The 111449-nt window shown below is 63.8% G+C and carries 107 protein-coding genes, 1 tRNA gene and 2 pseudogenes (1 of these 110 only partly in view); 37 read left to right on the forward strand and 73 right to left on the reverse strand.

Features of this window, described 5'->3' with window-relative positions; translation table 11 throughout:
- Nucleotides 1–608 carry the 5' portion of a methionyl-tRNA formyltransferase gene (gene fmt, locus AC1D2G_RS03755; RefSeq protein ID WP_477393121.1) on the reverse strand. 328 nt of this gene lie to the left of the window's left edge, so 608 of the gene's 936 nt are visible here — the first part of the coding sequence; the start codon lies at nucleotides 606–608; the stop codon falls past the left edge of the window.
- 5 nt (nucleotides 609–613) lie between these two features.
- Complete coding sequence (gene def / locus AC1D2G_RS03760; protein WP_095083447.1) at nucleotides 614–1144, reverse strand: peptide deformylase; 531 nt, start codon at nucleotides 1142–1144, stop codon at nucleotides 614–616.
- 103 nt (nucleotides 1145–1247) lie between these two features.
- Here def and AC1D2G_RS03765 point away from each other — a divergent pair, with 103 nt between their 5' ends.
- Nucleotides 1248–2519, forward strand: a complete 1272-nt coding sequence (locus AC1D2G_RS03765) for a DNA recombination protein RmuC (RefSeq protein WP_477393119.1) — start codon at nucleotides 1248–1250, stop codon at nucleotides 2517–2519.
- Nucleotides 2520–2532: 13 nt separating this feature from the next.
- On the opposite strand, the gene AC1D2G_RS03770 is transcribed toward AC1D2G_RS03765, so the two are convergent.
- The 3 genes from AC1D2G_RS03770 to AC1D2G_RS03780 all read right to left on the reverse strand — a co-directional run bounded on the left by AC1D2G_RS03770 (nucleotide 2533) and on the right by AC1D2G_RS03780 (nucleotide 4843).
- Nucleotides 2533–2937 (reverse strand): GFA family protein, encoded by a 405-nt coding sequence (locus AC1D2G_RS03770; protein WP_477412093.1) that lies wholly within the window; start codon nucleotides 2935–2937, stop codon nucleotides 2533–2535.
- A gap of 27 nt (nucleotides 2938–2964) precedes the next feature.
- Complete coding sequence (locus tag AC1D2G_RS03775) at nucleotides 2965–3939, reverse strand: cation diffusion facilitator family transporter (RefSeq protein WP_477412441.1); 975 nt, start codon at nucleotides 3937–3939, stop codon at nucleotides 2965–2967.
- A gap of 94 nt (nucleotides 3940–4033) precedes the next feature.
- Nucleotides 4034–4843 carry a transglutaminase-like domain-containing protein gene (locus AC1D2G_RS03780; protein WP_477281094.1) on the reverse strand — a complete coding sequence of 270 codons (810 nt, stop codon included), beginning with the start codon at nucleotides 4841–4843 and terminating at the stop codon, nucleotides 4034–4036.
- A 212-nt stretch (nucleotides 4844–5055) separates the two neighbouring features.
- Here AC1D2G_RS03780 and AC1D2G_RS03785 point away from each other — a divergent pair, with 212 nt between their 5' ends.
- Together AC1D2G_RS03785 and sugE are read left to right on the forward strand one after the other, a co-directional pair.
- A complete protein-coding gene (locus AC1D2G_RS03785; protein WP_013528464.1) occupies nucleotides 5056–5181 on the forward strand; it encodes a hypothetical protein in 126 nt (41 codons plus the stop codon).
- A gap of 206 nt (nucleotides 5182–5387) precedes the next feature.
- On the forward strand, nucleotides 5388–5702 hold the full coding sequence (gene sugE / locus AC1D2G_RS03790) for a quaternary ammonium compound efflux SMR transporter SugE (protein WP_095083439.1): 315 nt from the start codon (nucleotides 5388–5390) through the stop codon (nucleotides 5700–5702).
- A 264-nt stretch (nucleotides 5703–5966) separates the two neighbouring features.
- Here the strand turns inward: sugE and AC1D2G_RS03795 are convergent, their stop codons facing one another.
- On the reverse strand, nucleotides 5967–6395 hold the full coding sequence (locus tag AC1D2G_RS03795; RefSeq protein WP_184872979.1) for a DUF6481 family protein: 429 nt from the start codon (nucleotides 6393–6395) through the stop codon (nucleotides 5967–5969).
- A 220-nt stretch (nucleotides 6396–6615) separates the two neighbouring features.
- Here AC1D2G_RS03795 and AC1D2G_RS03800 point away from each other — a divergent pair, with 220 nt between their 5' ends.
- The 4 genes from AC1D2G_RS03800 to AC1D2G_RS03815 all read left to right on the forward strand — a co-directional run bounded on the left by AC1D2G_RS03800 (nucleotide 6616) and on the right by AC1D2G_RS03815 (nucleotide 10899).
- Entirely contained in the window at nucleotides 6616–7677 is a 1062-nt protein-coding gene (locus AC1D2G_RS03800; RefSeq protein WP_477412095.1) for an LLM class flavin-dependent oxidoreductase, read from the forward strand.
- Between the two features lie 115 nt (nucleotides 7678–7792).
- Nucleotides 7793–8962, forward strand: a complete 1170-nt coding sequence (locus tag AC1D2G_RS03805; protein WP_477412443.1) for an AI-2E family transporter — start codon at nucleotides 7793–7795, stop codon at nucleotides 8960–8962.
- Nucleotides 8963–9030: 68 nt separating this feature from the next.
- Entirely contained in the window at nucleotides 9031–10032 is a 1002-nt protein-coding gene (locus AC1D2G_RS03810) for an LLM class flavin-dependent oxidoreductase (protein WP_477412097.1), read from the forward strand.
- Nucleotides 10033–10104: 72 nt separating this feature from the next.
- Nucleotides 10105–10899, forward strand: coding sequence for an inositol monophosphatase family protein (locus AC1D2G_RS03815; protein WP_477412099.1), 795 nt, complete (start codon nucleotides 10105–10107; stop codon nucleotides 10897–10899).
- Between the two features lie 39 nt (nucleotides 10900–10938).
- On the opposite strand, the gene AC1D2G_RS03820 is transcribed toward AC1D2G_RS03815, so the two are convergent.
- Genes AC1D2G_RS03820 through AC1D2G_RS03845 form a run of 6 tightly spaced genes read right to left on the reverse strand, consistent with a single transcriptional unit; the run spans nucleotide 10939 to nucleotide 18066 of the window.
- Nucleotides 10939–11400 (reverse strand): MarR family winged helix-turn-helix transcriptional regulator, encoded by a 462-nt coding sequence (locus AC1D2G_RS03820; protein WP_095083429.1) that lies wholly within the window; start codon nucleotides 11398–11400, stop codon nucleotides 10939–10941.
- Nucleotides 11397–11981, reverse strand: coding sequence for an amino acid synthesis family protein (locus tag AC1D2G_RS03825; protein ID WP_095083427.1), 585 nt, complete (start codon nucleotides 11979–11981; stop codon nucleotides 11397–11399). Before AC1D2G_RS03825 ends, AC1D2G_RS03820 begins: the two co-directional genes overlap by 4 nt.
- Nucleotides 11974–12855, reverse strand: a complete 882-nt coding sequence (locus tag AC1D2G_RS03830) for a UPF0280 family protein (protein WP_477393107.1) — start codon at nucleotides 12853–12855, stop codon at nucleotides 11974–11976. Before AC1D2G_RS03830 ends, AC1D2G_RS03825 begins: the two co-directional genes overlap by 8 nt.
- Nucleotides 12855–14396: a 6-hydroxynicotinate reductase gene (locus tag AC1D2G_RS03835; protein ID WP_477412101.1), complete on the reverse strand. Its 1542-nt coding sequence runs from the start codon at nucleotides 14394–14396 to the stop codon at nucleotides 12855–12857. The genes AC1D2G_RS03830 and AC1D2G_RS03835 overlap by 1 nt, the downstream gene beginning before the upstream one ends.
- Nucleotides 14393–17188, reverse strand: a complete 2796-nt coding sequence (locus AC1D2G_RS03840; RefSeq protein WP_477393258.1) for a molybdopterin-dependent oxidoreductase — start codon at nucleotides 17186–17188, stop codon at nucleotides 14393–14395. Before AC1D2G_RS03840 ends, AC1D2G_RS03835 begins: the two co-directional genes overlap by 4 nt.
- Nucleotides 17189–17205: 17 nt before the next feature.
- Nucleotides 17206–18066, reverse strand: coding sequence for an FAD binding domain-containing protein (locus AC1D2G_RS03845; protein ID WP_477393103.1), 861 nt, complete (start codon nucleotides 18064–18066; stop codon nucleotides 17206–17208).
- Between the two features lie 263 nt (nucleotides 18067–18329).
- Here AC1D2G_RS03845 and pncA point away from each other — a divergent pair, with 263 nt between their 5' ends.
- Both pncA and AC1D2G_RS03855 read left to right on the forward strand, forming a co-directional pair.
- Nucleotides 18330–18944 carry a bifunctional nicotinamidase/pyrazinamidase gene (gene pncA, locus AC1D2G_RS03850; RefSeq protein WP_477412103.1) on the forward strand — a complete coding sequence of 205 codons (615 nt, stop codon included), beginning with the start codon at nucleotides 18330–18332 and terminating at the stop codon, nucleotides 18942–18944.
- Between the two features lie 70 nt (nucleotides 18945–19014).
- Entirely contained in the window at nucleotides 19015–20397 is a 1383-nt protein-coding gene (locus AC1D2G_RS03855) for a sodium:proton antiporter (protein WP_477393256.1), read from the forward strand.
- On the opposite strand, the gene AC1D2G_RS03860 is transcribed toward AC1D2G_RS03855, so the two are convergent.
- The 8 genes from AC1D2G_RS03860 to gcvA (AC1D2G_RS03895) form a co-directional block, all read right to left on the reverse strand.
- A complete protein-coding gene (locus AC1D2G_RS03860) occupies nucleotides 20398–21132 on the reverse strand; it encodes an ABC transporter ATP-binding protein (RefSeq protein WP_477393099.1) in 735 nt (244 codons plus the stop codon).
- Entirely contained in the window at nucleotides 21129–21854 is a 726-nt protein-coding gene (locus AC1D2G_RS03865; RefSeq protein ID WP_477393097.1) for an ABC transporter ATP-binding protein, read from the reverse strand. The genes AC1D2G_RS03860 and AC1D2G_RS03865 overlap by 4 nt, the downstream gene beginning before the upstream one ends.
- Nucleotides 21851–22813 (reverse strand): branched-chain amino acid ABC transporter permease, encoded by a 963-nt coding sequence (locus tag AC1D2G_RS03870; protein ID WP_477412105.1) that lies wholly within the window; start codon nucleotides 22811–22813, stop codon nucleotides 21851–21853. Before AC1D2G_RS03870 ends, AC1D2G_RS03865 begins: the two co-directional genes overlap by 4 nt.
- Complete coding sequence (locus AC1D2G_RS03875) at nucleotides 22810–23691, reverse strand: branched-chain amino acid ABC transporter permease (RefSeq protein ID WP_477412107.1); 882 nt, start codon at nucleotides 23689–23691, stop codon at nucleotides 22810–22812. The genes AC1D2G_RS03870 and AC1D2G_RS03875 overlap by 4 nt, the downstream gene beginning before the upstream one ends.
- A 218-nt stretch (nucleotides 23692–23909) precedes the next feature.
- Nucleotides 23910–25211, reverse strand: a complete 1302-nt coding sequence (locus tag AC1D2G_RS03880) for an ABC transporter substrate-binding protein (RefSeq protein WP_457151180.1) — start codon at nucleotides 25209–25211, stop codon at nucleotides 23910–23912.
- 154 nt (nucleotides 25212–25365) lie between these two features.
- Nucleotides 25366–26817 carry a hypothetical protein gene (locus AC1D2G_RS03885; RefSeq protein WP_477412109.1) on the reverse strand — a complete coding sequence of 484 codons (1452 nt, stop codon included), beginning with the start codon at nucleotides 26815–26817 and terminating at the stop codon, nucleotides 25366–25368.
- Between the two features lie 179 nt (nucleotides 26818–26996).
- A complete protein-coding gene (gene pncB, locus AC1D2G_RS03890) occupies nucleotides 26997–28301 on the reverse strand; it encodes a nicotinate phosphoribosyltransferase (RefSeq protein WP_477412111.1) in 1305 nt (434 codons plus the stop codon).
- A gap of 159 nt (nucleotides 28302–28460) precedes the next feature.
- Nucleotides 28461–29435, reverse strand: a complete 975-nt coding sequence (gene gcvA / locus AC1D2G_RS03895; protein WP_457150842.1) for a transcriptional regulator GcvA — start codon at nucleotides 29433–29435, stop codon at nucleotides 28461–28463.
- Between the two features lie 262 nt (nucleotides 29436–29697).
- Here gcvA (AC1D2G_RS03895) and speB point away from each other — a divergent pair, with 262 nt between their 5' ends.
- The 10 genes from speB to AC1D2G_RS03945 all read left to right on the forward strand — a co-directional run bounded on the left by speB (nucleotide 29698) and on the right by AC1D2G_RS03945 (nucleotide 38807).
- Nucleotides 29698–30759 carry an agmatinase gene (gene speB, locus AC1D2G_RS03900; RefSeq protein WP_457150841.1) on the forward strand — a complete coding sequence of 354 codons (1062 nt, stop codon included), beginning with the start codon at nucleotides 29698–29700 and terminating at the stop codon, nucleotides 30757–30759.
- 79 nt (nucleotides 30760–30838) lie between these two features.
- Nucleotides 30839–31648, forward strand: coding sequence for a transporter substrate-binding domain-containing protein (locus AC1D2G_RS03905; RefSeq protein WP_477412113.1), 810 nt, complete (start codon nucleotides 30839–30841; stop codon nucleotides 31646–31648).
- Between the two features lie 6 nt (nucleotides 31649–31654).
- Complete coding sequence (locus tag AC1D2G_RS03910) at nucleotides 31655–32311, forward strand: amino acid ABC transporter permease (protein ID WP_457150839.1); 657 nt, start codon at nucleotides 31655–31657, stop codon at nucleotides 32309–32311.
- Complete coding sequence (locus AC1D2G_RS03915; RefSeq protein ID WP_457150838.1) at nucleotides 32308–32952, forward strand: amino acid ABC transporter permease; 645 nt, start codon at nucleotides 32308–32310, stop codon at nucleotides 32950–32952. The genes AC1D2G_RS03910 and AC1D2G_RS03915 overlap by 4 nt, the downstream gene beginning before the upstream one ends.
- Nucleotides 32953–33025: 73 nt before the next feature.
- A complete protein-coding gene (locus AC1D2G_RS03920) occupies nucleotides 33026–34114 on the forward strand; it encodes an ABC transporter substrate-binding protein (protein WP_477412115.1) in 1089 nt (362 codons plus the stop codon).
- 195 nt (nucleotides 34115–34309) lie between these two features.
- On the forward strand, nucleotides 34310–35347 hold the full coding sequence (locus AC1D2G_RS03925; protein WP_184873001.1) for an ABC transporter ATP-binding protein: 1038 nt from the start codon (nucleotides 34310–34312) through the stop codon (nucleotides 35345–35347).
- Complete coding sequence (locus AC1D2G_RS03930) at nucleotides 35344–36198, forward strand: ABC transporter permease (RefSeq protein WP_477412117.1); 855 nt, start codon at nucleotides 35344–35346, stop codon at nucleotides 36196–36198. Before AC1D2G_RS03925 ends, AC1D2G_RS03930 begins: the two co-directional genes overlap by 4 nt.
- The gene (locus AC1D2G_RS03935) at nucleotides 36195–36998 is read left to right on the forward strand and encodes an ABC transporter permease (RefSeq protein WP_477412119.1); all 804 of its coding nucleotides are present in this window, start codon (nucleotides 36195–36197) and stop codon (nucleotides 36996–36998) included. Before AC1D2G_RS03930 ends, AC1D2G_RS03935 begins: the two co-directional genes overlap by 4 nt.
- A gap of 148 nt (nucleotides 36999–37146) precedes the next feature.
- Nucleotides 37147–38133 (forward strand): methyltransferase, encoded by a 987-nt coding sequence (locus tag AC1D2G_RS03940; RefSeq protein WP_477412121.1) that lies wholly within the window; start codon nucleotides 37147–37149, stop codon nucleotides 38131–38133.
- Between the two features lie 104 nt (nucleotides 38134–38237).
- On the forward strand, nucleotides 38238–38807 hold the full coding sequence (locus AC1D2G_RS03945) for a GNAT family N-acetyltransferase (RefSeq protein ID WP_477412123.1): 570 nt from the start codon (nucleotides 38238–38240) through the stop codon (nucleotides 38805–38807).
- Nucleotides 38808–38900: 93 nt separating this feature from the next.
- On the opposite strand, the gene AC1D2G_RS03950 is transcribed toward AC1D2G_RS03945, so the two are convergent.
- The 10 genes from AC1D2G_RS03950 to gcvA (AC1D2G_RS03995) all read right to left on the reverse strand — a co-directional run bounded on the left by AC1D2G_RS03950 (nucleotide 38901) and on the right by gcvA (AC1D2G_RS03995) (nucleotide 50395).
- Nucleotides 38901–40304: an MATE family efflux transporter gene (locus AC1D2G_RS03950; RefSeq protein ID WP_477412125.1), complete on the reverse strand. Its 1404-nt coding sequence runs from the start codon at nucleotides 40302–40304 to the stop codon at nucleotides 38901–38903.
- 167 nt (nucleotides 40305–40471) lie between these two features.
- A complete protein-coding gene (locus AC1D2G_RS03955) occupies nucleotides 40472–42058 on the reverse strand; it encodes an FGGY-family carbohydrate kinase (protein ID WP_477412445.1) in 1587 nt (528 codons plus the stop codon).
- Nucleotides 42052–42735: an HAD family hydrolase gene (locus tag AC1D2G_RS03960; RefSeq protein WP_477412127.1), complete on the reverse strand. Its 684-nt coding sequence runs from the start codon at nucleotides 42733–42735 to the stop codon at nucleotides 42052–42054. Before AC1D2G_RS03960 ends, AC1D2G_RS03955 begins: the two co-directional genes overlap by 7 nt.
- A 14-nt stretch (nucleotides 42736–42749) precedes the next feature.
- Complete coding sequence (locus tag AC1D2G_RS03965; RefSeq protein WP_477412129.1) at nucleotides 42750–44228, reverse strand: mannitol dehydrogenase family protein; 1479 nt, start codon at nucleotides 44226–44228, stop codon at nucleotides 42750–42752.
- Between the two features lie 86 nt (nucleotides 44229–44314).
- Complete coding sequence (locus AC1D2G_RS03970; RefSeq protein WP_477412447.1) at nucleotides 44315–45085, reverse strand: L-iditol 2-dehydrogenase; 771 nt, start codon at nucleotides 45083–45085, stop codon at nucleotides 44315–44317.
- Between the two features lie 2 nt (nucleotides 45086–45087).
- Nucleotides 45088–46086, reverse strand: a complete 999-nt coding sequence (locus AC1D2G_RS03975; protein WP_477412131.1) for an ABC transporter ATP-binding protein — start codon at nucleotides 46084–46086, stop codon at nucleotides 45088–45090.
- 51 nt (nucleotides 46087–46137) lie between these two features.
- Nucleotides 46138–46962, reverse strand: coding sequence for a carbohydrate ABC transporter permease (locus AC1D2G_RS03980; protein WP_095083370.1), 825 nt, complete (start codon nucleotides 46960–46962; stop codon nucleotides 46138–46140).
- Between the two features lie 11 nt (nucleotides 46963–46973).
- Complete coding sequence (locus AC1D2G_RS03985) at nucleotides 46974–47846, reverse strand: carbohydrate ABC transporter permease (RefSeq protein ID WP_477225021.1); 873 nt, start codon at nucleotides 47844–47846, stop codon at nucleotides 46974–46976.
- A gap of 122 nt (nucleotides 47847–47968) precedes the next feature.
- Entirely contained in the window at nucleotides 47969–49279 is a 1311-nt protein-coding gene (locus tag AC1D2G_RS03990; protein WP_477393067.1) for an ABC transporter substrate-binding protein, read from the reverse strand.
- Between the two features lie 210 nt (nucleotides 49280–49489).
- Nucleotides 49490–50395, reverse strand: a complete 906-nt coding sequence (gcvA, locus tag AC1D2G_RS03995; RefSeq protein ID WP_477412133.1) for a transcriptional regulator GcvA — start codon at nucleotides 50393–50395, stop codon at nucleotides 49490–49492.
- A 110-nt stretch (nucleotides 50396–50505) separates the two neighbouring features.
- Between gcvA (AC1D2G_RS03995) and AC1D2G_RS04000 the strand changes: the two genes are divergently transcribed.
- A complete protein-coding gene (locus AC1D2G_RS04000) occupies nucleotides 50506–50691 on the forward strand; it encodes a hypothetical protein (protein ID WP_095084331.1) in 186 nt (61 codons plus the stop codon).
- Between the two features lie 58 nt (nucleotides 50692–50749).
- Here the strand turns inward: AC1D2G_RS04000 and AC1D2G_RS04005 are convergent, their stop codons facing one another.
- Nucleotides 50750–51709 carry a sugar-binding transcriptional regulator gene (locus AC1D2G_RS04005; protein WP_457150178.1) on the reverse strand — a complete coding sequence of 320 codons (960 nt, stop codon included), beginning with the start codon at nucleotides 51707–51709 and terminating at the stop codon, nucleotides 50750–50752.
- Between the two features lie 257 nt (nucleotides 51710–51966).
- Here AC1D2G_RS04005 and AC1D2G_RS04010 point away from each other — a divergent pair, with 257 nt between their 5' ends.
- Nucleotides 51967–52599 (forward strand): HAD family hydrolase, encoded by a 633-nt coding sequence (locus AC1D2G_RS04010; protein ID WP_477412135.1) that lies wholly within the window; start codon nucleotides 51967–51969, stop codon nucleotides 52597–52599.
- A gap of 11 nt (nucleotides 52600–52610) precedes the next feature.
- Here the strand turns inward: AC1D2G_RS04010 and AC1D2G_RS04015 are convergent, their stop codons facing one another.
- The 9 genes and pseudogenes from AC1D2G_RS04015 to ureC form a co-directional block, all read right to left on the reverse strand.
- Entirely contained in the window at nucleotides 52611–53378 is a 768-nt protein-coding gene (locus AC1D2G_RS04015) for a class II aldolase and adducin N-terminal domain-containing protein (RefSeq protein WP_477412137.1), read from the reverse strand.
- Between the two features lie 94 nt (nucleotides 53379–53472).
- Nucleotides 53473–54114, reverse strand: coding sequence for an urease accessory protein UreG (gene ureG / locus AC1D2G_RS04020; protein WP_477412139.1), 642 nt, complete (start codon nucleotides 54112–54114; stop codon nucleotides 53473–53475).
- A complete protein-coding gene (locus tag AC1D2G_RS04025; RefSeq protein ID WP_477412141.1) occupies nucleotides 54111–54551 on the reverse strand; it encodes a DUF3995 domain-containing protein in 441 nt (146 codons plus the stop codon). Before AC1D2G_RS04025 ends, ureG begins: the two co-directional genes overlap by 4 nt.
- The gene (locus AC1D2G_RS04030) at nucleotides 54548–55219 is read right to left on the reverse strand and encodes an urease accessory protein UreF (RefSeq protein WP_477412142.1); all 672 of its coding nucleotides are present in this window, start codon (nucleotides 55217–55219) and stop codon (nucleotides 54548–54550) included. The genes AC1D2G_RS04025 and AC1D2G_RS04030 overlap by 4 nt, the downstream gene beginning before the upstream one ends.
- Nucleotides 55212–55817, reverse strand: coding sequence for an urease accessory protein UreE (ureE, locus tag AC1D2G_RS04035; protein WP_477412144.1), 606 nt, complete (start codon nucleotides 55815–55817; stop codon nucleotides 55212–55214). Before ureE ends, AC1D2G_RS04030 begins: the two co-directional genes overlap by 8 nt.
- Nucleotides 55814–56419, reverse strand: coding sequence for a glutathione S-transferase family protein (locus AC1D2G_RS04040; protein WP_477412146.1), 606 nt, complete (start codon nucleotides 56417–56419; stop codon nucleotides 55814–55816). Before AC1D2G_RS04040 ends, ureE begins: the two co-directional genes overlap by 4 nt.
- 113 nt (nucleotides 56420–56532) lie before the next feature.
- A pseudogene (locus AC1D2G_RS04045) lies at nucleotides 56533–57127 on the reverse strand (hypothetical protein).
- A 33-nt stretch (nucleotides 57128–57160) separates the two neighbouring features.
- Nucleotides 57161–57595, reverse strand: coding sequence for a hypothetical protein (locus AC1D2G_RS04050; RefSeq protein ID WP_477412148.1), 435 nt, complete (start codon nucleotides 57593–57595; stop codon nucleotides 57161–57163).
- A gap of 31 nt (nucleotides 57596–57626) precedes the next feature.
- Nucleotides 57627–59339, reverse strand: coding sequence for an urease subunit alpha (gene ureC, locus AC1D2G_RS04055; protein WP_477412150.1), 1713 nt, complete (start codon nucleotides 59337–59339; stop codon nucleotides 57627–57629).
- Between the two features lie 182 nt (nucleotides 59340–59521).
- On the opposite strand from ureC, the gene AC1D2G_RS04060 reads away from it, so the two are divergent.
- Together AC1D2G_RS04060 and AC1D2G_RS04065 are read left to right on the forward strand one after the other, a co-directional pair.
- On the forward strand, nucleotides 59522–59905 hold the full coding sequence (locus AC1D2G_RS04060) for a hypothetical protein (RefSeq protein WP_477412152.1): 384 nt from the start codon (nucleotides 59522–59524) through the stop codon (nucleotides 59903–59905).
- Between the two features lie 114 nt (nucleotides 59906–60019).
- Complete coding sequence (locus AC1D2G_RS04065; protein ID WP_477412154.1) at nucleotides 60020–60514, forward strand: hypothetical protein; 495 nt, start codon at nucleotides 60020–60022, stop codon at nucleotides 60512–60514.
- A 50-nt stretch (nucleotides 60515–60564) separates the two neighbouring features.
- On the opposite strand, the gene AC1D2G_RS04070 is transcribed toward AC1D2G_RS04065, so the two are convergent.
- Genes AC1D2G_RS04070 through AC1D2G_RS04090 form a run of 5 tightly spaced genes read right to left on the reverse strand, consistent with a single transcriptional unit; the run spans nucleotide 60565 to nucleotide 62928 of the window.
- A complete protein-coding gene (locus AC1D2G_RS04070) occupies nucleotides 60565–60870 on the reverse strand; it encodes an urease subunit beta (protein WP_477412156.1) in 306 nt (101 codons plus the stop codon).
- A 6-nt stretch (nucleotides 60871–60876) separates the two neighbouring features.
- Complete coding sequence (locus tag AC1D2G_RS04075) at nucleotides 60877–61464, reverse strand: HupE/UreJ family protein (protein WP_477412158.1); 588 nt, start codon at nucleotides 61462–61464, stop codon at nucleotides 60877–60879.
- Nucleotides 61465–61496: 32 nt separating this feature from the next.
- Entirely contained in the window at nucleotides 61497–61751 is a 255-nt protein-coding gene (locus AC1D2G_RS04080) for a DUF1272 domain-containing protein (RefSeq protein WP_477412160.1), read from the reverse strand.
- A 12-nt stretch (nucleotides 61752–61763) separates the two neighbouring features.
- Complete coding sequence (locus AC1D2G_RS04085) at nucleotides 61764–62066, reverse strand: urease subunit gamma (RefSeq protein WP_095083338.1); 303 nt, start codon at nucleotides 62064–62066, stop codon at nucleotides 61764–61766.
- Between the two features lie 28 nt (nucleotides 62067–62094).
- Nucleotides 62095–62928 carry an urease accessory protein UreD gene (locus AC1D2G_RS04090; RefSeq protein ID WP_477412162.1) on the reverse strand — a complete coding sequence of 278 codons (834 nt, stop codon included), beginning with the start codon at nucleotides 62926–62928 and terminating at the stop codon, nucleotides 62095–62097.
- Nucleotides 62929–63143: 215 nt separating this feature from the next.
- On the opposite strand from AC1D2G_RS04090, the gene AC1D2G_RS04095 reads away from it, so the two are divergent.
- Both AC1D2G_RS04095 and AC1D2G_RS04100 read left to right on the forward strand, forming a co-directional pair.
- Nucleotides 63144–63398, forward strand: a complete 255-nt coding sequence (locus AC1D2G_RS04095; protein WP_184873030.1) for an acyl carrier protein — start codon at nucleotides 63144–63146, stop codon at nucleotides 63396–63398.
- A gap of 5 nt (nucleotides 63399–63403) precedes the next feature.
- A complete protein-coding gene (locus AC1D2G_RS04100; protein ID WP_477412164.1) occupies nucleotides 63404–64612 on the forward strand; it encodes a beta-ketoacyl-[acyl-carrier-protein] synthase family protein in 1209 nt (402 codons plus the stop codon).
- Nucleotides 64613–64739: 127 nt separating this feature from the next.
- On the opposite strand, the gene AC1D2G_RS04105 is transcribed toward AC1D2G_RS04100, so the two are convergent.
- A complete protein-coding gene (locus tag AC1D2G_RS04105; RefSeq protein WP_477412166.1) occupies nucleotides 64740–65558 on the reverse strand; it encodes a methyltransferase domain-containing protein in 819 nt (272 codons plus the stop codon).
- Nucleotides 65559–65778: 220 nt separating this feature from the next.
- Between AC1D2G_RS04105 and AC1D2G_RS04110 the strand changes: the two genes are divergently transcribed.
- Nucleotides 65779–66483, forward strand: a complete 705-nt coding sequence (locus AC1D2G_RS04110) for a glutathione S-transferase family protein (protein ID WP_457150162.1) — start codon at nucleotides 65779–65781, stop codon at nucleotides 66481–66483.
- Between the two features lie 33 nt (nucleotides 66484–66516).
- Here AC1D2G_RS04110 and AC1D2G_RS04115 read toward each other — a convergent pair whose 3' ends face one another.
- The 4 genes from AC1D2G_RS04115 to AC1D2G_RS04130 form a co-directional block, all read right to left on the reverse strand.
- Complete coding sequence (locus tag AC1D2G_RS04115) at nucleotides 66517–66864, reverse strand: hypothetical protein (protein WP_095083324.1); 348 nt, start codon at nucleotides 66862–66864, stop codon at nucleotides 66517–66519.
- A gap of 83 nt (nucleotides 66865–66947) precedes the next feature.
- The gene (locus AC1D2G_RS04120; protein WP_477412168.1) at nucleotides 66948–67568 is read right to left on the reverse strand and encodes a nucleoside triphosphate hydrolase; all 621 of its coding nucleotides are present in this window, start codon (nucleotides 67566–67568) and stop codon (nucleotides 66948–66950) included.
- Between the two features lie 111 nt (nucleotides 67569–67679).
- A complete protein-coding gene (locus AC1D2G_RS04125) occupies nucleotides 67680–68783 on the reverse strand; it encodes a hypothetical protein (RefSeq protein ID WP_477412170.1) in 1104 nt (367 codons plus the stop codon).
- A gap of 337 nt (nucleotides 68784–69120) precedes the next feature.
- A complete protein-coding gene (locus tag AC1D2G_RS04130) occupies nucleotides 69121–70935 on the reverse strand; it encodes a methyl-accepting chemotaxis protein (protein ID WP_477412172.1) in 1815 nt (604 codons plus the stop codon).
- Nucleotides 70936–71341: 406 nt separating this feature from the next.
- Here AC1D2G_RS04130 and AC1D2G_RS04135 point away from each other — a divergent pair, with 406 nt between their 5' ends.
- From AC1D2G_RS04135 to AC1D2G_RS04150, 4 genes are all read left to right on the forward strand, one after another.
- Entirely contained in the window at nucleotides 71342–72232 is an 891-nt protein-coding gene (locus AC1D2G_RS04135; RefSeq protein ID WP_477412175.1) for a D-alanyl-D-alanine carboxypeptidase family protein, read from the forward strand.
- Between the two features lie 697 nt (nucleotides 72233–72929).
- Nucleotides 72930–73832, forward strand: coding sequence for a DUF1003 domain-containing protein (locus tag AC1D2G_RS04140; RefSeq protein WP_477412177.1), 903 nt, complete (start codon nucleotides 72930–72932; stop codon nucleotides 73830–73832).
- 236 nt (nucleotides 73833–74068) lie between these two features.
- Nucleotides 74069–74145, forward strand: a tRNA-Arg gene (locus tag AC1D2G_RS04145).
- A 226-nt stretch (nucleotides 74146–74371) separates the two neighbouring features.
- Nucleotides 74372–74596, forward strand: coding sequence for a hypothetical protein (locus tag AC1D2G_RS04150; protein WP_477412178.1), 225 nt, complete (start codon nucleotides 74372–74374; stop codon nucleotides 74594–74596).
- Between the two features lie 917 nt (nucleotides 74597–75513).
- On the opposite strand, the gene AC1D2G_RS04155 is transcribed toward AC1D2G_RS04150, so the two are convergent.
- The 3 genes from AC1D2G_RS04155 to AC1D2G_RS04165 all read right to left on the reverse strand — a co-directional run bounded on the left by AC1D2G_RS04155 (nucleotide 75514) and on the right by AC1D2G_RS04165 (nucleotide 77873).
- Entirely contained in the window at nucleotides 75514–75837 is a 324-nt protein-coding gene (locus AC1D2G_RS04155) for a DUF3223 domain-containing protein (protein WP_477412180.1), read from the reverse strand.
- A gap of 39 nt (nucleotides 75838–75876) precedes the next feature.
- Nucleotides 75877–77127: a DUF3644 domain-containing protein gene (locus AC1D2G_RS04160; protein ID WP_477412182.1), complete on the reverse strand. Its 1251-nt coding sequence runs from the start codon at nucleotides 77125–77127 to the stop codon at nucleotides 75877–75879.
- A 95-nt stretch (nucleotides 77128–77222) separates the two neighbouring features.
- The gene (locus AC1D2G_RS04165; protein ID WP_477412184.1) at nucleotides 77223–77873 is read right to left on the reverse strand and encodes a S1 family peptidase; all 651 of its coding nucleotides are present in this window, start codon (nucleotides 77871–77873) and stop codon (nucleotides 77223–77225) included.
- A 164-nt stretch (nucleotides 77874–78037) separates the two neighbouring features.
- Here AC1D2G_RS04165 and AC1D2G_RS04170 point away from each other — a divergent pair, with 164 nt between their 5' ends.
- Complete coding sequence (locus AC1D2G_RS04170; protein WP_477412186.1) at nucleotides 78038–78316, forward strand: thermonuclease family protein; 279 nt, start codon at nucleotides 78038–78040, stop codon at nucleotides 78314–78316.
- Here the strand turns inward: AC1D2G_RS04170 and AC1D2G_RS04175 are convergent.
- The 3 genes and pseudogenes from AC1D2G_RS04175 to AC1D2G_RS04185 form a co-directional block, all read right to left on the reverse strand.
- Nucleotides 78292–78426: pseudogene (locus tag AC1D2G_RS04175) on the reverse strand (LacI family transcriptional regulator); the annotation flags it as partial. The gene AC1D2G_RS04170 and the pseudogene AC1D2G_RS04175 overlap by 25 nt on opposite strands.
- A 108-nt stretch (nucleotides 78427–78534) precedes the next feature.
- Nucleotides 78535–85587, reverse strand: a complete 7053-nt coding sequence (locus AC1D2G_RS04180) for an Ig-like domain-containing protein (RefSeq protein ID WP_477412188.1) — start codon at nucleotides 85585–85587, stop codon at nucleotides 78535–78537.
- Nucleotides 85588–86058: 471 nt separating this feature from the next.
- Complete coding sequence (locus AC1D2G_RS04185; RefSeq protein WP_477412190.1) at nucleotides 86059–87171, reverse strand: LacI family DNA-binding transcriptional regulator; 1113 nt, start codon at nucleotides 87169–87171, stop codon at nucleotides 86059–86061.
- Between the two features lie 579 nt (nucleotides 87172–87750).
- Here AC1D2G_RS04185 and AC1D2G_RS04190 point away from each other — a divergent pair.
- The 4 genes from AC1D2G_RS04190 (at nucleotide 87751) to AC1D2G_RS04205 (ending at nucleotide 92429) form a co-directional block, all read left to right on the forward strand.
- Nucleotides 87751–88713: a sugar-binding protein gene (locus AC1D2G_RS04190; RefSeq protein WP_095083299.1), complete on the forward strand. Its 963-nt coding sequence runs from the start codon at nucleotides 87751–87753 to the stop codon at nucleotides 88711–88713.
- 105 nt (nucleotides 88714–88818) lie between these two features.
- Nucleotides 88819–90357, forward strand: a complete 1539-nt coding sequence (locus tag AC1D2G_RS04195) for a sugar ABC transporter ATP-binding protein (RefSeq protein ID WP_477412191.1) — start codon at nucleotides 88819–88821, stop codon at nucleotides 90355–90357.
- Nucleotides 90358–90417: 60 nt separating this feature from the next.
- Nucleotides 90418–91413 (forward strand): ABC transporter permease, encoded by a 996-nt coding sequence (locus AC1D2G_RS04200; RefSeq protein ID WP_095083296.1) that lies wholly within the window; start codon nucleotides 90418–90420, stop codon nucleotides 91411–91413.
- A gap of 116 nt (nucleotides 91414–91529) precedes the next feature.
- Nucleotides 91530–92429: an aldose 1-epimerase gene (locus AC1D2G_RS04205; protein ID WP_477412193.1), complete on the forward strand. Its 900-nt coding sequence runs from the start codon at nucleotides 91530–91532 to the stop codon at nucleotides 92427–92429.
- A gap of 16 nt (nucleotides 92430–92445) precedes the next feature.
- On the opposite strand, the gene AC1D2G_RS04210 is transcribed toward AC1D2G_RS04205, so the two are convergent.
- From AC1D2G_RS04210 to AC1D2G_RS04260, 11 genes are all read right to left on the reverse strand, one after another.
- Nucleotides 92446–92661 carry a hypothetical protein gene (locus tag AC1D2G_RS04210; protein ID WP_477412195.1) on the reverse strand — a complete coding sequence of 72 codons (216 nt, stop codon included), beginning with the start codon at nucleotides 92659–92661 and terminating at the stop codon, nucleotides 92446–92448.
- Nucleotides 92658–93413, reverse strand: coding sequence for a COG4280 domain-containing protein (locus AC1D2G_RS04215; protein WP_477302603.1), 756 nt, complete (start codon nucleotides 93411–93413; stop codon nucleotides 92658–92660). The genes AC1D2G_RS04210 and AC1D2G_RS04215 overlap by 4 nt, the downstream gene beginning before the upstream one ends.
- 135 nt (nucleotides 93414–93548) lie before the next feature.
- A complete protein-coding gene (phnN, locus tag AC1D2G_RS04220) occupies nucleotides 93549–94178 on the reverse strand; it encodes a phosphonate metabolism protein/1,5-bisphosphokinase (PRPP-forming) PhnN (protein ID WP_477302593.1) in 630 nt (209 codons plus the stop codon).
- Nucleotides 94175–95329, reverse strand: coding sequence for an alpha-D-ribose 1-methylphosphonate 5-triphosphate diphosphatase (locus AC1D2G_RS04225; RefSeq protein ID WP_477412197.1), 1155 nt, complete (start codon nucleotides 95327–95329; stop codon nucleotides 94175–94177). The genes phnN and AC1D2G_RS04225 overlap by 4 nt, the downstream gene beginning before the upstream one ends.
- Nucleotides 95330–95362: 33 nt before the next feature.
- Nucleotides 95363–96070 (reverse strand): DUF1045 domain-containing protein, encoded by a 708-nt coding sequence (locus AC1D2G_RS04230; protein WP_095083282.1) that lies wholly within the window; start codon nucleotides 96068–96070, stop codon nucleotides 95363–95365.
- Nucleotides 96071–96327: 257 nt separating this feature from the next.
- Nucleotides 96328–97140, reverse strand: coding sequence for a 5-deoxy-glucuronate isomerase (gene iolB, locus AC1D2G_RS04235; protein WP_477412199.1), 813 nt, complete (start codon nucleotides 97138–97140; stop codon nucleotides 96328–96330).
- Nucleotides 97141–97144: 4 nt separating this feature from the next.
- A complete protein-coding gene (locus AC1D2G_RS04240; RefSeq protein WP_477225062.1) occupies nucleotides 97145–97378 on the reverse strand; it encodes a DUF3329 domain-containing protein in 234 nt (77 codons plus the stop codon).
- Between the two features lie 61 nt (nucleotides 97379–97439).
- Complete coding sequence (iolE, locus tag AC1D2G_RS04245) at nucleotides 97440–98357, reverse strand: myo-inosose-2 dehydratase (RefSeq protein WP_477412201.1); 918 nt, start codon at nucleotides 98355–98357, stop codon at nucleotides 97440–97442.
- A 72-nt stretch (nucleotides 98358–98429) separates the two neighbouring features.
- Nucleotides 98430–100280 carry a 3D-(3,5/4)-trihydroxycyclohexane-1,2-dione acylhydrolase (decyclizing) gene (gene iolD, locus AC1D2G_RS04250; protein WP_477412203.1) on the reverse strand — a complete coding sequence of 617 codons (1851 nt, stop codon included), beginning with the start codon at nucleotides 100278–100280 and terminating at the stop codon, nucleotides 98430–98432.
- A gap of 35 nt (nucleotides 100281–100315) precedes the next feature.
- Nucleotides 100316–102250 carry a bifunctional 5-dehydro-2-deoxygluconokinase/5-dehydro-2-deoxyphosphogluconate aldolase gene (locus AC1D2G_RS04255; RefSeq protein WP_477412205.1) on the reverse strand — a complete coding sequence of 645 codons (1935 nt, stop codon included), beginning with the start codon at nucleotides 102248–102250 and terminating at the stop codon, nucleotides 100316–100318.
- 154 nt (nucleotides 102251–102404) lie between these two features.
- Nucleotides 102405–103250 (reverse strand): MurR/RpiR family transcriptional regulator, encoded by an 846-nt coding sequence (locus tag AC1D2G_RS04260; RefSeq protein WP_167392076.1) that lies wholly within the window; start codon nucleotides 103248–103250, stop codon nucleotides 102405–102407.
- A 154-nt stretch (nucleotides 103251–103404) separates the two neighbouring features.
- Here AC1D2G_RS04260 and AC1D2G_RS04265 point away from each other — a divergent pair, with 154 nt between their 5' ends.
- The gene (locus AC1D2G_RS04265; protein WP_477412207.1) at nucleotides 103405–104514 is read left to right on the forward strand and encodes a Gfo/Idh/MocA family protein; all 1110 of its coding nucleotides are present in this window, start codon (nucleotides 103405–103407) and stop codon (nucleotides 104512–104514) included.
- Between the two features lie 21 nt (nucleotides 104515–104535).
- On the opposite strand, the gene AC1D2G_RS04270 is transcribed toward AC1D2G_RS04265, so the two are convergent.
- Nucleotides 104536–105240: a helix-turn-helix transcriptional regulator gene (locus tag AC1D2G_RS04270; protein ID WP_477412209.1), complete on the reverse strand. Its 705-nt coding sequence runs from the start codon at nucleotides 105238–105240 to the stop codon at nucleotides 104536–104538.
- Between the two features lie 127 nt (nucleotides 105241–105367).
- Between AC1D2G_RS04270 and AC1D2G_RS04275 the strand changes: the two genes are divergently transcribed.
- A complete protein-coding gene (locus AC1D2G_RS04275; RefSeq protein ID WP_477412211.1) occupies nucleotides 105368–106003 on the forward strand; it encodes a LysE family translocator in 636 nt (211 codons plus the stop codon).
- A 46-nt stretch (nucleotides 106004–106049) separates the two neighbouring features.
- Here the strand turns inward: AC1D2G_RS04275 and AC1D2G_RS04280 are convergent, their stop codons facing one another.
- The 5 genes from AC1D2G_RS04280 to AC1D2G_RS04300 form a co-directional block, all read right to left on the reverse strand.
- The gene (locus AC1D2G_RS04280) at nucleotides 106050–107141 is read right to left on the reverse strand and encodes a 3-deoxy-7-phosphoheptulonate synthase (RefSeq protein ID WP_477412213.1); all 1092 of its coding nucleotides are present in this window, start codon (nucleotides 107139–107141) and stop codon (nucleotides 106050–106052) included.
- Between the two features lie 499 nt (nucleotides 107142–107640).
- Nucleotides 107641–108435, reverse strand: a complete 795-nt coding sequence (locus AC1D2G_RS04285) for an SDR family oxidoreductase (protein ID WP_477412215.1) — start codon at nucleotides 108433–108435, stop codon at nucleotides 107641–107643.
- Between the two features lie 25 nt (nucleotides 108436–108460).
- Nucleotides 108461–109462 carry an inositol 2-dehydrogenase gene (gene iolG, locus AC1D2G_RS04290; RefSeq protein ID WP_095084320.1) on the reverse strand — a complete coding sequence of 334 codons (1002 nt, stop codon included), beginning with the start codon at nucleotides 109460–109462 and terminating at the stop codon, nucleotides 108461–108463.
- Between the two features lie 112 nt (nucleotides 109463–109574).
- Nucleotides 109575–110342, reverse strand: a complete 768-nt coding sequence (locus AC1D2G_RS04295) for an ATP-binding cassette domain-containing protein (protein ID WP_095083257.1) — start codon at nucleotides 110340–110342, stop codon at nucleotides 109575–109577.
- A gap of 2 nt (nucleotides 110343–110344) precedes the next feature.
- Complete coding sequence (locus AC1D2G_RS04300; RefSeq protein ID WP_095083255.1) at nucleotides 110345–111421, reverse strand: ABC transporter permease; 1077 nt, start codon at nucleotides 111419–111421, stop codon at nucleotides 110345–110347.
- Nucleotides 111422–111449 lie beyond the last annotated feature (28 nt).

The raw sequence follows: 111449 nt of genomic DNA on the forward strand, positions 1-111449 counted from the left end.
TAGGTCACCCCTTCCACCGCTTGTGCGGTAAATGTCAGGGTGTTCCTTTCCAGTCGCGCCAGCGCTTCCACCATCAGTGCAGCACCGACACTCATCAACCGATCATGCAGATCGCCGGCAGTCATATCGGGTTCGATGGCGCATTTTTCAACCATTGCCACCGGGCCGGTGTCCAGGCCCACTTCCATGCGCATCACCATCATGCCGGTTTCGCTGTCCCCGGACATGATCGCGCGCTGGATCGGCGCGGCACCCCGCCAGCGCGGCAAAAGCGAGGCATGGCCGTTGATGCAGCCAAGCCGGGGGGCCTCCAGAACTGCCTTCGGCAGCAGCAGGCCATAAGCGACGACCACTGCGACATCGGCCCGCAGGGCGCGGAAAGCGGCCTGCTCGGCCCCGCCTTTGAGCGATACCGGTGTGCGTGTCTCGATGCCCAGCCGCTCCGCCTCGCGCTGTACCGGCGACGGCGTCAGCTCAAGCCCGCGCCGTCCGGCGGCGCGCGGCGGCTGCGTATAGACGGCAGCAACTTCGTGTCCGGCCTCGGCGATGGCACGCAGCGCCGGCACCGAAAACTCCGGCGTGCCCATGAAGATGACGCGAAGGGGCATTTCCCCTATCCCACCATCTTGCCTGGCGCCTTGTCCCTGGCGAGCTTCTTGAACTTCTTCACCACCATGTCGCGCTTCAGCTTCGAGATGTGGTCGATGAACAAGACGCCATTGAGGTGGTCGATCTCATGCTGCAGGCAGGTCGCCATCAGCCCCTCGGCCTCGATCTCCTGCAGCTTGCCGTCGCGGTCGAGATAATTGACCCGCACGGCTGCCGGGCGTTCGACCTCGGCATAGTAGTCCGGGATCGACAGGCAGCCTTCCTCGTAGACGGAGCGCGTGTCGGCGCTGCTCAGGATTTCCGGGTTGATGAAGACATGCGGTGCCGGCGTCTCGTCTTCCTTGGCCAGATCGATCACCAGCATGCGCACCGGTTCGCCGATCTGGATTGCCGCCAGACCGATGCCGGGCGCGTCATACATGGTCGCCAGCATGTCGTCGGCTAATTTGCGCAAAGGCCCGTCGACGCGCTCCACGGGCTTGGAAACCTGGCGCAGGATGGGGTCGGGAAGGATGATGAGCGGCTTGATCGGCATGGCGTTCCACCTAAGACCTCCAGCGAAAAGCGTCAACCGGGGCGCCGGGGCGCCGTTCACGTTTTGATCTGTGCCAGCCCCGCGAATCGGCTATGCTGTCCACATGAATGATCTGACATCCATCCTTTCGGAGCCTGTCGCCCGGCTTGGCGCCTCCACGATCACGCTCGGCCATGCGCTGGCCGTCGGCGCATTGCTGTTTGTCGGCCTGTTCGTGGCGCTTGTCATCGCGCTGTGGCGTTCGGCCAAGGCGCGCGCCGTCGCCGCCGCTGAGGCCGCCGATCATGCCCGCGACGCCGAGGCGCGGATGGCCGGCATTTTGCAAAGCCAGGCCGAGATGCAGGGCCGCATGGGCGCCATCGCCGAAGTGTTCGGAGCACGCCAAGCCGAGCTGACGCAGTCGATCGGCCAGCGCCTCGACGCCATGACCGGCCGCATCGGCCAGACCATGACCGAGCAGACCAAATCCACGCATGAGAGCCTGGCCAAATTGCAGGAACGGCTGGCGATCATCGACACCGCGCAAGGCAACATCCAGTCGCTTGCCGGCCAGGTCGTGCAGTTGCAGGCGATCCTTTCCAACAAGCAGACGCGCGGCGCCTTCGGCCAGTCGCGCATGGAGGCGATCGTTGCCGACGGCCTGCCGCATGGCGCCTACGAGTTCCAGGCAACGCTGTCGAACGGCAGCCGGCCGGACTGCCTGGTGAAGATGCCGAATGGCGCGCCGTCGCTTGCCATCGATGCCAAATTTCCGCTCGAAGCCTGGAACGCCATCCGCGCCGCCGATGGCGCCGACCTGCAGAAGGTTGCTGCCCAGGCCTTCCGCCGCGACATCGAGATCCATGTCCGTGATATATCCGAGAAATATCTGATCCAGGGCGAGACGCAGGACACCGCCTTCATGTTCGTGCCGTCGGAATCGGTGTTCGCCGAGATTCACGAGAATTTCGAGGCCATCGTCCACAAGGCGCACCGCGCCCGCGTCGTCATCGTCTCGCCGTCGCTGCTGATGCTGTCGATCCAGGTCATCCAGGCCATCCTCAAGGACGCCCGCATGCGCGAACAGGCGCATCTGATTCAGGGCGAGGTCATCCGGCTGATGGAAGACGTTGCGCGCGTCGACGAGCGGGTGCGCAAGCTGCAGGTCCATTTCGGCCAGTCGGCCAAGGACATCGACGACATCCTCGTCTCGACGTCGAAGGTCACCAGGCGCGGCCAGAAGATCGAGGCGCTGGAGTTCGGTGAGCAGCCCGACGGTGAGGCTGGCCCCGAAGCCGCATCACGGGCTGCAACCGCGAAGGTCGAGACAGGGACCCGCGTCGCCGATTCGAAGACCGGGCAGCTCAGGCTGAGGGTCGTCGAAGGCGACGACTGACGCCGCAGCGGCGCTACTGCTCCTCCACGGTGGTCATGCCCTGGAATTCCGGCAGCCAGTGCAGCGCTGAACTGTGCCATTTCTGCTGTGTCGGGACCAAATCCTCGCGTTGCCGCGCGGTTCCCGCTCGAATTCCATAGACCTTTGGACCATCTCCAACCGAGGTGGCGTAAAGGTGCGAGCCGCAGTCGGCACAAAAAGCCTGGGCGCGCTTGGCGCCGCTTGCCCCGGTCTTGATATAGATTTTCGGCGTACCCTTGGTGATCCGGTAGTGATCCTCAGGCGCCGGAACAGTCACCCGAAAGGCCGTGCCGGTCAGTTTCTGGCAGTCAGTGCAGTGGCAGATCGAGGTCTTTTCCGCGTCGACCTCCGCCTCGTAGGTGATAGCGCCGCAATGGCAGCCGCCGTCGATTTTCATCTTGTTTCTCCCTGCTTCGCCGACATCTTAACCGGCCTGATCCGGCTCGTCTCCTGACGCGGCTTCAACAATCTTGCGCCGCTGTTCCCAGGTCCCGGTGGTCTGCGGCTTGACGAACAGCCTGGCGATCTCCGGCATCTCTGTTTTCAGCCGCGCCTCCAGGCGCTCCACACAGGCTTCAATCTCCGGCGCCGTCAGGTGATCCTCGAACTCGATGCTGAGAGCAGCGACGATCTCTTGCGGTCCCATGTGGACGGTCAGGACGCCGTTCGCCTGCTGCACCGCCGGATCCTGCTGGACGATCGCCAGCACGTGTCTCTGCACCTCTGGGGAGGCCGGCTCGCCGATCAGCAGACCCTTGCTTTCGCGGGCCAGGAAGATCGCCGTCGCGCCCAGGATCAACCCAATGCCGATCGAGGCGGCGCCGTCGAGCTCCGGCATCTCCAGCAGTTCCGCTGTCAGGATGCCGGCGAAGGCGACGATCAGGCCGAGCAGGGCGGCGCTGTCCTCGAACAGCACAGTGTAGACGCTGGGGTCCTTGCTCGACTGCACGGCCTGCAGCCAGCCCTGCTTGCCCTTCTGCTGGCGGAACTCCTTCAGCGCCACCAGCCAGGAGCTGCCCTCGAACAGGAAGGACAGGCCAAGAACGATGTAGTTCACCTTGGCGTTGACGACCGGCTCCGGCGCCATGATGTGGATCACACCTTCGTAGAAGGAGACGCCGGCGCCCAGCGCGAAGACCAGAAGGGCGACGATGAAACTCCAGAAATAGAGTTCGCGGCCGTGACCGAGCGGATGCGTCCGATCGGCCGGGCGGGCGGCGCGGTGCATGCCATAGAGCAGCAGGCCGCCATTGCCGGTATCGACCAGTGAGTGCACGCCTTCCGACAGCATCGCCGAACTGCCGGTGAAGAAAGCGGCAGCGAACTTGGTCAATGCGATGGCGAGATTGCCGGCGAGCGCCGCGTAGATCACCCTTTTTGAGCCGCCATGCCCGGCCATGATGCTGCCCCCGTTCAAGGCGCCAGCCTAACGGCCAGCCCGTCAAAGCTCCACAAGACAGCATAACGCGCGAACCCTCGGCTCGTTCGGTCGACTATTCGACGATCTCGTCGGTCCAAACTTTGAAACCGGCGAGCGTGCCCGGCCCGAAGATATGGGTCAGCGGCACGTCGGCGGCGTCACGACCGGAGGCGATCAGGATGCGGCCGATGCGCGGCGCATTGTTGCGCGGGTCGAAGGCATGCCAGCGGCCGCCGAGATAGACCTCCATCCAGGCGGCGAAATCCATGCTCGACCACGGCTTCGGCGTGCCGATGTCGCTGATGTAGCCGGTGCAGTAGCGCGTCGGGATGTTGAGCGCCCGGCAGAAGGTGACCGCGAGATGCGCGAAGTCGCGGCAGACACCACTCTGTTCGCGATAGGCTTCCGCAGCGGTGCGTGTCGGCCGCGCATTGCCGTAGTTGAAGACGATATGATTGTGGACAAAGTCGCAGACCGCCTGCACACGCGCAATGCCGAGCGGCGTGTGGCCGAACAGCCGCCACGCCTCGCTTGCCAGAAGGTCGCTCTCGCAAAAGCGGCTGGGCAGCAGAAATAGCAGTGTATCCGCCGGCAGGTCGCGCACCTCGTGCTGCCAGGCCATCAGGTCGCCCATCTCGAAGGTGCCGGGATCGCGGATCACCGCGTCGGTGCCAAAAGTAAACCGCCCTGGCGGTGCTACGAACCGGTTGCACCAATTGCCGAAACTGTCGCGATAACTCTCGATCGGCACGGGCGGGTTGGAGGTCAAAAAGTCGGGCCGCTCAAGGTCGGAGGCGCGGGAATAGTGAACATTCAGCATCGCGATGAGCGGGGTTTCCTGGGGAAAGTCGAAGCTCATCTCGCAGCCGATATGGATTCGCATTGTCGTCCTGACCGGCCTGCCTGTTCATCGCCCGGCGAAAAGCCGGGCTGATGCTGCAGTGCGAAGATGACCATGGCACGGACCGGCGTGGTTTACGAGCAAATTAGAAACCGGTTAAAAGCGGCCGGCTGGCCGTGTCGATAGGCGCTGGCCTCTTGCAGTCGGACGTTTCTCTTGTTTCACTTCGCTTCCCGCAATCGGAGGAACGAATCATGGCTAAAGGTGCGATGAAGGCAGGCAAGGAAGCCCGCAAGCCGAAGAAGGATGCCAAGAAGCCAGCCCCGGCTCCGGCCCTGAAGGCGCCGCCGGTCAAGGCGATGAAGCTCAAGGACAAGTAGGTCCGGGCAATACCCGTCCGAACGGGATTGCGACCGGCAATGTTGTTGCCGGTCGTTGTTGATCGAGCGCTCGAATTTCTTATATTGGCGGGGCGGGGACGACCTCGCGCTTTCCCCGAAAATCCGGCCGGGACGACCCGCCATTGTTGATTGAGCGTCGGATACCGAATCCGAATTCGGTCCGATGCTTTGATGGAGCGTAGTCGATGGCGTGGATTTTTCTGTTTTTTGCCGGCCTGTTCGAGATCGGCTGGGCAATCGGCCTCAAATACACGGACGGCTTCTCGAAGCTGATGCCGACCGTGCTGACCGTTGCCTCGATGATCGTCAGCCTCACTCTGCTCGGCCTGGCGCTGAAGGCGCTGCCCGTCGGCACCGCCTATGCGGTGTGGACCGGCATCGGTACCGTCGGCACGGCGCTGCTCGGCATCTGGCTGCTCGGCGAGCCGGCCACCGCGATCAGGCTGGCCTGCATCGCGCTCATTGTCTGCGGCATCATGGGGCTGAAGTTCGCCGCCTGATCATACCGCTCTATCTTTTTGTCTTACGCAATTCCCTAAGGGAAAGCGCTACGCGCTCTTCCCGGGAAAACCGCTTCACACTTTTCCTGGAATTGCTCTAAAGCGCGTCGCGTTTGGCCGGATTCGGGTGAGGCGCTTTAGGGTCTTGCATGTCGTCCTCCCAAAACCGGGGCCTCATTTGCGAGACATGCATTGGATAAACACGTTCAGGGCCGCTGCAAGGCGACCCTGATCTTTGAAGCAGATTGCTCCGTTGCCTGGAGGCTAGCGGGCGGAGAAGCCTGGAGGCGTCCTGCCCGTGCGCTGCTTGCGTGCCGCATAACGCGCGTCGCGCTTGGCCTTGCGTTCGGCTTCGTCGGCCAGCAAACGGGCGATACGCTCGTTTTCTTCGGCTTCCCGAATCTTGGCTTCAGCCTGCGCCGCCTCTTCGGCCGCGATGCGCGCCGCTTCGGCTGCTGCCTCGCGCTCGGCCTTCTCGACCGCCTCGCGTGCCAGCTTTTCCTGCTTCAGCCTGGCCTTTTCAGCCTCGCGTATCTGGCGAGCCTCAAGGATTGCCTTGCGTTCGGCCTGTCGTGCCAGCACCGTCGGATCGTCTGCTGCCGGCTTTGACTTGAAGCGCTCCAGAAGCGCCTTCTTTGCCTCGTTTGCAGCATTGCGCCGCTCGAAAATGTCTTTTTCCCTGTAGATAGCCAAGTCCACTTCCCTGAAGTCAATTCGCGACGCTTACATACGCGCGAATGCCGAGAGTTCAAGCGCCAAAACGGCATGCCAGCCATGAAATTCCGCGATGTTGCACCTGGGAGACGTATTTTTGGCCGGACCGACATGCACTGTTCACCGTCCGCCCCTCTGGCGGCGAGGCGGGTCGATGGCTACCTCTAGCCCGAAACTCCAACACCAGGATGACATTCGAATGGAACTCGGTCTCTACACCTTCGCCGACGTCAGCCCGCAGCCGGGCCCCGGCGCCATCGGCCCGCATGAACGACTGCGCAACCTGATCGAGGAGGTCGAACTGGCTGACCAGGTCGGCCTCGACGTCTTCGGTCTCGGCGAGCATCACCGGCCCGACTACGCCGCCTCCGCGCCGGTCGTGGCGCTGGCCGCTGCCGCCGAGCGCTCGAAGCGCATCAAGCTGACCAGCGCGGTCACAGTCCTGTCCTCCGATGATCCGGTGCGCGTCTTCCAGCAGTTCGCCACGCTCGATCTTCTGTCGGGCGGCCGCGCCGAGATCATGGCGGGGCGCGGCTCGTTCATCGAATCCTTCCCGCTGTTCGGCTACAATCTGGAGGACTATGACGAGCTGTTCGCCGAAAAGCTCGACCTCCTGCTTGCCATCCGCGATCATGTGAAGGTCACCTGGTCCGGCAATCTGCGTGCGCCGATCAACGATCGCGGCGTCTATCCAAGGCCGTTCCAGGACAGGCTGCCGGTCTGGATCGCCATCGGCGGCACGCCGCAATCGGCGGCGCGGGCCGGTGCGCTCGGCCTGCCGCTGGCGCTCGCCATCATCGGCGGCGAGCCGGCGCGTTTCGCGCCGCTGTTCGATCTCTATCGGGAGGCGGCCAAGCGCGCCGGCAACGATCCGGCAAGCCTCGCCACCAGCATCAACGTGCACGGTTTCATCGCCGAAACGACCGAGCAGGCGGCCGATGATTTCTACGACCCGCAAGCCGAGGTGATGAACCGCATCGGTCGCGAGCGCGGCTGGGGCCCAACGTCGCGGGCGCATTTCGACCAGTCGCGTGGCCCCAATGGCGCCCTGTTCGTCGGCAATCCCGAGCAGGTGGCCGAAAAAATCGTCGCCCAGCACAGGATCTTCGGCAATGACCGCTTCTTGCTGCAGATGGCGATCGGCACCATGCCGCATGCCAGGATCATGAAGGCAATCGAGCTCTACGGCACCAGGGTGGCGCCGATCGTGCGCAAGGAAACGGCGAAGTCCGCGCCCGCGGTGCCGGCGCCCGTTGCATAGGTCAGCGGGAGGTCCGCGCTCCGGGCCTTGTGCCCGGCTGACGGAACCCAAGCGCCGGTAGAGGCGTTTTCGTCATTGGATTGCACCAATTGCGGTGCGCCGGTGAGGGTCCATGATGAAAGCCGAACCTGCCGCTTTAGGCACAGGCGTTGCCGAGCCTGAAGACCCGCGCGCAGCGGCTCGCGCGGACACGCATCTTATGCGTTCGCTGCTCGTCGGCATCTTCCTGTTCATGGCCATCTACGCGCTTTACTTCGCCCGCGCCTTCTTCATGCCGGTGATCCTGGCTTTCCTGCTGGCGCTGACACTGACACCGATCGTCCGGCTTCTGCGCAGGCGCGGCGTTCCCGAGGTGGTTTCTGCGACCCTTCTGGTGCTGTTGTCGGTCTGCATTTTCGCTAGTGCAGGCTATCTGCTCAGCGGCCCGGTTATCGACCTCATCAACAACACCTCATCGATCGGCCAGCAGCTCACCGAACGGCTGGCGCAATTGCGGCGTCCGTTCGAGAGGATCATGCAGATCTCGCACCAGATCGAGCAACTGACCGAGACGTCGCAGGAGTCCGGCATCCAGAAGGTGGCGGTCGCCCAATCAGGCATCCTGTCGTCGGCGGCCAGCAACATCCTGTCGGCTGGAACAGGCCTCACCATCATCTTCGTGCTGTCGCTGTTCCTGCTCGCTTCGGGCACGATGTTTTATGAGAAGATCATCCAGTCCTTCGCCAGCCTCAGCGAAAAGAAGCGGGCGCTGCGCGTCGTCTATGACGTGGAACGGGAAATCTCGCACTATCTGCTCACCGTCACCATCATCAATGCCGGTCTTGGCACGGTCATCGGCCTTGGCTTGTGGGCGCTCGGCATGCCCAACCCACTGGTCTGGGGCGTCGCCGCGGCCCTGCTCAATTTCCTGCCTTATGTCGGGGCGCTGATGACCATCGTGCTTGTCGCGGTCATGGCGCTGATCAGCTTCGACACCATCTCCTACGCGCTGCTGGCGCCGGCCTTCGTGCTGGTGTGCGACATCGTCGAAGGCCAGTTCGTGACACCGATGGTGGTCGGCCGGCGCCTCGAGATCAACGCCGTGGCGATCTTCATCGCCATCGCCTTCTGGTCGTGGCTCTGGGGCTTCGTCGGCGCCCTGATGGCGGTTCCGCTGCTGGTCGTCATCAAGGTGTTCTGCGATCATTTCGACGGGCTCAGCCCTGTCGGCAACTTCCTCGCCGCGCAGCACACGGCCGTCGTCGTCGAAGATGACATCGCCGACACGGAATCCGCAAAGGGCTGATCAATATTTTTGAATTTGCGGCGTCGCCGGGCGCTCCCTACATGCGGTCCTTACACAGGATCCCGTTCATGACCGCTCTTTCCGTTCTCGACCTGTCGCCGATCATCGAAGGCAGCGATGCCTCCCAGTCGCTCGCCAACTCGCTCGATCTTGCCCGTCATGCCGAGCGGCTGGGTTACAAGCGCTACTGGCTGGCCGAGCATCACAACATGCCCGGCATCGCCAGTGCCGCCACCGCGGTCGTCATTGCCCATGTCGCCGGCGGCACCAGGACCATTCGCGTCGGCGCCGGCGGCATCATGCTGCCCAACCATTCGCCGCTGGTGATTGCCGAACAGTTCGGCACGCTGGCCGCCTTGCATCCGGGCCGCATCGATCTCGGCCTCGGCCGCGCGCCCGGCACCGACATGGGCACCGCACGCGCCTTGCGGCGCAACCTCGAGGCCGGCGTAGACAATTTCCCGCAGGATGTCGTCGAGCTGATGGGCTATTTCCAGCCGGCCGAGGAAGGCCAGCGCATCCGAGCCGTGCCGGGCGAGGGCCAGAACGTGCCGATCTGGATACTCGGTTCCAGCCTCTACGGCGCCCAGCTCGCCGCCATGCTCGGCCTGCCCTATGCCTTTGCCTCGCATTTCGCGCCGGCGGAACTCGACCATGCCCTGGACGTCTACCGCTCGCGCTTCCAGCCGTCGGAGCAGCTCGACAAACCGCATGTGATGCTCGGCCTCAACGTCTTTGCCGCGCCCACCGATGCGGAGGCGAGGCTGCTGTTCACCTCGCTGCAACAGGCTTTCGTCAATCTGCGCACCGGCCGGCCCGGTCGGCTGCCTCCGCCGGTCGAGAACTATGACCGCGATCTCGATCCGATGGCCAAGACCATGCTTGGCCAGGCGCTGTCCTGCGCTGTCGTCGGGTCTCCGGAAACGGTCCGGCAAGGCATCGATGCGTTCGTGCGCCGCACCGGCGCCGACGAGTTGATGGTCACCGCGCAGATCTTCGACCACGCGGCCCGCGTGCGGTCGTTCGAGATCCTGGCCGAGGCCCACAAATCGCTGTCGCAGGCGGCCTGATATTCTTGGCTTGGAGGATACGGGGTGCTTCTGCTAAGGGCGGGGCACCCTTCCGCAAGACCGAGCTCCCCCGTGAAAAATGACCATGACGCACGCATGCAGTTTGCCATCGAACTAGCGCGGCGTGCCGGCGAACTCGGCCTGAAGTACTTCCGCGACCTCGACAGCCTGACCATCGAGAGCAAGGGCCATCAGGACCTGGTCTCTGAAGCAGACCGCGAGGTCGAACTGTTCATCCGCGCGGCCATTGCCACCGACTATCCGCAAGACGGCATCGTCGGCGAGGAGCATGCCTCGGTCGCCGGCACGACTGGCTATGACTGGGTGATCGATCCCATCGACGGCACCGCCAATTTCGTGCGCGGCATCCCGGCCTGGTGCGTGGTGATCGCCTGCGCCCTGCATGGCGAGACCGTGGTTGGCGTGATCCACGAACCGTCGACCGGCGAGACGTTTCACGGCCGGCTCGGCGGCGGCGCCTTCGTCAACGGCAGACCGATCAGGACCAGTGCGGGCACCAGCCTGGAAGAGGGATCCGTCGGGACCGGATTTTCAAACCGTGCCGACACCGAAAATGTCGCCGTGCTGGTCCGCATGCTGCTGGCCGAAGGCGGCGTCTTCTTTCGCAACGCATCGGGCGCCTTGATGCTCGCCTATGTCGCCGCCGGCCGCCTGCTTGGCTATGTCGAGGAGCACATGAACGCCTGGGATTGCCTGGCTGGCATGCTTCTGGTCGAGGAAGCCGGCGGCATGGTCGTGAAACCCGATCCGAAGACGGTGCTGCAGGACGGAACGCTGGTCATCACGGGCGGCAAGGGCGTCTTCCCAAAGCTGCGGGAGCTTTCTTCGGAGGCGTTCAAGCTCTGAACGCTACCTTGTGCGAAAGACGCTCGGGCCTGTCGAGCCTCAGGCCAGTTTCGCCAGCAGCTTCATGAATGTGGCGATCTCCTTGGCCGAGAGCGGCGCCAGTGTTTCCTGGGTGATGTCGCGGGCAAGCGGGATCAGGCGTTCGACCGCGTCGCGGCCTTCGGCGGTCAAATTGACCAGCAGCCGCCTTTTGTCGACCTCATGCTTGGAGAGATCGACCAGGCCGCGCGCCTTCAGCCGGTCGATGACACCCTTCACCGTCGCCGCGTCCATGGCGATCAGCGTGCCGAGCTGGTTCTGCGAGGTCTCGCCGACATCGCGCAGCTTGGCCAGCGCCGCGAATTGCGGCGGCGTCAGATCGGCGATATGGGCGGCGAAGATCGAGACATGGCGCTGATGCGCCTTGCGCAGGATGAAACCGACCTGCTCCTGCAAGCGATAGTCGTTTTCGTCAGGCTCTTCGGCCTCGACCAGCTTCAGCAGATTGTCCTCGGCGCTCACCGCAGCCCGTCCCAGGCCTTGATATCCCCAGCCGCCAGGCCGCCCATGCGGTCGTGCACGCGTGGGCCACAGGTCATGGCGAGGCAGAACAGGATCTCGTCGGGGCGCGGGCCGTCGCTGATGCCGACTTCCATGGCGTCGAAATGGCTGCGCACATAGGCGGCGTTGATGTGGCCAAGCGGCACGTCGAGCCTGGAGCCGAAGGCGCCGACCTTCTTCGCCGACGGCACGATCGCCTTGGCATCGCCGAGCCGCTCGCGCATGGCGTAGCCGCCGGGCACATGCCACAGCGCGCCGTGCTCCAGTTCGCCTGCGGTGCCGACAATGGCGCCCTTGCCATAGCCGTCGATCTGCTTCACGTCGCCGCCGAGCGCCTCGATCAGCCGGTCGGCCAGCAGCAGGCCGAGCGGCTTCAGATCGTCCATGGCGCTCTGCAACTCCTCGACATAGCGCCCGGCGAACGGGTTCTTGACCAGCGCCATGGCGGCGGCGCGCCGGCGCGGCACCTTGGCCACCGGCCCGCCCTCGTGAAAGATCTCTTCGGTCAGAACCGCGATCTTGCGGATCGGAAACTCAGGCATGGGCAACTTCCTTCCCTGGACTTTTGTCGGGCGCGGCAAGCGCCATGGAACCACTGATGCGGGTCTGGCCGGCAAGAAACAGCGCCGATGCTGCGATCAATCCCCTGCGGCGGAAATCTTCGGCGACGGCAAGTCCGCCGTCCAGCGCCGTGGTGATTTCCCCTGAAGAAAGCCGGTTTACCTCTTGCGTCACCAACCTGTCGCCAAGGTCGCTGTCCGGCGCCAGGTCGCGCGCCGGCACGCGCCGGATGGATGGATGGCCGGGCAGGTCGACGGCATTGGCGATCAGCGTCGCGGCGGCATCGGCCTCGGCCCCGGTCCGCGCCAGCACGGTGACGGCATCGGCGATGCCAAGCGAAAACGAGCGTCCACGCCAGCCGCTGGTGGCGACGCCGCGCACGCCATCGCCGGCATGGATGACGATGCGATCGGCCAGACCGTGGCCGGTGCCGGCGATGGCAAGCGTCATCGACTGGCCGGCGCCGAGATGGATCGCGCTGTCACCGCCATTGTTGACATAGGCGCGGTCGAGCTTCCGGCCGGCAAGCATTGTCTCGAGCATTTCGTCGGCTACCGAACCGGCGACGGCGGCCATCGGCGTGATGAAATCTTTCGCTAGGGGCGCGACGGCCGCTTCCATGCGCTGCGCTGTCGAACCGGCGAAAGCGCGCGGTCGGCTCGTGGCCGGCTGGCGCAATTCAGGCAATTCCTCGACCAGCTCCGGCAAGATGGTCTGGAAACGCGCCACCGCCTGCTCATAGGCCCGGCGGCACTCCTGCGCCTCGCCAAAGGCCTCGACGATCAGGTCGATCGGCCCGTGGTTCAGATGCAGCCGCTTGCCGTCCTGCAGCCAATGCGCTTGCGGACCGGACATCACCCGGCCCCGTTGGGGGGCGCACGGTGCAATTGTGCCAACGGCGGCCATGGATTGCCGGCCGCGGCACCCGTACCCCGGCGCGGATTGAGATACTCACCGCCATTGGCGACGATATCCTCGACGCTGCGGATTTCGGCCTCGTAGCCGCCGAGCCTGACATAGTCGTCGCGGCGCAGCGTGAATTCGATCGGCGCCACCAACGCCGGGGTCGGCACATAGCCGAAGGCGCCTTCCGGCACCCGCGTGACATCGACCATCAGCGTGATGCCGCCGCCCGGCCAGACATAGACCGGCGCGCCGCCGACCGTCACGTAGGTGCTCAGGCCTTGCACGGAACGGGTGAGGTTTACCGGGTTTTCGGTGACGCCGGCGCGCAGCGAGCCACCGGCGCCGCCGATGAACAGCACGGTGCACAGCGCCGGCTCGCAATTGTCCTCGATCAGCCCGACTGACTTTTGCAGCCGCTCCGGGAAGGGTTTCTGTACTGGTTTCAATTCGTCATCGAGTTCGTAATAGGCAAACTGCTCGCCGGTGGTCGAAACCATCAGCAGCGACAGGCCCGGCCGCGCGCCCTTCTTGGCGTTCCACTCGCCGAGGATCGACAGCGGGTCGGATATACTGGTGCCGCCCCAGCCGAGGCCGGGATCGGACACCTTGAAATAGCGCCCCGGCGTCGAGCGGCGGCCGATGATTTTTATGCCCGTGTCCTGCCAGCCCAGCACCTTGCCGGCCTGATGCTCGGACACAACGCCGGTGATGTGGTCGTCGACCACCACCACCTCGTCGACCAGCCCGCGCCATTGCGTGGCGAACATGCCGATGGTGGCCGAGCCGCAGCCGACACGCATGCGGTGTTCCTGCTTGCCGTCGATAACCGGTGGTTTGCCGGCCTCGACGATGACGGTGGCGCCGCCGTCGATGCTGAGCTCCACCGGCTTGCGGTTGCACAGATTGAGCATCGCGTCGCAAGTGGCGCGCCCTTCCGACTTGGAGCCGCCGGTCAGGTGGTGCACGCCGCCCAGCGACAGCATCTGCGAGCCGTATTCGCCCGTCGTGACATGGCCGATCGCTTCGCCTTGCGATCGCACTGTAGCCGTCTCGGGCCCGATATGACGGTCGGTGTCGATCTTCACCTTGACGCCGCAGTAGGAGAAGATGCCCTCGGTAACGACGGTGACGAGATCGACGCCTTCGACTTGCTGGCTGACGATGAACGGAGCCGGCTTGTAATCGGGATAGGTGGTGCCCGCACCGATGGCGGTGACGAAGCGGCGGTCGGTGTTGACCAGTTCGCCGTCCCATGCGTCGCCCTCGGCGATGAACGGCACCATGGCCGCGCCGGCCTCGGCCGCGTGGTCGAGGATGGTCAGCGGATCCATGCGCACGATCCTGCCGCCGATATTGCCGTAGCGGTCGCAGGCGCCGGTGCGGCCATCGGCGATGTAGCACATCACCGGACAGGCATCGCAGCGGATCTTCTCCGCCACCCGCTTTTCGCCGGGATCGTGGGTTTCGAAGCGTTCGGCCAGCTCGCTCATGGGCGTGCCTCCTTTTCGCGAATGGCGGCGCGGATGCGCGTCGGCGTCGCCGGAACCTTGGTGACCAGAACGCCGGTGGCGTGGCGGATGGCGTTGAGGATCGCCGGCGCCGTCGGGATCAGCACATGCTCGCCCAGGCCCTTGGCACCGAACGGTCCTTCGGGATCGGGGACCTCGATCAGGATGGTCTCGATCGGCGGCACGTCGCCAATGGTCGGAATAAGGTAGTCGTGCAGATTCTCGGTGCGGCAGGGGATATACTCCTCCATCAGCGCCATGCCGATGCCTTGCGCGATGCCGCCTTCGATCTGGCCCTCGACCAGCAGCGGGTTGATCGCCTTGCCGACGTCGTGCGCCGCGGTGATCTTGATTAGCTCGACTGTGCCGAGCTTGAGATCGACTTCGAGTTCGGCGATCTGCGCACCGTAGCCATAAACCGCATAGGGCTTGCCCTGGCCCTTGGCGTCGAGCGGCAGCGTCGGCGGGTCGTAGTTTTCCTCGGCGCGGAAGACGAAGCCATCGGCATCCACGTCCAAAGCGGCGAGGTCGATATGGCGCGTCGCCTCGCCCTCGCGGATGATGATCGCCGGGCCGTCCAGTTGCAGCGATGCTTTCTCAGAGACGTTGGCAAAGCGCAGGATCCTTTCGCGCAAGGCACGGCCCGCCTTTTCGGCCGCCTTGCCGGTCACGAAAGTCTGGCGCGAGGCCGATGTCTTGCCGGCATCGGGGGTGATCGCGGTATCGGCGCTTTTCAGCCGGAATTTATCCAGCGGCAGGCCAAGCGCGTCGGCGCAGATCTGGGTGATGACCGTGTTCGAGCCCTGGCCTATATCGACTGCGCCCTGATGCAGGATGATGTCGCCGCTAGCCGCGATGCCGACGCGGATGGTCGACGGGTTGGGCAGCGAGGTGTTGCCGCAGCCATACCAGCAGGAAGCCACACCAACGCCACGCTTTCTATCCCTGTTGGTATCGTTGAACGCGGCAGCATCGGCCTTCGCCCGCGCCCAATGCGGCCGTAGCGATTCCAGGCATTCGGCAATGCCCACGCCGGACTCCAGCCGCTGTCCGGTAACCGTTTCGGATCCGTTCCGAAGGCAGTTTTTCAAGCGAAACTCGAGCCGGTCGATGCCCAGTTTGTCGGCCAGCTCGTCATAGAGCGTCTCCTGCATGATCGTCGCTTGCGGCACGCCGAAGCCGCGGAAGGCGCCGGAGATCGGCCCATGGGTGTGAATGGCGCGGCCCTCGGCACGATAGTTCGGTGTCGCATACGGGCCGGAAGCGTGCACCGGCACGCGGTTTGCGACAGTCGGCCCCCAGCTGGCATAGGCGCCGGTGTTGAAGTCGCCGGCAAAGATCATGCCGGTGACATGGCCGTCGGCATCGGCGCCGATGGTCGCCTTCATCTCGGCCGGATGGCGCTTGGTGGTCGACATCATCGATTCGTTGCGGGTGTAGGTGAGCGCCGCCGGCCGGCCGGTCTTCAGCGCCACAAGGCCGATCAGCGGCTGCAGCGAAACGTCGAGCTTGGAGCCGAAGCCGCCACCGGTCGCGGTCGGCACGATGCGCACCTTGTCGACGGCCAGGCCGAGCACCTTCGCGGTCTCGTCACGGTCCATATAGGGCGCCTGGGTGCAGGCGACGACGACCAGCGTGTCGCCATCCAGATATGCATAGCCGGCTTCCGGCTCGATATAGGCGTGCTCGACATAGGAGGTGTCGATGGCGCCGGACACGGTGATGGCAGCGCCGGCAAGCGCCGCCTCGGGATCGCCTCGCTCGACAAAGCCGGCGGTGAGCAGGTTCGCCGGGCGGTTGTCGTGGATCAGCCTGGCACCGCTGGCCTGCGCCTCGCAAGGCTCCAGGAGCTGCGGCAACTCGCTCCAGCGTATTGGGAAATCCGACAGGTCGAGATCGAGGATGGCCTCGCGCTCGCCGGCGACCAGCGCCACCGCTTCGCCGCGAAGGCGCGCGAAACCCTCGGCCAGCGCCGGCTGGTCGGCGAACGGGCCGATAACGCCGAAGCAGTTCTTGCCCGCAATGTCGGCTGCGGTGAAGACACCGGCGATGCCGGGATGCGCCTTCACCCAGCCACCGAGGTCGCCGAAGGCAAAGCTGGCATGGTAATACGGCGAGCGCACCACCAGCACGGCCAATGCATCGGCGGGGAAGGAATCGCCGCCGAATTTTTCACCGCCGGTGACCTTCGGCACGCCGTCGAGCCGGATGGGCGAAGAGCCCACAGCATGGCCCGATCGCGGCAAGCGGAAATCGAGGCTTCCTGCCTGCAGGGAGGCATCCATCACCGCCGCGATGATCTTGCGGTAGCCGGTGCAGCGGCAGAGGATGCCGCCCAGCGCGTCCTGGACCTCGATCTCGGTCGGGTTGGGTTTCTTGTCCAGCAATGCCGTGGCCGCGACAAGCAGCGCCGGCGTGCAGATGCCGCACTGCGCCGCGCCATGGTCGAGGAACGAGGCCTGCAGCGCCGACAGCCGGCCATTGGCGAGCCCTTCGACGGTTGTCACAGCCGTTCCCGCCGCGGAAGCCGCCGACATCAGGCAGGCGCAAACCGGATCGCCGTCGACCAGCACCGTGCAGGCGCCGCAGTCGCCGGCGTCGCAGCCGACCTTGGTGCCGGTCAAAAGCAGTTCGTCGCGCAGCACCGAGGACAGCCGCCGCAGCGGCGGCACGTTGACCGAGATGGTTGCGCCATTCACCTCGAATGCGATGTCGGCTCGCTCAGGGCCGAGGCGAGGCTGAACGCCGCCCAGGTCGGGCAGAGCTTCGCGCATTTCAGGCGAGACCTGGCTCATGCCGCCACCACCTCGGGGTCGTTCATCAGCCCACAGGCCTTGAGCACGGCGCGGGCGGCGATCTCGCGCACCGCATCGAGCCGGTATTCGGCGCTGCCGCGCACATCGGCGATCGGCGACAGCTCAGCCATCGGCGCGGCCAGGACCGCATTGGCGAGCGCCTGGCCGGCGGGCAGGCCGCGCAAAGCGGCTTCGACGCCGGCGAGGCGCTTGGCCACCACCGAGCAGGAGCCGGCGGCAACCGCCGCTTCCACGACGATGCCGTTGTCAACCACCAGACGCGCCGCCACCATGGCGATGGAAATGACGAGATAGCGCCGCGCGCCGAGCTTGACGAAAGCCGACGTGCCGGCAGCAGGTTTCGGCACGCGGATGGCAGTGACCAACTCGCCGGGTTGCAGGGCAGTGCGACGATTGCCGAGAATGAAGTCCTGCAGCGGCACGCGACGTGTCGTTGTCGCCGACCGCAGTTCGACTTCGGCATCGAGGACGAGCAGCGCCGGCACGCCATCGGCGGCCGGCGAGGCGTTGCACAGATTGCCGGCGACCGAGGCGACGTTCTGGATCTGCGCCGAGCCGACCTCGCGCCCGGCCTGTTTCAGCGCATCGAAGGTCGGCGGCAAGGGGTGGCGGATGATGTCGGTCCAGGTCGTGCGCGCACCGATGACGAAGTGGTCATTCGTCTCGGCAATGCCGCGCAGTGCCGCGAGGCCATTGATGTCGAGAACATTGTCGCGGAAGGGCTTGCTGCCTTGTGCTGGATAGAAATCGGTGCCGCCGGCAAGGATCCGCCATGCGCTCTCGCCAAGCAAAGCGAGCGCTTCGTCGACCGAGGTGGGTTTGGCGTAACGGATCACGCTTTGCCTTCCAGAAAAGAGGCCTTCCAGAAACCGGTATTTTCGAAAGACCATGCCGGCATCGATGCCGGACGAAATTCATTCGTATGCAAATGATATCAAGACCGTAGGAATTGTCAAAGCCAGAGTTTTTGGCAGCTCGTCCGGCACGCATTTGTTATGCCTTGAGAGGTTGACGCCGCCGGCCATCTGGTCGAGTTTCTGCCTCCGGTCGCGTCAGCGGCATTTTCCACTGGAGCCTGCATACAGAAGAGGAAAGCCCCATGGCCGACGAAGCGCTTGTTGTCATCGACCTGCAGAACGATTTTTGTCCGGGCGGCGCGTTGGCTGTTGCCGGCGGCGACGAGATCGTGCCGCTGGTCAATGATCTGATCCGGCACGCCGATCATGTCGTGCTGACGCAGGACTGGCACCCCGCCGGCCATTCGAGTTTTGCCTCCAGCCATCCGGGCTCGCAGCCCTTCACGATAATCGACATGCCTTACGGCCAGCAGACTTTGTGGCCGGACCACTGCATCCAGGGCAGCCTGGGTTCCGATTTCCACTCCGGCCTCGCCTGGACCAAGGCGGAGCTCGTTGTCCGCAAGGGGTTTCGGCCCGCCATCGACAGTTACTCGGCCTTCTTCGAGAACGACCGGACCACGCCGACCGGCCTTGCCGGCTATCTCAGGGAACGCGGCATCGACACGCTGACCCTGGTCGGGCTGGCGACCGATTTCTGCGTCGCGTTTTCGGCGCTGGACGCCATCAGCCAAGGTTTCAAAACCACCGTACGGCTCGATGCCTGTCGTGGCATCGATCTCAACGGTTCGCTCGAGACAATGCTGCACCGCATGCGCGACGCCGGCGTGACGCTTGAAGACCACGTCTTGGATTGAACTGAACGTGCGGCGCAAGAGGGGCTTTTTGCGGATTGCGACAGGAGCGGGCGCTGTGATCGCCGTCGCAATGCTGTTTCCAGGCCAGGCCTTGGCAGCGGAGCAACACGCGCTGCCCGGCGCCGCGATGTCGCTGTGGTGGGCGCTGCCCTTTGCCGGCCTGCTTTTGTCGATCGCCACCGGGCCTCTGCTCTTCCATCACATATGGGAGCATCACTATGGCAAGATCACCGCGCTGTGGGCGGCGCTGGTGATCGTGCCGCTGGCTTTGGCCTTCGGCATTCCGAGTGCGACCGAGGCGGTGCTGCATGCGCTGCTTGCGGAATACATGTCCTTCATCATCCTTTTGTTCGCGCTTTACACGATTTCGGGCGGCATCCTGCTTGCCGGCAACATCCACGGGACGCCGCTGGTCAATGCCGGGCTGCTGCTGGCTGGCGCGATCCTGGCCTCGGTGATCGGCACGACCGGCGCCTCGATGGTCCTGATCCGCCCGATCCTGCGCGCCAATGACGCCAGGCCGTTCAACGCCCATGTCGTCATCTTTTTCATCTTCCTGGTTGCCAACATCGGCGGCTCGCTGACGCCGCTCGGCGACCCGCCGCTGTTCGTCGGTTTCCTGCGCGGCGTCGACTTTTTCTGGGTCACCGCCAACCTCTGGCGCGAGACGCTGTTCGTGGGCGGCGTCGTGCTGGCCGTCTTCCTGGGCATCGACATCATCCTGCACCGGCGCGAAAACGGTGCACCGAAGACCAGGGATCCGACGCCGGATACCAAGGTACGTCTGCGCGGCCTGGCCAACCTTCCGCTGCTGGCAGGTGTGATCGGTGCGATCCTGCTGTCGGCGGCCTGGAAGCCGGGCGTGAGCTTTTCCGTGTTGGGCGTGAGCCTCGAGCTGCAGAATCTGGTGCGCGACGCCATCAACCTGGCGCTGGCCTTGCTGTCGCTTCCCCTATCGTACAAGAGCCACCGCGAAGCGAACGGCTTCAACTGGGGGCCGATAGCAGAGGTGGCGAAATTGTTTGCCGGCATCTTCATCTGCATCGTGCCGGTCATCGCCATCCTCAGGGCAAGCCATGACGGCGCTTTGGCGCCGCTGGTGGCACTTGTCAGTTCGCCCTCCGGCCAGCCCAACGATCTCGCCTATTTCTGGCTGACCGGGGCACTGTCGTCGTTCCTCGACAATGCGCCGACCTATCTGGTGTTCTTCGAACTCGCAGGCGGCGACCCTCGGCATCTGATGACGGAGTTTGCCTCGACCCTGGCGGCAATCTCGGCGGGCGCTGTGTTCATGGGCGCCAACACCTATATCGGCAATGCGCCCAACTTCATGGTCTATGCCATCGCCAGGCATCGCGGCGTGAAGATGCCGGGCTTCTTCGGCTACATGCTGTGGTCCGGGCTGGTGCTGATCCCGACCTTTTTGATCGCGGGTTTTATGTTCTTCGGCTGATCACCCGACCCCCACATACCGCCGCACCGCCGACGGGTCGGCGCGCAGCTCCTCGACATCGACCGTCTCGCGGTTGCGGCCGTTCTCGATGAAGCATACACGGTCGGCAACCGACAGCACCGCATCGACCCGCTGTTCGACGAGGATCGTGGACACCCCCATGTCGCGCAGTTTCGACACCGTCTCGCGGATCTTGGCGATCATCGACGGCATCAGCCCTTCGGTCGGCTCGTCGAGCAGCAGCACCTCTGGTTCGAGACAAAGCGCGCGCGCCATCGCCAGCATCTGCTGCTCGCCGCCGGACAAGGTGCCCGAGCGTTGCCGCAGCCGCTGGCGCAGCAGCGGGAAGAGGTCGAGCACGGCTTCGCGCGTCGCCTTGCCCTTGCCGCGCGCCATCAGGCCGATCTCGATGTTTTCAGCGACCGTCATTTCGGCGAACAGCCGCCTTCCCTGCGGCACATAGGCGACGCCGGCCTTCGGCACCTCATGCGCCGGCAGACCGGTCAATTCCTTGCCACCGAGCCTGATCGAGCCGGCGCTTGAGGGGACCAGTCCCATGATGGCCTTCAGCGTCGTCGTCTTGCCGGCGCCGTTGCGGCCGAACAGGCAGAGCACCTCGCCCTTGTTCAGCACGAGATCGAGGCCGTAAAGCACCTGGACCTCGCCATAGAAGCAGTCCAGCCCCGAGACCACCAACGCCTCGGTCTTTGTCCGCGCCTTGGTCGTTTCGGTCATGGGGCGGTCCCCAGATAGGCTTCTTGAACAGCCGCGTTCTCGCGGATCGCCTCGGGCGAGCCTTCGGCGAGGATCTTGCCGGCGTTGAAGACGGTGATGCGGTCGGCCAATTGCATGACGACCGGCATGTTGTGTTCGATCAGGAGCACCGTGGCACTCGCGGCGATCTCGCGCACCAGGGTGATGAAATTGTCGATCTCGCTGTCGGCCAGGCCTTGCGTCGGCTCGTCGAGGATCAACAGGCGCGGCTTCAGCGCCAGGCCCATCGCCACTTCCAGCAGGCGCTGGTGGCCATAGGATAATTGTCCGGCCGGCATGTGGGCGCGGTCGGCCAGGCCGGTGCGTTCGAGCGCCGCCATGACGCCGGCCCGCACCGCGCCCTTCGAGCGGCCATCGCTCAGCGTGCGTTGCACCGGCAATGCGACATTGTCGTAGGCGGTGAGGTTGGCGAAGACGCTGGTGATCTGGAACGTGTAGGCAATGCCCTGGCGGACCCGGACATAGGCCGGCAGGCCGGTGATGTCGGCGCCATCGAAGACGATCATGCCTGACGACGGCTGGATGCGGCCGCTGACCAGGCTGACGAAGGTGGTCTTCCCCGCGCCGTTCGGGCCGATGACGGCGCGGATCTCGCCGGGCATCAAGGTGAAATCGACGCTGTCGACGGCGCGCAGGCCACCGAAGTTGCGCGACAGGCCCTTGGTGGTCAAAAGCGGCGTCACGGCAGCCACCCGAGCCAGCGCTGCCGCATGCTGCCGAGAATGCCCTTGGGGAAAAACAGCACCAGCAGGATGAGGGCGACGCCGACGATCAGCAGATAGGCCGAGGTGTAGCCGCTGGTGATGTCGATGACGTAGTACATGAACAGCGTGCCGATCAGCGGCCCAAGCGTCGTGGCGGCGCCGCCGAGCAGCACCCACAGCAGCGGCAGGATGGAATACTGCACCGACGCGAAGCTCGAGCCGACATAGCCGAACAGCAGCGCATAGGCAGCACCCGAGGCAGCGCAGACGATGCCGGAGATGACGACGGCGGCGAGCTTGTTGGAGAAGGTGTCGTAGCCCAGCATCTTCGTCCGCTCCTCGTTCTCGCGGATGGCGACGAGCACGCGGCCATATCTGGAGCGGACGATGGCAAGCGTGATCAGCAGCACCAGCGAGAACAAGCCGAGCGCGCTCATGTAGCGCACGGTCGGGTTGGTGAGATCGAGCGATGTCGCGCCGAAAGCAAGCACCCGCGCCGGCTGCGGCACGACCATGCCCTGGTCGCCGCCGGTCCATGACGAGAAGTAGAGGATGATGAGGTAGAACACCTGCGCGAACATCATGGTGACGATCATGAAGGCGACGCCTGACGTGCGCAGCGCCAGCAGGCCGATCACCAGGGAAAGAACGACACCGCAGCAGAGGCCCGCGGCGAATGCCGCCGGCACGCTCCAGCCAAGCTGGATGACGGCGAGGCCGGCACCGTAGAGCCCGGCGGAAAAGAACATGGCGTGGCCGAGGCTGAGCAGGCCGACATAGCCGAACAGCATGTTGTAGCCCATGGCAAAGACCGCCAGCACCATGATGCGGGCGAGCAGGCCGTGATAGTACTCCGGCAAAAGGAAGCTCAGCACGAACAGCAGCGCGATGACGCCGAGATGCAAGCCGTAGGCCTTTGCCGGCGAAGCTTCGCTCATCGCGACGCCGTGCCGAACAGGCCTTGCGGCCGGAACACCAGCACCATGGCGACCAGCATCGTGGCGATGATCTTGGCCAGCGTCGGCGAGAAGAACACCGAGATGATGCCGTCGGACAGGCCGATCAGCACGGCGGCGACAACCGTGCCGCGCAGCGAGCCGAGACCGCCGATGATGACGACGATGAAGGACAACAGAAGCGGATCCTGGCCCATCAGGTAGTGCGCCTGGCTGATCGGCACGATCAGCACCGCGGCGATGGCCGCCAGCATGGCGCCGAGCGCGAAGACGCCGCCATAGACGCGGCCGACCGGGATGCCGAAGGCTTGCGCCGTCTCGCTGTCGTACTGCGTGGCGCGCATGACCAGGCCGATCTTCGTGCGCGTCAGCACCAGCCATGTCGCCACCAGCAGAAGCGCGGATGCGGCGATAACAGACAGTTTGTAGCCGGAATAGCCGAACCACGGCAAAAGGATGCGATAGCTGAAGGGCGGCGCTACCGGCCGCGCCTCGGGACCGTAGAAGGTCAGCGCCAGCTGCTGGATGATGTAGAGCATGCCGATGGTGGCGACGATGGTGGCTTCCGGATTGTAGTTGAGCCGGCGCAGCACCAGCCGTTCGGCAACCAGCGCGATGGCGCCGACGATCAGCGGCGCGATCACCAGCGCCGCCAGGAAGCCGAGCGCCGGGTGACCGCCGATCGCCGTGGTGATCGCCCAGGCAAGCACGGCGCCGAGCATGAAGAATTCGCCATGGGCGACGTTGACGACGCGCATGACGCCGAACACCAGCGACAGCCCAAGCGCCGTCAGCGCTAGCACGGCGGAGGTGACGAGGCCTTCGAGGGCGGCGAGGAGGAGGTGGGGACCGAAGTGCATCGGTTACACTTCGGCAGGCGCCAAGTGCACCCCCCTCTGGCCTGCCGGCCATCTCCCCCTCAAGGGGGGAGATTGGCTGTAATGATTGCTTTCACCAACCGTCAAAGCCAGTAAGCGGCCGCCTTCGTACGAACTGCCAATCTCCCCCCGTGAGGGGGAGATGTCCGGCAGGACAGAGGGGGGTGGCTTGGCGCTCACGCTTGCTGGAGCAGCTAAGACTACAGCGCCTGCGTCGTGTAATCCCCCTCGGCCTCGTAAAGCCCGTCCTCGATCTTGGTCTTGTGGACGACCTTCAGCTTGCCGCCTTCGACCTTGGATATGTTCTGGATACCGAAGCACTGGTGGATCTTGCCGTTGAAGGTTTTTGGCCCCTGCGGATGCTCGGGTCCTTCGGCGAAGGCGGTCAGCGCCTCGGTCGCCTCGACCAGCTTGGCGCGGTCTTCCGGCCCCTTGTAGCCGGCGTCTTCCATCGCCTTCTTGACGACATAGAGCGTTTCCCAGCAGCCGAACATGTGCGACGCGGTGGAGACGTCCTTTGGATCGCCGACGGCGGCGCCATTGTCGTCGATACCGACGGCGGCGCGATAGGCTTTTTGCGCGGCGCTGTCGTCGGCCTGCGCATAGCGCGGCGAACCCTCCCAGAAATGGCTGCCGTCCAAAAACTCGAGACCGGGGCTGTTGATGTCGGTGGCCTCCAGCGAATCCATGAAGCCGAACAATTGCGGCCGGTTGGAGCCGTAGAACTCGCCAAGTTCCTTGACGAAGGTGAGCACGGCCGGGCCGACCATGACGTGGTAGATCACCTCGGTCTCGGCCGGGATCTGCGGGAAGTATTTGGTGAAGGACGATTCCGTCGGCGGGATGGCGATCTGTGCGATGACGTCGGCGCCTTGCGCCTTCAGCGCCGGCGGCAGGTAGTCGCGATGGTCGTAGCCGAAGGCGAAATCCGGGAAGATCTGCGTCACCTTCTTGCCGGCATTGGCCGCGATCCACGGCGCCATCGACTGGATCTGGCTTTTCACGTCGGTGATGCCGGGCTGGAAGACATAGCGGTTGAGCTTGGTCGAAGCGACATGATGGCCTTCGCTGACGACGAAGTAGGGGATCTTGGCCTCGCCGGCGGCGGGCGCCGAGCCGATGACGACATGCGAGAACAATGTGCCGAACACGATGTCGGTCTTGTGCTGGGTGGCGAACTTGCCGACCACTTCGGCGCCGCGGCCCGGATCGGTGCCGTCATCCTCGATGATCACCTCGACCTGACGGCCGTTGATGCCGCCGGCCGCGTTGATCGCCTTGATGGCGGCAGCGGTGGTCTTCTCGTACCAGCGGCCATAGGCGGCGCCGATGCCGGTGCGGTGCGACTGGAAGCCGATCTTGATCGGCGCCGAACTCTGCGCCTGGGAATAGCGGACGAAGCCCGGCGCGGTGACCAGGCCGGCGGTGGCGGCCAGCCCCTTCAGCGCCGTGCGGCGGGTGAGACCGGTTTTCGAGAGGTCGAAGGTCTTGCTCTTGTCCATGATGCCGTTCCCCTTGTTCAGCGTTTAGGAGCGCAAAGTCCGCTCATTTCCGGAAGTCGAAAAATTGCATGTGTACAAACTAAATCACCAAAGTCCGGACACGGCAATGCCGGTTCCGTGGGGGAAGCCCGGTTTATTTTCCAGCGCGAACGGCTCAGCCAACCGTCGGCGTGGCAAGCAGCCAGAGGCCGAACACCGTATAGGCGATCATCAGCACGGTGAGCGGGAACTGGCTGAGGGTTGCACGGGAGGGCTTCGGGTGCAGGCGCCAGGCGAAGCCGTGGGCGACGAGGACGGCCAGCACATGGCCTGATATGATGACGCCGGCCTGGACATTCCACAGCCACCAGGCGGAATCCGCACCGGCAATGATGCCCGCCTCGATCTGCATGTCGGCGGTGCCGAACAGGTTCCAGCCCAGCGCGAACGGGTCGGACAGCGCCGCAAGCGCATATTGGCCGTCGACGAGCAGCGACGTCAGGTAATGCGCGGCATGATAGGCAAGCGCGATCGGCACGATCGACCACACCAGCAGTCCGGCTGCTTGGCCGATGGGGCGATCGCTGCCGGCAAGATACTGGCCGAGCCAGACGGCAAGCATGAACACGCCTGCCAGCAACACGAACGTCAGAACCAGCCCAAGGCTGCCGCTGCCGATCACCGCCGTGCGGCCGGGAAATTCGAGCGGATTGATGCCGAACAGGCCGAGCCAGAAGAAGGTTTTCGACAGGCCGTCGAAGGACACCGACGACAGGGCAAGAAGCAGGAAGGCAATGCCGCTGGCCGGTAACGGCTCGGCGGCGAGCAGCTTGGCGCCGGGCCAGCACAGCCCAAGCCGGCCGGTTTCGTTGCGCTCGACGACCGCGAAACGCGCCACCATCGATAAGAAGACCGACAGGAATTCGCCGCTGCGGCTCCAGTTTCGATAGCCGAACGCCAGCATGGCAAGCAAGGTGAGCAGCCAGTAGAGGCCGGCGGCATATGCCAGCCGCGCCGGATCGTCGGGCGCCGGATCGACGAGTTCGAACCAGGCAAAGGCGAAAAACAACAGGACGGCCGGCCAGCAGCCGAGCCATCGGGGAAGTCGCCAGCTCCCTTCATCCCCGGCGCCGAGCAGACGTGAGGCAAGGCGCCACGGCCCATACCATGGGTTGAGCCATGACCAGAGATCGCCGACGACACCTTGCAGCAGCGTGACGCCAGCCCACAGCAGAGTCCAGATCACGAGCGGCAAAGGGTTTGAAAGCGGGTCGCGGCTGCCGAAAAAGCCGGCGGCGATGAGGATTGCAAAGCCGGCAAAGGAGATCAGGCTGACTGTGGTGCGGGTGCTGTCGCCAAAGCTGAACAGCTGCAGGCGCCGGTGCCAGAAACGGTCGAGCCAATCCCCCGGCAGCAGCGCCAGCACGAGGAAACTGACGGCCACGGCGAAAGCCCCGCCGGCCAGATAGTAGCCGGTCGGCAAGAGCAGGACATGGCCACGGTCGGAGGCATGGGCCAAGGCAGGGGCGGGGAGGACAAAGATCAGGGCTCCGACAAAGGCAATCGTCGAGCAGGGATACACGCCACTGCCGCGATCCTTCGCACCCCCCTCTGTCCTGCCGGACATCTCCCCCGCAAGGGGGGAGATCAGCAGTTCATCTGCCGGCCACCTTTCTTGCAATGTTGAAAATTGGCGAAACCAGAGGTGGCGGCCGATCTCCCCCCTTGCGGGGGAGATGTCCGGCAGGACAGAGGGGGGTGGGAGGGAATGCGACCGGGCGGTCATGTCATTCAACCCATCACCCCTCACACCTTGACCAATTGCTCCACGCGGTCCTTCTGACCGAAGATGCGCAAATAACGCTCGATCTCTTTCTCGTCGCCGGTCGCCTTGGCCGGGTTGTCGGAAAGCTTGACCGCCGGCCTTCCATTGGCCTCGGTGACCTTGCAGACCAGCGATATGGCGTCCAGGCTGTTGGTTTCGGTCGGCGCGCAGCCTTCGAAATCATTGGTGAGGTTGGTGCCCCAGCCGAACGACATGCGCACCTTGCCCCTGAAATGGCGGTAGGTCTCCTCGATCGTTTCGACCTCGAGCCCGTCGGAGAAGATCAGCAGTTTCTGCCGGGGATCCTTGCCCCTGTCGCGCCACCAGGACAGGATTTTCTCGCCGCCCTCAATGGGCGGAGCGCTGTCGGGGCGGAAGCCGGTCCAGTCGGCCACCCAATCCGGCGCGTCGCGCAGGAACGACGCCGTCCCGAAGGCATCCGGCAGCACAATCAGCAGATTGCCGCCATAATAGCGCTGCCAGTCCTGCAGCACCTTGTAGGGCGACTGTTTCAGCTCTTTTTCCGAATTGGCGAGTGCGGCGAACACCATCGGCAGTTCGTGCGCGTTGGTGCCGAGTGCTTCGAGGTCGTTGTCCATGGCCAAAAGCACATTGGAGGTGCCGGTGAAAGCTTCGCCGATACCTTCCTTCAACGCCTCGACGCACCAGCGCTGCCACAGGAAGGAATGGCGCCGGCGCGTGCCGAAGTCCGAAATGCGGATGCCGGGCAGCGCCTTCAGCCGTTCGGTCTTGGCCCACATCTTGGCCTTGGCGCGGGCATAGAGCACATCGAGCGCGAAGGGGCCGTACGCCCGCATGGCCGCTCGGGAGCGGAGCTCATTGATGATCGCGAGCGCCGGGATCTCCCACAACGTGGTGTACATCCACGGCCCGCTGAAGGTGAGCTCATACTGGCCGTCGCGCTTCGACAGTTCGTATTCCGGCAGCCTGAAATTCTCCAGCCAGGCGAGGAATTCCGGCTCGAAGATCTGCTTGCGGCCGTAGAAATTGTTGCCGCCGAGCCAGATCATCTCCTTCTTGCTGAAGCGCAAGGTGCGGGCATGGTCGAGCTGTTCGCGCAGTTCGCCCTCGTCGATCTCGTCGGCCAGCCCCACGGAGGTGGTGCGGTTGATCAGCGAGAAGGTGGTGTCGACCTTGGGGTACATGCCCCAGATCATCTGCAACATCAAAAGCTTGTAGAAGTCCGTGTCGAGCAGGCTGCGCACGATCGGGTCGAGCTTCCAGGTGTGGTTGTAGACACGCCGCGCAATATCGGTCCTAGCCATGTTTCAACACCGCCTTCGCTGCCTGCTACCCACAACCGCGACAGGCCTCATAGCATCGAATTGGCCAAAACGCTGCCCGGTTTCAGGGCTGGCCCGACAAAAAGAAAACCCTGCATGCGACCGGACACGATCGGCCGGCACCGCCGCCGCCAGCCGGTGTCAGCTCCCGGTTCTGCCGCCGATGACCCTGAGCGCCGGACGCTTGCGGCGGGTGACGACGCGGCCCGCCACCGGCGCATCGGCGCGGCCGTCATCCTGTGCCTTCTCGGCAAACAGCCAGTCGATGAACAGCTGCACGATCGGCGTCGACTTCATCTCGTTGCGACAGACGACATAGAAATCGTCGATCGCCGGCACTGACAAGCTGAACGGCGCCACCAGCATGCCCCTGGCCAGCAGCGAACTGGCCGTCACCGAATCGCCCAGCGCCACGCCATGGCCGTGGACCGCAGCCTCAACCGCCATGCGTGCATCGCCCAGATGATGACGGCGGCCGCGCTCCAGATCCAACGCATCGGCGGCCGCCAGCCAGGTGTGCCATTCGCGGCCGTCATCGCCATGCAGGAAGACATGGTCGGCGAGATCCCTGACGCTGCGGATCGGACGGTTGTTGATCAACGTCGGGCTCACCACGGGAAACAGTTCGAGCCCCGACCATTTGCGCATCCAGCAATCGGTCCAGCTGCCGTCGCCGTAATGCACGCAGACATCGATCTGCGGCGCGCGGATATCCTTGGCGTCGTTGGAAGGGATCAGCGTCAGCCTGATGTCAGGATATTGCGCCATGAAACTGCCGAGCCGCGGCGTCATCCACAGCAAGAGCAATGCGGGCACGCAGGAGACGGAGAGCGTGCCGCTGCTCGCCGGCCTTGTCATGCGCTGCGTGGCGGCGGCTATGCCGTCGAAGGCGCTCGAGACCGCCGGCAGCAGCTCGGCACCATGCGGCGTCAGTTTGACCCGCTGGCCGGCGCGCTCGAAAAGCTTGACGCCGAGCGACTGCTCGAGCGCCTTGATCTGGTGGCTGATGGCGCCATGCGTGACATTCAGCTCACTCGCCGCCTTGGTCAGCGAGCCATGGCGGGCGGTTGCCTCGAAGGCGCGCAGCGGATTCAGCGGTGGCAGGCGCTTGGCCATGGGCATCCATTGAAGCACGATCCCGAAAAATGGAGGCCGGTTTTCGGATGAGATCGTGCTCAGAGTTAATTGTGAGATTTTCTCACAGCCAACACCCTAACAATATCAATTGATTTTTCAATGCGGCTGCCAGACACTTTGGCTCGGAACAGCATCAAGACGTGAAATCTGCAGGCAGCCAGCGGGACAACGACCCGGCCGGATGACGGTCGCTTCGCCACGGTCACCGGCGGCCGCCCTGCATCAGGCAGGAGGAGCGGACATGGGTTACGATCGCGGCAAGCTCGACGCGTTGCGTCGCAAATATGGCGAGAGCCATGGCGGCGAGATGTTCGACCCGAAGTTCCGGCGCGTCGCCGACAAGATTTTTTCCAAATCCGGCACCCGGCTGGCGCCCTATTCCGGCATCCCCACCTTCCTCGCCGCGCCCTACCGCGAAATAGCGGCCGACAATCCGGATTTCGGCGACCTGCAGGTGGCGATGATCGGCGTGCCGATGGACCTCGGCGTCACCAACCGGCCGGGCTCGCGCTTCGGGCCAAGGGCGCTGCGCGCCATCGAACGCATCGGCCCCTACAATCACGTGCTGGAATGCGCCCCGACGCATGAACTTCGGGTCGCCGACATCGGCGACACGCCGTTCCGCAGCCGCTACCGGCTCGAGATCAGCCATGAGGATATCGAGCGCCGCACCAACCAGATCGTCGATGCCGGCGTCATCCCGTTGTCGGTCGGCGGCGACCATTCGATCAGCCATCCGATCCTGAAGGCGGTCGGCAAGAAAGCCCCGGTCGGCCTGATCCATATCGACGCCCATTGCGACACCAGTGGCCTGTTCGACATGACCAAGTTCCACCACGGCGGACCGTTCCGCAACGCGGTGCTCGACGGCGTCCTCGATCCGACGCGCACGATCCAGATCGGCATTCGTGGCTCGGCCGAATATCTGTGGGAGTTCACCTACGAGTCCGGCATGACCGTCGTGCATGCCGAGGAGGTGACCGGTCTCGGCATCCCCGCCATCATCGAGAAGGCGCGCAAGATCGTCGGCGACGGGCCGACCTATGTCTCCTTCGACATCGACAGCGTCGATCCGGCCTTCGCGCCCGGCACCGGCACGCCGGAGGTCGGCGGCCTGACGACGCGCGAAGTGCTCGAACTGCTGCGCGGCCTGAAGGGCCTCAACATCGTCGGCGGCGACGTCGTCGAGGTGGCGCCGCAATACGACGCGACCACCAACACGGCGCACGCCGGCGCCCAGGTTCTGTTCGAAATCCTGAGCCTGATGGTGTTCAGCCCGGCGATCACAGGCAAGGGAGCCTGACGTTTAGATGACAAAGTCGGCCGCCGCGCTGGAGCCGGCGGCCGACCCAGACAAACAAAGCTTCCAGAGGGGAATAAAAATGACGATCCGTATCACGCTCAAATCATCCATCGCCGCCGTGCTGATGCTTGGCACCGCAAGCCTTGGCCTCGGCACGCAAGCCGCCAATGCCGACGCGCTGGCGGACATCACCAAGGCCGGCACGATCAATGTCGGCGTCTTCGCCGATTTTCCGCCCTTCTCTTCGGCGAGTGCCGACATGAGCCTCAAGGGCTATGACATGGATGTCGCGCAATACATTGCCGACACGTTGAAGGTGAAGCTCAATCCCGTCGCCGTCACCGGCCAGAACCGCATTCCGTATCTGAACGACCATCGCGTCGACCTCTTGATGAGCGTCGGCTATTCGAAGGAGCGTGAGCAGGTGATCGACTTCGCCGCTGCTTACGCGCCCTACTACATCGCCGTGATCGGTCCGGCGGCGCTGACGGTCAAAGGCAAGGAAGACCTTGCCGACAAGTCGATCGCCGTCAACCGAGGCACGCTCGAAGACACCTCGCTCACCGAAGCGGCTCCGGCGTCGGCCGACATCAAGCGTTTCGACAACTACAATTCGGTGATCCAGGCCTTCATTTCCGGCCAGACGCAGCTGATGGTCGTCGGCAACGATGTCGGCGCGCAGGTGCTGGCCAAGCAGGACGCGCTGAAGCCGGAGCAGAAGTTCCAGCTTCTGACCTCGCCTTCGCACATCGGTCTCAACAAGAACGAAGACAGCTTGAAGAAGGCGGTCAACGACGCCATCGCCAAGATGCTGGCGGACGGCAAGCTGGACGCAAGCTCGCAGGCCTGGCTGAAGACGCCGCTCAACCCCGACAACCTCAAGGATTGAGGTCCGGTGGCCTTTGCCTGGCTTCCAGGGGCTGCGGGTGACATCGCGCGCGGAGCGGTCACGACGATCCTGTTGATCGCCGTGACCACGCTGGCGGGGACGTTCCTCAGTATCCTGGGTGCCGCGGGACGGCGAAACGGCCCCGTGCTGCTCAAGCGGGCGATTGCCGCCTATGTCGAGGTGATGCGCAACACGCCGTTCCTGGTGCAGCTGTTCTTCATCTTCTTCGGGCTGCCCAGTCTCGGTATCAGGCTCGATCCGGTGCTGGCCGCCATCCTGGCGATGACGCTCAACATGGCGGCCTATACGATCGAGATTGTCGGCGCCGGACTTGACGCCGTGCCGCCCGGACAGACCGAAGCAGCCCTTGCGCTGGGCTTGAGGCCACGCCAGGTGTTCATCAAGATCGTGCTGCCACAGGCGCTCAAGGTGATCTATCCGGCGCTGACCAGCCAGATCGTCATCATGATGCTGGAGTCCGCCGTGGTGTCGCAGATCGCGGTGCGCGAGCTTACCTACGAGGCCGACATGCTGCAGGCACGCACGTTCCGGTCCTTCGAGACCTATCTTGTCGTGACGCTGGTTTATCTCGTCCTGTCGATGGCCTTGCGCCGGCTGTTGGTCACGGGCGGACGCCGCGTCCTGGGGGCTGGCGTGTCATGATCGAATTCACCTTCTGGGACATCGTGCGCAACCTTTTGCTCGCCGCCCGCTGGACGGTGCTGCTGTCACTGGCCGCCTTCGTGGGCGGCGGCGTTGTCGGCATGGTCGTGCTGTTCTTCAGGATCGCCAAGAACAAATGGAGCCGGCGCATTGCCTCCGGCTATATAGCGCTGTTCCAGGGGACGCCGCTGTTGATGCAGCTGTTCCTGATGTTCTTCGGTCTGCCGATGCTAGGCCTGCGCATCGAGCCGTGGACGGCGGCGGTGCTCGGCCTGACCTTCTTCGCCAGTGCCTATCTGGCCGAGATCTGGCGCAGCGGCGTCGACGCGCTGCCGCGTGGCCAGTGGGATGCCGGCGCCAGCCTTGGCCTGCACTATCTGCAGGAGCTGAGGCTGATCATCCTGCCGCAGGCGTTTTCGATCACCCGCGCGCCGACGGTCGGGTTTCTGGTGCAGCTCATCAAGTCGACGGCGCTCACCTCGATCATCGGCTTCGAGGAGCTGGTGCGGACCTCCAACGCCATCAACAATGCGACCTTCGAACCCTTCAAGGTCTACGGGCTGGTGGCGCTGATCTTTTTCGTCATGTGTTTTCCACTGACGCAATACGCGCGTTCGCTCGAACGACGCGCCGCCCACTGAGCCGCAAGAAGACGGCGGGCAACGGATTCAAGGGAACCAGCCGGAGATCCGGCACAAACAGAGGAGAGACCAGATGAACAGATTGATCGCAACACAAGTCAGCCGGCGCAGCGTGCTTGGCGCTGGCCTGGCGACGGCCGGCGTGCTCGCCATGCCGTCGATCCTGCGGGCGCAGGACAAGTCGCTCAAGGTCGGCGTCTATGGCGGCTACTTCAAGAAATCCTTCGACGAGCACGTCTTCCCCGACTTCACCAAGGCCACCGGCATCGCGGTAGAATCGGTTGCCGAGCCGACCGGCGAGGCGTGGCTGGTGCAGCTCGAACAGGCGGCCAAGGCGGGCCAGGCGCCGGCCGATCTTTCGATGATGTCGCAGACCTCGACGCTCAAGGGCCAGTCGACCGAACTGTGGACGCCGCTCGACACCTCGAAGTTCAAGCATTACGGCGATCTCTTGCCGCGCTTCATCAACAAATATCCGGATGGCCGCGTTGCCGGCATCGGTGCGGTGGCCTGGTGGATCACGCTGGTCTCCAACACCGATGTCTACAAGGAGGCGCCGACCACTTGGGCGGCATTCTGGGACAAGGCGAACGAGGACAAGCTCGGCCTGCTGGCGCTCGCCTCCAACTCGTTCCTGCTCGAAGTGACGGCCAAGACCTTCATGGGCGGCACCAATGCCCTCGACACCGAGGAAGGGCTGAACAAGGCGTTCGAGAAGCTTGCCGAGGTCAAGCCGAATGTGCGCCTCTGGTATCGCGACGAGGCGCAGTTCGAACAGGCGCTGAAGTCGGGCGAAATCCCGATGGGCCAGTATTATCACGACGTCACCGGCCTCGCGATCGCCGACGGCTTCCATGTCCGCACCACCTTCCCAAAGGAGGGCGGCATCCAGGACTCCGGCAATTGGGTCCTGTCGCGCGCCTCGACCAAGGTCGACGAGGCGCATGCCTTCATCGACTATATGAGCCAGCCGTCGATGCAGGGCGTGATGTCGCGCAAGGTCGGCACCACGCCGACGCTGAAGAAGGAGGTGCTCGACCTGACGCCGGCCGAGTTCGCATCGGTGTCGTCGGAGATCGAGCCGATCATTCCGCGCTACGACCTCTATACGTCCAAGGCCGACTGGATCAACCAGAAGTGGACTGAGCTGATCGTCGGTTGAGCCGGCAACAGCTCGCCCGACATCGAAGCGCTCCTCATGACGGGTCGCTTCGCGAACCACCTCTCCCATTGCGATGGGAGAGGATATGCTACGCGCCGAAATCGCGGCGCCTCTCCTCTTGCGACCGAGGAGAGGCTGCCGCGAAAACGAGGCGGCGAGGAACCATTCCATATCCTCCGGTTAACAGGATCAGCCATGTCCGGACTTGATATCAACGCCATCACCAAGGCCTTCGGCAATTTCATCGCGGTCGACAATGTTCGGCTCAACGTGCCGCACGGCACCTTCGTCTGCCTGCTTGGACCATCCGGCTGCGGCAAGACCACGCTGCTGCGCATGATCGCCGGGCTGGAGGAGCCGACCAGCGGCGCCATCGTGCTCGACGGCGAGGACATCACGCCGCTGCCGACCCACAAGCGCAATCTCGGCATGGTGTTCCAGTCGCTGGCGCTGTTTCCGCATCTTTCGGTCGGCGACAACATCGCCTACGCCCTGCGCATCCGCGGCGCTTCGAAGGAAGAGCAGAAGAAGCGCGTCGACGAATTGCTGACGCTGATCCATCTGCCCGGCTTTGCCGACCGGCCGGTGGCGAAGCTTTCCGGCGGCCAGCGCCAGCGCGTGGCGATCGCCCGTGCGCTGGCACTGTCGCCGAAGCTGTTCCTGCTCGACGAGCCGCTTTCGGCGCTCGACGCCAAACTGCGCGAGGCCATGCAGGTGGAACTGCGCCAGCTGCAGCAGCGGCTGGGCATCACCACCATCGTCGTCACCCACGACCAGCGCGAGGCGATGACCATGGCCGACCTGGTCGTGGTCATGGGCCACGGCAGGATCCTGCAGGCGGCACCGCCGATCGAGATCTACCGCAAGCCGGCCGACGCCTTCGTCGCCGATTTCATCGGCATCACCAACCTTCTGCCGGCGGAGGTCGACAGCGCCGGACGCACCACCATCCTCGGCACCGCCATTCCGGGCCTCGCCATGCCGGCCGGCGTCACCAAGGCCTCTGTGTCGATCCGTCCCGAAGACGTGCATTTGGGCGAACCTGGCGGCCGCGCCATCACCGGCCAGGTGACGTTCGTGCGCGATCTCGGCGGCACCATCGAGACCTTCGTCGAGGTCGGCAGCACCAGCATCATCGCGGTGGCGACGCCGCGCGAAAGACCCAACGTCTCGGTCGGCGCAAAGGTCGGCGTCACGCTGCCGCCCGAGAGCTGCGTGGTGCTCGGCTCATGAGACGCGAAGCCCCGAAATCATTCGCCGACTATACGCCGCTGCTGTTTCCCGGGCTGATGCTCGTGGTGTTCTTCGTCGTGCCGTTTTCGACGATGATCGCGGTCAGCTTCTTCAAGCGCAATCCGGCCGGTTTCTACACGCCCGATTTCGTCATCGACAACTATGCGCGGTTCCTGACCACCTTCTTCGCCGGCGTGCTCGGCTTTTCGCTGATGCTGGCGGTGCTGGTCGCCGTCTGCTGCGTTTCGATCGCCTTTCCGTTCACCTATCTGCTGACCAAGCGCTCGCGCCGCGTGCAGACGCTGTGGCTGGTCGGCCTGTTGTCGGTGCTGTCGCTGTCGGAAGTCATCATCGGCTTTGCCTGGTCGACGCTGTTTTCGCAGACCGCCGGCATCACCAACCTCTTCGTCGCGCTCGGGCTGATGGACAAGCCGGTGGCGCTGCTGCCGACCTTCGGCGCGGTGCTGGCCGGCATGATCTACCAGGCGCTGCCCTATACCATCCTGGTGCTCTATCCGGCTCTGATCCGCCTCGACCCGACGCTGCTCGAGGCCGCCCGCACGCTTGGCGCCTCGCCGGTCAAAGCCTTCTTCAACGTCGTCACGCCGGCGCTGCGCAACACCATCGTGGCGACGCTGATCATGGTCTTCGTCTTCGCGCTCGGCTCCTATCTGCTGCCGCAGATCCTCGGCCGGCCACGCCACTGGACGCTGTCGGTGCTGATCACCGACCAGGCGATCTACCAGTCCAACATGCCGTTCGCAGCCGCCATGGCGGTCTTCCTGGTGCTGATCTCGCTGGCGCTGGTTGGGCTGACGCTGCTCGTCGGCCGCAGGGAGAACGCACTATGACCGCCACCTTCCTTCGCCGGCTCTATTTCACCATCGTGGCTTTGTTCCTGGCCGCGCCGCTGATCGTCGTCGCCGGCGTCTCGGTCAACGCGCGGCAGGAACTGACGTTCCCGCCGAAAGGCTTCTCGCTCGCCTGGTATGGTCAGATCTTCGCCGATCCGGAATGGCGGCTGGCGCTGGTCCATTCGGTGACGCTCGCCGTTTGCTCGGCGGCGATCGCGGTCGCTATCGCGCTGCCGCTCGCCTGGTTCCTGTGGCGGCGCATCGCGCCCTGGGCAAATATTTTTCAGGTGCTCGGGCTCGCGCCTTTCATCCTGCCGCCGGTCATCACCGCGCTCGGCTTCCTCACCTTCTGGGCCACGGTCGGGCTGTTCGGCCAGTTCTTCACCGCCATCATCAGCCACGCCATTTTCTTTGTGACGCTGCCGCTGGTGACCCTGTCGCTGGGCTTCGCCTCGATCGACCGCTCGCTGGTCGAGGCCGCCGCGACCATGGGTGCCGACGACCGCACGGTGCTGAAGACGGTGGTGCTGCCGCTGATCCTGCCCTACCTCGTCTCCGGCTACGCCTTCGCCTTCGTGCTGTCGCTCAACGAATACATCGTCGCCTACATGACGATCGGGTTCACCACCGAGACGCTGCCGATCAAGATATTCAACGCGCTGCGCTACGGCTACACGCCGACCATGGCGTCGGTGTCGGTGTTCTTCGTCGCGGTGGCAGCCCTGGTGTTCGGGGCGATCGCCAAGTTCGGAGACATCCGCAGGCTGCTCGGCGCGATGTCGTCCGAAGGCAACTGACCGGACCTGTGCGAAAACGAAAACGGCCGCCGATTTGCCAGTGCCGTGACGTCATCGCGTCGGTCGCTCGAAATAATGATCTTGTCTTCACTTTCCGGAGAGTGGAGTTCTAATCTTAGCCGGTCCTGGATCGCGGAGGGGATGCGACATGGTGGATTCTGATCGGATCGACAAGATGATCAAAGCGGTGCCCCCCGCCTTGGCGCTTCGAGCCGGGCTGGACCTTGGCATCTTCACCCGGCTCGGTGGCAGCGCGATGACCGCTGACAGCCTCGGGGCCGCGCTCAAAGTCGAGCCCGATCGCCTGTCGCGACTCCTCTACGCGCTCGCCAGCATCGGTTTCCTCGAAGTCGAGGATGGCCAATTTCGCAACGGAGCCGAAGCGTCGGCCTTCCTCGACGCGTCCAAGCCGACCTATCGCGTCGGCGATCATGCGCTCCTGCGCGAGCTCTGGGGAGCCGATCTGCTGACCGCAGAGTCGCTGCGACAGAACCGGCCGGCTGCGCTGCACGATTTTTCCGAAGCAGGCCCCGAGGAAGCGGCGGCCTTCAGCCGCATGCTCGCACCGGGGGCGGTGATTTTCGGCCGACTTCTGGCCCAGGAGATGGACCTCTCGGCGATCGGTTCGGTGATTGACATCGGTGGGGGCCCAGGGACCATTCTCGTCGGACTTCGCGAGCGGTGGCCGCAGATTGCGGCAACGCTGATGGAACTCCCAACGGTCGCAGCGGTCGCGCCAGATATCCTGTCAGAATATGGTGCCGACGACGTGGTCGTCGAAGAGGGGGACATAACTGTCGCGCCATCGGTCGGTCGGCACGATCTGGCGATCCTGAAGGCCGTCGTCCAGGTCCTGCCGCCGGACCAGGCGCGCAGTTCGATCCTGAACGCGGCGCGTTGCCTCACACCGGGCGGCGAGATCGCAATTGCGGGGTGGGGTGTCGTCGATGACGACCGCCTCGGCCCGCGTGAGGGTGTCTTTCTGAATCTCACCTTCTTGAACCTCTATCGCAACGGCGAATCGTACACTGAAGGTCAGTATCGAGCGTGGATGACCGAGGCTGGATTCCGCGATATCTCCAGGTCGCGCCTGACGGACGGCTGCACCTTGTTTCGTGCGCGCCTTGCGGGCTGATTGTTGCTGGATGCCTGGTTTCGGACGCGGGGGCAGGCGCCCATGCGCACACGGCAGTATGCCCGGCCGTTGCATCGGCGCCGCCTCATGTCGAAAATGCCCCCATGGAAGCAGTCCGATTTCCCAGTCTCTCGACACCAAGGCTCGTGCTTCGGGCGCCGAGCGAACGGGATATCCCGGCATGGTTTGCGCGCGCGACGGATGTCGAATCCGCCTCCCTTGCCGGCGATCCCGTCCCCGACGACATAAGCGCAGGCGAACGATGGCTCGCCCGTTCGCGTCAGCGGTTCGCTGACGGCAAGGCGATCAAGTGGTCCATAGACCAGGTAGGGGTATCGGACGCGATCGGGACGATAAGCCTGTCCTTCGGCGCAACCGACGCCAAGGCAGCGGCATTGGGATTTGTGCTGGCGCGTGCGCATTGGGGGCACGGATTGGGCAGCGAGGCAGCGCGCGAAGTCCTCCGCTACGCCTTTGAAACTCTGGCGCTTGAACGGGTGACGGCCGAGGCGGCGGCGCGCAATTTCGCGTCGCTGCGGATATTGGCGAAGCTCGGCTTCAAACATATCGAGAGCTTCATCGATGAGTCCGACGGCGAGCGCTGCGAGCGTTTTACGCTCGACGGAGACATCGGATCATCACGGTTGGCGAGCAACGCGATGCCGGACTGCTAATGCATTCGTCGCCTCGGTGCCAAGCGTCGGCTCATGGCGCTTGACGACGTTTCGCGGGCCGTCGTTTGACGAGCCACGATGTTAGGTTTTGGCTCAGTGCCCAAACGCCAATGGCGCCGCCAGGCGGTCCCGGCGCAGCCAACGCGCCAGCAGCAGCGCCGCCACCACGGCCAGCCCCGACGACAGGCCGATCCAGATGCCGACGCCATGGAGGCCGAAATGGAAGGCGAGCAGCACGCCGAGCGGCAGGCCGATGCCCCAATAGCCGATCGCGGCGTAGATCATCGGCACCTTGGTGTCGTGCAGGCCGCGCAGCATGCCGGCGGCAACCGCCTGCGCGCCGTCGAAGATCTGGAACAGGGCTGCGAAGACCAGGAACGACACGGCAAGCGCGATCACCCTGGCATTGGCCGGGTTGGCGAGATCGATGAAGGCGCTGATCAGGAGATGCGGCCACAGGATCATCACCAGCCCCATCAGCGCCATGAACGAAACGCCGATGACAAAGGCCGTCCAGCCGGCGCGGGAAACCCCTTCCGGATTGCCGGCGCCATGCGCAAGCCCGACGCGCACCGTCACCGCCTGGTTGAGGCCGAGCGGCACCATGAAGCTGATCGAGGCGATCTGGATGGCGATCGCATGCGCGGCTAATGAATCGGCGTCGATCAGGCCCATCAGCAGTGCCGCGGCGTTGAAGATGGTCACCTCGAAGGCCAGGATACCGGCAATCGGCATGCCGAGCCGCAACAGCCCCTTGAAGCGCGGCCAGTCGGACCGCCAGAAGCGCCCGAACAGGCGGTAGCGCCGGAACTTCTTCTCCAGCATCACCACCACAGCCATGCCGACGAACATCAGCGTGCTGGACAGCGTCGTCGCAAGCCCTGAGCCGGCAATCCCCATCGATGGCACGCCGAGATTGCCGAACATGAACACCCAGTTGAAGAGGGCGTTGCAGGCGACGGCGACGAAGACGATGATCAGCGCCCAGCCCGGCCGCTCCAGCGCCGAGATGAACGAGCGCAGCACGATATAGCCGTAGAAAGGCAGCACCGCCCATTCGAGCCAGCGCAGATAGATGCCGGCCTGATGCGCCAGCGCGGGTTCCTGGCCCATCGCCAGCAGAATGGCCTCGCCGTGCCAAAGCACCAGCCAGATCGGGATCGAGATCAGGATCGCCAGCCACAGGCCCTGGCGCACGGTGCGGCGCAGGTCGCGCACCGAATGGCGGCGGCGGCCAAGCTCGGTGGCAATCATCGGCGACGTCGCCAGCATCAGGCCGAGCCCGAAGATCAGCGGCATGAAATAGAGGTTGGCGCCAAGCGCGCCGCTGGCCAGCGTGTCCGCCCCCAGGCGACCCATCATCATGACGTCGGTGGCCGTCATGGCGGTCTGGCCGAGATTGGTCAGCACCATCGGCCAGGCGAGCGCCAGCGTCGCCCTGATTTCCTGACGCCAAAGATTTTCCGGCGCGCGAGCGCCGGCTTCGATCGCAGACATTGTTCCGCTCTTTCCAGGTACGGCGCGTCGGCAAGGAGCCGGAAGCCGCATTTCAAACGGCAAAACCTTCGGTTTCGCAGCGTTTGCGTCAGCTTTTGGACGAAACGCGACATGAAGGCAAGAGAGGAGGGGTCGGAACAGATTGAGCCAGCGATCGGCTCGCGTTCCTACCGGATCGCGTCCAGCATCTGCCGCTGCCGGTGCATTTCGAGGAAAACCCTGTAATCGCGGTCGAAACGCCCGGCCGATTTCGGGTTCGACGCACGCGTCCTGCCGCCCTGCTGCATGGCAAGGCAGGCAGCGTTGAGGTCGGGGAAAATCCCGGCCGCGGTGGCGGCGACCATGCCGGTGCCGAGCAGCACCGCTTCGTCGGCCAGCGGCTCGACCACCGTGCAGCCGGTGGCGTCGGCATAGAGCTCCATCAAGAGCGGGTTCTTGGTGTGGCCGCCGGTGACATGCAGCGTGTCGATCAGGTAGCCGTTTTCGTTCAGCGCCTCCAGCACATGCCGCACGCCCAGCGCAATGCCGACAGCGGTGCGCCAGTAGAGCTTGCACAGGCTGTCGAAGGAGGAGTCCAGCGTCAGCCCGCTGACCACGCCGACGGCGTGCGGATCGGCGAGCGGCGAACGGTTGCCGTGGAAGTCCGGCAGCACATGCAGCCGTGCCGCGAGCGCCTCGCCCTCGGCGGTGCGCAGTTCGGCGACACGCCTGGCGATCTTGGCATGCATGGCGGCGTCCGGCTCGCCGCCGGCGCCGTGCCAGCGGATGATATGGTCGAGCAAGGCGCCGGTGGCGGACTGCCCGCCCTCCGAGAGCCACAGCTTCGGCAACGCCGCGCCGTAGTACGGGCCCCAGACCCCGGCGAAGGGTTGTGGATCGGGCGACATCGCCATGACGCAGCTCGACGTGCCGGCGATCAGCGCCAGGTGCCGGCCGATGTCCTGTTCGTCGCCGGCAAACCCGCCGAGCACGCCAAGCGCGCCGGCATAGGCATCGATGACGCCGGCGCCGACCGGGCATTTCTGCGTGAGGCCGAGATCCGCCGCCGCTTGCGCCGTCAGCGGGCCGATATCGGTGCCCACCGGACTGGCCCTCTCGGGCAGGTTTCCGTGCTCGAAAAGATCGTCGAGGCCGACGAGCTCGAAGAAATCGCGGCGCCAGCCAGTCTCCTCATGCGCCAGATAAGTCCATTTGGCGGTCAGCGTGCATTGTGAACGAGCCAGGGATCCGGTCGCCTGCCAGGTCAGGAAGTCGGTCAGGTCGAATAGATAGCCGGCTTCATTCCAGATCTTCGGCAGGTGACGTTTCAGCCACATCAGCTTCGGTGTCGCCATTTCCGGTGACATGACGCCGCCGACATAGTCGAGCACGGCGTGGCCGCTGGCCGTGCATTCGTCGGCCTCGGCGATGGCGCGGTGGTCGAGCCAGACAATGGTGTCCCAACGCCTGTCGCCGGTGACCGAGACGCTGAGCTGGTCGCCTTGCCGATCGCGCACCACCAGTGAACAGGTGGCGTCGAAGGAGATGCCGACGACATCTTCGGCGGCGACGCCGGCTTTCTCGCGCGCCGCACGCACGGCGATGCAGACGGCCGACCAGATATCGCGCGAATCATGCTCGGCGTGATCGGGCTTCGGCTGGTTCATGGCGATCGGCCGCTCGGCACGGCCGAGCAAGGTGCCGCTGGTGTCGAGAATGCCCGCGCGAGCGCTCCCGGTGCCGACATCGACCGCGCAAACGAACTGTTTCAAGATGCTCTTACTCTCGCTCCCAGGCCTGCAATCAGATCGGGCAATTGCAGCATGTCAGCGAATATAAAGTCCGGTTCACTCGACGCAAGCCGCGCTTGCAAGCTCGGGTTGCCGGCATGCGAGCCGCCGGTGAAGGCGAAGACGCGCATGCCCGCCGCCTGCGCCGCCGCGATGCCGGCAGGGCTGTCCTCGACGACGAGGCATCTGCGCGGATGGGCTCGCATGCTGGCGGCGGCATGGAGGAACAGATCTGGCGCCGGCTTTCCCATAGTCACCATAGCGGCGCTGAACAGGTGCGGCTCCATCAGCCCGAGCAATCCGGTGACGTCGAGCGCGTAGCGGATGCGGTCGAGCGTGCCTGAGGACGCGACACAGAACGGCAGCCCGAGCCTCGGCAGCATCTCCTTGACACCAGGGATCGGCTTCAGCTCCTCGCGAAACCTGCGCATCAATTCGACGCGCATGTCGGTGAGTTGACTGTCGGTGATCTCAAGCCCGAAGTCGCGGCCGAGGATCTCGCGCACGCTTTTCATGCTCTTGCCGAGGAAATGCTCGTAGGCGACATCCTCGCCGATGCTGCCACCGGCAAGCCGGATCATGCCAAGCAGCGCCGAGACGGAGAGCGCCTCGCTGTCGACGAGCACGCCATCGCAGTCGAAGATGACCAGTTCAGGCGTCATGGCGCCGAATGGTCTCAGAGCGCGCCGGCGAGGTAGCGCGTCAGCGTCGCGCGCGTGCCGTTCGCCCACAGCACGTTGAGCGCATGGGCAAAGGCCTCGACAAACGCCGTGGCGCGGCCGACATCGCCATAGATGTCCTCCATGGCAAGCCAGGCGGCCGGCGCGTCCTTTGCCGCCCTTGCCGTCGCCTGCAGCCGGTCCCAGCTCGGGTCGTTGGCCTCGATGACGGCGCCGCTGTCCGTCGTGCCGAAGCAGTAGCGGCACCACAGGGCCGATTCCAGCGCCAGGCCGGCGACACCCTTGCCGGCCTTCAGCCGGTCGGCAATGGTCGGGATGATGAATTTGGGCTGGCGGTTGGAGCCGTCGAGGCAGAGCCGGCGCACCGTATCCCCGATCTTCGGATTGGAAAAACGGCTCTCGATGAGCTGGTAATAGTCCTCCAGGACCGTGTCCGGTACCGGCGGCACGGTCGGAATGATCTCTTCCCGTTCGAGCTTGGCCAGAAAGCCGCTGACCAGTGGTTCCTGCATCGCCTCATGGACGAAATGGATGTCCATCAGCCCGGCCGGATAGGCGATGGTGGCATGGCCGCCATTGAGGATACGGATCTTCATCAGCTCGTAGGGCGCGACGTCCTTGACGAACTGTACGCCGACCTTTTCCAGCGGCGGCCGGCCGTCGGTGAAATGGTCTTCCAGCACCCATTGCCGGAACGGCTCGCAGAACACCGGCCAGTTGTCCTCCAGCCCGAACTCGCTGGCCAGGATGCCGCGTTCGCGATCCGTGGTGGCCGGCGTGATGCGATCGACCATGCCATTGGGAAAGGCGACATGCTCGCTGACCCAGTTTGCCAGATCCTCGTCGATTAGCCGGGCAAGGCCGATGACGCCATCGGAGGTGACGTGGCCATTGTGGGGAATGTTGTCGCAGGACATGACGGTGAACGGCACGACGCCGTCATCGCGCCGGCGGACCAGCCCGGCGAGGATGATGCCGAACACCGTCTTCGGCGTGGCGCCCGGCTGCGCGTCGGCGACGATGTCGGGATGGGTCGGGTTGAAGACGCCGGAAGCCGGGTCGATGAAGTAGCCGCCTTCGGTGATAGTCAGCGAAACGATCTTGATCGCCGGGTCGGCGAGCCGTTCGATGATGCCCGCCGCATCGCCCGGCATCAGGAAGTCGATCATGACGCCGGTGACGCGGGCACTCATATGGCCGCTATCCTGTTCGACCACGGTGGTCAGCCAGTCCTGCTCCTCCAGTTTGCCGCGGCTGATCTTCTCGCCCTCGAACACGCCGGCGCCGACCAGCGCCCACTCATGGCCGATTCCCGAATTGAACAAATCGTCGAGATAGACGGCCTGATGCGAGCGGTGGAAATTGCCGACGCCGAAATGGACGATGCCGGGCTTGAGCGCCGCGCGGTCGTATTTGGGACCGGCAACCTTGGCGGGCAGCTTGGCGAGGTTGGAAGACGAGAGTTTCACGGTCATCTGTTTTACCCTTTGGCCGGCTTCGGCCTTCGTTTGTCGGCCTCTGCTCCCCGCGGAGGGACGAGGAGCAGAGACCACCCCCGCCCTCAACTCATCCACTGGCCGCCATCGACATTGTAGGTCTGGGCGACGATGTATTCGGCATCGCTGCTGGCGAGAAAGACCGCCATGCCGGTGAGGTCCTGCGCCGTGCCCATGCGGCCATACGGCACCGCCTCGCCAACCAGCCTCTTCTTCTCGCCCTTCGGCCGGTTTTCATACTTGGCAAACAGCGAATCGACGTGATCCCAGTGCTCGCCGTCGACGACCCCAGGGGCAATCGCGTTGACGTTGATGCGGTGCTTGATCAGGTCGAGCCCCGCCGACTGGGTCAGCGAGATGACAGCGGCCTTGGTGGCGCAATAGACGCCGACCAGCGCCTCGCCGCGCCGCCCGGCCTGGCTCGCCATGTTGATGATCCTGCCGCCCTTGCCCCGCGCGATCATCGAGCGGCTTGCTGCCTGCAGCATGAACAGCGTGCCGGCGACGTTGACGGAAAACAGTTTGTCGTAGCTTGCCTTGGTGATCTCGACGATCGGCGCCAGATCGAACAGGGCGGCATTGTTGATCAGGATGTCGAGGCCACCGGTCGTCGTCTCTACGGTTTTCACCGCCGCCTCGATGGAGGCGAGGTCGGTGACGTCGAGTTTGACGGCATAGGCCTTGCCGCCGATCTCGGCGGCTGTCTTCTGTGCAGCCTCGAGATTGATGTCGGCAATGGCAACGGTGGCGCCTTCGCCGGCATAGGCTTCGGCGAAGGCTCTGCCGATGCCACGGGCCGAACCCGTGATCAGCGCGGATTTGCCGGCCAGGCGCATGCTCACATCGCCTTCCCGTCGGCGCCGAAGCGATGCAGCTTGGCCTTGTCGGGCGTCAGGTAGATGGTGTCGCCGTGATGGACGGCGAGTTCGCCGTCGGCGCGCACCGTCAGCGGACCGACGCCGTCGGCCTGGACATGCAGGAAGGTGTCGGAGCCGAGATGCTCGGCAACGCCGACTATGGCTTTCCATTCGCCCGCCGTGGTCGAGATCTCCATGTGCTCGGGACGGATGCCGATGGTCCTGGCGCTGTATTTGGCCGCTGGCGCCCCTTCGATCAGGTTCATCTTCGGCGAGCCGATGAAGCCCGCGACGAACAGGTTGCGCGGCGTCTTGTAGAGCTCCATCGGCGAGCCGACCTGCTCGATGTTGCCGGCGTTCAGCACGACGATCTTGTCGGCCATGGTCATGGCTTCGACCTGGTCGTGGGTGACGTAGATCATCGTCGTCTTGAGCTGATGATGCAGCTCGCTGATCTCCAGCCGCATCGTGCCGCGGAGCGCGGCATCGAGGTTGGACAGCGGTTCGTCGAACAGGAAGGCCGAGGGCTGGCGCACGATGGCACGGCCGATGGCGACGCGCTGGCGCTGGCCGCCAGAGAGCTGGCCGGGCCGGCGTTCGAGATAGTTGGTGAGGTTCAGGACGCGCGCCGCATCCTTTACCTTCTTGTCGATGGTCGCCTGGTCTTCGCCCGCCATCTTCAGCGGGAAGGCGATGTTCTTGGCCACCGTCATGTGCGGATAGAGCGCGTAGGACTGGAACACCATGGCCAGCTTGCGCTTGGCCGGCGCTTCACCGGTGACATCGCGGCCATCGATGTTGATGGTGCCGCCGCTGGTGTCCTCCAGCCCGGCGATCAGGCGCAGCAGCGTGGACTTGCCGCAACCCGACGGGCCGACGAAGACGACGAACTCGCCATTTTCGATCACCAGGTCGAGGCCGGGGATGATGATCGTCGATCCAAAATGCTTGGAGACGTTCTTGAGCGTGATGTTTCCCATGGTTTCCTCCCCGAGGGCTTATTTCTGCCGGATTGCGTCAGGCAATTTCTGTTACTTCACCGCACCAAATGTCAGGCCGCGCACCAGCTGCTTCTGACTGAACCAGCCCATGATCAGGATTGGGGCGATGGCCAGCGTCGAGGCGGCCGAAAGCTTGGCCCAGAACAGGCCTTGCGGGCTGGAGAACGAACTGATGAAGGCGGTCAGGGGTGCGGCGTCCGTGGTGGTCAGCCGGATCGTCCAGAACGCCTCGTTCCAGGCCAGGATGATGTTCAACAGCATGGTCGAGGCGATACCCGGCACCGCCATCGGCGTCAGCACATAGACGATCTCGTTCCACAGCGAAGCGCCGTCCATGCGCGCCGCTTCCAGGATCTCGCCCGGGATTTCGCGGAAGTAGGTGTAGAGCATCCACACCACGATCGGCAGGTTGATCAGCATCAGCATGACCATCAGGCCGACGCGGCTATCGAGCAGCCCGAAGTTGCGGAAGATCAGGTAGATCGGGAACAGCACGGCGACCGCCGGCATCATCTTGGTGGACAGCATCCACATCAGGATGTCCTTGGTCCGCTTGGTCGGCGAGAAAGCCATCGACCATGCCGCCGGAATGGCGACCAGCAGGGCCAGGATGGTCGAGCCGACCGAGAGCAGCACCGAGTTGAAGAAGAACTTGAAGTAGCCGCTCTGCGCCTGAACCTCGGTGTAACTCTCGAACGTTCCCGACGGGATCAGGTTGAAGCCCTGGATCGCTTCCTGCTCCGACTTGAACGAGGTGATGATCGTATAGAGGATCGGGAAGAAGATCAGCAGCGCGACGATCCAGGCGGCAACGGTCGCGATTGTCTTGTGCTGGGTGGTGACTGCACGTGCCATCTCAATCTCCCTTACTTGTCCAGGTTCTTGCCGACGGCGCGCATGGCGAAGAAGGCAACGATATTGGCGAGAATGACAGCGATGATGCCGCCGGCGGATGCCTGGCCGATTTTGAACTCCAGCAAGGCCTTCTGGTAGACCAGGAAGGGCAGGTTGGTGGAGGCGTATCCAGGGCCACCATTGGTGGTGACGAGGATCTCGGCATAGACCGACAAAAGGAAGATCGTCTGGATCAGGATGACGACGGTGATGGCGCGCGACATGTGCGGTAGCGTCAGGTAGATGAAGCGGCTGATGAAGCCGGCGCCGTCCATCTCGGCGGCCTCTTTCTGCTCACCGTCGAGCGACTGCAGCGCGGTCAACAGGATGAGCGTCGCGAAGGGCAGCCATTGCCAGGCGACGATGATGATGATCGCTGTCATCGGATGCTGCCCGAACCAGTCGATCGGCTGGGCGCCGAAGAAGCGCGCTATGTCGGCAAAAATCCCGTATTGCGGGTGCATGATCATGTTCTTCCAGACCAATGCGGCCACCGGCGGCATGACGAAGAACGGCGAGATGACGAGGATGCGGACAATGCCTTGTCCCCACATCGGCTGATCGATCAAAAGCGCCAGCAGGATGCCGCCGATCACCGTGATCAACAGCACGCTGATCACCAGCGTAAGCGTGTTGAGGATCGATTGCAGGAATGCCGGGTTGGAATAGAACAGCGCGTAGTTCGAGAAGCCGACGAACCCGTCGCGGATCGGGTTGAGCGGGTTGTACTGCTGGAAGGAAAACCACAGCGTGAGCGCCAGTGGAACAACCATCCAGACCAGCAGGAGCACGACAGATGGCGCCATCATGAAACGGGCAAGCGAACGGGTCTGCTGAGTAGCCATGACGGTCACCCTTCAATGGTCAGACTGAATTTTCAAAAGGCGTTAAAGGCGGCCGCCCGAACTGGGACTCGGGCGGCCGTTGCCGGTCAAGGAGGCGACCGGCATTCGGCACCGGGAGGAGCCTACTTGATATACCCGCCTTCGGTCATTGCCGCGGTGGCAGCGTCCTGGGCCTGCTTCAAGGCATCGTCGACGCTCGACTGGCCGGCAAGAGCCGCCGAGAAGAGCTGGCCGACAGTGGTGCCAAGTCCCTGGAATTCAGGGATGGCGACAAACTGCACGCCGACATAGGGCACCGGCTTGACGGTCGGATGCGTCGGATCGGCGGCATTGATCGAGTCCAGCGTCATCTTGGCGAACGGAGCCGCCTTCTGGTAGTCGGCATTGGCGTAGAGCGAGGAGCGCGTGCCGGGAGGAGCATTGGCCCAGCCTTCCTTCGAGGCGACCAGTTCGGCATAGTGCTTGCTGGTTGCCCAGGAGACGAACTTCTCGGCCGCATCTGCCTTCTGCGTGCCGGCCGGAATGGCCAGCGACCAGGCCCACAGCCAGTTGCCGCGCTTGCCCAGGCCATTGTCGGGCGCCAGCGCATAACCGACCTTGTCGGCGACGGTCGAGTTCTTCGGGTCCGATACGAAGGATGCGGCGACGGTGGCGTCGATCCACATGCCGCACTTGCCCTGCTGGAACAGCGCCAGGTTTTCATTGAAGCCGTTGGACGATGCGCCCTCAGGACCGTCGGCCTTCATCAGGTCGACATAGAACTGAAGGGTGTTCTTCCATTCGGGCTGGTCGAACTGCGGCTTCCAGTTCTCGTCGAACCAGCGTGCGCCAAAGGAGTTCGACATGGCGGTCAGGAAAGCCATGTTCTCGCCCCAGCCGGCCTTGCCGCGCAGGCAGACGCCGTTCACGCCATTGGCGCGGTCGGTCATCTTGTCGGCGGCCTGCTTGATGAAGTCCCAGGTCGGCGCGTCGGGCATCTTCAGCCCGGCCTTGTCCATCAGGTCCTTGCGGTACATGACGAAGGAGCTCTCGCCGTAGAAAGGCGCTGCATAGAGCTTGCCGTCAACCGAAAGACCGCCTGATATGGCCGGGATGATGTCCTTGGCGTCATAGTCGTCGCCGAGCTTGTCGAGCGGCAGAAGCCAGCTCTGCTTGGCCCAGATCGGAACTTCATAGGTGCCGATCGTCATCACGTCATACTGGCCGCCCTTGGTGGCGATGTCGGTGGTGACACGCTCGCGCAGCACATTTTCTTCGAGCGTGACCCAGTTGAGCTGGATGTCGGGGTTAGCCTTGGTGAAGTCTTCCGTCAGCTTTTGCATGCGGACCATATCGCCATTGTTGACGGTGGCGATGGTGATGGATTCGGCATGTGCGGCGAAGGCAAGAGCGCTGGCCGACAACAAGCCCAGGGTGAGCGTGCGAAGTTTCATCAAATTCCTCCCATGAACCAAGATGAGCATTTGCCTTGGCTTTGAGCAATTACTCACTTGGCGTTAATTATGTCAAGCCGGATTCGATGCTGCAGCGCAGCACCCGGCGGTGTCGACGGACCATGTGTGCGTGGAAATTGCCAAGCCGACTTCGCCGGTCCCGGCCATTCAGGCGACAGGGCAGGATTGGCTTGCCGGAGGACTTGCCTGTCAGCAGGCGATTTCGGCCAGCAGCCAGTCGCGGAAGGCACGGATCTTCGGCACGTTGCGGCGCGCTTGGGGATAGACCAGCCAATAGGCGTGGCCATCGTCGCCCACCAGGTCGAAAGGCTGGATCAGGCGGCCGTCGGCGAGTTCCGCCTTGAACAGCGCCCGGGTCAGGATCGCCACGCCATGGCCGGCGATGGCCGCATTGGCCTCATAGGCCTGCGCGCCCATGCTGCTGCCGGGCCGTTTGGCAAGGTCGTGCGAGTTCACGCCGGCAGCCGAAAACCACTCGGTCCACCAGATGTCGCCGGGATCGAGGATCGGCAGCCGCAACAGGTCGGCCGGCTCTTTGACACCGCCGATGCTCGCCGCCAGTTTCGGGCTCAGCATCGGCGTGAAATCGGCATCGAGCAGCTTGTAGGCTTCCAGGCCCGGCCATTTGCCGCCGCCCGAACGGATGGCGAGATCGACATCCTCGCGGGCGAAGTCGGTCAGGCGACTTGACGTCTCGAGCCGAACGGCAAGGGAGGGATGAGCGATCTGGAACGAGCCCAGATGGTGCGCCAGCCAGTTCGAGGCAAAGGTCAGCACCGTGGTGACGCACAGCAGCCCGTCGGCGCCGCCACGCGCCGCTGCGTAGGCCTGGCCAAGAAGGGCAAAGGCTTCGCTGACACCCGGGGCAAGGCGCTGTCCGGCTTCGGTCAGCACAATCTGCCTCGGCCGCCGCAGGAACAGCGGTGTGCCGACGCGCTCCTCCAGCACCTTGATCTGATAGCTGACCGCCGCCTGCGTCATGGCGAGCTCCTCGGCGGCCTTGGTGAAGGAAAGATGCCGCGCCACCGCGTCGAACACCCTGATCGCTTGCAGCGGTGGGAGTTGGGAGAGCTGTCGCGAGCTGAGGTCAGGCATAAAACCTCCTTATGGGCCATAACAGATGTTCGATTGGCAAAGCCGGCCGGCAAGACCGACATTCAGGGTCAACCATTCATTCGGGTTCAGGATAGCGAAGGTTGACGATCATGACCATGGCGCAGCAAAAGTGCACTCCCGCTCCGGATCATCGCTGGATTTCGTGGCTCACGGACGGATTGGGCTGGTTCGCAATCAGAAAACGGACGCATCTCGACATCAGGGACCTGTCGCCGCATCTGCAGCGCGACGTCGGCTTCCTCGACGGCAACGATCCTTTCGGGCGGGGCAAATAGCCCGGCTGGCTTTATCCGAAATCATTCGCGCCAGCGTCTGCGATCGACGGCAGCCCGGTCAGACGCTGGCCAGCAGGGCAGCCGCCGTCCGCTCGTCGGTGATGAGGCCATTGATCAGCCGCCGGTTGGCCGCCGCCAGGATACCCGGCAGTTTGCGTTCGCCCATCGCCAGTGCAATCACCAGTGATTTTTCGCGCGATGGCAGCGAAGCCGACGACACCCGGTCGTTGGTGATGCCCTCGATCATGCGGCCTTCGCGATCGTATACCCAGCCGACGATCTCGGCGATGCCGCCGGCCTTCTGCAGCGCCTTCAATTCGCTCTCCGAAATGAAGCCGTCCTCATAGAGCGGCGCCTTGGGGCCGAGATCGCCAATGCCGATGAAAGTGACGTCGGCCTCGGCGGCCAGCGCCAGGGTCGGCTGGATCATCGGCTGGTTGAGCAGCATCTCGCGCTCCTCCGGCGAAGAGGCGATGACCGGCAGCGGCATCGGGAAGGATCGCGCCTTGACCCTGTCGGCCATGGTGAAGATGACGTTGTAGAAGGCGGCCGAGCCGTCCGGCGAGATGTTGCCGGTCAGGGACACGACCTTGTGCTGCGGGCATTCCATCGGCGGCAGCTGTTCGATCGCCGCCTTCAGCGTGCGGCCGGTGCCGATCGCCATGACGATCGGTGTCGGCGAGCGCAGCCGCCGCTCGATCTCGGCCGCGGCCGCCTCGGCGATGCCGATGGTGGTGGAAGATGAATTGGGATCGCTCGGCACCACCTCGACCAGGTCGAACGCGAAGCGCGATCTCAACCGCGCCGCCAGATCGAGGCAGTTGGCGATCGGATGGTCGACACGGACCTTGATCAAGCCTTCCGACACCGCCAGCGACACCAGCCGCTGCGCCGTCTGCCGCGAAATGCCGAGCGTGGTGGCGATCTGGTCCTGCGTGTTGCCGGCAACATAATAAAGCCAGCCGGCGCGTGCCGCGTCGTCCAGCCTGTTGCTGCCGCCATCCTGCCGGGTATTCACGTCGTGCCTCCCGAAACCGCCGGTCATGAGCGCGGTCCGCTTCTACTCTTGCAGGGAACGGCCCGCTGCGCAATTGTCAATCTCAAGGGCAATTGCTTGCAACCCTCGGCGCACACGGCGCGCAAATTTCCTCCTCCGGTGACGATTGCGCCGGAGAAGGACCATCGGGTTCAGTTCCGACAGCCGGCACGTTCTGCGATCGGGAAGGTTTATCTCCCCGCGTAAACCCTTTATGGGATCGCAGAAAGGAGCCTTGCATGACGCCGAAAGCGGTTTTCTGGGATATGGACGGCACGCTTGTCGACAGCGAACCGCTGCACGAGGCTGCTTTGGTGGCGGCGATGCGCAATGTCGGTCTCGTCCCGCCGGCCGACCTGCATGAGCGCGTGCTCGGCGTCGCCGCCTGGCCGGTCTATGAGATGATGCGCGACGAGTTCGGCCTGGACCTGCCCTTCGACGACTGGATCATCCGCAAATACGAGCACTATCTGCCGCTGGTCGAGCGCTTGCAGCCGCGCCCCGGTGCGATCGAGATCTTCAACGACTTGCGGGCAAGGGGCGTGGCGCAAGCCGTGGTGTCGAATTCGGACCGCATGATCGTCGACGCCAACCTTCGGATGGTCGGGCTGACCTATCCCGGCATGAAGACGATCAGCCGCAACGATGTGCGCGAGGGCAAGCCGCACGCCGAACCCTTCCTGCGCGCCGCGTATCTCGCTGGCGTCGCTCCCGCGCAGGCGATAGCGATCGACGACAGCTGGCCGGGCGCCATGGCGGGGCTGGCGGCAGGCATGACGACGATCTTCTGGCCGGAAAAGCCGATGGAAGGCCCGCCCGGTGCTATCGTCATCAACAGCGCCGAGGAATTGCGCACCGAACTCGGGCTTTAGCCTTCAGAGGCTCAGTTGCGGTAGACCGGTTCCTGCTCGTCGAGGATCGCCTTCAACTCGCTGAGATGGCGTTCGGCCTGGCCGGGATAGTCGTCCATCTCGCTTGCAGTCTTCTCGGCGATCGCGTCGGACAGCGTGCGCAGCGGGCGGCCGGTCCACAGCGCCTTGATGTAGGTCTCGGCGGCGCGCTCGAAATAGAACATGCGGTTGAAGGCATCGGCGACCGTGTCACCGATGACCAGCACGCCGTGGTTGCCCATCACCATCACCTTGACCTTGGGATCGACGAGGAGCTGCGAGCAGCGTTCGCCCTCTTCCTCGAAGGCGAGCCCGCCATAATGGGCATCGACGACATGGCGGTTGAAGAACATCGCCGAGTTCTGGTCGATCGGCGGCAGGCGAGAGTCGAAGAGCGATGCCAGCACCGTGGCGTGGATGGAATGCACATGCATGACGCAGCGCGCGTGGCGGACATTGCGATGGATCGCGCCATGCAGCCCCCACGCCGTCGGGTCGGGCGCGTTCGGCCCCGAGAGCGTGTCGGGATCGTTGGCGTCGATCAGCAGCAGGTCGCTCGCCTTGATGCGCGAGAAATGCACCTGGTTGGGGTTCATCAGGAACTGCGTGCCGTCGTCATTGACCGCCAGCGAGAAATGATTGGCCACCGCCTCGTGCATGTTGAGCCGCGCCGTCCAGCGAAAGGCGCAGGCGAGATCGACGCGCTCCTCGTAGAAGGGCAGGTTGGTCAGCGTTTCCTTTTGCAGGCGGGCTATGCTCATCGAGGACACTCCGTGAAAGAGGCGAGAATGCCGCGACCAGCCGAGGCTCGCAACCGCTTTCGCTTGGTGCAGGGACCGACGCCGATGTCCTTGCCTATGCCGCCGTGCTGGCGGCGGCGACGGCCCGCAGGCCGCCATGCTCGACGATGAAGTCGATGACCTCCCGCAGCCCTTTGCCGCGCGACAGGTCGGTGAAGCCGAACGGCCTCTTGCCGCGCATGCGGACGGCGTCGCTCTCCATCACATCGAGATTGACGTTCACATAGGGCGCCAGATCGCTCTTGTTGATGACCAGGAAATCGGAGCGGGTGATCGCCGGCCCGCCCTTGCGCGGGATCTCCTCGCCCTGGCAGACCGAGATGACGTAGAGCGTCAGGTCGGCAAGATCGGGCGAGAAGGTGGCGGCGAGGTTGTCGCCGCCGGATTCGATGAAGACGATGTCGAGATCGGGGAATTTCTTGTTCATCTCGGCGATCGCCTGCAGGTTGATCGAGGCATCCTCGCGGATCGCGGTGTGCGGGCAGCCGCCGGTCTCGACCCCCATGATGCGATCCTCGGGCAGCGCCTGCAGCCGGGCCAGCATCATGGCGTCTTCCTTGGTGTAGATGTCGTTGGTCACCACGGCGATCGAGAATTCGTCGCGCAGCGCCTTGCACAGCTTTTCGGTCAGCGTCGTCTTGCCCGAACCGACCGGACCGCCAATGCCGACGCGCAGCGGGCCATTTTTCTGTGTCATGCGGGAAACTCCGTGATGGCGAGGATGGCAAAGCCGAGCCCGATCAACAGGCACAGCGGCGAGTAATAGCGCAGGTCGAGCCGCGCGAAAGGCTGCTCCGGCGCCAGCCGCCGCCACCATGGCGTGAAGCCGGCAATGCCGCGCCCCAGGAACACCAGCCCGATGAGCAGCGAGGTGGCCGCGAGGCCCTCCCTGGGGAAGGGCGAGGCAAAGACCCCTTCAAGCGCCATCGGCCACAGTGTCGCCAGGGCAAGGCACGCAGCAACGGCGAAACTGGCGAAAGGCGTCGGCATCTCATCGACGCCGCGAAAGCCGACGACGGCATGGGCGCAAGAGGCCGCATCCTGGCCCGGCCAGATGCCGCCAATGCCCCAATAGACATGCAGCGCCGTGATCAGCAGCAGGACAAGGGATAGCGCGAAGGCGAGAAAAATCATGAACGGAACAACCGCGAATACTGGGTTTCGTGCTTCATAGCCATGATTTCGGAGACAAGGGCGCAGCCGCCGAGATGGTCCAATGTCGAGCGCGCGGCGCGGCCGGCTGTCGACAACGCCAGCGGCTCGAAGCCGGCAAGCAGCGCGGTGGCCTTGCTCTGACCAACGATGCCGAGCCGGATCGCGGCCTGGACGAGGTTGGAGAAGAAGGCCTGCAGGAAGGCGGACAGCGCATCCTGAAGCGCAATTGAATGGCCGCCTGCGATGGCGCCGACAGCGACGCAATAGGCGCATTCGGCCGGCAGGCGCTCCAGCACGGGGCTGGGCCAGGCTGTCGCCGCTTTGAGAAAGGCGGCGCCTTGCAGCATGGCCTCGGTGTGGCGTTCACGCGAACCGGCAAGCGCCTCGGCAAGTGTCGCTATTTCGTCGAGATCACCGTCGTTGCGCGCGCGGCGCCAGCTCTCGGCGAACAGCACGGCGTCGTTCCAGCCCGAACCCATCTCGACCAGCGTTTCCAGCCACCCGGCGAGGGTTTTCGCGTCGGCAACCAGCCCGTCATGCAGCGCGCGTTCGAGACCGTGGCTGTAGGAAAAGCCGCCGACCGGAAAGGCCGGCGACAGCCACGCCATCAGCCGCAGCAGCGCGATGTTGGACGGCTGGTCACTCATGATCGTGGCGGCGGCCAGCGTGACTGTGCGAATGCGAATGGGATTCGCTGTGCGAGTGGGAATGCGCTTCACCATGGCTGTGCGCGTCGGCCTCGGCGTGCGCATGGCCATGGTCATGGCCGTGCCCACCGTGGCCGGAATAGGCGCCGCGCACCGGCTTGAACGGCTCGGAGACGTCGGTCACCGTCGCGCCCAGCCCCTCCAGCATCGCCTTGATGACATGGTCGCGTAGGATGAGGATGCGCCCGGCCTCGATGCTCGCAGCGAGATGGCGGTTGCCGATATGCCAGGCGAGCTCGGCCAGATGCACGCCGTCGCGAGCGCGGATGTCGTAGACATCTTCCGGTGCCGCGATGATCTCGATGTGGCGGCCATCCTCCAGCACCAGCCGGTCGCCATCGTTCAGGGCGACGGGCTCTGGCAGGTCGACCAGCACCTTGCTGCCGTCGGCAAGTTCGATCGCCCTGCGGCGCAGATGCCGTTCGTCATGGGCGAGAATGGCGCGGCCGGAGGGTGCCGTGGTCCCGCCATTGCCGGCGGTCAACACCGAGATGGCGCGGGGAAATTTGGTGAAGTCGGTGCGGATGTCGAGCTTCATTTCATGGATCCCCCATTGGCCTGCGCCCTTGCACGGGCGGGCCGCGCCAGCACGCGGTCGAAATAGGCGTTGACGCGCTCGGACTCGATCGGAAACCGCCCGGCGCGGGCCCAGCCGCCCATATCGCCGAGCAACACGTCGACGGCCGAAAACCGGTCGCCCAGTGCGAAGGGCTTGTCGCCCAGCCGCCGGTCCAGCGCCTTGAGCTCGAACGCGAAGTCGTAGGCCGCCGCGGGGCCGACATCGACCCGCACCTCCTTCGGCAGCAGGAAGCGATGGCGCAGCTTGTTCCAAAGCGGTGCTTCAAACTCGCTCTGGGCAAAATGCATCCAGGAATCCATCTCTGCACGCCCGGCAACGCCCGGACTGGCGCCCATGCCCTTGTCGGCGTGCTTGTCGGCGAGATAGACGCAGATCGCCGCCGAATCCGTCACCGTCAGCTCGCCGTCGATCAGGATCGGCACCTTGCCCGAAGGGTTCAGCGCATAGGCTTCCGGTGAGCGCAGCTTGACCTCGACGAATTCATAGGGCTGCCCGAGCTCCTCGAGCATCCAGAGAACGCGGCTGACCCGGGATCCACGCGATCCGACGGCCTTGTACATGCGCAAACCTGCCTTTCCCTGGAAGCCTAGACCATCCCTCACTTCATCCCAATGGGCGCCAGTCAAAGTGCTACAGCGTCCTTTGCGCGTCGGAAAGACGCGCGGCGCTGTAGTCAAACGATCGTGTCGAAGAGCCGCAGGATGAATGATATCTGATAGACGAGCGCGGCCGCGACAAAGGCGATGTGGAAACGGCGGTCTTGCACCAGGATCGCGGCGATGCACAGCGCGACGAAGACCGGCGTGCGGAACAGATATTCGTTGCCGAAGCGGGCAAAATGCTCCGGTCCCTTCAGCAGCGTGTCGACCACGTCGAGCAGATAGGTCGCGGCCAGCAGGCCGAAGAACCAGGCCCGGCGCGAATAGAAGAAATCCTCGTAGCTGGTGTAGTCCAGCATCGAATCCGGAAACAGAAGCGCGCAGAGCAGGAACAGCGTGATCGCATAGAAGATGATGAACAGGTACTTGCCGAAGGTCCACGTCTCGATGGTGTAGAGGCCGAACTCCCACCACCAGAAATGCACCAGCATCAGAAGCACCGAGGCGACCCAGGCCAGGTGCACGGGATAGAGCCGGTACTGGCCGGGATGCTGGACGATGCGTGCCACCCCCGACAGCAGGCGGGCGACGCCAAGCCCGATCACCATGCCCCATGACGATGCGGATATGCGGGAAGATGTCGTGGGCGGAAGCGATTTCGGTGGCCATGGGTCGACTCTATGCATTCCAGCAGTTGCGGCCTCAATCGTACCAGAGCCACAGCTTCCTGTAGTCGGACGGAACCTCGATCTTCTCCGCAGGCAGATGGTCGACATCTCCCTCCCAGGTCTCGTCCGGCTCAAAGCCAGGCGGCAGCCAACCAAGCGCTTCATCTTCGCTGGCGCGAGTTACTACGACGACCTTGTCCGAGAACGGCCATTCCCCGTTATCGCATTGGGTAATCGCTATCCTGATGTCGTGAACCTCGGGTCGGTCGCGTATCGACTTGAACGTCGCCAGGACCGTGTCGTTGTCGGGAGCAACGTGGCTATTGCACAGTAGACCCGCTTCCCCTTCGGCTCCGTCAAAATACTGCTCCAGCGTAATCAGCGGCATGACGCGTGGAGCAGCGCCACCGTTATAGGCTTCCAACGGACCCATCCTTGAAATCAGGGCTGCCTTCTTTTGCTCGTCCATGGCGGGTCCAGATTCGTTGCAGACCATGACCCTAAAACAGAAAATACCGCTGCGCCATCGGCAGCACGGTCGCCGGCTCGCAGGTCAGCAGCTCGCCGTCGGCGCGGACCTCATAGGTTTCGGGATCGACCTCGATGTGCGGCATGGCGTCGTTGAGCACCATCGAGTGTTTGCCGATGCCGCCACGGGTGTTCTCGACAGCGGCGAACTGCTTGTCGACACCGAGCCTGCCATGCAGCCCCGACTCGAGCGCCGCCTTGGAGACGAAGGTCACCGACGAGTTGGTCCTGGCCTTGCCATAGGCGCCGAACATCGGCCGGTAGTGCATCGGCTGCGGTGTCGGGATCGAGGCGTTGGGATCGCCCATTGGGGCAGCAGTGATCATGCCGCCGATCAGCACCATGTCCGGCTTGACGCCGAAGAAGGCCGGGTTCCACAGCACCAGGTCGGCGCGCTTGCCGACCGCGATCGAGCCGATATCCCTGGACAGCCCATGCGCGATGGCCGGGTTGATGGTGTATTTGGCGATGTAGCGGCGAACGCGGAAATTGTCGTTGTTGCCGGTCTCCTGCGGCAGCGCGCCGCGCTGGCGCTTCATCTTGTCGGCGGTCTGCCAGGTGCGGATCGCCACCTCGCCGACGCGCCCCATGGCCTGGCTGTCCGACGAGATGATCGAGAACGCGCCGATGTCGTGCAGAATGTCTTCCGCCGCGATGGTCTCCTTGCGGATGCGGCTTTCGGCGAAGGCGATGTCCTCGGGGATCGATGGCGACAGATGATGGCAGACCATCAGCATGTCGAGATGCTCGGAGAGCGTATTGACCGTGTAGGGCCGGGTCGGATTGGTCGAGGACGGAATGACGTTGGGCAGCCCGCAGACCTTGATGATGTCAGGCGCATGGCCACCGCCGGCGCCTTCGGTGTGGAAAGCATGGATGGTCCGGCCCTTGATCGCCGCCACCGTGTTCTCGACGAAGCCGGACTCGTTCAGCGTGTCGGTATGGATCATCACCTGCACGTCGTAATCGTCGGCAACCGACAGGCAGCAGTCGATGGCCGCCGGCGTCGTGCCCCAGTCCTCGTGCAGCTTCAGCGAACAGGCGCCGCCGAGCACCATTTCCTCGAGTGCCGCAGGCAGCGAAGCGTTGCCCTTGCCTGACAGGCCGATGTTCATCGGGAAGGCATCGAAGGACTGGATCATGCGGGCCATGTGCCATGGCCCCGGCGTGCAGGTGGTGGCCAGTGTGCCGTGGGCCGGGCCGGTGCCGCCGCCAAGCATGGTGGTGATGCCGCTCATCAGCGCTTCCTCGATCTGCTGCGGGCAGATGAAATGGATATGCGCGTCGAAGCCGCCGGCGGTCAGGATCTTGCCCTCGCCAGCAATGATCTCGGTGCCCGGGCCGATGATGATGGTGACGCCATGCTGCATGTCCGGATTGCCAGCCTTGCCGATTGCCGCGATGCGGCCGTCGCGCAGACCGATATCGGCCTTGAAGATGCCGGCGCTGGCATCCACCACCAGCGCATTGGTGATGACGGTGTCGACCGCGCCTTGCGCGCGTGACACCTGGCTCTGGCCCATGCCGTCGCGGATCACCTTGCCGCCGCCGAATTTCACCTCCTCGCCATGGGTGGTGAGATCTTTCTCGACCTCGATGAACAGCTCGGTGTCGGCAAGCCGAACGCGGTCGCCGACGGTCGGGCCATACATCTGCGCATAGGCGGCGCGGGTAATTCTGGCCATCAGCGATTGCTCCCGAATTGTGATTTGCCGAATTGTGATTTGATCGCCGCCCGGCTGCACATTGCCGCCACCCAATGGTCACGCAATGACCCGCTCACCGACACCTTCTGATCCGATTTGAGGATTGAGGTTAGGGCGTCACCCCAAACCGACCGTTTCCCAAATCGATGGAAGGAAAATCCATGCGCAAGACGATATTGATTGCAGCCGCCGCCACGCTGATGCTGGCGGGCGCCGCCAGTGCCCAGCAGCAACCCGCGCAACAGCCCGCTCCGGCGCCGACCACGCCTGCTCCGGCCACGCCCAAGGCTCAGCCTGCCGTTCCGACGATCCAGAGCGTCAACATCGTCGACATCACGGAGCTGCCGAAGGACACCCAGACGCAGGTCAACCAGGTGATCGCCCAGCGTGGCGACGCCGGCCTGCAGAAATTGCGCAGCTCGATCGACGCCACGCCAAAGGTGAAGTCCGCGCTCGAAGCCAAGGGGCTCAGCTCGGCACAGGTCGTGGCCGCCAGCATGCAGCCCAATGGCGCGCTGACCCTGATCACCAAGAAGGCGAGCTGACAACGAAGCACGGCGGGCCGACGTCCGGCCCGCCGGCTGCAGAGGGAAAGGAACCTTGGCAGGGCTGGATTCGTTTCGCCTTTTGAGTATCGAAACAAATCTCGAAAGCGAGCAATGACCATCACCACCCTGCCCGACGCCCGATGGTTGCATGCCATTGCAGCGGCTGCGTTTCTGTCGGCGAGCCTCCCCCACGCCGCGTTGAATGCGCAAGGCCTTGAAAGCCCGGAGACCGTCAAGCGTATCGTCGGCTCGGAGGTCAAGCAGGAAGAGGCCAATGCCACCGCCGAAGCCGGCAACGTCAACACGGCGATCGACCGGACGCGCGAAAACATCGGCACGGTGCGAAAGACGTCCAAGCTCGACAACGTCGAGATCGTGCTCCTCACCGACGCGGCGCGCAGCGAAGGCGGCCCGCCGCCGGTGATCGAGAGCAAACTCAAACAGCATCGGGACGACATTGCGGAATTGCGCAAGGAGATCGAAGCCAACGCGCTGCTGTTCAACGCCATCGAGTCGCGGCGCGTCCTTGCACAGGACGTCCTCGCCGTCGAATTCGACGATCCTGGAAAGATCGTCATCTACGCTGTGGCCAAGCCGTCGGACTGAGTCGAAAGCGCCAGTCATTCTTGGGCGACATGCATGAGACGCCATCGATCTCACAGCCTGCCCATCACCTTCTGCTGAAATCCGTAGACCTCGCGCTTGCCGCCGAGCGGCACCAGCGTCACGTCGCGCTCCTGGCCAGGCTCGAAGCGCATGGCCGTGCCGGCGGCGATGTCGAGGCGCATGCCGCGCGCACGCTCGCGCTCGAACCTCAGCCCCTCATTGGTCTCGAAGAAATGATAGTGGCTGCCGACCTGGATCGGCCGGTCGCCGCTGTTGGCCACTTTCAGGGTGACGGTCGGCAAGCCCTTGTTCAGTTCGATGTCGCCGTCCTTGGGGATGATTTCGCCGGGGATCATCGTGCCTCACAACACGCCGAAGACGAGGCCGGTACCGACCGCCGCGCAGCCCGCACCGGCGGCGCGGGCCAGGCCACGGAACCTGATGCCAAGCCCGAGCCCGGCAGCGATGCCTGTGGCATGCAGCAGAGCCGTGGCGAGGGCAAAGCCGGCCATATATTCCAGCCCGCCGGCATTTTCCGGCACCTCGGTCCCATGCGCGTGGCCGTGGAACAGCGCGAACAGGCCAATGATGGCGACGCCGGCCGAGACCGGCAGATCGACTGCCAGCGCCACCAGCAGCCCGAGCGCCACGACGGACGCCAATATGCCGGGTTCGACGAACGGCAGCGGCATATGCAGCATGCCGAGCCCGCCGCCGACCAGCATCACGCCGACAAAAGCCGCCGGCCAGGCCCAGATTGCCTTGCCGCCCTTGAGCGCCGCCCACAGGCCGACCGCGATCATCACCGTCATGTGATCGAGGCCGGAGAGCGGGTGCATGAAGCCGGCCATAAAGGAGGAGGTCGTGCCGATGCCGACATGGGCATAGGCCGGCATGACTGCTGCCAGCAGCAGGATCGCCGACAGGCACAGGCGTTTGGCGGACATCATTCTATTTGCCTTTCGTTTGCGGGGTGGTGGTGTCACGCCGCCTTGCGGGGCCCGCACCCTTCAGCTTTGAGAACGCGCCTGGTCGAGGCGGGATATTTCTTCAGCATCGCCGGCGGGCGGATCGGCCGCGCCGAAAAATTGCCGCCGCAATTGGGGCAGGTGCCGCCCAAGATGTGTTCCACGCAGTCGGCGCAAAAGGTGCACTCGAAGGTGCAGATCAGCGCGTCCGCCGCCTCCGGCGGCAGGTCCTTGTCACAGCATTCGCAATTGGGACGCAGCTCAAGCATCTTCTTCTCTCCTCACCTGATGGGTTCGTGCACGGTCACCAGTTTGGTGCCGTCGGGGAATGTCGCCTCGACCTGCACGTCAGGGATCATCTCGGCGATGCCTTGCATCACCTGCGCGCGGGTGACGACGTAGGCGCCAGCCTCCATCAACTCGGCGACAGGGCGGCCGTCACGGGCGCCCTCGACGACGAAATCGGTGATCAGCGCGATCGCTTCCGGATGATTGAGCTTGACGCCGCGTTCGAGCCGCTTGCGCGCCACGATCGCCGCCATGGCGATCAGCAGCTTGTCCTTTTCCCTCGGTGTCAGGTTCATGCGCTTCCCTGGACTGGCATAGACGGACTTACAGTGACCATAATTTGGGCAACCCCGCCTTTCCGTTGAGCAATTCGACCAGCGGAACCAGCCGCTGGCGGAGCCGATAGCCGTCCCCGGCGTAGAGCCTCGCAAGAAGCTTGCCAGATTTCCTCACGCTCCAGGCACTGGCGCTGCCCTGGTCGCCGACGATCCCCAGAACCGGGTCGAGCAGGGCCTCGGCCCGCGGCGACACCAGCAGCAGCGTCGCCATCGCGACCGCGCCACCGGCAATCGCCGGGCGGTCGAGCGTGGCAGCAATATCGGGTCCGATGCGGAAATCCTCGGCATGAATGAGTTCGCCGTCCTGGCGGACACGCCAGCGGTCATGGAAATTGCCTTTCGTGACGTGTTCGCCCATGGCCAGGCGGCCAAAGACCGTGGCCTCCAGCACCAGCGCCTCGGCGCCGACGGCAAGGTCGACGTCGAGCGTGCGGGCAAACGCCGCCTGGTCGAAGACGATGGTTTCCTGCGGCAGCCAGGCGATGCGGCCGTTTTCACCGACCGATAGTTTCACCCGCACCTCGGCATGGTCGGATGCCGCCCGATAGACCTTCTCGCAGGCTTGGGTCGTGATCGACCCCGAGGCCGCGGCGCCGACCTCCACGTCCCAGGCGATACGGTCACCGCCGGTCATCCCGCCGGCGGTGTTGATCAGCACCGCTTCGAGCGGATCGGTCGAGACCGCCGGCATCCTTATCTTGGCGGCGCCGTCCTGATAGAGGCGCCGCAGCCGCGTGCGACCGTCGACGACGGCGCAGGAAAGCCGAGCCGCGCCCGCGGCGCGCTGCGTCGAAATCCTGCCATGTTCGGTCTTATCCATGCCAGCACGTTAAGCACTCCGGCGCCTTTGTCGATGCATGGCTTGATATAGCTTGTTGCTTGACAACGTTTCGGTTTCTATAGAGGGAACCACCTTGGTACGGTCATGCGGCGCTTGGCGGGGGTATAGAGCGAAGACGGCGGCTTGATACCGGGAGAAAAAGGGGCGCTGCTCAATTGGCGTCGGGAAACGCGACATAGTGGGGAAGAAACCGAATGGCCGACCAGCTGGCAACGGATATCATCGCGAAGATCAAGGCTCATGCCGAGCCCGGCGGCGAAGAAATCACGACCAACACTGAATTGACCTCGCTTGGTATCCATTCGCTCGAGCTGACGGAGATCATCTTCGATCTCGAGGAAGATTATGGCATCGAGATCGAGATGAACACGGTCGATGCCTGGAGCAATCTGAAGAATGTCGGCGACATGGTGGAAGCTGTTCGCGCGCTGATCGCGAAAAAAGCCTGACCTGAATGCGGCAGCGCGTTGTCATCACCGGCATGGGCGGTATTTGCGGGCTTGGCACCAACGCGCCCGCGATCTGGAATGAAATGCGCGCCGGCCGCTCGGCCATCGGCCAGATCAGCAGTCCGCAGTTGCATGATCTGAAGGTCAAGGTCGGTTGCGAAATCAAGACGCTTCCCGATCACGGCATCGACCGCAAGCAATTGGTGTCGATGGACCGTTTCAGCCTGCTGGCGGTGATCGCGGCCAGGGAGGCTATGCAGCAGGCCGGTCTGGCCTCGGACGACGCCAACACCTACCGGATGGGCACCGTCGTCGGCGTCGGTGTTTGCGGCTGGGAAGCGATAGAGGAAAACTACCGCGCCATCCTGATCGAGGGCAAGAACCGCGCCGGCATCTTCACCGTGCCGAAAGTGATGCCCAGTGCGGCCTCCGGCCAGGTCAGCATGAGTCTCGGCCTGCGCGGTCCGGTTTTCGGCGTCACCTCCGCTTGCTCGTCGTCCAACCATGCCATCGCCTCGGCCGTTGACCAGATCAGGCTCGGCCGCGCCGACGTGATGGTCGCCGGCGGCACCGATGCGCCGCTGGTCTGGGGCATCCTGAAGGGCTGGGAAGCATTGCGGGTGCTGGCGCCCGACACCTGCCGGCCATTCTCGGCCGATCGCCAGGGCCTGTCGCTCGGCGAGGGCGCCGGCATGGCGGTGCTGGAGAGCTACGAACATGCCATGGCGCGCGGCGCCACCATTCTTGCCGAAATTGCCGGCGCCGGCCTGTCCGCCGACGCGTCCGACATCGTCGCGCCAACCATCGAAGGACCGACGGCCGCCATGCGCGCCTGCCTGGCCGACGCCGGGTTCAATCCCGAGGATGTCGACTATCTCAATGCCCATGGCACCGGCACCAAGGCGAACGACCAGATCGAGACGGCGGCGATCAAGCGCGTCTTCGGCGACCACGCCTACAAACTGTCGGTGTCGTCGACCAAATCCATGCATGCCCACTGCCTTGGCGCATCGGGCGCGCTGGAGATGATCGCCTGCGTGATGGCGATCCGTGAAGGCATGGTGCCGCCAACGGCCAATTTTCGCGAAGCCGATCCCGATTGCGACCTCGATATCACACCGAACGTGGCGCGTGAACGCAAGGTGCGCACGGCGATCAGCAATGGCTTCGCGTTCGGCGGCACCAATGCGGTGCTGGCCTTCAAGGCCGTCTGATCTTAGCCGGTCTCGACCGGCCGCAGACGATCCCGGCCTGTCCGGGCGGTCCGTCTGCTTGATGCTGTGCTGTTGGAAGACCGCCTGGAAGAGGTTGGAGAGCGGTCATCGCACGAGACGCGTGCGTTCACTCCGGCCTGGTGGTCCAGGCGCCTATCTCCGATCGCCCCATCAACGTGCCGACGGCACCGATCTCCGACAGGATGCGGTCAGCGAGTGTAAGGGGCTCGACCTGCGAAGCTGCCGCGATTCCTAGCCGCTCCATGGTCGGCAATTGTGTCTCCACGAGATCGGTCACAAGGCGCACAACGTCAACTGCCCGTGGTCCTGACGAGATGACCGCCTCAAGCCTCAGGACAGGCGAGGGTAGACCAGCCTCTTCAAACAGAGAGGCAAGTCGGGCACCAAGGTGCGCCTGCGCTCCCGCCCCCTCGATTGTACGGCTGAGCCACCCGCATACCTTATCGTATGTCGGCGACGGGGGCGACGAACGAGCGCCATCCCAGTCAAGTTCGTGGAATACGACGACCCCACCAGGCCGCAAATGACGGACGATCCGTCGGAGCGACTGTGCCGGATCGGGTATGAATTGGAGGACGTAGCGACCAACGATCGCATCGAAGGGTTCGTCAAAATTCAGTTCAGCCGGATCGCTGTGTCTGAAGGAGATTGTGCCTGACCCGGCATTGCTGGCGCGCAGCTCCGCCCTTTCGACGGCTGCAAGGGCGAGGTCGGTACCCACAACCTCTCCAGTCGGCCCAACCAGTTCGCCGCAGAGAAACGCGACATCGCCGGCCCCGCTGCCGATATCGAGGATGCGCATGCCTTTGGTGATTCCGGCAGCTTCCAGAAAGCGACGCGTGATCGGGTCGATCAACCGTGCCTGGGTGCTGAGGCGGCGCAACTCCGCCTCTGCATGCCCCAGCGCGTAGTCGGTGTCGTTCATCGAGCCCCCCAACTGCCAAGATATAGCACGGATCGGGACGTTCGCTATGTCAAGCGCCCGTTGCCGACATCCTGATGACGGACGTGCTTCGGACACCGAAGGTAATGGCGCAGGGAAACTGTCGCCGCCATATTGATCAGAATCGGCGGTCCGCCTAAATCCTTGGCTGAACCCGCCAAAACCAGCGTCGCCCGGCGCCATCCCCGTTCAGGAGTTTTCCATGGCCGACCTGTCCGCCTTTCCGATAGCAACGCGCTGGCCAGCCAGGCATCCGGACCAGATCCAGCTCTATTCGGCCACGACGCCCAATGGGGTGAAGATATCGATCGCCCTGGAAGAGCTCGGACTGCCCTACGAGCCGCATCTGGTCAACATCGGCAAGAACGAGAGCTGGACACCGGAATTCCTGTCGCTCAACCCCAATGGCAAGATACCGGCGATCATCGATCCGAACGGTCCGGACGGCAAGCCGATCGGCCTGTTCGAATCCGGCGCCATCCTGCTCTACCTCGCCGAAAAGACCGGCCTGCTCATGCCGGTGGACGCGGCGCGGCGCTACGAGACGATCCAATGGGTGTTCTTCCAGATGGCCTCGGTCGGGCCGATGTTCGGCCAGGTCGGCTTCTTCCACAAATTCGCCGGCCGAGAAATTGCCGACAAGCGCCCGCTGGAGCGCTATCGCGATGAATCGCGGCGCCTGATCGGTGTGCTCGACGGCCGGCTGAAGGGCCGCAAGTGGATCATGGACAATGACTTCACCATCGCCGACATCTCGCTGCTCGGCTGGGTGCGCAACCTGATCGGCTTCTACGAAGCGCGCGAACTCGTCGGCTTCGATGATTTCGGCAATGTCGGGACATGGCTGGAACGCGGCCTTGCCAGGCCAGCCGTACAAAAGGGCCTGACCATCCCGGCGAAGGGCTGAATCAAAGCCGGCCAGGCCCTCGACAGAACGCTGCTATTTTGCCTTCGCCTTGGCTTTTGAGCCGCCCCTGCCCACGACGGAAGCGGCAAACGATGCCGCACCCCTTGCCGCGACGACGACGGCGCCGGCTGCCACATTGGCCGTGGCCTTGACCGTGCGCATGGCGCTGCCCGACAGCGAATCGCCAGTGTTTGCCGGCTTTTTGGGCTTTGCCACCTTGGGCGCGGTCTTGGCCGCGGCAGGCACCACTTTCTTCGGCGCCGCCTTGCCGAAAGACGGCTTGGCGTCCTTGGAACGCTCGGCGATCGCCGGACCGGCGCCTGCCTTCGATTGGGTTGCCTTGCCCTTGGCGGGCGCGGGTTTTCTTGCCTTTTGTGCCATCGGATGGAATCCCTCTTCTGGCAGAATTGCCTGTGGGATAACGGACTGAAAGTCTTAAGGTTCCCCTTGAAGAATCCTTACAATCACGCCGAAACGCCGATCACCAGGTCGGCGGTCCGGCGGCGGGCAAGCACCCGGTCGATGTTGGGCATGTCGTTGGAGGCGATCCAGGCGCGGGCATCCGCGTCGGAGCGGCCATGACCGTGCCAGCGCTCGAGCAGGCGGCGCTCGAGCTCGTCGCGCGGCACATCGACGAAGATCGAGAAATCGAACAGCGGCGCCAGCCGCGACCACGGCTCCTCGTCGAGCAGCAGGTAATTGCCCTCAACCAGGATGAACTTGGTCTCGGTGGCGACGATCGAGGCGGCGGCGCGCGACAGTTCCATGCTGCGGTCGAAAACCGGAATGGCAATATCGGGTTCACCGGCGCGGATGCGTTTCAGCAAGGTTTCGAAGCCGGCAAAGTCAAAGGTTTCCGGCGCCCCCTTGCGCGCGCGCAGGCCGCGCCGCTCAAGCACGACGTCGTCATAGTGGAAGCCGTCCATCGGCACCACTTCCACCGCGCCTTCCGGCAGCAGGTCATGCAGGCTTGCCGACAATGTCGACTTGCCGGAGCCCGGCGGACCGGCAATGGCAACGATGAAGCGCCGTGCCTTGCCGGCGCGCTTGAAGATGGTGGCGGCGAGATGGGCGATTTCGGACATGAGAGCCTCTCTCTGGCAGGAGCTTCAAATCCACCATGTTCCGCATGATGATTTCGGCCACATCTTGGCGGCAGTCGGCGGAAATTTCAAATCCGCATTGATGCCGCGCACTCAGCCTGGAACAGGCTGGCCGATGCGCAGGAAATCGTTGTCGAAGGGAACCTCCCGGGTCGAGCCGCCGGCCGCCAGCAGCATGCGGCCGTTCGCCGTGGTGACTGCCCGAGGCGGCTCGCCGCCGGAGAGCGGCATGGCGCCGATGACATGGCGAAAGGAAACGCTGATGCCCTCGCCGAGCGCAAAGGCGGTCGCCACCCCTTCGCGCTTCAGCCAGTTGTCGCCGATCGAGGCGGCATGGCCGACGGACGCGCGGCCGTCCTCGATGCCGAGCACGCCGCGATGGCGGCCGCTCCATGGCGCGTAGTCGCGCCCGCCGTTGCTGAGCCACAGCATGGTGATAGGCAGTTCGGCCGGGTTCTTCAGCACCAGCACCAGATCGCCTTCGGCCTGGCGCGCCAAGGCCGTCCAGCCCGGCCCGCCATGATCGGCCTCGACCAGCGTGACGAAATCCTCGCGACGGTCGCCCATGCGGTACTGCGTCAGGTCGAGCGTGCCGCCACCGGCGGCGGGGAAATGGCTGAGATCGGCGGACCGCGCCGGATAGGCCAGCATGAAGCGGCCGCGTGCGGGGTCCGGTTCCAGCGGATCGTCCAGCGTCTCGGCGAACCGCTTTGGCGAGAAGGCCAGCCTGCCGCCGCCGGTCATCGCCGTCATCGGGTGATGCGCGACCGAGATCGCGCCATGGCCGCCGGAAAACACATGCTCCTGATAGAGGAAGGGATGGTCGTCGCGCAGCGTCAGGATCTTGTCGACCGTCGCGCCCATCACCTTGTGCCGCAAGCGGAAGCTGGCCCGCCAGCCATCGTTGGTCGCGGCGCTGTCGGTGACATCCCAGGCGCTGTTGGCCGGCCAGCCATGCAGCGGCGCCTCCTCGACATCGCTGCGCGAAAACGGCGCGCAGAGAAAGTCGCCGGACAGGCGGACGGTGCCCTCGGGCAGGTCTTTCGGCAGCGTCTCGCGCGGCTCGTCGATCCACGGCGCGCGATGCAGTGGCTTGAGCTGCCGCCCGTCGCTGTCGACGACCATGTCGGCGATGTGGCCGACCGTGAGGTCGAGCGAGACCGAAATGCCTTTTGCCTTGATCGTGCTGATAGTCATAGCGCTCTCACCGATTCTGATGGGCGGAACAAGAACCCGTTCGGCGCGGCTTGCGCAAGCACCGCGTAAGGCATTTTGCATCAGGCACAATGGAAACCGTCGGGTCGGCGCTGCCCCTCATCCGCCTGCCGGCACCTTCTCCCCGTATAGTGACGGGGAGAAGGGAACTGGCCGCAAGGCCCGCGCTTTCTCTGCAACGCTGGTGATCGGCGAAACCGTTGACGACAGCGCCCCTCTCCCCGTTCCTATACGGGGAGAGGATGCCGGCAGGCAGGTGAGGGGCGGCGCAAACGCTGGGCAAGGCAAATCTCGACCCGAAGCCATCGCCATGAAAGGCTTACTGCCGTTTGTATTCCCGCACCGGCGACTTGGTGCCGTCGGTGTAGGTGACCTGCACCGACATCGACGTCACGCTGTCGGCAACCTTGATGTAGCCCTTGGCCTCGTAAGGGATGGCGTAGGGATCTTTCTTGTCGCAGGGCGGTATCTCGAACGACTTGTCGAGCGCGGCGCCGTTCAGGCTGTAGTGCACCTCCTTGATGGCGCAGCGATAGGACAGCATCTGGGTGAAATAGACCAGGCCGTGATTGCCGCCGGAATCGAAGGCGATCCACGAGGTCCAGAACTGGTCGAGGATCTGCTTGTCGCCTTGCTGGAGTGCTGCCTCCGGGTCGAAGCGGATGTCGAACGGGCCGGTCTCGCGCCCCCTGATGTCGAGATATTTGACGGCGATGGTGCCGGCCGCGGTGCTGCCAGGCAGCTCGAAACTCGGATTGGGCATCGGCTTGCCGGTGGTCTGGTCGTTGAGCGCCAGGAAGCCGGTGTCGGTGAACGGGCCGCTGTCGCCCATGCGCCAGGAGATGGCGGTCGCCGGTTCGGGCAGCGAGATGGTCATCGACCAGCCCTGGTTCGAGCGCATCGGCGTCAGTGTCGGCACGAAGCGGGAGGGATCGAGCACGTCGCCAAGGGCTGCCAGCCGGCTGCGGCTGCGCTCCAGCCAGTCGGCGAGCTGGGTTTGGTCGACGAAATATTTGAGCAGTCCGCCGTCTTTTTCGTAGGACACGAACTTGGTCAGCGCCTTGGCCTCGTTGCGCTTGTCGGCCAGCGTCTGGGCGCCGAGGCGATCTTCCGAGAACTCCTGCGCCAGCAGGAAATGCACCGGCGCGAAATCCGGATTGGCCGCGATGAAGGCGTTGAGCTTGTCGAGGCGCTGGGCGTCGTCGAACTGCAGGATATGCACGAGCTTGATCGACAGTGCCTTGCCCTTGTCGGAAAGGGCGCCGAACACCTCGCGGGCGCCGGCCTTGCCGTCCTGCACCCGGAGCAGCGTGGCAAAGCGCGTGTAGGGATCGATGGCATCGACATCGAAGCCGGCAAAGGCGAGGTAGGAGCGCCGCGCATTGAGCATGTCGCCCGACAGTTCGTAGACGCGGGCGTTGTGATAGAATTCGTCCGGCCGCTTCGGCTCGGCGATCGCCCCGCCCTGCGCGGCAAGGGCGGCAAAGCCCTTGGCGATGGTGTCGATCGAGGCGGCGATCTGCTCGGTCGTCGCCTGCAGCTTCTCGGTCTGGGCCTGCTGTTGCGCCTGGCCGGCAGCCAGCGTCTCGGTCTGCTTCTTCACCTCTTCGGCGGTCTTCTGCACCTGCGCCGTCTGCTGCGTCTGCTGCTGCTGGGCCGACGCGATCTCGTCGGTCTTCTTCGCCACCGTGTCGGTCGACTGCTTGACCGCTTCGACCGTCTTTTGCGTCTGCGTGACGGTCTGCTCGATCTTGGCCACCTTCTCCGAGACGATGCCCATCGATTGCTGCAGCCCGGCGATGGCTGGCACCAGGCTGGCGATCACCCCGTTCTGCGAATTGGTCTGCTGCTGCAGGCCGTAGACGCCGCCGGCGACGGCGGCGGCGCTGGTGGCGAAAATCAAGGCCGGCAGTGCCTTGGCCGCCAGCACCAGCCGCAGCACGATCGCAATGGCGATGATGACCGCCGCCACCGAGGCGACCAGTGCGATATAGGCGGCGAACGGCGCCAGCGGATTGAGGATGTCGGAAGCGGCACCGCCGACAAAGGCGATGCTGCCGGCCCATTTGCCGGTGCGGCTGAGTGATGCCTTGATAAGCGACGGCGCAACGCCGCCAGCCCCGATGTTCGTCATGCCCAAGCCCCCCAAGCCGACAGATGCCATGCCCCTTCCCACAGGAAGCGCGGTTTTGGCAAGGGAAGACAGGAAACAGGCGATTTCGGGGCGGCTGCTCGATAGGGGCGCACCACTATCCCAAGTCGGCGCTGCCCCTCATCCGCCTGCCGGACCTTCTCCCCGTGAAGAACGGGGAGAAGGGAGAAGCTCCAGCGCCAGCAACCCCCTCTCCCCGTACCTCACGGGGAGAGGGTAGGGGTGAGGGGCAGCGCAAACATCCGGAAGATGGGGCTAGAATCGGTTGGCGCCGTTCAAAACCCAGGGGAATTGCCCTGAGACCGTCATTAACCAGTTGGACGCAGCTGGCGCGTTACGTTAGCTTCGCCTCATCTCAGCAACAGCATGACCAGAAATAGACTTGCCCTTGTCCAACTCGCGTTCCCTTACGCTCGTCCAGAGGCTTTTCGCGGCGCTTGCCCTGTTGCTGCTGCTTGCCGGCTGCACGACCGTGACGCCGCCCGATGCCGTGCTGGCGGTGCCGGCGCCGCCGCAGAAATATGCCGCCATCGTCGTCGACGCCAAAACCGGCAAGCAGCTGTTCGAGGTCAACTCGACGGCCCAGCGCTATCCGGCCTCGCTGACCAAGATGATGACGCTCTATTTGCTGTTCGAGGCGCTTGAGACCGGCCGCGTCACCAAGGCGACGCAGATCCCGGTGTCGGACCACGCCGCCTCGCAGCCGCCGACCAAGATGCGCTTCCGGCGCGGCGAGACCATCGATGTCGATTCGGCGATCCGCGCCATTGTCGTCAAGTCGGCCAATGACGTGGCGGTCGCGGTCGGCGAATATCTCGGCGGCTCGGAGGAGCAGTTCGCCGCCATGATGACCGCCAAGGCGCGCCAGCTCGGCATGGTGAGCACCGTGTTCCGCAACGCGTCGGGCCTGCCCGACGACGACCAGCACAGCTCGGCGCGCGACATGGCGGTGCTCGGCATGGCGCTGCATTCACGCTTCCCTCAGCAGTTCCACTATTTCTCGGAAAGCGATTTCATGTTCCGCGGCCGGCTGGTGCGCGGCCACAACGACATGCTCGGCCGCGTGCGCGGCGTCAACGGCATCAAGACCGGCTACATCAGGGCCTCCGGCTTCAACATCGTGACCTCCTACGACGCCGACGGCCGCCAGCTGATCGTCGTGGTGATGGGCGCCGACAGCGCCCGCCAGCGCAACGACCATGTCGAGGCGCTGATCCAGCGCAGCCTGTCGCCCGCTATGGCCGACACCAAGACCAGGCTGATGTTCGCCGAGCAGTGAGGAGTGGTCCGCGCAGCGGACAAAAAGCCAATTGCTTGGCTTTTTGAACGACGAACGCCCTGAGCCTGCGAAGGGCGAGCTGCCGGTAGGAAGCATCGAGCCACTTTCGCGCCCGGATGCCCGCCAACGGATTGCCCGCTGAGGGCAATTGTGCTATAGATTCGGCTATGGTGCTGATTTGCGCCAACTGACCTACAGGACGAGTAACCCGCCGCGAGGCGGGTTTTTTGTTGCCGCCGCCAACCATGCCGCGACTTCGGAGCGCTGCCGCGGTGCTGAAGTTCGTGTGATGTCGGCGGGACAGCACCCCCCTCTGTCCTGCCGGACGTTCGTCGTTAGGAAAGCCAAGCAATTGGCTTCCCGTCCGCTACGCGGACCACTCCTCAACCCCCGCAAGGGGGGAGATTGGCAGTTTGCTCTGACGGTGCCTTCTCTTCGACGTTGGGGATTGGCGAAAGCCGTTGTGACATCCAATCTCCCCCCTTGCGGGGGAGATGTCCGGCAGGACAGAGGGGGGTGGGAAGGATCGCAGCGGAACGAGTTTCCATCCCGCCGCTGCATTCTTCGGCCACGCCAGCCGCTGCCCCTTCAGATCGATCACAAGAACTTGTACGGCATGCGAAATCCGTCGCGAAACTGGCGATGTTGCGGCATAGGCGTATCGTCAAGCTGAGCACCCCCATCAGGAGCCCGCACCATGAGCACCGTCCCGAAAATGCCGGAGCAGTCGGCAGAAAACCAGAACGATGGCGGCGGCGAGTATTTCGAGGCGCCGACCATTGGCGAGCATGAGGCCGAACATGGTTCGGACGAGCACTCCGAGGTGCCCGAAGTGCCGGACTCGGAGCCATCGGCTCCAGGCGCATCACACGCCAAGGCGAAGAAAAAGCCATCGGCGATCTCGGGCCGGAAATTCCGCAAGCGCGATCTTGTTCGCATCGACACGCTGCGCCCGAGCCTCGCCGACCGCATCCATGCCGACCATCCGGACCTGCCGGCCGGCGCCCGCATTAGCCGCGCCGAGCTTGGCCGCTACCGCATGCGTTACATGGAGGAGCTGCTCCAGCAGGAGCATGGCGAATTCTCCGAGCTCGACCGCCAGGTGGTCGAATCGATCGCCAGGCAGGACACCATTTCCGAAAACAGCGAGGAGGAGTTCGAGGAGCACCGGACATTTGCCGACCGCGTCTCCGACAACATGGCCGCCTTCGGCGGCAGCTGGTGGTTCCTGATCTCCTTCGCCACAGTGCTTCTGGTGTGGATCGGCCTCAACCTGCTCGAAGGCACGGTGAGCGCCTTCGATCCCTACCCCTTCATCCTGCTCAACCTTCTGCTTTCCTGCATTGCCGCCATCCAGGCGCCGATCATCATGATGAGCCAGAAGCGGCAGGAGACCAAGGACCGCCTGCGCTCCTTCAACGAATACCGGGTCAACCTCAAGGCCGAGCTCGAAGTGCGCCATCTGCACGAAAAACTCGACTACCTCATCTCGCGCCAATGGACCCGCCTGGCCGAAATGCAGCAGATGCAGCTCGACGCCATGCACGAACTGACCGGCGCCAAGAAGCCCAAGCGGGCGCCACGCAGGGCGCGGCGGTGAAGGGGTGAGGGGTGGAGGAGCGGCAGCGGACGGAAAGCCAATTGCTCGGCTTTCCGAACGACGAACGCCCTGAGCCTGCGAGGGGCCGGGCGGAGCGCGAACCTGATCGGCCTGCCCGACGCTCGACCCTCGGACGCCGCCAATCGCCAATTGCCCGTTGAAGCCCGCCCCGGCTTCCGCTAAGAAGCCGTGACTTGCCGGTTCACCGGCTGGTTCGTTTTCCGGGTCGCCGGGAAGCACCCGTAGCTCAGCTGGATAGAGCGCTGCCCTCCGAAGGCAGAGGTCACAGGTTCGAATCCTGTCGGGTGCGCCAATTTTCCTAAAGAGAATCAATGCTTACGCGATGCTTGATTGTTCTCTCCCTTGCAGTTCCGTGCGGGGGAATACGGAACGGAGTAGCAACTTGTAGGCATTTTAGGTACAAATTCCGTACAAGGATTCGCCGTTCGTTCTCGGAGTAAGCGATGGCGCGGCGAGGCCGCGCTTTTCGCGAACCGCGCCGAACTCCTATATGCTTAGCGGAAAGCATGGGAGACCCTATGACCGTCCTCGAAGATGTTGCCGCCTTGGTGAAGCAGGTTGCGCCGCACGGGATATGCGACGACTGCATTGCAGACAAATTATCGCTCACGGTTCGTCAGCACGCAAACCACAAGACGCGCGAATTGGCCGGTAGCTCCGGCCCTGGCTTCTACGGCTTCCGCCGTGAGAAAGACCTGTGCAACTCCTGCAAGAACGTAAAGCTGGTGATCTGGTATGCCTAATGGACCACAAGGCCAGAAGCGCCCCGCCGACGTCATCGGCAACGCGGTGCTCGTCATGCGCATTGCTACAGGCGAGGGAGCCGACGACTTGATTGACGACGGCAAAGACCCTGCCGCGAAAGCGCTTTTAACTGGTCATTGATGGCCGCAGCATCCGTAAGCAGAATTACTATATTCCAACGGATGTATGTTGCCATACGCAGTACAACTGACTTTTCTATGAGGTTGCGTAAAGTATTTCGATCAAAACAAAGCGTGGACGACAAGCGACTTAGAATGTCATTCATTCAACGAAGAAGCAATAAGGTCATAGAAGGTCAACGTACGACCGCAATTACACGTAACGTTCGAAACAAGAAATTCCTGACCGGATAGAACTCCGGTGCGCAATTCGAGAAGAGCTTCGATCTGTTTTATGTCAGAGGCATCTGATTGTGTTGCATTGACTGCATCGAAATTTCGCATCTTGTGTGCGAACTCGTCTGCGCTAATAGAGGACAGTTTTGAGTATTCGAGATTCACCGCGCCCCCCTGTGGTTCTTAAAGCTGTCGGCCCCTAAAGTAGCCAATTTGCCAGTTCCGAGTAAACGAATGGCAAGAGGGAGAGACCAGCATATTAAAAGCCTGACGCATACCAGCGCGCCGCCTCGACGGTAGCGTCTCAAATTCAAACTGAGACACTTCCCGCGGCGAGGATCTGGGTTGCCGCAACAGTTTGCTTGGTAGCGGGAGCCCGTTTCGTCCCGACCCCCCCGGTTCAAGTCCCGTTTGGCTGGGTCGAGACGGTCCAGCGGCGAGGGTAGGGCGGTTTAACGCGCCCTTAACAGTAACCTTTTGATTTCATTAACATCCGTTACCGCGAACCAAGCCGGGGAGGTGGTGATTTCGGCGAGCGGTTACGCCGTCGCGATGACGCCCTAGCGTTTCCAGTTCGCGACTGCACGCACTGCTTTGATGTAGCTGAAGTCGTCAACCTTACCGTTGGCGTATTCGACGTAGAAGCCTTTTGTACTTCTCCCTTCGGCGCGAACCCAGTCCCGAAAATAGCTAACTGGCTCGTCCGGCATTGGCCATTCAGTAGCTGCGCAGTAATCCCGAAAGAGCGCATCCAAAGCCGTATGCTCAGCACCTGATAGGCGAGTTTGCATTTCGCCGTCGTTGAGGATGGCTTGGAAGTGCCTTTGAGCATCCCCCGCCTTATCGAACTTCATGCCATTGCTGAACAGAGTTGGCTTAGCCATGATTGTTACCCCTCCCATGTTCCCGCGCTTGATTGTCGATCAAAAAAGGTTTCCCATATCACCCGGATGCATAGGCATCTTAGGTTTTCGATATCGATCGGGCCGTTGCTCGCACTCTTCCCGGACGCGTTTAAGCCAGGTTTCATACCAACACCACGTCTTCCCAACGGCGACAGCGCCATAGCCCTTTGCCGGGTTCTTGGCGTCTAGTCTCTTCCACAACTGCGTATGGCTATCCTGCGTGAAACTGTCCCATCCTTCGGCCTGCATAGCCCTTACGACCTCGCTGGGGAGGTACTTTTTCTTATCCACCTCCTTGAGGACGACGTTGAGCTTTGCATCCAAGTCCGACCCGGGCTGAACGAGCTCCACCGCAAGGTCGGCCCCTGGAGCCCGATTGGCTGTCTTGTGGACCATGAACACACGAAACGCAAAGCGAGGGTCGGCTCTTTGCTCCGCCGTCAGATGCCGTTCGAACTCATCCATCGCCGTTTCGATGTGGCGCGGCAGTTGGCCGGCCTTTTTCAGAATTTCCCGCTGATCCGGACTAAAAGTCAGAAACTGGAGCGCGATTGGAAGGCGAAGCTCCAAACCGTAGGGGGCTCCAAACAAATCCTTGATCGCGTCGTTGAAATTAATGCAGCAAGCCTGAAGCTTGGCGCTGATCGCGTCGTCAATGCGATTTGTTGAACGATGCTCAATCTCATGGCGCAGTTCCAAGAGAAAATCGAGATTGTCTTTCGCGCCCTTTTTGATCGGGCACCTGACGTGCTTCAGGCAATGCCCAAGCTCCCAATACTTCTCCGCTCCGATCGGCGTCTTTGAAACGACCTTTTGGCCATTATCATCAGTAGTTGTGTGCCGATAGTCGATCCCCTCGCGCTTGAACCATGAGTGGAGAAGATACGTCCACGCGATTATTGCGGTCACGATAAACAATTCAGACCGGAATGTGAGGCCAGCGCTGTTGAAGGTGTGAACTGCAGCAATCATCGCTTCACGCGCCTTGATCAGCAGTTCGTCGCCCTTGAGGCTCAGCCCGGTTTCCGGATCGATCCCAGGCCATGAGATTAGAAACGCGGTTAGCTCGTCATCAGTCGCGGCCTCTATGTCCGGCCCTCTCTTCCGCCTTCTAACCTCGCCGATGGCGCGATGATTTATGGACCGGGTCGGGCGGGTAAAATAGGCAAGAATGTCTTGTTCGTTCGGCCATCGCCCGTCAGCGATCATCCGCCGAACTAGCGCGATCTCCCAATTTTCGAGTTTGTTGCCGCGCCTTCGCACCGGCATAGCCGCTGCCCCCTTTTCGCTACACCCGTAGAACACAGCTTTCCAACGCGCAAGGCGGCCAAGTCGAAAGTCTCTAAAACGCTATTCATAAATCTTCACAGGCCCGCTGCTTTGAGAAGTTCCAACGCGATTTCAATGTTATAAGAATGAATAATTCCTGTGTTAACGGTTGTAGAGAATTCCGTTACGACCTCGCCAATTTTTATCACCTCAGTCGCCGTCCTGTAGCCGCTTATAATACCGGCGATTCTAAAATCGTTTTGATTGGGAGGGCGGAAAACGACAGGCCCTCCGGAAAAACCGGGGTTGTTATGTCCGTCTAAATAAAGCAGTACCGGGTCGAAAAGGGAAGCTGTGGCTCGCTTCACAAAAGGCAACGGATACCCGTCATGAGTGTGAAAGTGCCCTGTCCACCCAAAGGGAAATCCGAGAAAATATACCTCTTGCCCGTAAATCAGCCCTCCCTTGCTGGCCTCAACCGGTAGATCTTTTGGTGTAAGTTTTGCCCCGATCTTCAACACTGCCACGTCCAAGACATCTGCTGCCGTTGCAACCCATAAAACAGGATGCTCGACCCAATCCGATTCGCGGCGTATATATATCGGCATGCCATTTTCTATTTTAGGGAGTACGTGCGCTGCAGTCACAAGGTATTCATTTCCATTGAAGTCTATTGTGAAAGCAGTGCCAGTTCCTTGGCCATATCCGATCTGAAAAACCCTGTGAATTATATTTGTGGTTATCATCTGGAGTTCTCCATCTATCGGCAATGGGGGTCTTTTTAAGGCAAGCCTTTCAGCTTGGGAAGCTAGCCGGTTCGTTGCCAATCCAGAGACTTGGCTGTAAAACCGGCCAAAAGTCGCTCTTTTCAAATCAATAGCTTAGCTCGCGATTGTAAAACCGGGATCCGATGTCGATCATCCTCGTCGCCCTCATGCTTTCCGGTTGGCCGGTTGCCATTGACGGCGACACCATCGTGCTTGACGGCAAGCATATCCGCATCGCCAACATCGATGCGCCTGAAATCGAGCGCTACAAATGCGACGCAGAGCTGCGGCTGGGCCTGGTGGCGAAGAAGCGCATGGCTGAACTGCTGGATAGCGGCCCGGTCACTGTGCACGAGGGCGACCCGGCGAGCGGCCGGCTGATCGTTCGCTACGGCCGCAAGCTGGCGACGGTCGCGGCATAGCCGGCGCTGGCCGACCAGCCGCCCTCGACCACCAGTTCCGGATCGAACGCAATGTCGGCGGTGGCGAGCGCCCGGCGGTAGCCCTTCAGCCGGTCTTGCGCGGCCTGCATCGACGGCGCGTGAGGTGGCGACAATTCCTCGTATCGACCGTCTCAGGGGTTCCGCCTACGAAAGCCCACCGTCCCCGCTCGCCCGGATGGCGGCTCTCGCCTTCCCCCTCACACCACGACAAAATCCGCATTTGTCATCGCCAGGTTCGCCGCCACCGTCGCGAAATGCTTCGAGCCGCCAGCGGCATCGCCGTTGCTGTCATAGTAGAGCCAGCCGGTGTCGGTCTCGTAGATGATGTGCTGGTCGGCAGAGGTGGCGGTGCCGGAGGCGTTGGCAGTGAACTGGTCGGCGCTCAGCGTGCCGTTGCCGGCAAGTGCTGCAAAGATCGCGTGATCGAGCACGATGTTGTCGTCGATCACCGAGAAGTCGGTGATGGTGTCGACATTGACGACGAGGCTGAGTGCGGTGGTGAAGAGGAAACTGTCATGGCCCTGCGCGCCTGTCAGAGTGTCGTTGCCGCTGAGGCCGTTGATGATGTTGTCGCCGGAATTGCCGGTGATGACATTGTCGATGTGGTTGCCGGTGCCGTTGATGGAAGCCCCGCTGCGCAGGTTGAGGTTCTCCAGTTCCTGGCCGGAGAGGTTGAAGCTGACGGAACTGTTGACCGTGTCGGTGCCCTGGCCGTCGAGCTCGATCGCCCGGTCGCCGGCATTGTCGACCCAATAGATGTCGTTGCCGGTGCCGCCCTGCATGGTGTCGGCGCCGGCCTTGCCATCCAGCGTGTCGTTGCCGCCAAGGCCGATCAGCGTGTTGGCGCCGGCATTGCCGTTGAGCGTGTTGCCGGTGGAATTGCCGGTGCCGTTGAGATTGCCCGCGCCGGTCAGCGTCAGGTTTTCCAGCTCCTGGCCCGAGAGGTTGAAGGAGACGGAACTGAAGACGCTGTCGGTGCCCTGGCCGTTGAGCTCGAAGATATGATCGCCAATATTGTCGACGAAATAGGTGTCGTTGCCGAGGCCGCCCCGCATCGTGTCGGCGCCGCCGAGGCCGTCGAGGATGTTGTTGCCGCTGTTGCCGGTGATGTCGTTGATGGTCGAATTGCCGGTGCCGTTGATGTTGCCCGTGCCGAGAAGCGCCAGGTTCTCCAGCTCCTGGCCGGAGAGGTTGAACGAAATGGCGCTGTTGACCGTATCGAAGCCCTGGCCGTTGAGCTCGATGACATGATCGCCGATGTTGTCGACGAAGTAGGTGTCGTTGCCGAGGCCGCCCTGCATGGTATCGGCGCCAGCCATGCCATCCAGTGTGTCGTTGCCGCCCAGGCCGAAGAGGGTGTTGGCGCCGGCATTGCCAGTGAGAAAATTGCCGGTGGAATTGCCGGTGCCGTCGAGGTTTGCCGCGCCAAGCAGCGTCAGGTTTTCCAGTTCCTGGCCGGAGAGGTTGAAGGAGACCGAGCTGAAGACGCTGTCGGTGCCCTGGCCGTTGGCCTCGATGACATGGTCGCCGGCGTTGTCAACATAATAGATGTCGTTGCCGACGCCGCCTTGCATGGTGTCGGCGCCGGCCTTGCCGTCCAGCGTGTCGTTGCCGCCGAGCCCGATGAGCGTGTTGGCGCCGGCATTGCCAGTGAGGACATTGGCGGCCGAATTGCCGGTGCCGTCGATGCTTGCGGCGCCGAGCAGCGTCAGGTTCTCCAGCTCCTGGCCTGAGAGGTTGAAGGAGACGGAACTGAAGACGCTGTCGATGCCCTGGCCGTTGAGCTCGAAGACACGGTCGCCGGCATTGTCGACATAGTAGCTGTCGTTGCCGGTGCCGCCTTGCATGGTGTCGGCGCCGCCAAGACCGTCGATGACGTTGTCGCCGCTGTTGCCGGTGATGGTGTTGGCGAGAGCGTTGCCGGTGCCGTTGATGGACCCTGTGCCAGTCAGCGTCAGGGTCTCGATCTCCTGGCCGGAGAGATTGAAGGAGACGGAGCTGAAGACATTGTCGGTGCCCTGGCCGTTCGCCTCGAACACCTGGTCGCCGGCATTGTCGACAATGTAGGTATCGTTGCCGAGGCCGCCTTGCATGGTGTCGGCGCCGCCAAGGCCGTCGATGATGTTGGCGCCGGCATTGCCGATGATGGTTTGAGCGAATTCATTGCCGGTCAAGGTGATGGCGGTCGTGGCGGCAGCATTGTCCGTTGCCAGCGTCTCGATCTGCTGGCCCGCGGCCAGTGCATAGCTGACCGAGGTCCGGACGGTGTCATTGCTGCCTTCGCCCGCCGCCTCGAACACCTGGTCGCCGGCATTGTCGACGGTGTAGATGTCGTTGCCGGCAAGGCCATGCATGGTGTCGGCGCCGATGCCGCCATTCAGCGTGTCGGCGCCCGCGGTGCCGATCAGATTGTCGCCGTCGCCATCGACCCCATGGACGGTGATGGTCACCGTGCCGATGCTGCCGCCGGCGAGCGTATAGGTGAAGCTGTCGGTTGCGGTCGTGTTGCTCGCACCCGACGACGCACCTGGCAGATCGTTGAAGACACCATTGGGGTCATAGTCGAAGGTGCCGTCCGCGTTCAGCGTCAACAGCGCGCCGGAGGCCAGCGTGATCTCGGTGCCGACATAGCCGGCGACGCCGTTCACGGCGGCGACTGAAAGCGGATTGTCGATGTCGACATCGACGCCGTCGCCATTGTCGGCGAAGACGTTGAAGCCCGGGCCGATCGCCGTCGCCTCGTTGGTCGAGAAGGAATCGACAGCCGCAAGCCCGGGGTCGTCGACCGCCGCCACGTTTATGCTGACCGTGGCGACGTTCGAGGTCGTCGTTCCGTCACCGACCTTATAGGTGAAGCTGTCGGCGCCGTTGTAGTTGGCGTCCGCCGTGTAGCTCAGCGATCCGTCGGCATTCAGCGTCAGCACGCCGTGCGACGGGCCGTTGACCAGCAGCGCCGTCAGCGGATCGTGGTCGGCATCGCTGTCGTTGGCCAGCAGGCCGGGCGCCGCAATCGTCAGCTGCGTGTCCTCGCTGGCGTTGTAGCTGTCGTTCGCGGCTACCGGCGCGTCGTTGACGGCGGTGACGTGGACCATCGTCGTTGCCGTATGCGTGCGCAGGTCGCCATCGAAGCTCACGGTGACGGTGCGATCGGCGGCCGACGGGTCGGCGCCGTTGCTGTTGGAATAGGTCAACGCATGCAGCAGCGTTTCGAAATTCGCGTTGTTCAGCGAGAGATCGAGAGTGACGGTCAGGTCATGTCCGCTCTGGCCATCGCCACCGGCCGCGATCGTTCCGACGGTTACCCCGCCGACCGTGACGACGCTGCCAGCGGTGAGGCCGTCGGAAAGCGAAACATCGCCTGACGTGTCGAAGCCAAGCACGTCCTCGGCCGCCGTGCCGCCGCCGGTGATCGAGACCGTGAGATGCCCGGGCTGCGCCAGATTGTTTGAACCGTAGGTGTAAAAGATCGTCCCGTCGGCATCGGCCAGCGAAGCGGCGGTGCCGGTATCGAGACGGACAGCCGGCCCGTCCTCGGTGAAGGTCGCCGCGTCGCCGTCGAGACCGGCAAAGGTCGGCAAGGCATACATGCCGGCATCACGGCTGGTGTCGTTCTGGCCCTCGATCAAGCTGAATGCACCTGTCAGGCCGGTTGTCACGGAGACGTCGCTGTCGGTCGCGTCGTTGGAGACAGGCGAGTCCTGCGTCGTCAGCACATATCCCGAGGGCGCCGTGAACTGCAGCTGATAGGAACCGGGCAGGAGATTGGTGAAATTGTAGTGCCCGTTCGCATCGGTGGTGGCGGTTGCCAGGATGTTATGCGCCGTGGATGTGTCGACAAGTGAGACGGAAACGCCGGCAATTCCCACTTCGCCGGCGTCCTGGCGACCGTTGAGGTTGGTGTCGTTGAAAACGAAATCGTCGACCGTGGCGGGCACGGCCATGCCGGCGTCCACATTGGAGATGTCGGCGTTTTCCACGAGGACGATCGTCGGCGCGATGCCCAGGGAATTGACGTCGCTGTCGAGGGCGGCATCACCACCTTGGTTCGCCGGTGAGAAAATATGACCGTCGGCGTCGAACTGGACAGAATAGGCGCCATCCACGATGTCGGTGAAGGAATAGCCTCCATCGAGATCGGTCGTGGTCGAGATGTCGACCGCGTTGCCGTGAAAATCCGTGCCGGTAAGGTGCACGGCAATTCCGCTCAGCACGGCACCGTCGTCATTGATGCCGTTGCCGTTTTTGTCGTCGAACGCGGTGCCGCTGATCATGTTGTGATCGAGCCCGGTCAGCGCCAGCGCGTTGCCTGCGCCTCCGGGATTGCCGGCGGCATCGGTATAGGTCGCGCCGGCGACGCCGATGCTGCCATGCACCGCGTTGGGCGTGAAAGTGGCTGTCCGCGTCAGGCCCGTGCCGGTGATTGCGCTGAGCGTACCGCCACTGACGGTGACATCGCCCGTGGAGCCGTCCCACGCAAAGGTCGCCCCGGGGTCCTCGCTGAAGGTGAACGTGATCGTTGCCGATTCGCCTGCGTGGATCTGGTCGATATCGCTGGAGATCGTCAAGGTCGGTGCGGTGGTGTCGAGGGTAAAGTCCAACGAAGACGTTGCGGTGTTGCCGGCGGCGTCCGTTTGGCTCGCCACGATGGTGTGCTGGCCGTCCAGCAGGCCGGTCGGCGTGAAGGCCCAGACGCCGGCGCCGTTGGCTGTCGCCGTCCCGGCGATGGCATTGCCGTCGACGGTGAAGTGCACGATGGCGTTGGGGTCACCCGATCCGGTCACCGTCGCGACATTGGTGATGGTGTCGCTTCCCGAAACGCCGGTATCGCTCTGGAGATGACTGGTCACCGGCGGCACGCTGGTGTCGAGGGTGAAGGTCAGCGACGCCGTTCCGGTATTGCCGGCGTTGTCTGTCTGGGTCGCCACGATGGTGTGCTGGCCGTCCAGCAGGCCAGTCGGCGCGAATGTCCAGACGCCGGCGCCGTTTGCGGTCGCCGTCTGGGCGACTGGGTTGCCGTCGACGGTGAAGTGGACGATCGCGTTGGCGTCACCCGATCCCATCAATGTCGCGACATTGGTGATGGTGTCGGCGCCAGAAATGCCGGTATCGGTCTGGAGATGGTTGGTCACCGCCGGCAAGGTGGTGTCGAGGGTGAAGGTCAGCGACGAGGTTCCGGTGTTGCCGGCGTCGTCGGTTTCGCTTGCCACGATGGTGTGCTGGCCATTCAAGAGGCCGGTCGGCGTGAATGTCCAGACGCCGGCGGCGTTGGCGGTCGCCGTTTGGCCGACGAGCGTGCCGTCGACGGTGAAATGCACGATCGCGTTGGCGTCGCCCGTCCCGGTCAGCGTCGCGACGTTGGTGAGGGTGTCGCTGCTGGAAATGCCGGTATCGGTCTGGAGATGATTGGTCACGACGGGCGTGGTGGTGTCGATTCCGGTCAGCACGACGTTGTCGAACAGCGTCTGGCCAGTGCCGATTTCGGTGATGAGGACCTTGACGGCCAAGCCGCGTGTGGTCGCGTCAAGCGCGGCTGTGTTCAGCACGTAGTGCGCGACGCTGCCATGGGCCTGCACAGCCGATGAGGTGTCGTAGTCTTGCGAGGCGATCTGGATCCCGCCCGCGAACACCTGCACCCGCACGGTGGTTCCGTTGCCCGTGTCGGCCCGGCTCCCGAGGTCGAAAGCGACACTGTAGCTGTCGAAGTTTCCAGGCGCGTTGACCGTTTGCGATACGCTGCCACCGTTACCCAAAAAACCGATATGGCTGCCGGCAAAGCCGGTCGAAACGGCTGATGTCGGCGCGAAAGCGCCGAATGAGCCGATCCCGGTCCATCCCGTCAGCACGCCAGCCACCGTATTGCCGGCAGTGTGATCGATACTCACGCCGGGGCCGGTGTCCGACAGATCGATGAGCTGGAAATCGCCGTCAGCGAGAAGGTTGGAGATCGCGATCGTCGTGTTGCCGTTGACGTCGGTGGATGTCACGAAATGATTGCCGAGATAGCTGTGGGTGACATCGAGCTGCAGGATCTCGCTGCCGCCGGAAGCGCGTGTGATCGTCAGGATGTGGGTGCCTGAATCATACGAGACGCCGGTCGCCGAGCCGAAGCCGAGCAGTGAAATCGTGTCGGATGTGCCAAAATTCTTGAGCTGGTTGGCGATGTTCACACCCGAAGCGAGCTGCAGCGCGCCATGGCCGAAGAAGTTGATGGCGCCCGATCCGGCGGCGGTTGTGTTGGCCAGTGAAAGCGTGCCGCTGTAGACGGTGATGCCGCCGGCAAAGCCGTTGGCGCCGCCCAGCTGCAGCGTTCCAGCGCCTTTCATGACGATGCCGCCGATGCCGTCGCCGTCCTGGATGACATCGTTGATGGTCGAGATCTGCCCGAGCGCCGTCGTGAAGTTTATGGTCGTGCCGTGCAGGAAGATGCCGGAGCCGGCTGACCCGCCGCCGCCGCCGCCCTGGACCCCGATGCCCTGATTCGGGCCCGACGCGCCTCCCTGCACCGCGCCGCCGGAGATCGTGCCTCCGGCGATGGTCAGCGTGCCAAGCGTATCGACGAAGATGGCACCGCCTGCTCCCAGGCCGCCGCCGCCGCCGGCGTATCCGGCATGGCTGAAGCTTCCGACGCCGCCTCCACCAGCGCCCCAGCCGCCATTTCCAGGCACATTGGGTGCGCCGGCAGAGGGTGTGGCCGCGCCGCCGCCGGCGCCGAAGCCACCACTTGCACCACTACCGCCAGGGCCGGAGCCAGTCCCGCCAATGCCGCCAGCACCGAAGCCGGTGCCATCGTTGAGGAAGCCATTCCACAGGCCGCCGTTGGCAAAAGTGCTGCTGATACCGCCGCCATTGCCGCCGATGGCCCGGTCGCCGGTGAAATCGACATTGCTGATCGTCACATTGGCGCCGGCGCCGACGAACAGCCCGCCGCCCAGCCCGGCGCCGCCGCCGCTGCCATTGCCTTGCCACACGCCGCCGGTACCGCCTCTTGCCGTGGTATGGACGATGTCGAGGTCGTTGATCGCGACAGTGCCGTGCTCGATGACGAAGCCGCCATAGGTGTTGGCGCCGTCAAGCGTCTGGCCATTGCCGTTGATCGTCAGGTTTTCGCCGGCCGTCAGGAACAGCGGCGTCATATTTCCGCTGAGTGTGAAGCTGGTCGTGAAATTGAAGATGTCTGTCCCGGCGCGGCCCGCGATAGCGGTGATCGCCGCATTGAGGGTGGCCTGGTCGGAAATCGTGAAAGTGGTCATCGTCGTCCCTCGTTAGCGCCCGCACCGACGCCTGGCGGTGATGGCCGGGTTCGCCGCAAAAATTGATCCTCTGGGTTTAGCCGCCGACCCTGGTCGGCAAGAGGAATGCGCCAACGCGCCGCGTCCTGGACCGCAGGCGCGCGAGGGGTCGCGCCCCGCCATCCGAAAAGACCTGCCGCTCAAGCGTCATCCGCCCCTTGTGCCCTGCTGGAGCCCGTCGACAGGACACAGCTGTCCGCCCGGATGCCGCGCCAGGGACAGCGCATCCGTTTCAAGCACCAAATTCTTGAGGCAACCCAAACCCAACCGCGGCGGACGCTAGGTCGGGACTTGCTCGCGGTCAATTCGCGGCATTTGACTATTTCTGGGCGGACTTTTGCATGGCCGCGAACAACCTGGCAGCGAAGGCCCTATCGACAACGGAAGACCGAATGCGGGTCGCCTGTATCTCTCCAGAAGCGACGCGCTTTTTTAGGACACGGCCGCTACGGCCCGCACACTCTCCCGTTCCACCAGCGGGCATTCCAGCTTGGTGATCGGATAGCGTCCCCGCCCAGGCGCCGCCGGCACCTCGAGCTGCTCGATCGCCCATTGTCCCATTGCCATGTGCGGCAGGATCGAGGTCGTCAGCGGTGGGAACAAATGCCGGGCGATTTCCTCGTCGTCGTAGCCGACGACGGAAATATCCTGCGGAATGTGCAGGCCGGCTTCCTTCAGCGCCTCGTAGCAACCGATCGCGGTGCGGTCGTTCTGGCAGAAGATGGCGGTCGGCCGGTCCTTCAGCGCCAACAGCTTGACGGTCGCGGCATAGCCGGCGCTGGCCGACCAGTCGCCCTCGACCACCAGTTCGGGATCGAACGGGATGTCGGCGGTGGCGAGCGCCCTGCGATAGCCCTTCAGCCGGTCTTGTGCGGCCTGCATCCACGGCTCGCCGGTGATGGTGGCGATGCGGCGGTGGCCGTGGCTGATCAGGTGGCGGGTGGAGCTTTGGCCGCCGGCGATCTCGCTCGGCACCACGGCGGGGAAGGCATAGTCCGCCGTGTAGCAATTGAGCAGGATGACCGGGATGTCGAGGCCGTAGAGATAGTCGGGTGCGGTTATCTCGCGGGTGAAGATGGTCATGTAGATCAGCGCCGAAATGCCCCGCTTGGTCAAGGCGGCGATGGCGCGCGGCTCCATGACGGAATCGCCCAGCGTCTGCGCCACCAGAAGCACGTTGCCGGCGTTCCACGAGGCCTGCCGCGCGCCTTCAATGGCGACGACGGCTTCGGGGCTGGTGGCAAGCTGGTCGACGGCAAAGCCGATCACGCCGTCAAGCCCTTCGAACGAGGCCACGGGCGCCCGCAGGGCGGAGAATGCCGGCGCGGTATAGCCGAGGGAGCGCGCGGCCTCGATCACCCGTTCGCGCGTCTGCTGCGACAGCTTGATGCCGGGCGAATTGTTGAGCACGAAGGAAACCGTCGCCTGCGAGCAGCCGGCGGCCCTGGCGATGTCGGTCATGGTGACGCGACCCCTGGCGCTCTTTGCCAGCGGCTTCCGCCGCTTCGAAGTGTCGAGGGTTTCCGGATCCGTCGTCTCGCTCATGGCATCCCCAATCCTAGGCCTGTCTAGCGGCAGCCGGTGAGGCCGACAAGATGGCGTGACATTATCGATTTATAGAAATCGCTGCGATCATTTATATCTATTAGCGCTCTCGAGGTCCATCTCTCACGCAGTGCCATAGGGTCCGAAATCCAAAAGCCACAAGGCTTGCTCCCAGACGCAGGCAACGCGCCGGCTTGCCGGCAGGTGCGCCGCGAAACCGCAATACTGTCCTGGATACGGCTCCAAAACTAATACTGTTTACTAATACAAGAATGCGCTGTACCGTCAATCCATCGCATCCGGCCCGGTCGGTCCGGGAGCGGTGGGAGTGCGTGAAAATCGCCCGATGGCGAGCGGATACTGCCTCCGCAAGCTGTGTTTCGGACAAGTGATATGTCTGACAAATCGGACTATTTACGAACGAAGGATGAGTCTCTAAAGTCCATGATCGCAGCTGGAACGACGCCGTTGTTTCGGCGCCGGGACCCTTTGAGGAGGAGGGCGTCCAAGCTGCAGACGGCAAATTCCAGGTGACTAAGATAGGTCAGTCGAACGACTGAGCCAAACGGGAGGTTGAACATGAAATCCTTGATACGAAATGCATCCGTAGCCACAGCGGCGCTGCTCATCGGCCTGACGGCGACGGCTATCGCACGCGCCGACGACAAGCCGACGCTGGCCTTCGTCGTCAACGGCGCTTCCGATTTCTGGAAGGCCGCCGAAGCCGGCGTCAAGAAGGCGCAAGGCGAACTGCCGGACTACAATCTCGAACTCAAATATCCCGAGCAGTCCTCCGTCGCCATCCAGCAGCGGCTGATGGATGACCTAGTTACGGCCGGCGTCAAGGGCATCATGGTCTCGGCCGTCGATCCCAAGACCTCGACCGACGGGCTGAACAAGATCGCCTCGCAAACGGCGCTGTTCACCACCGACAGTGACGCCCCGCAGACCAAGCGTGTCGCCTATATCGGCTCGTCCAACGTCGATGCCGGCAAGCAGGCGGCCGAGATCGCCAAGAAGGCGATGCCCAATGGCGGCAAGTGCCTCGGCTTCGTCGGCCTGCTCGGCGCCGACAATGCCAAGGAACGCATCCAGGGCATGAAGGACGGCCTCGCCGGCACCAAGATCGAACTCGTCGACGTGCGTGGCGACGACATCGACCAGGCGCGCGCCAAGAAGAACGTCGAGGACGCGCTGGTTGCCAGCCCCGACGTCACCTGCATGGTCGGCTTCTATTCCTACAACACGCCGCGCATCTATGAAGCGCTGCGCGACGCCGGCAAGCTCGGCTCGATCACCGTCGTCGGCTTCGATGACGATCCGATCACGCTGGGCGGCGTCAAGGAAGGCACCGTTGCCGCCACCGTCGTGCAGCAGCCCTTCGAATGGGCCTATCAGGGCATGAAGCTGATGGCTTCCTATCTCAAGGGCGACAAGTCGGGCATCCCGGAGGGCGGCCTGATCATCATCCCGACCAAGATCATCGGCAAGGACGACGTCGACGCCTATGCCGCCAATCTGAAGGCGATGTCTGGAAACTGAGACAGAGCAATTGCGCCGGTCCGGGGTTCGCCCCGGGCCGGCATTCGTATTGACGGGCCGGCGAAGGCCGTTCAGTCTGTAGCCCACCGGCTGCTGTCAGGCGTGATGAATTATTCCGAAACATCCATAACGGCGTCCACCCCGTTCCTCACGCTCGAGAACGTGCGCAAGACCTATCCGGGCGTCGTGGCGCTCGACGGCTTCTCCATGGAGGTCAGGCCGGGCGAGGTCGTCGGCCTCGTCGGCGAAAACGGCGCCGGCAAATCGACCTTGATGAAGATCCTCGGCGGCGTCACCAGGCCCGACACCGGCACCGTCACGGTCGACGGCATCGCCCATGACGGGCTCTCGGTCGAAGCCAGCCTCGGTTCCGGCATCGCCTTCGTCCACCAGGAACTCAACCTGTTCGACAATCTTGACGTTGCGGCCAACATCTTCTTTGGCCGCGAGCCGTTGCGCGCCGGCGCACTGAAACTCGTCGACCGCGCCCGGCTGCGCACCATGGTGGCGCCGCTGCTGAAGCGCGTCGGCGCCAATTTCTCCGCCGACACGCCGGTCGCCGCTCTGTCGCTGGCCCAGCAGCAGATGGTCGAGATCGCCAAGGCGCTGTCGATCAAGGCAAGGCTGGTCATCCTCGATGAGCCGACATCAAGCCTGCCGCTCGCCGAAACCGACAAATTGCTCGACGTCATCAAGGCGTTGAAGGCCGACGGCATCAGCGTCATCTTCATTTCGCACCGCCTGCATGAGGTCGAGCGTGTCGCCGACCGCGTCGTCGTTTTGCGCGACGGCATGTTGGCCGGCACGCTGCAGAAGAGCGCCATCAACCACGACCAGATGGTCAAGCTGATGATCGGCCGCATGCTGAAGGAGCGCGAAAAAGCCTCCGAAGCCGCGCGGGCTCCCGGCGCCGTCGCGCTTGCCGCCAAGGCCATCCGCACTCCTGCCTATCCGAGCCGGCCTGTTGATCTCGATGTCAGGCGCGGTGAAATCCTTGGCCTTGCCGGGCTTGTCGGGTCCGGCCGCACCGAATTGGCTCGAGTGTTTTTCGGCATCGACAGCAGCCTTGGCGGCGCGCTCGAGCTTGGCGGCAAGCCGCTTGCGCTGGGCTCGGCGGCGGATGCCGTCGCCCACGGCATCTTCCTGGTGCCCGAGGACCGCAAGCTGACCGGCATCCTGCTCGACCTGTCGATCGCCCAGAACATCTCGCTGCCCAATCTGCCGGCGCATGCGCGCCGCTCGCTGGTTTCGGCAAGTGCCGAGACCGCCACGGCCGAAAAGCAGAAGAGCAATCTCGGCATCAGGGCGCCGTCGGTGCAGACACGCACCGGCACGCTGTCGGGCGGCAACCAGCAGAAGGTCGTGCTCGGCAAATGGCTGGCCATGAACCCGAAAGTGATGATCCTCGACGAGCCGACGCGCGGCATCGATATCGGCGCCAAGGCTGAGATCTACGGGCTGATGCGGGCGCTGGCCGACGCCGGCGTCGCCGTGCTGATGATCTCCAGCGACATGGAGGAGGTGATCGGCGTGTCCGACCGCATCGCCGTCATGCATGAGGGCCAGATCTCGGGCATTCTCGACAAGGACCAGTTCAGCCAGGAAAACGTGCTGCTGCTGGCGGTGGGCAAGCAGCCGAAATAGTTTTTTTGCCGCGGGGTCGCGGGAAGCGCGATCTGCTCAGGCGGCATTGGGGAGAAGACGATGAGCAAGAAAGATCTCGGCCTGCTGATCCTGATCCTGGTGGTGGGAACGGTGGTGGCGATCATCAACCCGCGCTTCCTGCTGCCGATCAATCTCGCCAACACCTCGAACCTGATCGGGCTGTTCGGCATCCTGTCGATCGGTCAGGCCTTCGTCATCATCACCGGCGGCATCGAATTGTCGGTCGGCTCGGTTGTCGCGTTGCTGGGAACGCTGTTCATCGACTTCATCGCCGTGCGTGAGCTGGACTGGCCGCTGGCCTTCGTGCTGATCATCGCGCTCGGCGCCATCATCGGCCTGGTGCATGGCTGGCTGATCACGCGGCTCAAGCTGCAGCCCTTCGTCGTCACCCTGTGCGGCCTGCTGATCTATCGCGGCGTCGCCCGCTTCTACACCGCCGACGGCACCGCCGGCTTCGCCTTCGGCCAGAATTTTCCTGACCTGGAATTCCTGACAGCCGGCCGCTCCTGGGGCGTGCCGAACAGCTTCATCGCGCTGATCGTCATCTCCATCGTCATGTGGGTGGTGCTGCACCGCTCCGTGTTCGGCCGCTATCTCTACGCCATCGGCAAGAACGAGGAGGCGGCGAAGTACTCCGGCATCCGCACCGGCCGTGTCGTCATGGCCGCCTATGTCATCTGCGGCGTACTGACGGCGCTGTCGGCGATCTATTTCGCCATGTACACGCGCTCGATCTCGCCGGCCAGCCATGGCCAGTTCTACGAGCTTTATGCCATTGCCGCGGCCGTGCTCGGCGGTTTCTCGCTGCGCGGCGGCGAGGGCTCGTTGATCGGCGTCATCCTCGGCACGGTGCTGCTGCAGGAACTGCAGAACCTCGTCAATCTGCTCGGCATCCCGTCCTCGCTCAATTTCGCTGTGATGGGTGGCGTCATCCTCATCGGCGTGCTGGTCGACCAGCAATGGGGCGTGTTCCGGGCAAGGCGGCTGATGGTCGACGCCGCTCGCAAGAACGTGGCCGGTGCGGCTGCGGAATAACTGCCCGGCACACCTCGTGTCGATGAAATGATTGCAGCCGTGGTGTTGTTCTGCGATCCACTGAACATGCACATCGGGCCAAATGCCTGATATCGATGGCGGATGGATGGCAGGCGATGGATGCAGTTCCTGAACCGTTGACGCTCAGGGCCGGGGCGCTCGAGGTCGATCTCGTGCCGCGCATTGGCGGCAGCGTGGGCGCGCTGCGCTGGCGCGGCATCGACCTCATGCGCCGGCTTTCCGATGACGATCGGCAAGCGGGCAACGTGCTTGGCGTCGCCATGTTCCCGATGATGCCCTACGCCAACCGCATCGCTGGAAATGCCTTCGACTTCGCAGCCAGGCGCTGGCAGGTCCAGCCGAACAATCCCCCCGAAACAATCAACGTGCATGGCAGTGGCTGGAAACACGTCTGGACCGTCGCTGAGGCGGGCGGCGCCCAGGCAACGCTGTCGCTGGATATCGCAGCCGGCGTCGAACCCTACTCCTACCGCGCGACGCAGGCTTTCGTGGTGTCCGAGGTAGGGCTCAGCGTGACCATGACGCTGAGCAACACGGGGCCGGTTTCCATGCCGTTCGGCTTTGGCCTGCATCCCTGGTTCGATCGCGACCCGGACGTCACATTGCAGTTCGAGGCGACCCGGTTCTATCTCGAAGAACCGCAAGGCATCGCGGGCGATCCAATCACGCTTGCACCCGAACTCGACTTCGCCGCCGGCCGGCCTTTGCCCGCCGGCTGGCGCAACAATGACTATGGTGGCTGGACGGGCGAGGCGACGCTTCGCTTTCCCCTGCGCGGCGCCGGATTGCGCATCAAGGCCGATCCCGTCTTCGGACACTTGATGCTGTACGCCGACCCGACGAAACCGTATTTCTGCGTCGAACCGCAGACCAACGCCTCCGGCGCTTTCAACCGGGGCGGATGGAGCGATCCGGACGAAGGCGTCATCGTGCTCGCCCCAGGCGAAAGTGCGGCTGGCACCGTGTCGCTGATGCCCTTTGCCCTTGGGGCTTAGAGCAACAGCGCCAGCCCTATCGATTGATCCCGCGTGCGGTGCGGCGAACGCTGTGCAACAGGATGGCGAGGCAGCCTATCAACAGCAGGGCGCCGCCGAGCAGCGGCGGCAGCGCCAGCAGCTTCACCGCCGCCGTGATGATGGCCACCAGGACCAGCGCCAGCAGCGCCAGACTGCCGTCATCGACGAACATGCCGAAGAATTCCTTGGCCGCAAGACGAATGACGTTCATCGGGCGAGCCCTCCGGTGAGTGTGGGGTAGGCACCGCGCAGCCAGCGCACCATGGCAAACGACGCCAGCGCGACGATGGCGAAAATGGCGAGCAAGGCGAGATCGGCACCCGGCCAGTCGGCGCCGATGCCTTCGCCGGTCCAGAAGATGCCGAAGCTGGTCAGCATCAGCCCGACGACGAATTTGAGCGCATTTTCCGGCACCCGCGCCAGCGGCCGGTGAACCGCCAGGCCGATAAGCATCACCAGGACAAAAGCCGCCAGCGCGCCGAGGCTGGCGTAGAGCGTTTGCCCATGTGCAGCGCCGACCGCAATGACGATGAACACCACCTCGACGCCCTCGAGCAGCACCGCCTTGAACGACGCCAGCCCGGCGAGGTAGTCGGCGCGGCGGTCGTTGGCCTGTTGGTGCAAGGCGGCGGTTTCCTTGGAGAAGGCTGCCTCCTCGTCATGCAGGGCGATGACGCCGACGCTGCGCAGGATGGCCTTTCGCAGCCAGCGCATGCCGAACAGGATCAGCAGCACCCCGACGACGAACTGCAGCGTGGTGATGGGTACCAGCGCCAGCAGCGGGCCGAACGTCAGCACCAGGGCCGCCAGCAGCGCCAGGGCCAGTGCTGCGCCGGTCAGTGCCGGGCGCCAGCTGCGCGTCACCCCGACAGCGAGCACGATGGTGAAGGCCTCGACGACCTCCACGAAAGACGCCAGGAATGCCGCCGTGATCGTCGAAAGTATGGGTGTCAGAGTCTGCATGAAGGTTTCCTGTATCGTCTCGTTTGACCATGATCTGTTCGAAGGTCGTTGCCCAGCGGATAGCGCATCACTATGCGGTCAGCACCACACAGCGCTCCAGTGGCAGCGAAAAAGCAAGTGAAGCGCCAATTGGCTCTAGATCAAGCCCGACATGTCGGAGAAGGCCATGGCCTTGCGCAGCACCTCGGCGAAGCGTTCACCAGCCGCCTCGCGCGGGCCGCTGTTGTCGATCGAGGTTACATCAGGTCCCGACAAGGTCACACTGGCGCTTCGCGCCAACCGCGCCAGCACTTCGCCGCGCGACTCGCGCCCGCGCATCGCCAGCCGCTCGGCCAGCACCTCCGGCGAGGCGGTGATCTCGACGATTGCCAGGTTGGCGTAGCGCTCGCGCAGCACCGGGATGATCGCGCGCGACACGTTGGCGACGGCAACATGGCCATTGGCGACCGACCAGTCGACATCGGCGGGAATGCCATAACGCAGGCCATGCGCCTCCCAGGAGATGGCGAAGGCGCCATCCGCTTCGGCTTCGACGAAGGCCGCGTCGGCCAGCGTGTCGTGATCCTCGCTCGCGGCATCGCTCGGCCTGGTGATGACGCGGCGAACGAACTCCAGCCGGGTCTCGTCGGCAAAGCGGGCGCGGGCGTAGCCGATCACCGTGTCCTTGCCGGCGCCGCTCGGTCCGACGACGGCGACGAAGACGCCGTCGCGGATCGGAAACCTCTCGGCGGACAATTCGCGCTCGATCAAGGCCGAGACCATCATGCGACCCGGCGTCCCTGCCGCCAGACCGTGCGCACGACCGGGACATGGTCGTCGACACGCACGCGCACCAGATCCGCGCGACGGCCCTGCTCGATGACGCCGCGGTCGGTCAGGCCGACCGCTTCGGCAGGGTTCTTCGAGACCATAGCGACCGCCTGCGGCAGCGAAATGCCTTCGACAACGTCGCCGAGGAAGAATGCCGACTGGATCAGGCTGAAAGGAATATAGTCGGACGACAAGATGTCGAGCAGCCCGTCGCCGGCCAGCGTGCGGGCCGAGACATTGCCCGAATGCGAAGCACCGCGCATGACGTTGGGCGCACCCATCAAGACGCCAAGCCCGGCCTGTTTCGAGGCCCTGGCGGCTTCCTCCGTGGTCGGGAACTCGGCGACGCGCACGCCCTGTTCGATCGCCTCGTCGACATGGCCTGTCGTGGCGTCGTCGTGGCTGGCCAGCACGATGCCGCGCTCGTGGCAGGCTGCGGCGATATGGACACGGTTCGGTCCCGAATTCCGGGCCGATTCCGCCATCCGCTTTTCGCAGAACAGCTTGAAGTCGCGGTCGGTCAATTTCAGCTTGCGCTGGTAGTAATAGGCATAGGTTTCGAGGTTGACGAACTGGCGCTGGCCGGGCGCGTGGTCCATCAGCGATGCCAGCTTGACCCGCTCATCGCCGTCGAAATTGGCGAAGGCCTTAAGGCAGTCCGGCGCCGAAACCTCACAGCGCAGATGGATGAAATGGTCGGCCCGCAGACGATCCTGCTGAACACTGTCCTCGATCGCGTCGGCCAGCTTGCGGATGTCGTCCGATGTCAGGTCGGCGTCCTCGTCCATGCCGACGCGCAAGGCATCGAGCACGGTGGTGATGCCGGCCGTCGCCACTTGCGCGTCATGGGCGAGCACGGCGGCGATCGGGTTCCAGCGCACCTTCGGCCGCGGCGCGTAGTGGCCTTCGAGATGGTCGGTGTGGAGTTCGACCAGCCCGGGAATGATGTAGTCGCCGCCCATATCCTCGCCGGCCATGGTCCCGCCGGTGTGGCCGGTGCCGGCATCGATGCCGGCGATAAAGCCGTCGCGCAGCACCAGCGAACCCTCGACGATCTCGTCGGCAAGCACGATGCGCGCGTTGGTAAGAACAGTTTCGGCGGTCATTTCAGGCAGTCCTTGTTATTCCGGCTCGGTTATTCAGGCGGTTTTTCTGGCAGGGCGGCGCCCGAGCGCGTGATGGGAGAGCACCATGAACGGTGCGCCCGGTTCGGTTTCGACAAACAGCGTCAACGCATCCACCAGCACCGGCTGTTGCAGCACCTCCGCGAACAGGCTGTCGATTGCTGCACGAAGACGAGGGCTTTCCTGTGGCCCCGCCCGGCCGGACAGCGTCATGTGGAAGCGAAAGGTCTCGAAGACATAGGGATAGCCCCACTGGCACAGATTGCGGAATTGGGCGGGCTTCAGCGAGTCCGGGCTGCGCCGTTCGATCTCGGCCTCTGTCAACGGCGCGCGAAACCGGTCGAAACCGAGCACCACGTCATCGGCAAAGCGGTTGAGCGGAGGCAGCGGTCCTTCCGGCACCAGCGCAAAGAAGCTGTCGATCTGGCTGACGACAAGGCGCGGGATCGTCACCACCGGCGTTGCCTCGGCAAAATGGTCGAGTGCCGCGCGCAGCGAGGTCTCCGTCTCGTTGGCAGCCAGCCGGAAGGGGGCTTTCAGCGTCGCATGAAAACCGTAGCGCCGCGCCGAAGCGGTGTGGAAGGCAACTTCCGCCGCCGACAGATCGGCCACCGTCTCCACCGGCCTTGTCGCGCCACCGAACGGGTCGCGGCCCAGCCAGTTGGCGGCGATCCGCGCCAGCGGCTCGTCCTGCCGGGGAGTGAAATAGATGGCGTAGCGCATGAGAAGAAGTCCTCGTTAAAGCGCGCCGCGTTTGAAGAAATGCTGCGACGCGCTTTAAGTCTTGGTTTTTCGCATGTCGTAATCCCAAAACCGCTGCTCACTTTTGGGCGACATGCACTGGCCCCGCTGCCATAGGCGATTTCCATGACGGATTGACGAAGCTTTGAAGGGTTTTCGAAGGCAAATCGACCCGGCAGGTCCTTAGCCGACGATTTTTCCAAGCTGGACCAACAGCTTCACCCAAAACGTGCGACCGGTCAGGCCTTCATCAACCATTCGTGCTCGGGCGCGTTGTGGAATTTCCACGTCCGCTTCGGCCCGGCCATCACGTTGAGATAGTAGAGGTCGTAGCCATGGCAGGCGGCGCAGGGATGATAGCCCTTGGGCACCAGCACGACATCGCCATCCTCGATCGCCATGGCTTCATCCAGCGCGCGATGACCGTTCTTGTCGGCGTCGGTGTAGACGCGCTGGAAGGCAAAGCCCTGCGGTGGGTTGAGGCGATGATAGTAGGTTTCCTCAAGATAGGATTCGGCCGGCAGATTGTCCTGGTCGTGCTTGTGCGGCGGGTAGCTCGACGTGTGGCCGCCGGGCGTGATGACCTCGACCACCAGCAATGAATCGGCCGGCTTGCCCTCCGGCAGGACGTTGGTGACGTAGCGCGTGTTGGTGCCCTTGCCGCGCACCTCCTGGCCGAGCTCGTCCGGGCCGATCACGCGCACCGGCAGGCCGCCGCCGAGGCTCGGTGCCGAGCAGACCGCGAGCTCCAGCTCCGTGTCTGCCGTAACCGACCAGTCGGAGCCCTCGGGTATATAGACCGACCACGGCTTGCCCTCGAAGGGCGACATGCGCTCGCCGAGCAGTCCGAGGTCCTTGCCGCCGGCTGTCGCTTTGCCCTTGCCGGTGACGAACACCAGGCAGACTTCGCGATCGCCCGTTTTTCCAGCAGCGCTCTCGCCGGGCTTCAGCCGATGCAGGTCGAAACCGACATAGGTCCAGCCGGCGTTTTTCGGCGTCACATGGGCGACGCGGCCATGGCCCTTGTCGGCCTTCACCAGCAGCTTCGACATCCGGTTACTCCTTCGGTTCGGCCTCGGCCGTTGTCTTGCTCTCGTCGGCCGGCCTCTCGTCGGCCGGCTTGTAGAGATAGAAGAACTGCCACACGGCGTAGCCGGCGAAGCCGATCGCGATCACGCCCCAGAACGGCGTGCCGGTGGCGAATTCGATGATCGACCAGATGACGCAGACCGCGACGACGGCGACGCGCCGCCACAAAGGCCGGAAAAACGGATGCTCGGAATCTTTCATCCGGCCAACCTACAGCAACCCGGCTTCGCCGAGAACCAGCGCGTCGGGCATTGGGGAGGCCCTAGGCATTGGGAAAGCCCTGCGTCTCGACGGTGTAGCCGGCCGCTGTCATCACCCGCATCAATTCCTTGTGGCCCACCTCAGCCATCTTGAGCGGCGGGTTCTTCTTCGGATCCTGCTCGGCCTCGACCACGAACCAGCCCTCGTAACCATGGTCGGCAAACCGCTGCACGATGGCGCCGAAATCCAGCGAGCCGTCACCCGGCACCGTGAACGCCCCGAGCGCGACGGCGTCGAGGAAGGATTGCTTGGTGCGGTCGAGCTTGTCGATGACGCCCATGCGCACGTCCTTCACATGCACATGGCTGATGCGCGCATGGTGGTTGTCGATGGCGCGCAGGACATCGCCGCCGGCAAAGGCCAGGTGCCCCGCATCGAGCAGMAGCGGTATGCCGGCTCCGGAATACTTCATGAAGGCATCGAGTTCCGGCTCGGTCTCGACGACCGCCGCCATGTGATGGTGATAGGAAAGCGGCATGCCCTGTTCGGCGCACCATTCGCCAAATTCGGTGAGGCGTTTCGCATAGATCTTCATCTCGTCGTCCGAGAGCTTCGGCTTGGTTGCGAGCGGCTTCGAGCGGTCGCCCTGGATCGAGCGGCCGACCTCGCCATAGACGATGCAAGGTGCGTTCACCGCCTTGAACAGATCGATCATCGGCTGGATGCGATCCTTGTTCTTGCCCATGTCCTCATCGACCAATGTGCCCGAGAACCAGCCGCCGCACAGCGTCACGTCGGCCGCCTTCAAGATCGGCAGCATGACATCGGGATCGTTGGGAAACCGCCGGCCCATCTCCATGCCGGTGAAACCGGCCGAGCGCGACTGTCGCAAACACTCTTCCAGCGACACATCATCGCTGAGTTCCGCAAGATCGTCGTTCCACCACGCAATGGGGGACATGCCCAGTTTGGCTTTCAAGTCGTCACTCCAGTTTTCAGTTCGTGCCCACCCTCCCCGCGAAGGGAAAGGTGGGATTTGCCGGCGTTGGCATCAATCGCCAATGGTCTGCATCTGCCGCTTTTCGTCATAGGCCTTGCGCGCCGCGTTCACCTGGGCACGCGCCGAGACCTCCGGCACCGCAACATCCCACCAATGGCCGCCGGCATCGGTCGAAACCAGCGGATCGGTGTCGATGACCAGCACGGTGGTACGGTTGTTCTTCCTTGCCTTTTCCAGGGCGTTTTCCAGCCCGGCGATCGACGGCACTTTCTCGGCAATCGCCCCCATGCTCGCCGCATGCGCGGCGAAGTCGATATCGGGCAGGATTTCGTGGCGCGAGTCCTTCAGGAGATTGTTGAAGTTGGCGCCGCCGGTCGCCATCTGCAGCCGGTTGATGCAGCCATAGCCGCGGTTGTCGAGCAGCACGATGGTCAGCTTGAGGCCGAGCATCACCGAGGTGGCGATTTCGGAATTCAGCATCAGATAGGAGCCGTCGCCGATCATGACGACGATCTCCTCGTCAGGCTTCGCCATCTTGGTGCCAAGCCCGCCGGCAATCTCGTAGCCCATGGTCGAGAAGCCGTATTCGGCGTGGTAGGAGCCGGGCGCGCCCGCTTGCCACAGCTTGTGCAGTTCGCCGGGCAGACCGCCGGCGGCATGCAGCAGGGTTACGCCAGAGCCCATCGCGCGCTGCACGGCGCCGATGACCTGAGCGTCGGAAGGGTAGGCGGCGTTGGTCGACGCGGTCACCTTGGCCGCCTCGACCTGCCAGGCCTTCTTGCCGGCCACCGCATTGTCGGTCCAGCCTGCCGGCGCTTTCCAGCCCTTCAGCGCAGCGCCGAGTTCGGCCAGGCCCTCGGCCGCGTCAGCGACCAGCGGCAGCGCCCGGTGCTTGCCGGCGTCGAAGGGCTGCACGTTCAAGCCAACGATGGTCTTGCCGAAGTTCTTGAACAGCGCCCACGAGCCGGTGGTGAAATCCTGCAGCCGCGTGCCGATGGCCAGCACGACATCGGCCTCCTCCGCCAGCCGGTTGGCGGCCGAGGTGCCGGTGACGCCGACCGCCGCCATGTTGAGCGGATGATTGTCCGGCAGGGAGGATTTTCCGCCTTGCGTCTCGCAGACCGGGATGCCGGCGCCCTGCACGAATTTCCCCAGTTCGTCCGAAGCCTGCGAATAAAGCACGCCGCCGCCGGCGATCACCAGCGGCTTCTTCGCCCCCTTGAGCGCCGCTACCGCGGCGGCAAGCTCATGGCGGTCCGGCCGCGGCCGGCGCTGGTGCCAGACCCGCTCGGCAAAGAAGCTCTCGGGATAGTCATAGGCCTCGGCCTGCACGTCCTGGCAAAGCGACAGCGTCACCGGGCCGCAATCGGCCGGATCGATCAGCACCTGCATGGCGCGGCCGAGCGCCGGGATGATCTGTTCGGGCCGAGTGATGCGGTCGAAATACCGCGACACCGGACGGAAGCAGTCATTGACCGTCGCCGTGCCGTCGGAGAAATCCTCGGCCTGCTGCAGCACCGGATCGGGAATGCGGTTGGCGAAGACATCGCCGGGCAGAAAAAGCACCGGCAGCCGGTTGACGTGGGCCAGTGCCGCAGCCGTCACCATGTTGAGCGCGCCGGGGCCGATCGACGAGGTCGCCGCCATGAAGCGGCGGCGGAAATTGGCCTTGGCATAGGCGATCGCCGCATGCGCCATCGCCTGTTCATTGTGGGCGCGAAAGGTCGGCAGTTCGTCGCGCACCTGATAGAGCGCCTCGCCGATGCCGGCGACATTGCCATGGCCGAAGATCGCCCAGACACCGCCGAAGATCGGGACTTTCTTGCTGTCGATCTCGGTCATCTGCCTGCTGAGAAAGCGGGTCAGCGCCTGCGCCATCGTCAGGCGGATTGTCTTGCTCATGGTGTTTTTCCTCCGCAGTCCTATGCCGCGCCTTCTTATGCTGCTTTGCGGCCGCGCGCGGCAAGCCACGCTTCGGTCAACTGTTCGAAGCGCGAGGCCATGTCGGCGATCGCCTCGTCATCCGACATCTTGCCGGCCAGCCATTGTTCGGCCGCGTGGACGAAGATGGTCCGGCCGACGGCAAACCCTTTGACGATGGGCGCCTTGGCGGTTGCGGCAAAAGCCGCTTCCAGCTCGTCCTGCGGCGCTTCCAGGCCAAGCAGCACGACGCCCCGGCACCACGGATCATGCTTCAGGATCACCGCTTCGATCTTTGCCCACGCCGCTGCCGAAGCCTGCGGTTCGAGCTTCCACCAGTCGGGTTTGATGCCGAGCGCATAGAGTTCCTCCAGCGCGCGCGGGATCGTCGTGTCGTCGAGCTTGCCGTGCTTGCCGGCGATGATCTCGACCAGCAATTCCCTGCCGACCTTGCGTGCGGCCTCGAACAGCGCGCGCAGCTTCTGCTGCTGCTCTTCCTTGAGCGCCGCCGGATCGTCGGGATGATAGAAGCACAGGCACTTGATGCAGTGATCGACCGGCCATTCGACGAGCTGCGAGCCGATGTCCTGCGAGAACTCGAAGCGTAGGGGTCGCGATCCCGGCAATTCGACTGGCCGCCCGAGCCAGGCGAAGGGATGGCGGGCGAATTCGAACATCGCCTCGCGGCCATGCTTCTCGTCGATCAGCATGCCATAGCCGTCACGGCCGGCGGCGATCTTCGCCGCCGCCTTGACCGCCAGAACCTTGAAATCGCGGATGCGTGCGGGATCGGCACCGGCCTTCGCCGCCACATCCTCGAGTTGCACGCGATGATCGCAGGCGAGCGCCATCAGCGAGGGAACGTCGCGGCGACGGGTGGTCGCCCAATGGATGTGGTTGATCGCCTCGTCCTTGCGCAAGGCGAGATGCTTGCTGCCGTTCTTGAGGAAGAACTGCAACTCCTCGAAGGTCGGATATTCCGGCGCGCACAGCAGGCGCGACACGGCGAAGGCGCCGCAGGCATTGGCCCAGGTGGCCGCCGTCGCATGGTCTTCGCCGCCCAGCCAGCCGCGCAGGAAGCCCGACATGAAAGCGTCACCGGCGCCGAGCACATTGTAGATCTCGATCGGAAAGCCCTTGCCGACGACGCCGTCCTCGAGATCGTCGCTGATCGGCCCGTCATAGACGATGCAGCCCATGGCGCCCCGCTTCAAAACGATGGTCGCCGAAGACAGCGAGCGGATCGTCTTCAAGGCGCTCAGGCAATCATCGGCGCCCGACGCGATCATGATCTCTTCTTCGGTGCCGACGATCAGGTCGCAATCGGGCAGCACCGTCTTCAGTTGGGCCGAGACCCTGTCTGACTTGACATAGCGCTCAAACCCTTCGGCATGGCCGGCCAGACCCCAGAGGTTCGGCCGATAGTCGATGTCGAACACCACCTTGCCGCCCTTGGCCTTGATGATGCGGATTGCCTTGCGCTGGGCGGCATCGCTGTTGGGCCGGGAAAAATGCGTGCCGGTGACGACGATGGAGCGCGCCGAGGCGATGAAGGCCTCGTCGATGTCTTCCGGCGCCAGCGCCATGTCGGCGCAATCTGAGCGGTAGAAGATCATCGGCGACACGCCTTCATCCTCGACCGACAGCAGCACCAAGGCGGTCAGCCGCTCCTTGTCGGTCTTCAGCCCGTCGACGCAAACGCCTTCGCGCTTGAGCTGTTCGCGGATGAAGCGGCCCATCTGCTCGTCGCCGACGCGGGTGAGCAGGGCCGAGCGCAGGCCGAGCCTCGCCGTGCCGACCGAAATGTTGGCCGGGCAGCCGCCGACCGACTTGGCGAACGAGGTGATGTCCTCCAGCCGCGAGCCGATCTGCTGGCCATAAAGGTCGACGGAAGCGCGACCTATGGTGATGACGTCGAGCGGCGCCTGTTTTGCGTCCACGGCTTCGCTCATTGGAACCTCCCGTCAGTCTTGTTGTCTTGAGCAACGCATTTTGGGGTACACGCGCGAGCGGCAGCGTGGCGCCGGGAATATGAAATAATAATTCCAATCCATAGTCAATATGGAATGAGCATTCCCCGGTCTAAAATTGTCTTTGAGGTGCCTGCTAGGCCTTGCGCCTGCGGCCCGTGCTGCGCCGTTTTTCGCCGACGCCGACGGTCAGCGCCATGGCCAGCGCCATCGTCGCCGACAGCGAGCGGAAGCCGGCGAAATCGGCCTCGGCCACCTCGAACCAGATGCTGGCGAACTGGGCAAGCGGCGAAAACGAGCTGTCGGTGATGGCAACGATCGGCACGCCCTGTTCCGAAATGCTGCGCGCCTCCTCGATGGTGGCCGGCGCGTACGGCGAGAAGCTGATGGCGATGACGGCGTCCGCCGGCGTGGCGAATGCGATCATCTCGGCGTTCAGCCCGGCGGCCGATTCGATCAGCTGGTTGCGGATCTTCAGCTTGCCCAGCGCATAGGCGATGTAGGACGCCACCGGATAGGAGCGGCGCTTGGCCAGCACATAGATGGTCTCCGCCTTCGCCAGCAGGGAAATCGCGTCTTCCAGATGCGCGTCGTCCAGCGTGCGCGAAATGTCGTTGAGCGAGGTGCTGGCGGCGGCGACGAAGCCGTCGAAGATCGCCCGGTGACCGGCGGCGCCCTCGGCCTTGGCACGCAGCGCCTGCAGGCGTTCGTCATAGGACGAGTTGCGCTCGCGCAGCCTCTCGCGAAACACCTGCTGCAGGCTGGTGAAACCGTCGAAGCCAAGCTGCTGGGCAAAGCGGATCAGGGTCGACGGCTGCACGCCGGCCGAAGCGGCGATGCTGGCGGCGGTGCCGAAGGCGATGTCGTCGGGATTGTCGAGCGCGTAGGCGGCGATCTGGGCGATGCGCTTGGGCAGGCTTTCGCGCCGGTCCAGGATGGTGGCGCGCAGCGTCTCGAAGTCGCGAGGTACCCGTTCGTCCATCGTCGCTCTGTCCAGGCTCATCTATGGGTACCCTCTCTGCCCCATCATAGCGAGCCTGCGCAAGAACGCCATAAAAAATGAGGCAGACATTCCATTCCAAGAGAAAATGGACTAATTCATCCATCCAACGCTTCAGGCAGTGGAGAAATGGAAAATGGTCGGCGTCGGTCTCATCGGCACGGGTTTCATGGGCAAGTGTCACGCCATCGCATGGAGTGCCGTCGGCGCCGTCTTTCCCGACGTGCCCAAGCCCCGGCTCGTCCATCTCGGCGAGGTCAATGAGGACCTCGCCAGGCGCAAGGCCGGCGAGTTCGGCTTCGCCAAGGCGTCCGGCGACTGGCGCGCCGTCGTCAACGACCCGGATGTCGATATCGTCTCGCTGACCACGCCCAACCAGTTCCATCCGGAGATGGCCATCGCCATCCTCGAGGCCGGCAAGCATCTGTGGTGCGAAAAGCCTATGGCGCCGAGCTTCGCCGAGGCCGAAGCCATGGCGGCGGCGGCGAAGACGTCGGGCAAGGTCGCCGCCCTCGGCTACAACTACATCCAGAGCCCGGCCATCCGCCACATCGGCGCGCTTCTCGACGAGAAGGTCATCGGGGAGGTGAACCATCTGCGCATCGAGATGGACGAGGACTTCATGGCCGACCCGGAGGCGCTGTTCTTCTGGAAGCACGAAGCGGCTTCCGGCTATGGCGCGCTCGACGATTTCGCCGTGCATCCGCTGTCGCTGGTCTCAGCCCTGTTCGGCCGCGTCGCCAGCGTCATCTGCGACATGGCCAAGCCCTACGCCGACCGCAAGCTCCCCGCAGGCGGGCGCCGCGCCGTCGAGACCTACGACATCGCCAGCGTGCTGATGCATCTGGAAAACGGCATTGCCGGCACGCTGCTGGTCAACCGCTCGGCCTGGGGCCGCAAGGGCCGCATCGCCATCCAGATCTTCGGCTCGAAGGGATCGATCCTGTTCGACCAGGAGCGGATGAACGAATTCCAGCTCTACCTCACTGCCGATCGCCCGACCGAACAGGGTTATCGCACCATTCTGGTGGCGCCGCACCACAAGCCCTACGACGCCTTCCTGCCGGCGCCCGGCCATGGCCTCGGCTTCAACGATCTCAAGATCATCGAGTGCCACGAACTGTTGACGCGGCTGGCCGGCAAGCCGGCGCGGATCATCGAGTTCGCCGAAGGGCTGGAGATCGAGCGCACGGTGCATGCGATGGCGCGCTCGTTCGACGAAAAGCGCTGGGTCGATGTGAGATAGTCTGCTTCGCGGTGGATCGCCTCAGTTGCTTGCGGCCTGGGCGGCGTTCGTCTCCCACCCGTTCACCCAGACCTGCCGCAAACGATCGCCTTCGCCCTTGAACCGTAGCCCCGTCGCCTGGCAATCCTCGATCCGGTCGCTGCGGAAATTGCGGATCGCCTGGCGCAACTCGCACCAGGCGACGATGTTGGCGGTTTCGGCGTAATAGATCAGCGCAATCGGGCGGATGAGGCGCTCGGAGGCGCGGCCGAGCTCGTCGCGATAGGACAGGTCGAGCTTCTCCTCGTCGCGGATGGCGCGGCGCACCAGCGCCAGATCGACCGCACCGACCGAGGGCGCCGCAAACCCCCACGCATGCAACGCATTGGCATCGAACGTCTGGCGCAAGGGCGGCGGCACCGCGCCGGCGATCTTGGCGCTGACGCGCTTGGCCGCCTGCTTGAGTTCGCTGTCACCCGTGCGCTCCAGCAGTGCCAGCGACAGAACGATCGCCTCCATCTCCTCGATCGAAAACATCAGCGGCGGCAGGTCGAAGCCGGGGCGCAGGATGTAGCCGATGCCGCGCCCGCCCTCGATCGGCACGCGCATCGCCTGAAGTGCGGCAATATCGCGATAGACGGAGCGCACCGTCACTTCCAGCTTTTCAGCCATCATGGCAGCCGTCACCGGCTGCCGCGCCAGCCTCACGATCTGGATGATCTCGAACAGTCGCGATGCCTTGCGCATTTCCTCACCCGCTCCGATCACAACTGACGCCACATCGTCAGTAGGGCTGACCTATACGACTGCCTATCGAATTGAAAATCAACACATTCCTCAGCGGCTCCGCCGAGCGAGGCGACAGGCAACTGACATGGACTATGCGGATAATCTCTGGCTGTTCTTCCTCCTGCTGTTCGGCATCATCATCGTGCCCGGCATGGACATGCTTTTCGTGCTTGCCAATGCACTGACGGGTGGCGGCAACAGAGGCCTTGCCGCCACCGGCGGCATCATGCTGGGCGGCATGGTGCACACGCTGAACGGCGCTGTCGGCGTCGGCCTGCTGATGCATTTCGTGCCGATCCTCTACAATCCGCTGCTGATTGCCGGCGCCGCCTACATGACTTTCATCGGCCTGACGCTGATGCGCAGTTCGATCAAGGTCGGCCACGAGGGGCCTGCCGGCAGCCGCTCCGCATGGAGGGCGTTTCGCCAGGGGCTGGTGATCTGCCTGATCAATCCCAAGGCCTATCTTTTCGTCTTTGCGGTCTATCCGCAATTTCTCAAGCCCGCCTACGGTCCGATCTGGATACAGGCGGCCATCATGGGATTGATGACGGTGGCCGTGCAGTTTGCCGTCTATGGCGGGCTTGCCGTCACCGCCGGGCGCAGCCGCAATCTACTGGTCGCCAATCCCCGGGCGACCGCATTTGCCGGCCGGGCGGCCGGATTGCTGCTGGTTGCGGTGTCGGCACTGACCGCCTGGCAAGGTTTGAAGGCGGCGTGAATTCCAGGCCCGAGCCTGGAAACACTGCCGTCTTGTCCCCGACCCGTCAGGCGGCCCCCTGGCGGCTGTCGATCATGGCGCGGCGTGCCGAGCGCCGCCACTCGACCGCGCCGGCAAGGCCGTGCAGCACCGTCTCGGTGGTCGCCCAGTCGATGCAGCCATCGGTGATGCTCTGGCCGTAGACGAGCGGCTTGCCGGGCACCACGTCCTGCCGACCGGCGACGAGATTGCTCTCGATCATGACGCCGATGATGCGCCCGTCGCCCGCCGTGACCTGACCCGCGACATCGGCCGCCACCTTGGGCTGGTTCTCGGGCTTCTTTGAGCTGTTGGCGTGGCTGACATCGATCATCAGCCGAGGTGCGACGCCGATGCGGGCGAGTTCGACCGAGGCCGCCTCGACGCTCGCCGCGTCATAGTTGGGCTGAACGCCGCCGCGCAGGATGACGTGGCAGTCTTCATTGCCGGTGGTCGTCGCGATGCCGCTGCGTCCACCCTTGGTCACCGCCATGAAATGGTGCGGCTGGGCGGCCGATTTCACCGCCTCCGCGGCGATCCGCAGATTGCCGTCGGTGCCGTTCTTGAAGCCGACCGGGCAGGACAGGCCCGATGCGAGCTCGCGGTGGATCTGGCTCTCGGTCGTGCGCGCGCCGATGGCGCCCCAGGCGACGAGGTCGGCAATGTATTGCGGCGTGGTCATGTCGAGGAATTCGGTCGCCGCCGGCAGGCCGAGGTTGTTGACGGCGGAGAGCACGTTGCGCGCCATCCTGAGCCCCTTGTCGATGTTGAAGCTGCCGTCGAGGTCGGGATCGTTGATCAGACCCTTCCAGCCGACCGTCGTGCGCGGCTTCTCGAAATAGACCCGCATCACGATCTCGAGCCGGTCGGACAGGGTCTCGCGCAGCGCCGCCAGACGGCTGGCATAATCGACGGCCGCGACCGGATCGTGGATCGAACAGGGACCGACGATGACGAGCAGTCGATCGTCGGTCCCGTTCAAGATGGCGTGGGTTGCATTGCGTGAGGCGGCAACGGTGCGCGTCGCCGTCAGCGTGCGCGGTATCTCCCGCATCACCTGGTCCGGCGTACTCAATTCCCTGATTTCCTTGACCCGAAGGTCATCTGTGGTGGTCAACACGGCTTTCTGCTCCTGATTGGGAGACCTGCCGGCTGAAACAAAAAAGCCGCCAGGTCTGGCGGCTGTTCGGATTTTGATGCTGCAATCTTCAGATCGAGCGCAATCCTCCCGCCGCCAGCGAGCTCCTAAAGTACCAATACGTGGCGGTCAGGTTGATCATGAGGCTCATATAGTCGAAGCGGAGGCGTTTGTCACGCTCCCCTCCGTTTGAAATTTGACGCCTACCCGTCGCGATCCGGCCCCAACTCTTATACGTTCAACGATATGCCCCCAGATTCCGAAGAACCCGCCGATGTTTATGCGCTACTGCGAGCGGCGGCAGAAGCGCGCCTAAGAGCAGCCAAAGCTATGTTGAGCGCATACGAAGCCAATGCCTTTAGGACGCCGGCCACGCCGGAGGATATCGCCTACTGGAAGCAAGAGCTGGCCGACGTTCAGGTCGAGTTGGCGAGGCTGCATAGTGCACACCGGACCTGAGGCCCCGATGACGTTTCAACTGCTACTCGCCGATCACCCCGGCGATGTTCTGGTCGTAATCGACCAGCGACCCGGTCATGACGCCGGCCTGCGGGCTGATCATATAGGTGATCAGTCGGGCGAGTTGCGCCGGCTTGACCAGTTGCCCCATCGGCTGCGCGGCCTCGGCCTTCTCCAGCCAGTCGTCCGGCGCGTCGTGCCATTTCTTCTGGACGATCGCCTCGCCCTCGGTGTCCATCCAGCCGGGCAGCACCGCGTTGCAGCGGATGCGGTTCTTTCGATAGGAGCTGGCGACATTCTTGGTCAGCGTCATCAGTGCGCCCTTGCTGGTCGAATAGGGCGTCAGGAAGGACTGGCCGGCATGCGCCGACATCGACAGCACGTTGACGATCGACCCTGGCGCCTTGCGCTCCAGGAGGTGGGCGACCAGCCCCTGCATCAGGAAGAAGGGACCACGCACATTTGTGTCGAAGATCTGGTCGAAAAGCTCTTCGCTCGTCTCGACCAGCGAACCGCGTGCCGACGTCGCTGCCGCATTGACCAGGGCGTTGATGGTGCCGAAATGCGAGATTGCGGTCGCGACCGCGCGCTTGCAGTCGGCGACCTTCGAGACGTCGGCGCTGATGAAGATCGCGTCGACGCCCGATTTCTTGAAATGGGCGACGGCCTTGTCGCCCTTGTCCTGCGAGCGCCCGATGAGCGCGAGCGCCCGGCAGCCCTCGTCGGCCAGCGCGTCAGCGACGGCAAAACCGATGCCTTGCGCGCCGCCGGTGACGATGGCGCGCGTTTCATGATTGCGACCGGCTGATGTACTCATCGCTGGGCTCCTGTACCTGCTGTTCTTACTTTGCTGTGTCGAGACGGATGGTCTTGCCCGATGTGGCCGACTTAAGCGCCGCATCGGCAAGCTTCAGCGCCACGAGCCCGTCGGCGCCGCTTGGCGTCGCCTTCTTGCCTGACGTCGCGGCTGCGATGAAGGCAGCGATCTCGTTGGCATAGGCGTCGAGGTAGCGGGTCATGAAGAAATCATGCAGCGGCGGGCGCGTATAGCCCTTCTCGTTGGCCAGCTCGATCGACACCGGGCGCTGGTTCTCGGCCGCGATCATGCCTTTCGAACCATGCACCTCAATGCGCTGGTCATAGCCATAGGTGGCACGGCGCGAGTTGGAGATGACGGCTTGCTTGCCGGAAGCGGTCTCGAGGATGACGCTGACACTGTCGTAGTCGCCGGCTTCGCCGATCTTCTTGTCGACCAGCACCGAGGCGTGCGCACTGACCGCCACCGGCTCTTCGCCGAGCAGGAAGCGCGCCATATCGAAATCATGGATGGTCATATCGCGAAAAATGCCGCCGGAGCGCTTGATGTAGTCAATCGGCGGCGCACCCGGATCGCGCGATGTGATTGTCACCATCTCGACGGTGCCGATGGCGCCGTCGTCGATCGCCTTGCGCACGGCGGCGAAATGCGGATCGAAGCGCCTGTTGAAGCCGACCATCAGCGTCGCCTTGGCCTTTTCGACCACGGCCAGGCACTTCTCGACGCGCTTGACGTCGAGGTCGATCGGCTTCTCGCAGAAGATCGCCTTGCCGGCCTTGGCGAAACGCTCGATCAGGTCGGCATGGGTGTCGGTCGGCGTGCAGATGACGACGGCGTCGATGTCCTTGGATTTTTCGATGGCGTCGATGCTGCGCACCTCGGCGCCATAGGCGGTCGCCAGTTCGGTCGCCGCCTTCTCGAAGGCGTCGGCAACGGCAACCAGTTTGGCCTGCGGGTTGGAGCCGACGGCGCGGGCGTGGACCTTGCCGATGCGGCCGGCACCGAGGAGGGCGAAGCGGAGTACCATGGAATGTCCTTTGAGGATGGTTCGAAGCAAGGCGCCGGTCATGGGCGCGGGTGATGTTCCGGTCAAGACGACATCGACAGGAAGGCGGTGACCACCGCCTCCTTGCCCGGCCCTAGGCCGCGAGTTCCGCCTCTCCGGTCTTGGCGCCGGTGATGTAGGAGACGATATCGTTTCCGTCGGTGTCCTGCTTGCGCAGGTTGGCGACGATGCGGCCGCGGCGGAAGACGACGATGCGGTCGCAAAGGTCGAACACCTGGCGCATGTTGTGGCTGATCAGGATCAGCGGCTCGCCATTGTCCTTCAGCGTGCGGATGATGTTTTCGACCTGTGCGGTCTCTTGCACGCCAAGGGCTGCCGTCGGCTCATCCATGATGATCAGCTTGGAGGCGAAGGTGGCGGTCCGGGCGATCGCCACGCACTGACGCTGGCCGCCCGACATGTGGCGGATGGTGTTGGACAGATTGGGGATCTTCACTGCGGTGCGGACCAGTGCCGCCTCGGTCGCCTTGCGCATGTATTTGCGGTCCAGGATCGAGAACGGCCCGAGATTGAACAGCACCTTTTCGCGCCCGAGGAACAGGTTCGACGGCACGTCGAGGTCGTCGGCCAGCGCCAGGTTCTGGAACACCGTCTCGATTCCCGCCTCGCGCGCCGCGATCGGCCCGGTGAAGTTCACTTCCTTGCCGTCGAACCAGATCTTGCCGTCGGTGCGTTGCTCGACGGCGGTGATCTGGCGCACGAAGGTCGACTTGCCGGCGCCGTTGTCGCCCATGATGGCGACGTGTTCGCCCTTGCGCAGCTCGAAGTTAGCGCCTTCCAGCGCATGCACGCCGCCATAGCGTTTAGTCAGGTTTTCGGTCTTCAGGACGATGTCTGCCATGATCAAGCCCTCATTGCCCTAAGGCGTTGACGCCACTGGTCGAGAACGACTGCGCCGACGATGATCACGCCCTTCACCATCTCCTGATAGTAGGCGTCGAGGCGCAGGAAGGTGAAGCCGGAGATGATAACGCCGAAGATCAGCGAGCCGATCACCGTGCCGACGATCGAGCCGCGGCCGCCCGACAAGGAGACGCCGCCGATCACCGCCATGGCGATCGCGTCGAGTTCGTACATCACGCCCATGCCCGACTGTGCGGTGAGGTTCTTGGAGCTCAGCACCACGGCGGCGAGCGCCGCGAGCACGCCGGCGATGACGTAGACGAGGATCTTGTGGTTGGCGATCTTGATGCCGGACATGCGCGCGGCATCCTCGTTGGAGCCGATCGCGTAACAGTGCTTTCCATATCTCGTGTAGGTCATGATCAGCTGGAACAGCACCGCCAGCGACAGGAAGATGATGACTGGCATCAGGCCTTTGCCGATTGCCGCGAAACTGTCGGTGGGAAACGAGATCGGCTGTCCCTTGGACCACCATTTGGCGATGCCGCGCGCGGTCACCATCATGCCGAGCGTGGCGATGAACGGCGGAATGCGCGTGTAGGCAATCAAGGCGCCGTTGACCAGGCCGGCGAACAACCCGCAGCTGATGGCGACCAGCAGCGGCACGATGACAGGCAGGTCGGTCCAGCCTTGCGCGAGGAACATCGCCTTGGGGTTAGGATTGCCGTTGACGGTCGCCACCTGGGCAAAACTCATGGCGATCATTGCGGTCGCGCCGACGATCGAACCCGAGGACAGGTCGATGCCGCCGGTGATGATCACTTGCGTCACGCCGATGGCGATGATGCCGACGATCGACACCTGCAGGATGATGATCTGCAGGCGTGCCTCGTTGAAGATCCCGCTGACGTCGCTGCGGGTGTTGAACAGGAAGCTGTCGCCTAGGAAGATCCGGCCGATCAGTTCGAAGACGACGACGAGGATGACAAGCGCCAGGAAAACGTTGATTTCGGCAGGCCACGCGCGCTTCTTCGCGTCGTAGCCGACCCCGCCGACGCCATGAGATGTCTGTGCCAAATCTTCTATCCTCCGTCAGCCGCGGTCG

Source organism: Mesorhizobium sp. P2_C7 (genome assembly GCF_056404515.1).

What these genes read in the sequence shown, in the direction of transcription:
- def (WP_095083447.1), bottom strand. Translation starts at nt 1,144, where the DNA reads ATGCCGATCAAGCCGCTCATCATCCTTCCCGACCCCATCCTGCGCCAG.
- AC1D2G_RS03765 (WP_477393119.1), top strand. Translation starts at nt 1,248, where the DNA reads ATGAATGATCTGACATCCATCCTTTCGGAGCCTGTCGCCCGGCTTGGC.
- AC1D2G_RS03770 (WP_477412093.1), bottom strand. Translation starts at nt 2,937, where the DNA reads ATGAAAATCGACGGCGGCTGCCATTGCGGCGCTATCACCTACGAGGCG.
- AC1D2G_RS03775 (WP_477412441.1), bottom strand. Translation starts at nt 3,939, where the DNA reads ATGGCCGGGCATGGCGGCTCAAAAAGGGTGATCTACGCGGCGCTCGCC.
- AC1D2G_RS03780 (WP_477281094.1), bottom strand. Translation starts at nt 4,843, where the DNA reads ATGCGAATCCATATCGGCTGCGAGATGAGCTTCGACTTTCCCCAGGAA.
- AC1D2G_RS03785 (WP_013528464.1), top strand. Translation starts at nt 5,056, where the DNA reads ATGGCTAAAGGTGCGATGAAGGCAGGCAAGGAAGCCCGCAAGCCGAAG.
- sugE (WP_095083439.1), top strand. Translation starts at nt 5,388, where the DNA reads ATGGCGTGGATTTTTCTGTTTTTTGCCGGCCTGTTCGAGATCGGCTGG.
- AC1D2G_RS03800 (WP_477412095.1), top strand. Translation starts at nt 6,616, where the DNA reads ATGGAACTCGGTCTCTACACCTTCGCCGACGTCAGCCCGCAGCCGGGC.
- AC1D2G_RS03805 (WP_477412443.1), top strand. Translation starts at nt 7,793, where the DNA reads ATGAAAGCCGAACCTGCCGCTTTAGGCACAGGCGTTGCCGAGCCTGAA.
- AC1D2G_RS03810 (WP_477412097.1), top strand. Translation starts at nt 9,031, where the DNA reads ATGACCGCTCTTTCCGTTCTCGACCTGTCGCCGATCATCGAAGGCAGC.
- AC1D2G_RS03825 (WP_095083427.1), bottom strand. Translation starts at nt 11,981, where the DNA reads ATGCCTGAGTTTCCGATCCGCAAGATCGCGGTTCTGACCGAAGAGATC.
- AC1D2G_RS03830 (WP_477393107.1), bottom strand. Translation starts at nt 12,855, where the DNA reads ATGTCCGGTCCGCAAGCGCATTGGCTGCAGGACGGCAAGCGGCTGCAT.
- AC1D2G_RS03835 (WP_477412101.1), bottom strand. Translation starts at nt 14,396, where the DNA reads ATGAGCGAGCTGGCCGAACGCTTCGAAACCCACGATCCCGGCGAAAAG.
- AC1D2G_RS03840 (WP_477393258.1), bottom strand. Translation starts at nt 17,188, where the DNA reads ATGCGCGAAGCTCTGCCCGACCTGGGCGGCGTTCAGCCTCGCCTCGGC.
- pncA (WP_477412103.1), top strand. Translation starts at nt 18,330, where the DNA reads ATGGCCGACGAAGCGCTTGTTGTCATCGACCTGCAGAACGATTTTTGT.
- AC1D2G_RS03855 (WP_477393256.1), top strand. Translation starts at nt 19,015, where the DNA reads ATGCTGTTTCCAGGCCAGGCCTTGGCAGCGGAGCAACACGCGCTGCCC.
- AC1D2G_RS03860 (WP_477393099.1), bottom strand. Translation starts at nt 21,132, where the DNA reads ATGACCGAAACGACCAAGGCGCGGACAAAGACCGAGGCGTTGGTGGTC.
- AC1D2G_RS03870 (WP_477412105.1), bottom strand. Translation starts at nt 22,813, where the DNA reads ATGAGCGAAGCTTCGCCGGCAAAGGCCTACGGCTTGCATCTCGGCGTC.
- AC1D2G_RS03875 (WP_477412107.1), bottom strand. Translation starts at nt 23,691, where the DNA reads ATGCACTTCGGTCCCCACCTCCTCCTCGCCGCCCTCGAAGGCCTCGTC.
- AC1D2G_RS03880 (WP_457151180.1), bottom strand. Translation starts at nt 25,211, where the DNA reads ATGGACAAGAGCAAGACCTTCGACCTCTCGAAAACCGGTCTCACCCGC.
- AC1D2G_RS03885 (WP_477412109.1), bottom strand. Translation starts at nt 26,817, where the DNA reads ATGTCCGGCAGGACAGAGGGGGGTGCGAAGGATCGCGGCAGTGGCGTG.
- pncB (WP_477412111.1), bottom strand. Translation starts at nt 28,301, where the DNA reads ATGGCTAGGACCGATATTGCGCGGCGTGTCTACAACCACACCTGGAAG.
- gcvA (WP_457150842.1), bottom strand. Translation starts at nt 29,435, where the DNA reads ATGGCCAAGCGCCTGCCACCGCTGAATCCGCTGCGCGCCTTCGAGGCA.
- speB (WP_457150841.1), top strand. Translation starts at nt 29,698, where the DNA reads ATGGGTTACGATCGCGGCAAGCTCGACGCGTTGCGTCGCAAATATGGC.
- AC1D2G_RS03905 (WP_477412113.1), top strand. Translation starts at nt 30,839, where the DNA reads ATGACGATCCGTATCACGCTCAAATCATCCATCGCCGCCGTGCTGATG.
- AC1D2G_RS03915 (WP_457150838.1), top strand. Translation starts at nt 32,308, where the DNA reads ATGATCGAATTCACCTTCTGGGACATCGTGCGCAACCTTTTGCTCGCC.
- AC1D2G_RS03920 (WP_477412115.1), top strand. Translation starts at nt 33,026, where the DNA reads ATGAACAGATTGATCGCAACACAAGTCAGCCGGCGCAGCGTGCTTGGC.
- AC1D2G_RS03925 (WP_184873001.1), top strand. Translation starts at nt 34,310, where the DNA reads ATGTCCGGACTTGATATCAACGCCATCACCAAGGCCTTCGGCAATTTC.
- AC1D2G_RS03930 (WP_477412117.1), top strand. Translation starts at nt 35,344, where the DNA reads ATGAGACGCGAAGCCCCGAAATCATTCGCCGACTATACGCCGCTGCTG.
- AC1D2G_RS03935 (WP_477412119.1), top strand. Translation starts at nt 36,195, where the DNA reads ATGACCGCCACCTTCCTTCGCCGGCTCTATTTCACCATCGTGGCTTTG.
- AC1D2G_RS03940 (WP_477412121.1), top strand. Translation starts at nt 37,147, where the DNA reads ATGGTGGATTCTGATCGGATCGACAAGATGATCAAAGCGGTGCCCCCC.
- AC1D2G_RS03945 (WP_477412123.1), top strand. Translation starts at nt 38,238, where the DNA reads ATGGAAGCAGTCCGATTTCCCAGTCTCTCGACACCAAGGCTCGTGCTT.
- AC1D2G_RS03950 (WP_477412125.1), bottom strand. Translation starts at nt 40,304, where the DNA reads ATGTCTGCGATCGAAGCCGGCGCTCGCGCGCCGGAAAATCTTTGGCGT.
- AC1D2G_RS03960 (WP_477412127.1), bottom strand. Translation starts at nt 42,735, where the DNA reads ATGACGCCTGAACTGGTCATCTTCGACTGCGATGGCGTGCTCGTCGAC.
- AC1D2G_RS03965 (WP_477412129.1), bottom strand. Translation starts at nt 44,228, where the DNA reads ATGACCGTGAAACTCTCGTCTTCCAACCTCGCCAAGCTGCCCGCCAAG.
- AC1D2G_RS03970 (WP_477412447.1), bottom strand. Translation starts at nt 45,085, where the DNA reads ATGCGCCTGGCCGGCAAATCCGCGCTGATCACGGGTTCGGCCCGTGGC.
- AC1D2G_RS03975 (WP_477412131.1), bottom strand. Translation starts at nt 46,086, where the DNA reads ATGGGAAACATCACGCTCAAGAACGTCTCCAAGCATTTTGGATCGACG.
- AC1D2G_RS03980 (WP_095083370.1), bottom strand. Translation starts at nt 46,962, where the DNA reads ATGGCACGTGCAGTCACCACCCAGCACAAGACAATCGCGACCGTTGCC.
- AC1D2G_RS03985 (WP_477225021.1), bottom strand. Translation starts at nt 47,846, where the DNA reads ATGGCTACTCAGCAGACCCGTTCGCTTGCCCGTTTCATGATGGCGCCA.
- AC1D2G_RS03990 (WP_477393067.1), bottom strand. Translation starts at nt 49,279, where the DNA reads ATGAAACTTCGCACGCTCACCCTGGGCTTGTTGTCGGCCAGCGCTCTT.
- gcvA (WP_477412133.1), bottom strand. Translation starts at nt 50,395, where the DNA reads ATGCCTGACCTCAGCTCGCGACAGCTCTCCCAACTCCCACCGCTGCAA.
- AC1D2G_RS04000 (WP_095084331.1), top strand. Translation starts at nt 50,506, where the DNA reads ATGACCATGGCGCAGCAAAAGTGCACTCCCGCTCCGGATCATCGCTGG.
- AC1D2G_RS04010 (WP_477412135.1), top strand. Translation starts at nt 51,967, where the DNA reads ATGACGCCGAAAGCGGTTTTCTGGGATATGGACGGCACGCTTGTCGAC.
- AC1D2G_RS04015 (WP_477412137.1), bottom strand. Translation starts at nt 53,378, where the DNA reads ATGAGCATAGCCCGCCTGCAAAAGGAAACGCTGACCAACCTGCCCTTC.
- ureG (WP_477412139.1), bottom strand. Translation starts at nt 54,114, where the DNA reads ATGACACAGAAAAATGGCCCGCTGCGCGTCGGCATTGGCGGTCCGGTC.
- AC1D2G_RS04025 (WP_477412141.1), bottom strand. Translation starts at nt 54,551, where the DNA reads ATGATTTTTCTCGCCTTCGCGCTATCCCTTGTCCTGCTGCTGATCACG.
- AC1D2G_RS04030 (WP_477412142.1), bottom strand. Translation starts at nt 55,219, where the DNA reads ATGAGTGACCAGCCGTCCAACATCGCGCTGCTGCGGCTGATGGCGTGG.
- ureE (WP_477412144.1), bottom strand. Translation starts at nt 55,817, where the DNA reads ATGAAGCTCGACATCCGCACCGACTTCACCAAATTTCCCCGCGCCATC.
- AC1D2G_RS04040 (WP_477412146.1), bottom strand. Translation starts at nt 56,419, where the DNA reads ATGTACAAGGCCGTCGGATCGCGTGGATCCCGGGTCAGCCGCGTTCTC.
- AC1D2G_RS04050 (WP_477412148.1), bottom strand. Translation starts at nt 57,595, where the DNA reads ATGGACGAGCAAAAGAAGGCAGCCCTGATTTCAAGGATGGGTCCGTTG.
- ureC (WP_477412150.1), bottom strand. Translation starts at nt 59,339, where the DNA reads ATGGCCAGAATTACCCGCGCCGCCTATGCGCAGATGTATGGCCCGACC.
- AC1D2G_RS04060 (WP_477412152.1), top strand. Translation starts at nt 59,522, where the DNA reads ATGCGCAAGACGATATTGATTGCAGCCGCCGCCACGCTGATGCTGGCG.
- AC1D2G_RS04065 (WP_477412154.1), top strand. Translation starts at nt 60,020, where the DNA reads ATGACCATCACCACCCTGCCCGACGCCCGATGGTTGCATGCCATTGCA.
- AC1D2G_RS04070 (WP_477412156.1), bottom strand. Translation starts at nt 60,870, where the DNA reads ATGATCCCCGGCGAAATCATCCCCAAGGACGGCGACATCGAACTGAAC.
- AC1D2G_RS04075 (WP_477412158.1), bottom strand. Translation starts at nt 61,464, where the DNA reads ATGATGTCCGCCAAACGCCTGTGCCTGTCGGCGATCCTGCTGCTGGCA.
- AC1D2G_RS04080 (WP_477412160.1), bottom strand. Translation starts at nt 61,751, where the DNA reads ATGCTTGAGCTGCGTCCCAATTGCGAATGCTGTGACAAGGACCTGCCG.
- AC1D2G_RS04085 (WP_095083338.1), bottom strand. Translation starts at nt 62,066, where the DNA reads ATGAACCTGACACCGAGGGAAAAGGACAAGCTGCTGATCGCCATGGCG.
- AC1D2G_RS04090 (WP_477412162.1), bottom strand. Translation starts at nt 62,928, where the DNA reads ATGGATAAGACCGAACATGGCAGGATTTCGACGCAGCGCGCCGCGGGC.
- AC1D2G_RS04095 (WP_184873030.1), top strand. Translation starts at nt 63,144, where the DNA reads ATGGCCGACCAGCTGGCAACGGATATCATCGCGAAGATCAAGGCTCAT.
- AC1D2G_RS04100 (WP_477412164.1), top strand. Translation starts at nt 63,404, where the DNA reads ATGCGGCAGCGCGTTGTCATCACCGGCATGGGCGGTATTTGCGGGCTT.
- AC1D2G_RS04105 (WP_477412166.1), bottom strand. Translation starts at nt 65,558, where the DNA reads ATGAACGACACCGACTACGCGCTGGGGCATGCAGAGGCGGAGTTGCGC.
- AC1D2G_RS04110 (WP_457150162.1), top strand. Translation starts at nt 65,779, where the DNA reads ATGGCCGACCTGTCCGCCTTTCCGATAGCAACGCGCTGGCCAGCCAGG.
- AC1D2G_RS04115 (WP_095083324.1), bottom strand. Translation starts at nt 66,864, where the DNA reads ATGGCACAAAAGGCAAGAAAACCCGCGCCCGCCAAGGGCAAGGCAACC.
- AC1D2G_RS04120 (WP_477412168.1), bottom strand. Translation starts at nt 67,568, where the DNA reads ATGTCCGAAATCGCCCATCTCGCCGCCACCATCTTCAAGCGCGCCGGC.
- AC1D2G_RS04125 (WP_477412170.1), bottom strand. Translation starts at nt 68,783, where the DNA reads ATGACTATCAGCACGATCAAGGCAAAAGGCATTTCGGTCTCGCTCGAC.
- AC1D2G_RS04130 (WP_477412172.1), bottom strand. Translation starts at nt 70,935, where the DNA reads ATGACGAACATCGGGGCTGGCGGCGTTGCGCCGTCGCTTATCAAGGCA.
- AC1D2G_RS04140 (WP_477412177.1), top strand. Translation starts at nt 72,930, where the DNA reads ATGAGCACCGTCCCGAAAATGCCGGAGCAGTCGGCAGAAAACCAGAAC.
- AC1D2G_RS04150 (WP_477412178.1), top strand. Translation starts at nt 74,372, where the DNA reads ATGACCGTCCTCGAAGATGTTGCCGCCTTGGTGAAGCAGGTTGCGCCG.
- AC1D2G_RS04155 (WP_477412180.1), bottom strand. Translation starts at nt 75,837, where the DNA reads ATGGCTAAGCCAACTCTGTTCAGCAATGGCATGAAGTTCGATAAGGCG.
- AC1D2G_RS04160 (WP_477412182.1), bottom strand. Translation starts at nt 77,127, where the DNA reads ATGCCGGTGCGAAGGCGCGGCAACAAACTCGAAAATTGGGAGATCGCG.
- AC1D2G_RS04165 (WP_477412184.1), bottom strand. Translation starts at nt 77,873, where the DNA reads ATGATAACCACAAATATAATTCACAGGGTTTTTCAGATCGGATATGGC.
- AC1D2G_RS04170 (WP_477412186.1), top strand. Translation starts at nt 78,038, where the DNA reads ATGTCGATCATCCTCGTCGCCCTCATGCTTTCCGGTTGGCCGGTTGCC.
- AC1D2G_RS04180 (WP_477412188.1), bottom strand. Translation starts at nt 85,587, where the DNA reads ATGACCACTTTCACGATTTCCGACCAGGCCACCCTCAATGCGGCGATC.
- AC1D2G_RS04185 (WP_477412190.1), bottom strand. Translation starts at nt 87,171, where the DNA reads ATGAGCGAGACGACGGATCCGGAAACCCTCGACACTTCGAAGCGGCGG.
- AC1D2G_RS04190 (WP_095083299.1), top strand. Translation starts at nt 87,751, where the DNA reads ATGAAATCCTTGATACGAAATGCATCCGTAGCCACAGCGGCGCTGCTC.
- AC1D2G_RS04195 (WP_477412191.1), top strand. Translation starts at nt 88,819, where the DNA reads ATGAATTATTCCGAAACATCCATAACGGCGTCCACCCCGTTCCTCACG.
- AC1D2G_RS04200 (WP_095083296.1), top strand. Translation starts at nt 90,418, where the DNA reads ATGAGCAAGAAAGATCTCGGCCTGCTGATCCTGATCCTGGTGGTGGGA.
- AC1D2G_RS04205 (WP_477412193.1), top strand. Translation starts at nt 91,530, where the DNA reads ATGGATGCAGTTCCTGAACCGTTGACGCTCAGGGCCGGGGCGCTCGAG.
- AC1D2G_RS04210 (WP_477412195.1), bottom strand. Translation starts at nt 92,661, where the DNA reads ATGAACGTCATTCGTCTTGCGGCCAAGGAATTCTTCGGCATGTTCGTC.
- AC1D2G_RS04215 (WP_477302603.1), bottom strand. Translation starts at nt 93,413, where the DNA reads ATGCAGACTCTGACACCCATACTTTCGACGATCACGGCGGCATTCCTG.
- phnN (WP_477302593.1), bottom strand. Translation starts at nt 94,178, where the DNA reads ATGATGGTCTCGGCCTTGATCGAGCGCGAATTGTCCGCCGAGAGGTTT.
- AC1D2G_RS04225 (WP_477412197.1), bottom strand. Translation starts at nt 95,329, where the DNA reads ATGACCGCCGAAACTGTTCTTACCAACGCGCGCATCGTGCTTGCCGAC.
- AC1D2G_RS04230 (WP_095083282.1), bottom strand. Translation starts at nt 96,070, where the DNA reads ATGCGCTACGCCATCTATTTCACTCCCCGGCAGGACGAGCCGCTGGCG.
- iolB (WP_477412199.1), bottom strand. Translation starts at nt 97,140, where the DNA reads ATGTCGAAGCTGCTGGTGAAGGCCGACAAGGGCCATGGCCGCGTCGCC.
- AC1D2G_RS04240 (WP_477225062.1), bottom strand. Translation starts at nt 97,378, where the DNA reads ATGAAAGATTCCGAGCATCCGTTTTTCCGGCCTTTGTGGCGGCGCGTC.
- iolD (WP_477412203.1), bottom strand. Translation starts at nt 100,280, where the DNA reads ATGAGCAAGACAATCCGCCTGACGATGGCGCAGGCGCTGACCCGCTTT.
- AC1D2G_RS04255 (WP_477412205.1), bottom strand. Translation starts at nt 102,250, where the DNA reads ATGAGCGAAGCCGTGGACGCAAAACAGGCGCCGCTCGACGTCATCACC.
- AC1D2G_RS04260 (WP_167392076.1), bottom strand. Translation starts at nt 103,250, where the DNA reads ATGGACGAACGGGTACCTCGCGACTTCGAGACGCTGCGCGCCACCATC.
- AC1D2G_RS04265 (WP_477412207.1), top strand. Translation starts at nt 103,405, where the DNA reads ATGGTCGGCGTCGGTCTCATCGGCACGGGTTTCATGGGCAAGTGTCAC.
- AC1D2G_RS04270 (WP_477412209.1), bottom strand. Translation starts at nt 105,240, where the DNA reads ATGCGCAAGGCATCGCGACTGTTCGAGATCATCCAGATCGTGAGGCTG.
- AC1D2G_RS04275 (WP_477412211.1), top strand. Translation starts at nt 105,368, where the DNA reads ATGGACTATGCGGATAATCTCTGGCTGTTCTTCCTCCTGCTGTTCGGC.
- AC1D2G_RS04285 (WP_477412215.1), bottom strand. Translation starts at nt 108,435, where the DNA reads ATGAGTACATCAGCCGGTCGCAATCATGAAACGCGCGCCATCGTCACC.
- iolG (WP_095084320.1), bottom strand. Translation starts at nt 109,462, where the DNA reads ATGGTACTCCGCTTCGCCCTCCTCGGTGCCGGCCGCATCGGCAAGGTC.
- AC1D2G_RS04295 (WP_095083257.1), bottom strand. Translation starts at nt 110,342, where the DNA reads ATGGCAGACATCGTCCTGAAGACCGAAAACCTGACTAAACGCTATGGC.